Origin of the sequence: Arthrobacter burdickii (assembly GCF_030433645.1) — a bacterium.
Lineage (GTDB): Bacteria > Actinomycetota > Actinomycetes > Actinomycetales > Micrococcaceae > Arthrobacter_D > Arthrobacter_D burdickii.
In genome coordinates this window covers 515,147-628,037 of sequence record NZ_JAROCG010000001.1, presented here as the reverse complement: position 1 = coordinate 628,037, position 112,891 = coordinate 515,147, and the positions used below count along the sequence as shown (strand labels likewise).

Annotated in this window: 104 protein-coding genes and 4 tRNA genes (2 of these 108 cut by a window edge); 58 read left to right on the top strand and 50 right to left on the bottom strand. The window is 68.4% G+C overall.

Annotated features, from left to right (window positions below):
- The 5 genes from P5G52_RS02925 to trxA form a co-directional block, all read left to right on the top strand.
- Positions 1–134: the 3' end of an NUDIX hydrolase gene (locus P5G52_RS02925; protein WP_301224507.1), read on the top strand. The gene continues 346 nt to the left of window position 1, outside the view; only the last 134 of its 480 coding nucleotides appear in the window; the start codon falls outside the window, past its left edge; it ends in the stop codon at positions 132–134.
- 57 nt (positions 135–191) lie between these two features.
- Complete coding sequence (murJ, locus tag P5G52_RS02920) at positions 192–1,910, top strand: murein biosynthesis integral membrane protein MurJ (protein ID WP_301224505.1); 1,719 nt, start codon at positions 192–194, stop codon at positions 1,908–1,910.
- 74 nt (positions 1,911–1,984) lie between these two features.
- On the top strand, positions 1,985–3,652 hold the full coding sequence (locus P5G52_RS02915) for an ABC transporter substrate-binding protein (protein WP_301224503.1): 1,668 nt from the start codon (positions 1,985–1,987) through the stop codon (positions 3,650–3,652).
- A 185-nt stretch (positions 3,653–3,837) separates the two neighbouring features.
- Entirely contained in the window at positions 3,838–4,872 is a 1,035-nt protein-coding gene (trxB, locus tag P5G52_RS02910) for a thioredoxin-disulfide reductase (RefSeq protein WP_301228629.1), read from the top strand.
- 25 nt (positions 4,873–4,897) lie between these two features.
- Positions 4,898–5,224 carry a thioredoxin gene (gene trxA / locus P5G52_RS02905; protein WP_301224501.1) on the top strand — a complete coding sequence of 109 codons (327 nt, stop codon included), beginning with the start codon at positions 4,898–4,900 and terminating at the stop codon, positions 5,222–5,224.
- Positions 5,225–7,460: 2,236 nt separating this feature from the next.
- On the opposite strand, the gene P5G52_RS02900 is transcribed toward trxA, so the two are convergent.
- The 8 genes from P5G52_RS02900 to rpmH all read right to left on the bottom strand — a co-directional run bounded on the left by P5G52_RS02900 (position 7,461) and on the right by rpmH (position 13,417).
- Positions 7,461–8,639 carry a ParB/RepB/Spo0J family partition protein gene (locus tag P5G52_RS02900; RefSeq protein WP_435868690.1) on the bottom strand — a complete coding sequence of 393 codons (1,179 nt, stop codon included), beginning with the start codon at positions 8,637–8,639 and terminating at the stop codon, positions 7,461–7,463.
- A gap of 439 nt (positions 8,640–9,078) precedes the next feature.
- Entirely contained in the window at positions 9,079–10,011 is a 933-nt protein-coding gene (locus tag P5G52_RS02895; protein ID WP_301224499.1) for a ParA family protein, read from the bottom strand.
- A gap of 257 nt (positions 10,012–10,268) precedes the next feature.
- Positions 10,269–10,940 carry a 16S rRNA (guanine(527)-N(7))-methyltransferase RsmG gene (rsmG, locus tag P5G52_RS02890; RefSeq protein ID WP_301224497.1) on the bottom strand — a complete coding sequence of 224 codons (672 nt, stop codon included), beginning with the start codon at positions 10,938–10,940 and terminating at the stop codon, positions 10,269–10,271.
- Complete coding sequence (locus tag P5G52_RS02885; protein WP_301224495.1) at positions 10,933–11,496, bottom strand: Jag family protein; 564 nt, start codon at positions 11,494–11,496, stop codon at positions 10,933–10,935. The genes rsmG and P5G52_RS02885 overlap by 8 nt, the downstream gene beginning before the upstream one ends.
- Positions 11,493–12,455 (bottom strand): membrane protein insertase YidC, encoded by a 963-nt coding sequence (yidC, locus tag P5G52_RS02880; protein ID WP_301224493.1) that lies wholly within the window; start codon positions 12,453–12,455, stop codon positions 11,493–11,495. The genes P5G52_RS02885 and yidC overlap by 4 nt, the downstream gene beginning before the upstream one ends.
- A 2-nt stretch (positions 12,456–12,457) precedes the next feature.
- Entirely contained in the window at positions 12,458–12,784 is a 327-nt protein-coding gene (gene yidD, locus P5G52_RS02875) for a membrane protein insertion efficiency factor YidD (RefSeq protein ID WP_301228625.1), read from the bottom strand.
- Positions 12,785–12,816: 32 nt separating this feature from the next.
- Positions 12,817–13,188: a ribonuclease P protein component gene (gene rnpA, locus P5G52_RS02870; protein ID WP_301228623.1), complete on the bottom strand. Its 372-nt coding sequence runs from the start codon at positions 13,186–13,188 to the stop codon at positions 12,817–12,819.
- Between the two features lie 91 nt (positions 13,189–13,279).
- On the bottom strand, positions 13,280–13,417 hold the full coding sequence (gene rpmH / locus P5G52_RS02865; protein ID WP_022892375.1) for a 50S ribosomal protein L34: 138 nt from the start codon (positions 13,415–13,417) through the stop codon (positions 13,280–13,282).
- 462 nt (positions 13,418–13,879) lie between these two features.
- Here rpmH and dnaA point away from each other — a divergent pair, with 462 nt between their 5' ends.
- From dnaA to P5G52_RS02805, 12 genes are all read left to right on the top strand, one after another.
- The gene (gene dnaA, locus P5G52_RS02860; protein WP_301224491.1) at positions 13,880–15,292 is read left to right on the top strand and encodes a chromosomal replication initiator protein DnaA; all 1,413 of its coding nucleotides are present in this window, start codon (positions 13,880–13,882) and stop codon (positions 15,290–15,292) included.
- A 470-nt stretch (positions 15,293–15,762) separates the two neighbouring features.
- Positions 15,763–16,887 (top strand): DNA polymerase III subunit beta, encoded by a 1,125-nt coding sequence (gene dnaN / locus P5G52_RS02855; RefSeq protein WP_301224489.1) that lies wholly within the window; start codon positions 15,763–15,765, stop codon positions 16,885–16,887.
- A 66-nt stretch (positions 16,888–16,953) separates the two neighbouring features.
- Positions 16,954–17,844 (top strand): phosphogluconate dehydrogenase (NAD(+)-dependent, decarboxylating), encoded by an 891-nt coding sequence (gene gnd, locus P5G52_RS02850; protein ID WP_301224487.1) that lies wholly within the window; start codon positions 16,954–16,956, stop codon positions 17,842–17,844.
- Positions 17,845–17,854: 10 nt separating this feature from the next.
- On the top strand, positions 17,855–19,147 hold the full coding sequence (gene recF, locus P5G52_RS02845; protein ID WP_301224484.1) for a DNA replication/repair protein RecF: 1,293 nt from the start codon (positions 17,855–17,857) through the stop codon (positions 19,145–19,147).
- A 136-nt stretch (positions 19,148–19,283) separates the two neighbouring features.
- Complete coding sequence (locus P5G52_RS02840; RefSeq protein ID WP_301228621.1) at positions 19,284–19,805, top strand: DciA family protein; 522 nt, start codon at positions 19,284–19,286, stop codon at positions 19,803–19,805.
- A gap of 234 nt (positions 19,806–20,039) precedes the next feature.
- Positions 20,040–22,067, top strand: a complete 2,028-nt coding sequence (gene gyrB / locus P5G52_RS02835) for a DNA topoisomerase (ATP-hydrolyzing) subunit B (RefSeq protein ID WP_301224482.1) — start codon at positions 20,040–20,042, stop codon at positions 22,065–22,067.
- Positions 22,068–22,242: 175 nt separating this feature from the next.
- Complete coding sequence (gene gyrA, locus P5G52_RS02830; protein ID WP_301224478.1) at positions 22,243–24,912, top strand: DNA gyrase subunit A; 2,670 nt, start codon at positions 22,243–22,245, stop codon at positions 24,910–24,912.
- Positions 24,909–25,445 carry a DUF3566 domain-containing protein gene (locus P5G52_RS02825; protein WP_301224477.1) on the top strand — a complete coding sequence of 179 codons (537 nt, stop codon included), beginning with the start codon at positions 24,909–24,911 and terminating at the stop codon, positions 25,443–25,445. Before gyrA ends, P5G52_RS02825 begins: the two co-directional genes overlap by 4 nt.
- Before the next feature lie 86 nt (positions 25,446–25,531).
- Positions 25,532–25,605: transfer RNA gene (locus P5G52_RS02820), tRNA-Ile, on the top strand.
- A gap of 37 nt (positions 25,606–25,642) precedes the next feature.
- A complete protein-coding gene (locus P5G52_RS02815) occupies positions 25,643–25,759 on the top strand; it encodes a DLW-39 family protein (RefSeq protein ID WP_301224476.1) in 117 nt (38 codons plus the stop codon).
- Between the two features lie 45 nt (positions 25,760–25,804).
- Positions 25,805–25,877 (top strand) — tRNA-Ala (locus P5G52_RS02810).
- 93 nt (positions 25,878–25,970) lie between these two features.
- Entirely contained in the window at positions 25,971–26,888 is a 918-nt protein-coding gene (locus P5G52_RS02805; protein ID WP_301224475.1) for a DMT family transporter, read from the top strand.
- Positions 26,889–26,968: 80 nt separating this feature from the next.
- Here P5G52_RS02805 and P5G52_RS02800 read toward each other — a convergent pair whose 3' ends face one another.
- Positions 26,969–27,874 carry a hypothetical protein gene (locus P5G52_RS02800; protein WP_301224474.1) on the bottom strand — a complete coding sequence of 302 codons (906 nt, stop codon included), beginning with the start codon at positions 27,872–27,874 and terminating at the stop codon, positions 26,969–26,971.
- 163 nt (positions 27,875–28,037) lie between these two features.
- On the opposite strand from P5G52_RS02800, the gene P5G52_RS02795 reads away from it, so the two are divergent.
- Together P5G52_RS02795 and P5G52_RS02790 are read left to right on the top strand one after the other, a co-directional pair.
- Entirely contained in the window at positions 28,038–28,580 is a 543-nt protein-coding gene (locus tag P5G52_RS02795; protein WP_301224473.1) for a peptidylprolyl isomerase, read from the top strand.
- A 4-nt stretch (positions 28,581–28,584) separates the two neighbouring features.
- Positions 28,585–29,457 (top strand): rhomboid family intramembrane serine protease, encoded by an 873-nt coding sequence (locus P5G52_RS02790; RefSeq protein WP_301224472.1) that lies wholly within the window; start codon positions 28,585–28,587, stop codon positions 29,455–29,457.
- A 243-nt stretch (positions 29,458–29,700) separates the two neighbouring features.
- On the opposite strand, the gene P5G52_RS02785 is transcribed toward P5G52_RS02790, so the two are convergent.
- Positions 29,701–29,949, bottom strand: a complete 249-nt coding sequence (locus P5G52_RS02785) for a cell division protein CrgA (RefSeq protein ID WP_301224471.1) — start codon at positions 29,947–29,949, stop codon at positions 29,701–29,703.
- 180 nt (positions 29,950–30,129) lie between these two features.
- Between P5G52_RS02785 and P5G52_RS02780 the strand changes: the two genes are divergently transcribed.
- The 3 genes from P5G52_RS02780 to P5G52_RS02770 are packed head-to-tail and all read left to right on the top strand — an operon-like array spanning position 30,130 to position 31,766.
- Positions 30,130–30,951, top strand: a complete 822-nt coding sequence (locus P5G52_RS02780) for a class E sortase (RefSeq protein ID WP_435868636.1) — start codon at positions 30,130–30,132, stop codon at positions 30,949–30,951.
- A gap of 5 nt (positions 30,952–30,956) precedes the next feature.
- A complete protein-coding gene (locus P5G52_RS02775; RefSeq protein ID WP_301224470.1) occupies positions 30,957–31,118 on the top strand; it encodes a hypothetical protein in 162 nt (53 codons plus the stop codon).
- 3 nt (positions 31,119–31,121) lie between these two features.
- The gene (locus tag P5G52_RS02770; RefSeq protein ID WP_301224469.1) at positions 31,122–31,766 is read left to right on the top strand and encodes an aminodeoxychorismate/anthranilate synthase component II; all 645 of its coding nucleotides are present in this window, start codon (positions 31,122–31,124) and stop codon (positions 31,764–31,766) included.
- On the opposite strand, the gene pknB is transcribed toward P5G52_RS02770, so the two are convergent.
- From pknB to P5G52_RS02735, 7 genes are read right to left on the bottom strand one after another with little or no spacing between them, the layout of a single operon-like run.
- Positions 31,763–33,721, bottom strand: a complete 1,959-nt coding sequence (gene pknB, locus P5G52_RS02765; protein WP_301224468.1) for a Stk1 family PASTA domain-containing Ser/Thr kinase — start codon at positions 33,719–33,721, stop codon at positions 31,763–31,765. The genes P5G52_RS02770 and pknB overlap by 4 nt on opposite strands.
- A 37-nt stretch (positions 33,722–33,758) precedes the next feature.
- Positions 33,759–35,546 carry a protein kinase domain-containing protein gene (locus P5G52_RS02760; RefSeq protein ID WP_301224467.1) on the bottom strand — a complete coding sequence of 596 codons (1,788 nt, stop codon included), beginning with the start codon at positions 35,544–35,546 and terminating at the stop codon, positions 33,759–33,761.
- Positions 35,543–36,985, bottom strand: coding sequence for a peptidoglycan D,D-transpeptidase FtsI family protein (locus P5G52_RS02755; RefSeq protein WP_301224466.1), 1,443 nt, complete (start codon positions 36,983–36,985; stop codon positions 35,543–35,545). Before P5G52_RS02755 ends, P5G52_RS02760 begins: the two co-directional genes overlap by 4 nt.
- Positions 36,982–38,406 (bottom strand): FtsW/RodA/SpoVE family cell cycle protein, encoded by a 1,425-nt coding sequence (locus tag P5G52_RS02750; protein WP_301224465.1) that lies wholly within the window; start codon positions 38,404–38,406, stop codon positions 36,982–36,984. The genes P5G52_RS02755 and P5G52_RS02750 overlap by 4 nt, the downstream gene beginning before the upstream one ends.
- The gene (locus P5G52_RS02745; protein WP_301228617.1) at positions 38,399–40,069 is read right to left on the bottom strand and encodes a PP2C family protein-serine/threonine phosphatase; all 1,671 of its coding nucleotides are present in this window, start codon (positions 40,067–40,069) and stop codon (positions 38,399–38,401) included. The genes P5G52_RS02750 and P5G52_RS02745 overlap by 8 nt, the downstream gene beginning before the upstream one ends.
- A gap of 44 nt (positions 40,070–40,113) precedes the next feature.
- A complete protein-coding gene (locus P5G52_RS02740; protein WP_301224464.1) occupies positions 40,114–40,596 on the bottom strand; it encodes an FHA domain-containing protein FhaB/FipA in 483 nt (160 codons plus the stop codon).
- A complete protein-coding gene (locus tag P5G52_RS02735) occupies positions 40,593–41,330 on the bottom strand; it encodes an FHA domain-containing protein (RefSeq protein WP_301224463.1) in 738 nt (245 codons plus the stop codon). The genes P5G52_RS02740 and P5G52_RS02735 overlap by 4 nt, the downstream gene beginning before the upstream one ends.
- 316 nt (positions 41,331–41,646) lie before the next feature.
- Here P5G52_RS02735 and P5G52_RS02730 point away from each other — a divergent pair.
- Positions 41,647–41,729, top strand: a tRNA-Leu gene (locus tag P5G52_RS02730).
- A 121-nt stretch (positions 41,730–41,850) separates the two neighbouring features.
- On the opposite strand, the gene P5G52_RS02725 is transcribed toward P5G52_RS02730, so the two are convergent.
- The 4 genes from P5G52_RS02725 to P5G52_RS02710 form a co-directional block, all read right to left on the bottom strand.
- Positions 41,851–45,273, bottom strand: a complete 3,423-nt coding sequence (locus P5G52_RS02725) for an error-prone DNA polymerase (RefSeq protein WP_301224462.1) — start codon at positions 45,271–45,273, stop codon at positions 41,851–41,853.
- A gap of 70 nt (positions 45,274–45,343) precedes the next feature.
- Entirely contained in the window at positions 45,344–46,930 is a 1,587-nt protein-coding gene (locus P5G52_RS02720) for a DNA polymerase Y family protein (protein WP_301224461.1), read from the bottom strand.
- Positions 46,927–47,742: a hypothetical protein gene (locus P5G52_RS02715; RefSeq protein WP_301224460.1), complete on the bottom strand. Its 816-nt coding sequence runs from the start codon at positions 47,740–47,742 to the stop codon at positions 46,927–46,929. The genes P5G52_RS02720 and P5G52_RS02715 overlap by 4 nt, the downstream gene beginning before the upstream one ends.
- 163 nt (positions 47,743–47,905) lie before the next feature.
- On the bottom strand, positions 47,906–48,298 hold the full coding sequence (locus P5G52_RS02710) for a DUF5997 family protein (RefSeq protein WP_301224459.1): 393 nt from the start codon (positions 48,296–48,298) through the stop codon (positions 47,906–47,908).
- 68 nt (positions 48,299–48,366) lie between these two features.
- Here P5G52_RS02710 and P5G52_RS02705 point away from each other — a divergent pair, with 68 nt between their 5' ends.
- Both P5G52_RS02705 and P5G52_RS02700 read left to right on the top strand, forming a co-directional pair.
- A complete protein-coding gene (locus P5G52_RS02705) occupies positions 48,367–49,068 on the top strand; it encodes a LysR family transcriptional regulator substrate-binding protein (RefSeq protein ID WP_301224458.1) in 702 nt (233 codons plus the stop codon).
- A gap of 39 nt (positions 49,069–49,107) precedes the next feature.
- Positions 49,108–50,784 (top strand): FAD-binding dehydrogenase, encoded by a 1,677-nt coding sequence (locus P5G52_RS02700; protein ID WP_301224457.1) that lies wholly within the window; start codon positions 49,108–49,110, stop codon positions 50,782–50,784.
- A 29-nt stretch (positions 50,785–50,813) separates the two neighbouring features.
- Here the strand turns inward: P5G52_RS02700 and budC are convergent, their stop codons facing one another.
- From budC to P5G52_RS02680, 4 genes are all read right to left on the bottom strand, one after another.
- On the bottom strand, positions 50,814–51,581 hold the full coding sequence (gene budC / locus P5G52_RS02695; protein ID WP_301224456.1) for a meso-2,3-butanediol dehydrogenase: 768 nt from the start codon (positions 51,579–51,581) through the stop codon (positions 50,814–50,816).
- Positions 51,582–51,591: 10 nt separating this feature from the next.
- Positions 51,592–51,792, bottom strand: a complete 201-nt coding sequence (locus P5G52_RS02690; protein WP_435868635.1) for a hypothetical protein — start codon at positions 51,790–51,792, stop codon at positions 51,592–51,594.
- A gap of 117 nt (positions 51,793–51,909) precedes the next feature.
- Positions 51,910–52,644, bottom strand: coding sequence for a GAF and ANTAR domain-containing protein (locus P5G52_RS02685; RefSeq protein WP_301224455.1), 735 nt, complete (start codon positions 52,642–52,644; stop codon positions 51,910–51,912).
- Between the two features lie 220 nt (positions 52,645–52,864).
- Positions 52,865–53,359, bottom strand: coding sequence for a Dps family protein (locus P5G52_RS02680; protein ID WP_301224454.1), 495 nt, complete (start codon positions 53,357–53,359; stop codon positions 52,865–52,867).
- A 213-nt stretch (positions 53,360–53,572) separates the two neighbouring features.
- Between P5G52_RS02680 and P5G52_RS02675 the strand changes: the two genes are divergently transcribed.
- A complete protein-coding gene (locus P5G52_RS02675; protein ID WP_363321904.1) occupies positions 53,573–54,112 on the top strand; it encodes an SRPBCC family protein in 540 nt (179 codons plus the stop codon).
- Positions 54,113–54,165: 53 nt separating this feature from the next.
- Here the strand turns inward: P5G52_RS02675 and pstS are convergent, their stop codons facing one another.
- From pstS to P5G52_RS02650, 5 genes are all read right to left on the bottom strand, one after another.
- On the bottom strand, positions 54,166–55,278 hold the full coding sequence (gene pstS / locus P5G52_RS02670; protein WP_301224453.1) for a phosphate ABC transporter substrate-binding protein PstS: 1,113 nt from the start codon (positions 55,276–55,278) through the stop codon (positions 54,166–54,168).
- A gap of 73 nt (positions 55,279–55,351) precedes the next feature.
- On the bottom strand, positions 55,352–55,573 hold the full coding sequence (locus tag P5G52_RS02665) for a hypothetical protein (protein WP_301224452.1): 222 nt from the start codon (positions 55,571–55,573) through the stop codon (positions 55,352–55,354).
- Between the two features lie 102 nt (positions 55,574–55,675).
- Positions 55,676–56,473, bottom strand: coding sequence for an SDR family oxidoreductase (locus P5G52_RS02660; protein ID WP_301224451.1), 798 nt, complete (start codon positions 56,471–56,473; stop codon positions 55,676–55,678).
- Between the two features lie 134 nt (positions 56,474–56,607).
- Positions 56,608–57,072: an Hsp20/alpha crystallin family protein gene (locus P5G52_RS02655; protein ID WP_301228612.1), complete on the bottom strand. Its 465-nt coding sequence runs from the start codon at positions 57,070–57,072 to the stop codon at positions 56,608–56,610.
- A 211-nt stretch (positions 57,073–57,283) separates the two neighbouring features.
- Positions 57,284–57,357 (bottom strand) — tRNA-Val (locus P5G52_RS02650).
- Between the two features lie 190 nt (positions 57,358–57,547).
- Between P5G52_RS02650 and P5G52_RS02645 the strand changes: the two genes are divergently transcribed.
- The 4 genes from P5G52_RS02645 to P5G52_RS02630 all read left to right on the top strand — a co-directional run bounded on the left by P5G52_RS02645 (position 57,548) and on the right by P5G52_RS02630 (position 60,701).
- Positions 57,548–57,799 (top strand): DUF2630 family protein, encoded by a 252-nt coding sequence (locus tag P5G52_RS02645; protein WP_301224450.1) that lies wholly within the window; start codon positions 57,548–57,550, stop codon positions 57,797–57,799.
- Positions 57,799–58,461: a haloacid dehalogenase type II gene (locus P5G52_RS02640; RefSeq protein ID WP_301224449.1), complete on the top strand. Its 663-nt coding sequence runs from the start codon at positions 57,799–57,801 to the stop codon at positions 58,459–58,461. Before P5G52_RS02645 ends, P5G52_RS02640 begins: the two co-directional genes overlap by 1 nt.
- A 214-nt stretch (positions 58,462–58,675) precedes the next feature.
- Entirely contained in the window at positions 58,676–60,010 is a 1,335-nt protein-coding gene (locus tag P5G52_RS02635; RefSeq protein WP_435868689.1) for a TrkH family potassium uptake protein, read from the top strand.
- Positions 59,976–60,701: a potassium channel family protein gene (locus P5G52_RS02630; RefSeq protein WP_435868634.1), complete on the top strand. Its 726-nt coding sequence runs from the start codon at positions 59,976–59,978 to the stop codon at positions 60,699–60,701. The genes P5G52_RS02635 and P5G52_RS02630 overlap by 35 nt, the downstream gene beginning before the upstream one ends.
- 118 nt (positions 60,702–60,819) lie before the next feature.
- Here P5G52_RS02630 and P5G52_RS02625 read toward each other — a convergent pair whose 3' ends face one another.
- Together P5G52_RS02625 and ku are read right to left on the bottom strand one after the other, a co-directional pair.
- Positions 60,820–61,068, bottom strand: a complete 249-nt coding sequence (locus P5G52_RS02625) for a hypothetical protein (RefSeq protein ID WP_301224446.1) — start codon at positions 61,066–61,068, stop codon at positions 60,820–60,822.
- Complete coding sequence (gene ku, locus P5G52_RS02620) at positions 61,065–61,904, bottom strand: non-homologous end joining protein Ku (RefSeq protein ID WP_301224444.1); 840 nt, start codon at positions 61,902–61,904, stop codon at positions 61,065–61,067. Before ku ends, P5G52_RS02625 begins: the two co-directional genes overlap by 4 nt.
- 69 nt (positions 61,905–61,973) lie before the next feature.
- Here ku and P5G52_RS02615 point away from each other — a divergent pair, with 69 nt between their 5' ends.
- From P5G52_RS02615 to P5G52_RS02605, 3 genes are all read left to right on the top strand, one after another.
- Positions 61,974–62,468, top strand: a complete 495-nt coding sequence (locus tag P5G52_RS02615) for an SRPBCC domain-containing protein (RefSeq protein WP_301224442.1) — start codon at positions 61,974–61,976, stop codon at positions 62,466–62,468.
- 80 nt (positions 62,469–62,548) lie between these two features.
- Positions 62,549–65,131, top strand: a complete 2,583-nt coding sequence (locus P5G52_RS02610; protein WP_301224440.1) for an ATP-dependent DNA ligase — start codon at positions 62,549–62,551, stop codon at positions 65,129–65,131.
- Between the two features lie 33 nt (positions 65,132–65,164).
- Entirely contained in the window at positions 65,165–67,549 is a 2,385-nt protein-coding gene (locus P5G52_RS02605) for a phosphoketolase family protein (RefSeq protein WP_301224438.1), read from the top strand.
- A gap of 31 nt (positions 67,550–67,580) precedes the next feature.
- On the opposite strand, the gene P5G52_RS02600 is transcribed toward P5G52_RS02605, so the two are convergent.
- Together P5G52_RS02600 and P5G52_RS02595 are read right to left on the bottom strand one after the other, a co-directional pair.
- The gene (locus P5G52_RS02600) at positions 67,581–67,964 is read right to left on the bottom strand and encodes an MmcQ/YjbR family DNA-binding protein (RefSeq protein ID WP_301224436.1); all 384 of its coding nucleotides are present in this window, start codon (positions 67,962–67,964) and stop codon (positions 67,581–67,583) included.
- Positions 67,965–68,051: 87 nt separating this feature from the next.
- Complete coding sequence (locus tag P5G52_RS02595) at positions 68,052–68,753, bottom strand: FadR/GntR family transcriptional regulator (protein WP_301224434.1); 702 nt, start codon at positions 68,751–68,753, stop codon at positions 68,052–68,054.
- A 145-nt stretch (positions 68,754–68,898) separates the two neighbouring features.
- Between P5G52_RS02595 and P5G52_RS02590 the strand changes: the two genes are divergently transcribed.
- The 3 genes from P5G52_RS02590 to P5G52_RS02580 are packed head-to-tail and all read left to right on the top strand — an operon-like array spanning position 68,899 to position 73,063.
- Entirely contained in the window at positions 68,899–70,263 is a 1,365-nt protein-coding gene (locus P5G52_RS02590) for an SLC13 family permease (protein ID WP_301224432.1), read from the top strand.
- A 47-nt stretch (positions 70,264–70,310) separates the two neighbouring features.
- Positions 70,311–71,549 (top strand): CaiB/BaiF CoA transferase family protein, encoded by a 1,239-nt coding sequence (locus P5G52_RS02585; RefSeq protein WP_301224430.1) that lies wholly within the window; start codon positions 70,311–70,313, stop codon positions 71,547–71,549.
- Positions 71,546–73,063, top strand: coding sequence for a carboxyl transferase domain-containing protein (locus P5G52_RS02580; RefSeq protein ID WP_301224428.1), 1,518 nt, complete (start codon positions 71,546–71,548; stop codon positions 73,061–73,063). Before P5G52_RS02585 ends, P5G52_RS02580 begins: the two co-directional genes overlap by 4 nt.
- A gap of 95 nt (positions 73,064–73,158) precedes the next feature.
- Here the strand turns inward: P5G52_RS02580 and nhaA are convergent, their stop codons facing one another.
- A complete protein-coding gene (gene nhaA, locus P5G52_RS02575; protein ID WP_301224426.1) occupies positions 73,159–74,529 on the bottom strand; it encodes a Na+/H+ antiporter NhaA in 1,371 nt (456 codons plus the stop codon).
- 144 nt (positions 74,530–74,673) lie between these two features.
- Positions 74,674–75,783, bottom strand: coding sequence for a GTP pyrophosphokinase (locus P5G52_RS02570; RefSeq protein ID WP_301224424.1), 1,110 nt, complete (start codon positions 75,781–75,783; stop codon positions 74,674–74,676).
- Positions 75,784–76,048: 265 nt separating this feature from the next.
- Between P5G52_RS02570 and P5G52_RS02565 the strand changes: the two genes are divergently transcribed.
- Positions 76,049–76,777 (top strand): alpha/beta hydrolase family protein, encoded by a 729-nt coding sequence (locus P5G52_RS02565; protein WP_301228608.1) that lies wholly within the window; start codon positions 76,049–76,051, stop codon positions 76,775–76,777.
- Between the two features lie 31 nt (positions 76,778–76,808).
- Here the strand turns inward: P5G52_RS02565 and P5G52_RS02560 are convergent, their stop codons facing one another.
- The 3 genes from P5G52_RS02560 to P5G52_RS02550 are packed head-to-tail and all read right to left on the bottom strand — an operon-like array spanning position 76,809 to position 79,219.
- Complete coding sequence (locus tag P5G52_RS02560; RefSeq protein ID WP_301224422.1) at positions 76,809–77,606, bottom strand: isocitrate lyase/PEP mutase family protein; 798 nt, start codon at positions 77,604–77,606, stop codon at positions 76,809–76,811.
- Positions 77,599–78,237, bottom strand: coding sequence for an alpha/beta hydrolase (locus tag P5G52_RS02555; protein WP_301224420.1), 639 nt, complete (start codon positions 78,235–78,237; stop codon positions 77,599–77,601). The genes P5G52_RS02560 and P5G52_RS02555 overlap by 8 nt, the downstream gene beginning before the upstream one ends.
- A 1-nt stretch (position 78,238) precedes the next feature.
- The gene (locus tag P5G52_RS02550; RefSeq protein WP_301224418.1) at positions 78,239–79,219 is read right to left on the bottom strand and encodes a ring-cleaving dioxygenase; all 981 of its coding nucleotides are present in this window, start codon (positions 79,217–79,219) and stop codon (positions 78,239–78,241) included.
- A 160-nt stretch (positions 79,220–79,379) separates the two neighbouring features.
- Here P5G52_RS02550 and P5G52_RS02545 point away from each other — a divergent pair, with 160 nt between their 5' ends.
- Positions 79,380–79,862: a PGPGW domain-containing protein gene (locus P5G52_RS02545; RefSeq protein ID WP_301224416.1), complete on the top strand. Its 483-nt coding sequence runs from the start codon at positions 79,380–79,382 to the stop codon at positions 79,860–79,862.
- Positions 79,863–79,939: 77 nt separating this feature from the next.
- On the top strand, positions 79,940–81,079 hold the full coding sequence (locus P5G52_RS02540; protein WP_301224414.1) for an aminotransferase: 1,140 nt from the start codon (positions 79,940–79,942) through the stop codon (positions 81,077–81,079).
- Positions 81,080–81,148: 69 nt separating this feature from the next.
- On the opposite strand, the gene ftsW is transcribed toward P5G52_RS02540, so the two are convergent.
- On the bottom strand, positions 81,149–82,375 hold the full coding sequence (gene ftsW / locus P5G52_RS02535; protein ID WP_301224413.1) for a putative lipid II flippase FtsW: 1,227 nt from the start codon (positions 82,373–82,375) through the stop codon (positions 81,149–81,151).
- A 178-nt stretch (positions 82,376–82,553) separates the two neighbouring features.
- Between ftsW and P5G52_RS02530 the strand changes: the two genes are divergently transcribed.
- The 4 genes from P5G52_RS02530 to P5G52_RS02515 all read left to right on the top strand — a co-directional run bounded on the left by P5G52_RS02530 (position 82,554) and on the right by P5G52_RS02515 (position 85,752).
- Positions 82,554–83,474 carry a carbohydrate kinase family protein gene (locus tag P5G52_RS02530; protein WP_301224412.1) on the top strand — a complete coding sequence of 307 codons (921 nt, stop codon included), beginning with the start codon at positions 82,554–82,556 and terminating at the stop codon, positions 83,472–83,474.
- Between the two features lie 58 nt (positions 83,475–83,532).
- Positions 83,533–84,057 (top strand): YbhB/YbcL family Raf kinase inhibitor-like protein, encoded by a 525-nt coding sequence (locus P5G52_RS02525; protein WP_301224410.1) that lies wholly within the window; start codon positions 83,533–83,535, stop codon positions 84,055–84,057.
- 74 nt (positions 84,058–84,131) lie between these two features.
- Positions 84,132–84,941, top strand: a complete 810-nt coding sequence (locus P5G52_RS02520; protein WP_301228606.1) for an HAD family hydrolase — start codon at positions 84,132–84,134, stop codon at positions 84,939–84,941.
- The gene (locus P5G52_RS02515; protein ID WP_301224408.1) at positions 84,919–85,752 is read left to right on the top strand and encodes a glycerophosphodiester phosphodiesterase family protein; all 834 of its coding nucleotides are present in this window, start codon (positions 84,919–84,921) and stop codon (positions 85,750–85,752) included. Before P5G52_RS02520 ends, P5G52_RS02515 begins: the two co-directional genes overlap by 23 nt.
- A 192-nt stretch (positions 85,753–85,944) precedes the next feature.
- Here P5G52_RS02515 and P5G52_RS02510 read toward each other — a convergent pair whose 3' ends face one another.
- From P5G52_RS02510 to P5G52_RS02500, 3 genes are all read right to left on the bottom strand, one after another.
- Positions 85,945–87,384, bottom strand: coding sequence for a glycoside hydrolase family 43 protein (locus tag P5G52_RS02510; protein ID WP_301224406.1), 1,440 nt, complete (start codon positions 87,382–87,384; stop codon positions 85,945–85,947).
- Positions 87,385–87,548: 164 nt separating this feature from the next.
- On the bottom strand, positions 87,549–88,547 hold the full coding sequence (locus P5G52_RS02505) for a hypothetical protein (protein ID WP_301224404.1): 999 nt from the start codon (positions 88,545–88,547) through the stop codon (positions 87,549–87,551).
- A gap of 56 nt (positions 88,548–88,603) precedes the next feature.
- The gene (locus P5G52_RS02500) at positions 88,604–89,932 is read right to left on the bottom strand and encodes a uracil-xanthine permease family protein (RefSeq protein ID WP_301224403.1); all 1,329 of its coding nucleotides are present in this window, start codon (positions 89,930–89,932) and stop codon (positions 88,604–88,606) included.
- A gap of 98 nt (positions 89,933–90,030) precedes the next feature.
- On the opposite strand from P5G52_RS02500, the gene P5G52_RS02495 reads away from it, so the two are divergent.
- A complete protein-coding gene (locus P5G52_RS02495; protein ID WP_301224402.1) occupies positions 90,031–90,885 on the top strand; it encodes an SDR family NAD(P)-dependent oxidoreductase in 855 nt (284 codons plus the stop codon).
- Positions 90,882–92,252, top strand: coding sequence for an aldehyde dehydrogenase family protein (locus P5G52_RS02490; protein ID WP_301224401.1), 1,371 nt, complete (start codon positions 90,882–90,884; stop codon positions 92,250–92,252). Before P5G52_RS02495 ends, P5G52_RS02490 begins: the two co-directional genes overlap by 4 nt.
- A gap of 6 nt (positions 92,253–92,258) precedes the next feature.
- Here P5G52_RS02490 and pgm read toward each other — a convergent pair whose 3' ends face one another.
- Positions 92,259–93,890, bottom strand: a complete 1,632-nt coding sequence (pgm, locus tag P5G52_RS02485) for a phosphoglucomutase (alpha-D-glucose-1,6-bisphosphate-dependent) (RefSeq protein ID WP_301224400.1) — start codon at positions 93,888–93,890, stop codon at positions 92,259–92,261.
- Between the two features lie 167 nt (positions 93,891–94,057).
- Here pgm and P5G52_RS02480 point away from each other — a divergent pair, with 167 nt between their 5' ends.
- Together P5G52_RS02480 and P5G52_RS02475 are read left to right on the top strand one after the other, a co-directional pair.
- Positions 94,058–94,225, top strand: a complete 168-nt coding sequence (locus P5G52_RS02480; protein WP_301224399.1) for a hypothetical protein — start codon at positions 94,058–94,060, stop codon at positions 94,223–94,225.
- A gap of 76 nt (positions 94,226–94,301) precedes the next feature.
- Complete coding sequence (locus tag P5G52_RS02475; protein WP_301224398.1) at positions 94,302–95,543, top strand: glycerate kinase; 1,242 nt, start codon at positions 94,302–94,304, stop codon at positions 95,541–95,543.
- On the opposite strand, the gene P5G52_RS02470 is transcribed toward P5G52_RS02475, so the two are convergent.
- The 3 genes from P5G52_RS02470 to P5G52_RS02460 all read right to left on the bottom strand — a co-directional run bounded on the left by P5G52_RS02470 (position 95,540) and on the right by P5G52_RS02460 (position 100,139).
- Positions 95,540–97,063, bottom strand: coding sequence for a long-chain-fatty-acid--CoA ligase (locus tag P5G52_RS02470; RefSeq protein ID WP_301224397.1), 1,524 nt, complete (start codon positions 97,061–97,063; stop codon positions 95,540–95,542). The genes P5G52_RS02475 and P5G52_RS02470 overlap by 4 nt on opposite strands.
- A 171-nt stretch (positions 97,064–97,234) precedes the next feature.
- Entirely contained in the window at positions 97,235–98,698 is a 1,464-nt protein-coding gene (locus P5G52_RS02465) for a peptide MFS transporter (RefSeq protein ID WP_301224396.1), read from the bottom strand.
- Between the two features lie 46 nt (positions 98,699–98,744).
- Positions 98,745–100,139, bottom strand: coding sequence for an amidase (locus P5G52_RS02460; protein ID WP_301224395.1), 1,395 nt, complete (start codon positions 100,137–100,139; stop codon positions 98,745–98,747).
- A gap of 147 nt (positions 100,140–100,286) precedes the next feature.
- Between P5G52_RS02460 and P5G52_RS02455 the strand changes: the two genes are divergently transcribed.
- From P5G52_RS02455 to P5G52_RS02440, 4 genes are all read left to right on the top strand, one after another.
- Positions 100,287–100,613 carry a rhodanese-like domain-containing protein gene (locus P5G52_RS02455; RefSeq protein WP_301224394.1) on the top strand — a complete coding sequence of 109 codons (327 nt, stop codon included), beginning with the start codon at positions 100,287–100,289 and terminating at the stop codon, positions 100,611–100,613.
- Complete coding sequence (pheA, locus tag P5G52_RS02450; RefSeq protein ID WP_301224393.1) at positions 100,610–101,548, top strand: prephenate dehydratase; 939 nt, start codon at positions 100,610–100,612, stop codon at positions 101,546–101,548. Before P5G52_RS02455 ends, pheA begins: the two co-directional genes overlap by 4 nt.
- A gap of 74 nt (positions 101,549–101,622) precedes the next feature.
- On the top strand, positions 101,623–102,597 hold the full coding sequence (locus P5G52_RS02445) for a DNA topoisomerase IB (protein ID WP_301224392.1): 975 nt from the start codon (positions 101,623–101,625) through the stop codon (positions 102,595–102,597).
- Positions 102,598–102,684: 87 nt separating this feature from the next.
- A complete protein-coding gene (locus P5G52_RS02440; RefSeq protein WP_087072307.1) occupies positions 102,685–103,032 on the top strand; it encodes a hypothetical protein in 348 nt (115 codons plus the stop codon).
- Between the two features lie 42 nt (positions 103,033–103,074).
- Here the strand turns inward: P5G52_RS02440 and P5G52_RS02435 are convergent, their stop codons facing one another.
- The gene (locus P5G52_RS02435) at positions 103,075–104,235 is read right to left on the bottom strand and encodes a diacylglycerol/lipid kinase family protein (RefSeq protein WP_301224391.1); all 1,161 of its coding nucleotides are present in this window, start codon (positions 104,233–104,235) and stop codon (positions 103,075–103,077) included.
- Between the two features lie 68 nt (positions 104,236–104,303).
- Between P5G52_RS02435 and serS the strand changes: the two genes are divergently transcribed.
- Positions 104,304–105,584: a serine--tRNA ligase gene (gene serS / locus P5G52_RS02430; RefSeq protein WP_301224390.1), complete on the top strand. Its 1,281-nt coding sequence runs from the start codon at positions 104,304–104,306 to the stop codon at positions 105,582–105,584.
- 44 nt (positions 105,585–105,628) lie between these two features.
- A complete protein-coding gene (locus P5G52_RS02425; protein WP_301224389.1) occupies positions 105,629–106,465 on the top strand; it encodes an HAD family hydrolase in 837 nt (278 codons plus the stop codon).
- 8 nt (positions 106,466–106,473) lie between these two features.
- On the opposite strand, the gene P5G52_RS02420 is transcribed toward P5G52_RS02425, so the two are convergent.
- Complete coding sequence (locus P5G52_RS02420; RefSeq protein ID WP_301224388.1) at positions 106,474–107,103, bottom strand: hypothetical protein; 630 nt, start codon at positions 107,101–107,103, stop codon at positions 106,474–106,476.
- A 71-nt stretch (positions 107,104–107,174) separates the two neighbouring features.
- A complete protein-coding gene (locus P5G52_RS02415) occupies positions 107,175–107,741 on the bottom strand; it encodes an inorganic diphosphatase (RefSeq protein WP_301224387.1) in 567 nt (188 codons plus the stop codon).
- A gap of 168 nt (positions 107,742–107,909) precedes the next feature.
- On the opposite strand from P5G52_RS02415, the gene dacB reads away from it, so the two are divergent.
- From dacB to ftsH, 5 genes are all read left to right on the top strand, one after another.
- Positions 107,910–109,346 (top strand): D-alanyl-D-alanine carboxypeptidase/D-alanyl-D-alanine endopeptidase, encoded by a 1,437-nt coding sequence (gene dacB / locus P5G52_RS02410; protein ID WP_301224386.1) that lies wholly within the window; start codon positions 107,910–107,912, stop codon positions 109,344–109,346.
- Between the two features lie 79 nt (positions 109,347–109,425).
- Complete coding sequence (locus tag P5G52_RS02405; RefSeq protein ID WP_301224385.1) at positions 109,426–110,553, top strand: zinc-dependent metalloprotease; 1,128 nt, start codon at positions 109,426–109,428, stop codon at positions 110,551–110,553.
- A complete protein-coding gene (gene tilS / locus P5G52_RS02400) occupies positions 110,546–111,733 on the top strand; it encodes a tRNA lysidine(34) synthetase TilS (RefSeq protein ID WP_301224384.1) in 1,188 nt (395 codons plus the stop codon). The genes P5G52_RS02405 and tilS overlap by 8 nt, the downstream gene beginning before the upstream one ends.
- 3 nt (positions 111,734–111,736) lie before the next feature.
- Positions 111,737–112,288: a hypoxanthine phosphoribosyltransferase gene (gene hpt, locus P5G52_RS02395; RefSeq protein WP_087072299.1), complete on the top strand. Its 552-nt coding sequence runs from the start codon at positions 111,737–111,739 to the stop codon at positions 112,286–112,288.
- 176 nt (positions 112,289–112,464) lie between these two features.
- Positions 112,465–112,891 carry the start of an ATP-dependent zinc metalloprotease FtsH gene (gene ftsH, locus P5G52_RS02390; protein ID WP_301224383.1) on the top strand. The gene runs 1,631 nt beyond the window's last position, so the window shows 427 of its 2,058 coding nt (coding positions 1–427); it begins with the start codon at positions 112,465–112,467; its stop codon lies beyond the right edge, outside the window.

Sequence of the window (112,891 nt, the reverse complement as noted above, 5' to 3'; positions counted from 1 at the left end):
TCGAGAACGATCCGGACCACGAGGCCGTCGACGTCGCCTGGGTGCCGCTGCAGGAGCTGGGCCGTCGCCTGTCCTTCCCCAACGAACGCCGCATCGCGGACCTCGCGCGTGAGGTCCTGCCCGAGCACCTCTGACGTCGCCGCACCTCGAGCGCCGCGCGCTGCCGACGTCCCGTGGGACGATGGGTAGCGATGTCTGAAACGAACACAACCTCCGTCCCCCAGCAGGGCGGGCCGGCCCGGGACCCTGCTGCCCCGCGGAGCGGCTCCACCGCCCGCTCCAGCGCGATCATGGCTGCAGGAACCCTGGTCTCGCGGATCCTCGGCCTGGTCCGCGTGGCGCTGCTCGCGACCGCGATCGGGGCGACGGGGCAGGTCTCGGATCTCTTCACCTCCGCGAACAACCTGCCGAACTTCCTCTACCTGATGCTCGCAGGCGGCGTCTTCAACGCCGTCCTGGTGCCGCAGATCATCCGCGCCAGCAGGCAGCCCGACCGGGGAGCGGACTACGTCAGCCGGCTGCTCACCCTGGCTGCCGCCGGCCTGCTCGTGCTGACGGTGCTCGTGACGCTCGCAGCGCCCGTCATCGTCGGCCTGACGACGAGTGTCACGGGCGCGAGCCTCGCCCTCACCACGGCCTTCGCGTACTGGTGCCTGCCGCAGATCTTCTTCTACGGGATGTACGCCGTGACCGGCCAGATCCTGAACGCCAACGGGTCCTTCGGTCCGTACATGTGGGCGCCGGTCGTCAACAACGTCGTGTCCATCGCCTTCCTCACGACATTCATCCTGCTCATGGGGAGTGAGCAGACAGAACGGCACAGCCCCGAGACGTGGACGTCGGGGCAGACGATGCTGCTGGCCGGCGGAACGACCCTGGGCATCGTCATCCAGGCCCTCGTGCTGTTCCTCCCCCTCAAGCGCCTTCAGCTCGGGCTCCGGCCCAAGTTCGGTGTGCGCGGAACAGGACTCGGACGCACAGGAAAGCTCGCGTCCGTCACCATCGTCACGATGCTCATCGGCAACGGTCTATACCTCCTGAACCAGCGCGTCGCGACCATCGCCTCCGAAGCCCGCCCCCGGCTCCTCGCACAGGACCCGCCCGTGCAGATCGCGGGCCTCACCAACCTGGAGTTCGGCGCGATGGTGTACCAGTTGCCGCACTCGGTCATCGCGCTGTCCCTGGCGACGGTCATGTTCAACCAGTTGTCCTCGGCGCATGCGGACAACAACCTCGCTGCGGTCCGGGCGACCCTCTCCCAGGGCCTGCGGATCATCGGTGTCGCAACCGTCTTCGGCGCGGCCGCCCTGCTCACCTTCGCCGGCCCGTTGGGCATGCTGTTCAGTGAATCCGCGGAGAGCGCCGCGATCAACGGCGTCATCATCGCGATCCTCGCCGTCGGAGCACCCTTCCTCAGCGCGAGCTTCTTCCTGAACCGCGTCTTCTACGCGAGTGAGGACGTCCGCTCGCCCCTTCGGATCCAGTTGATCCTGTCCGTCGTCGGCGTGGTGCTCGCACTCACCGCCGGCACGTTCGAACCCCGGCTCATCGTGCCGATGCTGGCCGTCTCGTACTCGCTGGGCAATGTGATCGCCGTCGTGGTCAGCCACATCGTCCTGACCCGCAAGATCGGTCCGTACGGTGCAGGGCACGTCTTCGATGTCCATGTACGGCTCACCATCGCCGGCATCGCCGCAGCGATCGCCGGAACGGCACTGTGCTGGGCGTTCGGCGGATATGACGCCGACGGCTTCCTCTGGCAGTCCAAATTCGACGCCGTCCTCGTGCTCGCGATCGGTGGAATCACCATGTCCGCCGTGTACCTGGCGATGCTGAAACTGCTCAAAATCACCGAACTGGACGAGTTCGTGAAGCCGCTGCTCGCAAGATTCCGACGGAGCGGCGCCTGACCTGCCAGCCGGGTTATGGGCTGACCGACCGGTAGCATGGATAGAAATCAGCCAGGGTTCGCCGGGAGGAACACGTGCCAGAAGCAGTAGACGTCGGTTCAGTGCTGGGCGGCCGCTACAAAGTGACCGCCTACGTACTGGCATCTGCTGAGAAGGACCTCGTGCTCGACGGCGTCGACCAGGTGCTCAACCGGCCGGTCAGCATCCTCGTCGCATCAGCCGGCAACGCCTCCCAGGTGGCCGCGAGCGCGCGTGACCTGGCGACGGGTGACAGGACCGGGAACATCCAGGTCCTCGATCTCGGCATCTCCGAGTCCGATACCTACCTGGTGACCAACCGCGCCCCGGCCGCCGACATGCTCGACCTGATCGTGCAGCAGGATGCTCCCGCACCCGAGGCTCCGTACATTGAGCCGTTCTTCACCGACACCCTCGGTTCCGAGATCTTCGGCGGGCCGCGCTCGACGGAGCCGGAAACCTACGACGATCATTACGAGGAGTACGAGGAGTACGACGACGGGCGGCAGCATCGGGCCTCCCGCTTCGCCGGACTGGCGCGGCGATTCGGGCGGCGAGGCTCCGGGGACGACCAGCGGGACGACACCTCGGATGTTCCTCCCGCCGCAGCCGAGCAGGCCCCGGTCCGCCAGCACTCCCACCTCGTTCCGCCGCCGCCCAGCCAGCGACCCTCGGGTGCATCGGCTGCATCTACCACCTCATCCACCACCTCGCCTGGTCAGTCGGATGTCGAGCCGCGGGACGAGTCGTATGTGCAGCCGCATGTCCAGTCGCGGGACGAGTCGCGGGACGAGTCGCATGTCCAGCCGCGGGACGAGTCGCGGGACGAGTCGCATGTCCAGCCGCGGGACGAGTCGCGCGAGCACGACGGCACAGACCAGGGAGGGCCGGCGGCCGCAACAGGAGCCGTCATCGTCGGAGCGGCAGGGGCCGGAGCGGCGGCGTCCCGGCACCCGGAACGGGCGGCATCGCGTTTCCCGGTGTCCGACTACGACGATGACGATTCCCACTCGGCCGACGGCCCTGATGGCTACGACGACGACGACAGCAAGGGCCGCAACTTCACCCGTATGCTCGTCGGCGCGGTTCTCTCCATCGTGCTGGTGGTCGCCGTCGTTCTTGCGGCCACGCAACTCGGTTCCCTCTTCAGTGGGACCCCCGTCGCCGACAGCGAGACCCAGCAGGCCACTGGTGACCCCTCAGCGGAGGATGCAACCACGGCACCGACGACGGCCACAGCCGAGCCGACAGCCGAAGCCGTAGCGCCTGTGATCACGGGAATCACCCGCGTGGTCCCGGACAACCAGGCCCTTGATGCAGCGAATGACGTGAACCTGCCCCTGATCATCGACGGGAACACCGCGTCGTTCTGGGGCAACCAGGTCTATGCCAGCGACACCTTCGGTGGTCTTGCCACCAGCCTCGCCCTCGTCGTCGAGCTCGAACAGGAATCGACCATCTCCGAGGTCTCCATCGCCCAGCTCAATGGCGCCGGCGGCAGTTTCTCGGTGCTCATCAATGACGAGCCGACGGTGGAGGGCGCGGAACAGATCGCGCAGGGTGGATTCACTGCGCCCACGATGACCCTTCCGATCCCTGAAGGCGCGGACGGGCCGCGGACGGCGCGTTACGTCATCGTCGACTTCACACAGCTCCCCAGGCTCTCGAGCATCGACGCACAGTACCCGTTCGGTCTTCGCATCGCGGAGATCAGCGTCACCTAGCCGCACAGCGCCAGCTCAGCGGCAGCCCAGGGCCACCGAGGCGGGGCGCGGACTTGCAGGGACGGAATAACTCCACGTGCGGTTCCGTTGTGGAAGTGTCCGCGGATAAGCCCGACTCGGCCGTATCAGCGTATGAGAAGACAGAAAGGTCTTTCGAGAACGTGACAACCCAAACCGATGTCCAACTGGACACCCCCACCGCAGATACCTCCGGCAGCGAACCGAAGATCCACGACGTGATCATCGTCGGATCTGGACCCTCCGGTTACACGGCGGCGGTCTACACCGCACGGGCGAACCTCAAACCCGTCATGATCGCTAGCTCGGTGAAGGCCGGCGGTGAGCTGATGAACACCACCGATGTCGAGAACTTCCCCGGGTTCCCGGAAGGCGTCATGGGCCCGGACCTGATGGAACAGTTCGAGAAGCAGGCGCGGCGCTTCGGTACCGAGATCCTCTTCGAGGATGTCGTGTCGGCCGAGCTGTCCGGCGAGATCAAGAAGCTCACCATCGCCACGGGTGAGGAATTCCTCGCCCGCGCCGTCATCATCTCGACAGGATCCGAATACCGGGAGATCGGGCTCGAGGACGAGAAGCGGCTTTCGGGCCACGGCGTCAGCTGGTGTGCAACGTGTGATGGTTTCTTCTTCCGGGACCAGGACATCGCAGTCGTCGGCGGCGGTGACTCGGCGATGGAGGAAGCCCTCTTCCTGACGAAGTTCGCCCGTTCCGTCACTGTCATCCACCGCCGCGATACCCTGCGTGCTTCCAAGATCATGCAGGACCGTGCTTTCGCCCACGAGAAGATCCGCTTCCTCTGGAACTCGGAAGTGGTAGGCATCCACGGAACCGACAAGGTCACCGGCGTGAAGCTCGCGAGCACCGTCGACGGCACCACGAGCGATCTCGACGTCACCGGCATCTTCGTTGCCATCGGCAATGATCCACGCGTCGACCTGGTCAGGGACCAGCTCGAACTCACCAGCGAGGGAACCATCGCTGTCCTGGGTCGCACCTCCAAGACCTCGCTCCCCGGCGTCTTCGCTGCCGGCGATGTCATCGATCCCACCTACCGGCAGGCGATCACGGCGTCGGGTAGCGGCTGTGTTGCGGCGCTGGACGTCGAACACTACCTGGCCGACACCGTCAGCGCCTCCCAGACGGCGGCACGCGTTCCTACCCCTCCGGCCGAGGCTGTTTCCGAGACCGCGTCTTTCTGATCCACCAACCACAAGGAGTATTGCAATGAGCAACGCAAAGGATGTGACGGACGCGTCGTTCGACGCCGACGTCCTGAAGGCCAGCAAGCCCGTCATCGTCGATTTCTGGGCCGAGTGGTGCGGACCCTGCCGCATGCTGTCGCCGATCCTGGATGACATCGCGGCCGAGCACGCCGAGAAGGTCGATGTCGTGAAGGTGAACGTCGACGACAACCCCGCTATCGCAGCCAAGTACGGCATCACGTCGATTCCCGCCGTGTACGTCTTCCAGGGTGGCGAGGTGGCAGCGACCTCCATCGGCGCAAAGCCTAAGCAGGTACTTGAGCAGGAATTCGCAGCCTTCATCAACTGATCCGAGTTTGATGCAGAAGGACCCGACGGATTCCGTCGGGTCCTTCTGCGTTGGGGCTTCGCTCGGCACAACATGAGGCAGCAACGCGTGAAGCGAGTTGTTCAAGAGTGACGTCGGGTAGCGAAAGCTCGATGCCGTCCAGTCACCCGGCTGCTCAGCCTTCGACCGTTTCACGTAAAACGGGACCGGAGGGAGCACCCTTGCGCTGGCGGGCGGAATTCGCCGGCGTTCGTCAGCGGGTTGACCGGTCCAGCCGCAAGGTCCTCCCGCCCGAGCGTCAGCACGATGAACAGCTGAGCGTCAGCACGACTAACCGGCGGAACCGCTGAGCGGCACCGGCCCGCGGTGCGTCGCTGGCCGACGCACCAGGACCCTCCGCTCGGAATGCCGACGGCGACCAGGACAGGAGATCAGCCGGCCTGGACGTCAGGCGACTGCCGCTCGTGTGCTGTCGTGGCGCGGGCACAGGCCGAACCCACTTAGGCGCCGGGACTGCGGACACAAGCCGCCCGACGATCCGAGATGGAGCCGAGCGCCCATCGGAACAATCTCACCTTTGCGGCCTCCCGAGGACCCTCTGCGCCCCCGCCGTTTCACGTGAAACCCTCCATGGTCCATGTATGAACGCCCCTCAGGAGCGCGTGAGGAACTAGCCCCGCCCATCTATCGCTCCAAGGCCGTGCATGCTCGCTCTCGGCAGGTGGGTGCCTACCGGCACCTCCGACTCGCGGCGTTTCGGCATCACAATGAGCATCCGGCCCAGGCAACGCCCCGCTCCGCACCGCTCCGCGAAAGCGTCCCAACACCGCACGCATAGGGCGGCCGTCCCGAAACGCCTCCCAGGCTCGTCTCCACCCTCGCCGGCCAAAGCCCCGAGCACGCGCCGCCTGCTCACCTCAGCCCTGTTGGATCACGCGACCAGGGCTCAGATACGGTTCATCCCAGCTCCGTCGAAACGACAGAGGAATGCCTGCTGGGTCATTGGAAGAATCAGAAGCACAAGGCATGAGGGGACCAGACGTAGCAGCCCCTCTCAGGCGCTACTCCTCGGTCCAACGTGCTCGACAGTGGCACCATCGCCAGGAACACCAGCAAAAGAAGCAGGGAGGTCTGATCCCGGCCGTGTTTCACGTGAAACGTCAGTGCGGAGACGGCGTGCTGGCTGGTAGTACCGAGGTGGAGGGTGACGATGACCAACTCCGCTTTCGATAAAGCTGCTTCCGGGCATTACCAGCACCACCATCTCCGTGAGCGCCCGGCCCACAGCGGCTAGTCTTTCACGTGGAACCAGCACCGCGGGTACCAGCCACATGGAGCCGACATCACGCTCCACCGCCCGCCCTTGTTGAGGCGCTGCTTCCGTCCTCCGTAGTGGCGAGCGTAAGAAGGTAGGACTCGGCAGACAGGGTCGAACCCATCCGGGCCAAGGTTTGTGCGACTGGTGGAGCTGTGGAGTCTCCTGTGCCGGTTCTACAGGCTCCATGGCCGATCCGCCTTGCCCGAGACATTCAGCCAATCGGCAAGCACAGAAGCGACGTACACTAGTCGTTCGCCGGTAGTCGTCGCTCTACCCGCTTGGGCCGCCCCACGGCTCGCTCCACGAGCGCCACCCAGCGATAAGAGCGCCACCCCGCGTCGCATTGTCGACGGCGGACGTTTGTGACGACAAGAAGCGAAACGACGCGCGTGACGGAGGGACCCTCCCTGCTGCGTCTACTGGCGCTGATCGCGTTACCGCCAGATGCGCGGACGACGCGGAGCGCCCGGATTTGCGTCCGATCCCCGTTGCTGCAGGAAATAGGGACCGCGAGGAACGATTGCCCGAGGGAAGCCGTCGAAGCCTGACTGCCGGTCGCCCCGCCGAGGGCCCGCGTTGACCTGCCCTCCAACGATTCGTCGTTTCTCGCGCTAGTCGGAAACCGGCTGAAATCGTCGGGTGCACACGTGGACCTGTTTCACGTGAAACAGCGGGGCAGCGCAGCTGCCCAGAAAGCGCCATCACCGGGGCTGACCCGTTCCGACCAGCTCATGACCTTCAGACCTACCGAAGTGCAATGACCGTCCATTCTCCAAGCCTTCACGACCCGTATGGGTGGTCGGCAGGGCCCGAAAGGAGAAAGCGAACCCGCGAGGCGCTGTCCCGGCACGGCGCAGAGCCATGGAAGACAGGAGTAAAGAAAAACCGGGCCTGGTTTCACGTGAAACCAGACCCGGCAATTGAAGAAGCTGTCCGCGGCTAATCCGTCTTCGGGGACAGGACGCCGATTATCCGGTTCAGGTCATCGACGCTGGCGAATTCGATGCTGACGCGGCCCTTCTTGGCGCCGAGGGTGATCTTGACGTTGGTGTCGAGCCGGTCGGACAGAGAGGTGGCCAGGTAGTCGAGCCGCTCGTGTCGCGCACCGTCGCGTGGGGTGGCCGACTTCGTCGCCCTCCGGAGGCCCCCGCTCAAAGCGACAACCTCCTCCGTCGATCGCACAGACAAACCCTCGGCGACGATCCTCTGCGCGAGCTTCTCCATGTCGGCAGCGTCGTTCAGTCCCAGGAGGGCGCGCGCGTGGCCGGCGGAAATGACGCCTGCCGCTACACGGCGCTGAACCAGCGGCGGAAGCTTCATCAGCCGAAGAGTGTTGGAGATTTGAGGCCGGGAACGACCAAGGCGCCCCGCCAGCTCGTCATGCGAGCAGCCGAAGTCGTCCAGCAGCTGCTGGTACGCCGCCGCTTCCTCGAGCGGATTGAGAGCACTCCGGTGAAGGTTCTCAAGGAGAGCGTCACGCAGCAGGTCGTCGTCGAGCGTCGAGCGGATGATCGCAGGAATGGTGGCCATTCCCGCTTCCCGGGAGGCCCGCCACCTCCGTTCGCCCATCACGAGCTCATAGGGAGCACCCCCACTCTCCTGCGAGGGTCGGACGACCACGGGCTGGAGCACGCCGATCTCACGGATCGAGTGGACCAGTTCGGCGAGCTCGTCCTCGTTGAACTCGACGCGGGGCTGTTTCCGGTTCGGGTGGATGCTTTCGAGGGGGAGATCTGCGAAAGTGGCTCCCGGCACCTCGACGAGCCCCTCCGAAGCGGTCGCGCTGACCGACGACGGGGAGGTGAGCGCCGTTTCACGTGAAACGGCGGGGTGTACATCTCCTTCGGATGCTCCCTGAGACGCCCGACTCGCATCCGTTGTACTGGTCGAGTCGATATTTGCGGGCCCGTCGGCCGGTGCCTCGTCAGCGTCCGCAGATCGGGCTTCAACAACCTTTTCGCCACCAGCAAGCGCGTCGGTGGTCCTTGGGGTGGGACCGACGCGTTCCTCAGCGGCGATCGGAGAGGGCGCAGGCACGCCGGGGCCGTCCTCGTCCGTCCCATTGGAGCCGACTTCCGCCTCCGCGGCGGGGGCTGCTGCCGGGTCCGCGGCGGGCAGCGTGGCAGGCTCCGCCTTCGGTTTGCCGCCCTTCGCTCCGTCGACCGCCGCACTCTTGCGGCCGGAACCGGTCTTGGCAACGCGCTTGGTTTGAGCTTCGAGCACGTTCCTGTTGATACCGCTCCTCAGCGCGGACGAGTAGGAACGTGGCTGCTCGGCCACGTCCTCCTCGGTGACGCGCTCGAAGAAGAGGTCCACGGGCCTTCCGCCCGCCTTCCGCGACACCTCGGTGGCACTGTTCCCGGACCGGTCCGGCTTGGCCACCTCGGCTTCAGGCCGCGTCTGCTCGGGAATCTCGTCGGCGGGAGCACTGGGGATGAGCGCCCCCAGCCCTCGGCCGAGACCGCGCCGCTTTTCCGCCATGTTCTTCCTTCCAGAGTGTGGAGCAACGCTCCACCGCTACATCTTTCGGGTCCGCCTGGACCGATACGCCCGGCCGCTATGGCCGGGAAGCTATTTCAGCTGCCGCTTCCTGGTAGGACAGGGCACCGCTCGAGGAGGGATCGTACGTCATGACCGTCTGCTGGTAACTGGGCGCTTCGGAGATCCGCACGGAACGCGGCACGACTGCCTTCAGCACCTGCTGGGGGAAGTGTTCACGTACCTCGGCAGCCACCTGCGCGGCGAGGTTGGTCCTGCCGTCGTACATCGTCAGCAGGATGGTGGAAACCGTGAGGTCCGAATTCAGGTGCTTCTGGATCATTTCGATGTTCTTCAGCAGCTGGCTCAATCCCTCGAGCGCGTAGTACTCACACTGGATCGGGATGAGAACTTCCTTCGCAGCGACGAAGGCATTGACCGTCAGCAGACCGAGGCTCGGAGGGCAGTCGATGAACACGAAGTCCAGGCGCGGTTCCCCCTTCTCTTCGCGCTGCTTCGCATACACATCGATCGCACGGCGGAGCCGCTGCTCGCGGGCGACTAGTGACACGAGTTCTATCTCGGCGCCGGCCAGGTGGATCGTCGCGGGAGCACAGATCAGGTTCGGAACATCCGGACAGGGCGCTACGACGTCAGCAAGGGGAACATCGTCGATGAGTACGTCGTAGATCGAGTCGACGTCGGCATGGTGGTCGATGTTGAGCGCCGTCGAGGCATTGCCCTGCGGGTCGATATCGATGACGAGCACCTGCAGCCCGGCAGTGGCGAGGGCTGCGGCGATGTTGACCGTCGTCGTCGTCTTCCCCACGCCACCCTTCTGGTTGCTGATGGTCATGATCCGGGTGTTCTTCGGCTTCGGAAGCTCCTTGCCCAACAGCTTCTCCCGGCGTTTGGCTTCCCTCGCGAGTTCACGGCCGAGCGGCGACGAGTCGTCCATCGTATCGATGACACTCCTACCCTTGCCCGTCTTCTTCGCAGCCGGAGCTTCCACCGCATCGGAAACAGCCGCCGGTGTTTCACGTGAAACAACGCCAACAGTGGGATTCGCAACCTCTACAGGTTGCCTTACGCTTAGGCCGTCTGCGATGGGCTGTCGGGGCACCAGAAGGGACTCGGACTTCTTCGCGGGGGCGTCCTTGATGGTCACTCAGTAACTCACTCTCACATGCCAGACGTCGTTATCTACAAGGGTAGCCGGAAGTGGGGGGAGGATTGGGACGAGGGTGCTGCGTCCGTCGGACGGACGACTCAGGCGGCGCGGACCGGAATACGGACCACCGTCGTTGGTTCCTCGAGGACACCAGCACCGGCCGTGAGGATCTCCGCTGCTCCGCCGCCCAGCTTCCGGATGAGCTTGCGCGCCTTCTCGATCTCCTCGGCAGCGCTGCGACCCTTGATGGCGAGTACTTCCCCGCCCGGCTTCGCCAGGGGAATGGTCCAGCCGGCGAGGGTGGTGAGAGCCGAGACGGCGCGCGCCGTCACGTAGTCTCCTCGGACCTCTCCCACCACTTGCTCCGCGCGGGCCCGGTGCACTGACACGTTCGGCAGTGCGAGGTCGTCGACCACTTCGTTCAACCAGATGACCCTGCGCTCCAGTGGCTCCACAAGATGCAGGTGCAGGTCCGGCCGGGCGATGGCGATCGCCAGTCCCGGAAGCCCGGCGCCGCTGCCGACGTCGACAACCGTTGCGTCCCGCCTCATCAATTCAGAGACGACGGCGCAGTTCAGAACGTGCCGGCCCCAGAGTCGGGGGACCTCCCGGGGTCCGAGCAGACCCCGTTCGATGCCGCTGGTCGCCAGGTGCCGGACGAACCCGCGGGCAAGGTCCAGCTGACCACCGAACACGGTGGTCGCGGCAGCCAGTTCCTCCGCCGTCGGCTCCGGAGGAGCACTGGCAGTCGAGGACGGAACCTCAGTCATCACTGGGGGAAACAACGATGTGCCGCGACGGACCCTCGCCCTCGGACTCGCTCACGAAGCCCAGGTCCGCAACCACGTCGTGGACGATCTTCCGCTCGTAGGCAGACATGGGAGGCAAAGCCACGTCCTCACCCGATTCCTTGACGGTGTCGACGGCGTCCTGGGCGATCTTCGCCAGCTCGCGCCCGCGACGGTCACGATAGCCGTCGACGTCCAGCACCAGCCGCGAACGGGTGTCCGTTGCGGTCAGCACGCTCAGGCGGGTGAGTTCCTGCAGTGCCTCGAGCACCTCTCCGTCACGCCCGACGAGCGAGCTGAGCCCGGAGTCGGACGCGTCCTCGGAAACGATCGAGATGTAGGTTCGCCCGCTGCGGACCTCGATATCGATGTCTCCATCGATGTCCGCGATATCGAGGAGTTCCTCGAGGTAGTCCGCGGCGACGTCGCCCTCTTCATCCAGCCTCGCCGCCTTGCTGCTCCCTGTTCCCGTCTCAACATCGTCGTTGGACTCGGGGGTGTTGATCTCGGGCGTCTGCTCTTCGTTGTCTACCGTCATCGCTTCTTCCTCTTCTTGCGCTGGGGCTGGACGCGCTGGCCCCGGGGCTCTGAAACCGCTTCGATCGCCGGCTCGGTCTTCCGCTCACCGAGGAGCGGAACCATGGGCAGGCCCTTCTTGGCGCGCCTCTCGGCGAGTGCCTTCGCTGCCGGGGACCCGGGCGTGGGCATCTTGCGGATGACGTAGAACTGCTGCGCCATGGTCCACACGTTGGTGGTGGTCCAGTACACGAGGACACCGATCGGGAAGTTGATACCGCCGATGCCGAACACCAGGGGAAGGATGTACAGCATGATCTTCTGCTGACGCATGAAGGGGCTCTGCATCGCCTCTTCGGACATGTTCTTCGCCATGATCTGCTTCTGCGTCACGAACTGGGACGCCGTCATCGCGACGATCATGAGCAGGGACAGGATGATGACGCTGATGTTGCCATTGGCGCCGAAGCTGCCCAGGAAGGTCGACGAGAGGGGAGCGCCGAAGATCGTCGCGGCGTCGAACTGGCGCACCGACTCCACCTGCAGCGCACCGATACTCACGCCCTCCTCGCTGGCGCGCGAAACACCGTTCAGCACACGGAAGAGGGAGAAGAAGAACGGCATCTGGATGAGGATCGGCAGGCAGGCGGCGAAGGGGTTGGTCCCATGCTTCTTGTACAGCGCCATCTGCTCCTGCGTCATGGCCTGGCGCGAGAGCTGGTCCGTCTTGCCCTTGTACTTCTGCTGGAGTTTCCGGAGATCCGGCTGCAGCGCCTGCATGCCGCGCTGCGCCTTGATCTGCTTCACGAAGACGGGGATCAGTGCCGTCCGGATGACGACGACGAGGCCGATGATGGAAAGAGTCCAGGTCCAGCCCGAAGCAGGGTCCATCCCCAGGAAGGAGAAGCCCTCATGGAACAGGAACATGATCCATGAAACGAGCCACTCGAAAGGGAAGAGTACGGTCCCTAGGAAATCCATTGTCAGTTTGCTCCTCGAGCCGCAGGGCGGCTTTCGTCATCGTCCGGAATCACCGGGTGGTTCAACACAACTATCGACGGCAGTCTCCCCTCGGGAAAACTCCTGCCACCCCCTGGGACGTGGTCCACGCCGCCGTCGTTCCAGGGATGGCACCGGACCAGCCGCCTGGCCGCGAGCCACGAACCGCGAACGACCCCATGGACCGTCACCGCCTCGAGCGCATAGGCCGAACAGCTCGGGTAGAACCGGCACACCTGCCCGTACAGCGGAGAGACGACCTTGCGGTACGCGATCAGGAACCCGATCACGGCCAGGCGAGGCAACCCCATGAGGAAGGCCGGCACACGGACAGCGATGCTGCTCACGATACTCTGCCTTCCCTTTCCGGTGCGTCGGAGCGCTCCAGCCTGCGGGCAACCGCAGCCAGGCAGCTCGTGAAGTCCTTCTGCAGGGCCGGCCAGTCGCTGTCCGCGGCCGGTGGGAGCGCGCGGACGACGACGTCGTACCCGTGGGGGTGCGCAGCGACCCACTCCGCCGAAGCGTGGCGAAGCCTCCGTTTAACGAGGTTGCGGGTGACAGCGTTCCCTACGTTTTTGCCGACGATGAAGCCGACCCGGGAGGGTGCGGAGTCCGAGGTTCTGGACCCATATAGCACGACGTTCCGGCGCCCTGACCGGGCACCGGAACGTACGGTACGTGCAAAATCCGCTGCCGTTCGCACCCTGTGGATCATCGGAAGCACTACGGGTTCCTGTTCATTGCTGAGGGAAGGAACCCCGTGCCGGCGCGATCACCCGAAGGACGCATGGCGTGGGAGGAACCGCTTATGCCGAGAGTTCGGTACGGCCCTTGCCGCGGCGCGCCGACAGGATGGCACGACCAGCGCGGGTGCGCATGCGAAGGCGGAAACCGTGCTTCTTGGCACGACGGCGGTTATTCGGCTGAAAAGTCCGCTTGCTCACTGTAGTTACTCCAGAACGATCTTGAGATGCGTCCGGCCCATTGCAACAAGGGGGAAGAACAGACTGACGCGATGAAGGTGTACATCCGACATTCGCGTTGGAGCTGTCACATCCCGAGGCCTCTTAGTACCCGGAAACATCTGTGATGGCATGCGAAATGCAGACATGTTGGACTACATAACGTTAGGGGACGCGGCGGAGGGGCGTCAAACTCGCCCGTCGCCGGCCTGTGGGCTACTTTTCCACGGGCCTGTGGACAACCGGCGCTCGAATCACACTACACGCATCGCCGGAGGGACCGGATGGGACCCCTTCCAGCCCCCGTCCTGCCGCGCCAGCCCGCTATCTTCTGTAGTTCTCATCCTCTACTCTTGGCTCTGGTCCGTTTATCCACGGCTTGTGTACAACTCTGTGGAGAACGGACCTTTTCGAGCGCGGGCAGCACAGCTAAGAGGGGTTCTTGTGGGAACAGATGAGGTAAACGACGTCGGGAGTTCCTGGCGTAAAGTCATCCGGACCCTCGAGCAGGACGATCGCGTCACCCCGCGCCAGCGCGGATTCATGGTGCTGGCACAGGCCCAGGGCCTCATCGGAACGACCATGCTCATCGCCGTTCCCAACGAACTGACGCGCGAAGTCCTGCAGACCCAGCTCAAGTCCGCCCTGGACGAGGCCCTGCGCGACGTGTTCCGTGAGGACATCCAGTGCGCCTTCGTGATCGACCCCGAACTGACCCCTGTGGCGGAGGAGGCTCCCGAGCAGGAACCCGAGCAGGTCTCGCCGGAACCCAAGGGCGAGGCCAAGCCTTCCCCTACCCCGCCCAGCAACTCCCACGAATTCGGCCGGCTCAATCCCAAGTACATCTTCGACACCTTCGTCATCGGGTCCTCGAACCGCTTCGCCCACGCGGCGGCAGTCGCGGTGGCCGAAGCGCCGGCGAAGGCCTACAACCCGCTCTTCATCTACGGCGACTCCGGGCTCGGCAAGACCCACCTGCTGCACGCCATCGGTCACTACGCCCGGCATCTCTACACCGGGATCCGTGTCCGGTACGTGAACTCCGAGGAGTTCACCAACGACTTCATCAACTCGATCCGCGACGATGAGGGCTCGAGCTTCAAGCAGACCTACCGCAACGTCGACATCCTGCTGATCGACGACATCCAGTTCCTCTCCGGCAAGGACCGGACCATGGAAGAGTTCTTCCACACCTTCAATGCGCTGCACAACCACAACAAGCAGGTGGTCATCACCTCCGACATGCCGCCCAAGCAGCTGATCGGGTTCGAGGAGCGCATGCGGTCCCGGTTCGAGTGGGGCCTCCTGACGGACATCCAGCCGCCCGAACTGGAGACCCGCATCGCGATCCTCCGCAAGAAGGCGATCAGCGACAGCCTGAGCGCACCCGACGACGTCCTCGAGTACATCGCCTCGAAGATCGCGACCAATATCCGGGAACTGGAGGGGGCGTTGATCAGGGTCACGGCCTTCGCCAGCCTCAATCGCCAGACGGTCGACGTGAACCTGGCGGAGATCGTGCTGAAGGACCTGATCTCCGACGACGGGGCGCAGGAGATCACGTCCACCGTGATCATGGCGCAGACCGCGGACTACTTCCAGATCAGCATGGAAGAGCTGTGCAGCAAGTCGCGCACGAGGACGCTCGTCACCGCCCGGCAGATCGCCATGTACCTGTGCCGGGAGCTCACCGACATGTCCCTCCCAAAGATCGGGCAGGAGCTCGGCGGCCGTGACCACACCACCGTCATCCACGCGGACCGGAAGATCCGCGAGCTCATGGCCGAGAGGCGCGCGATCTTCAACCAGGTCACCGAGCTAACCAACCGCATCAAGCACAAGCAGCGCGAAGCCTGACAGCGACCGGACCCTGTGTTTCACCGGTGTAATTAACAGGTGTGGACACAGCTGTGGATAACCGGGGGAACATCGGCACCCAACCTGAGGAAAAACCCCCTGCAGCCTGTGGATCCGCGGAATGACAAGGATTTTCCCCACAACCGCCTGCAGGGGGCCGTCGTCCGAACGCACACGTTGTCCACAGGGCAAATCCGCGGAAGCGCGCCGACCAGTGGACTTATCCACAGAATCCACAGCAGTTATTAACACTACGAACCTTAAACTTCAAAAGTTCGTCAAATAACATTCCACGTTCCGTCCGACCCGTTCCCCGCCTCCCCGGACCTGCTTCGCAGCTCCGCTATCCGGCTAAGCTGTTCCCCAGTAGGGTTGTAGTTCCCCGTGCCCGGGCATCTCCGTGCATGACATGCGACCCACCATCCGCCGGCTTCGCCGGTGGCTGTTTTTTTGGAAGGCGGCACTGCTCCGTGAAATTCAGAGTCGAGCGGGATGTACTTGCGGAGGCTGTGTCCTGGACCGCCCGTTCCCTGTCACCCCGTCCGCCCGTACCGGTCCTCGCCGGACTGCTCATCCGGGCCGAGGGTGGTTCACTGAGCCTCGCGAGCTTCGACTACGAGATCTCCGCGCGCCTCGAGATCGCGGCGGACGTCCTGGAGGAAGGCACGATCCTCGTATCGGGCCGCCTGCTCGCCGACATCTGCCGCAGTCTTCCCTCCGCTCCGGTCGAGGTAGCCACCGATGGATCGAAAGTGACCCTGACGTGCCGCAACAGCCGCTTCAACCTCGCGACCATGCCCGAGGGCGAGTACCCGGAGCTACCCAAACTCCCCGCGGTCAGTGGCGTCGTCGACGGTGATGCCTTCTCCCAGGCCGTCTCGCAGGTCATCATCGCCGCGAGCCGCGACGACACCCTGCCGATCCTGACCGGTGTCCGCATGGAGATCGAGGATGACCTGATCACCCTGCTCGCCACCGACCGGTACCGGCTCGCCCTGCGCGAGGTCTCCTGGAAACCGTCGACGCCCGGAATCTCGACCAGCGCACTGGTCAAGGCCAAGACGCTCAACGAGGTCGCGAAGACGCTCGGCGGCGCAGGAGACCTGAACATCGCGTTCTCGGACGACTCCGAGCTGATCGGTTTCGAATCAGGTGGCCGCCGCACCACGTCCCTGCTCGTGGACGGCGACTACCCCAAGATCCGGTCGCTCTTCCCAGAGAACACCCCGATCCATGCCACCGTCCAGACGAGCATGCTCGTCGAGGCGGTTCGTCGTGTGTCGCTCGTCGCCGAACGCAACACTCCCGTGCGTCTGGCCTTCACCGAGGGACAGGTGACCCTCGACGCCGGTACGGGCGAGGACGCCCAGGCCTCCGAAGCCATCGAGGCGACGCTGGACGGCGACGACATCACGGTCGCCTTCAACCCCCACTACCTGAGCGAGGGACTCGGAGCCTTCAGCAGCCCGTACGTCCGGTTCTCCTTTACCTCACCTCCCAAGCCCGCGGTGATGTCGGCGCAGGATGACGCGTCGGGCGAGGACAGGGAAGACTACAAGTACCTGCTGATGCCCGTGCGGCTTCCCAACCAGTAGCCCCCGCGGCAGGTACACCCGGCCGGCCGGACCGCCCGCCGGACCCATCGTCAGAAAGAGAAGCTCATGCATATCGGCCTCATTGGACTCGGAAAAATGGGATTCAACATGAGGGAGCGACTCCGCCAGAACGGCATCGAGGTCACCGGTTTCGACCGCAACCCCGAGCGCACCGATGTTTCGAGCCTCGATGAACTGGTCGCCGCGCTTCCGGCTCCGCGCATCGTCTGGGTGATGGTGCCCGCAGGCCAGGTCACCGACGCCGTCGTGAAGGACCTCTCCGAGCTCCTCGCCGAAGGCGACCTGGTGATCGACGGAGGCAACTCCAAGTTCACCGATGACCAGATCCACGCCACCCTGCTGGCCCAGAAGGGCGTCCGATTCCTCGACTGCGGCGTCTCAGGCGGAGTCTGGGGACTCGAGAACGGCTACGGCCTCATGGCGGGCGGCAGTTCCGAGGATGTCGACCTCGCGATGCCGGTCTTCGACGCACTGCGCCCGGAGGGCGAGCGCGCTGAGAGCTTCGTGCACGTGGGCGACGTGGGGGCGGGCCACTACGCCAAGATGGTGCACAACGGTATCGAGTACGGACTGATGCAGTCCTATGCCGAGGGCTACGAACTCCTCGAGGCCAAGGACATCGTCAAGGACGTCCACGGAACCTTCGCCGCCTGGCAGAAGGGGACCGTCGTCCGTTCCTGGCTGCTGGACCTCGTCGTCAAGGCGCTGCAGGAGGACCCCGGACTGTCGAAGATCGCGGGCTACGTCGAGGATTCCGGGGAGGGTCGGTGGACCGTCGAGGAGGCGATCGCCAACTCGGTGCCGGCTCCGGCCATCACAGCGGCACTGTTCGCCCGGTTCGCCTCGCGCCAGGACGATTCCCCGTCGATGAAGATGGTGGCGGCGCTTCGCAACCAGTTCGGCGGCCACGCAGTGAAACCGGCTCAGGAGAAGTAAGTGGTGACCGGTGTACGTTGAGCACCTCTCGCTCACCGGGTTCCGGAGCTACGGGCAACTCGATACCGCGGTAGAGCCCGGTATCACGGTCTTCGTCGGGCCGAACGGGGTGGGGAAGACGAACATCGTCGAGGCCATCGGGTACCTCGCGACCCTGTCGTCCCACCGCGTCAGCACCGACAAGCCCCTGATCTCGTTCGGCGAGGAGCGGGCGATCATCCGGGGCAGGTTCGTCCGGGGCACGCAGCGCACGAGCGTCGAGGTCGAGATCAATGCCGATGCAGCCAACCGTGCCCGGATCAACAGGTCGAATCCTGTACGGGCGAGGGATGCCGCCGGCATCCTGAAGACCGTCCTCTTCGCACCTGAGGACCTTGCCCTGGTCAAGGGTGACCCCTCGGGACGGCGCCGGTACCTGGACGACGTGATGGTGTCGCTCCTGCCGCACCAGTCGGCGCTGCGCGCCGACTACGAGCGTGTCCTCAAGCAACGGAACGCACTGCTGAAGTCCGCGCGGGCAGCCGGCAGGTTCTCGACGGCACACGATTCGACCCTCGATGTGTGGGACCAGCATCTGGCCCAGGCCGGCGCACGGCTGCTCTCGGCCCGTCTCCTCCTCACCGACCAGCTGCGTCCCCACGTGCAGCGCGCGTACAAGGAACTGACGGACGGGTCGAAGGCGGCGGACATCGCCTACGTCTCCAGCGTCTCGTCGTCCCCGGACCTTCGAACCGACGACGACGGCGGGGCCATGCCCCGTGCTTCCGGGGAGGGCCTGCAGGATCTCGCCCTTCCGGAGCTGACGGAACTGTTCATCGCGAGCCTCCTGCGCCACCGGAAGAAGGAACTCGAGCGCGGCATCTCCCTCGTGGGACCGCACCGTGACGACCTCGCCCTGCTGCTCGGTTCCGTCCCGGCGAAGGGGTATGCCTCCCACGGGGAGACCTGGTCCATGGCCCTGGCCCTCCGGCTCGCTTCCTACTACCTGTTGCTCGAGGAGGACTCCACCCCCGGTGGGAATCCCGTGCTGATCCTCGACGACGTCTTCGCCGAACTCGACGCGCAACGGCGTACGCGCCTCGCCGCGATCGTCGCCCCTGCCGAGCAGGTGCTGGTCACTGCCGCTGTCGGGGACGACATCCCCGAGGCCCTCCTCGGCCGACAGATCCGCGTCGTCCCGGGCGGCATCGACGGTGTTGAAGGAGTCGATGTCCGCCCAGCCGATGTCCCGGAGGCGGCCGAAGGACGCCAGGATTCCGGAGAAGATGCCGGAGACGTCGATGGCGGAGAAGCTCATGTCTGAGAAATCGACGCCGGAGGAGCACGGGCAGGACGGCATACCCTCCGGTGAAGCGACCGGCGATCCGGCGCGACCCGGGGCGGACGGGCCGGATGACGGCAGGAACCGCGGCGAACGGAACCGCGACGGAGACGGCGGGATGGACCGTCCCGGCGCCGAGGACTTTCCCGAGCAGGACGCTCCGCAGGCCCTCCTCAACAGATTGCGCAGCGCATCCCAGGCCAGGGGCACACCCCGGGAGACGGCTTCGAAGCGGACGGCGAAGGCACCTCGCCGCCGGTACTCACCCGAGCCCACCTATGGTGGGCGGGATCCGGAAGGTGTCGGCAACGTCTTCTCGAGGATGCTCGCGGAACGCGGCTGGAAGTCGCCGGTGGCGATCGGATCGGTGCTGTCCCGCTGGGACGAGATCGTCGGGGCGGACATCGCGGCGCACTGCGTGCCGGAGAGTTTCGACGCCGACACGGTCCTGGTGAGGTGCGACTCGACCGCCTGGGCCACCCAGCTCCGCCTCATCACTCCGCAGGTGCTGCAGCGGTTCGAGGCCGAGCTGGGGGCGGGCGTCGTGACCCGGCTCTCCGTCGTCGGGCCCGCCGCGCCGAGCTGGCGCAAGGGTGGACGCTCCGTCAAGGGACGCGGTCCCCGCGACACCTACGGATGAGCCGGAGGGCGGGCCGCTGGACGGCCTGTAGGCCAATCGGAGGTCCGCCCGGCGTATCCGTCCTCATGGAAGGACCCCCTATCGGCTCTGACGCCGCTTTATTGGCCGGTGAGAGGGTGTTCGTGCGGGATTGTAGCCCTCCGCAGGGTAGAATAGATCGAGATTGTTTTGGTCCATCCAGCTGAGGAGCCGTCTACGCCTGTGGCACACGAGAACGAGTTGAATGCAAGTGATGTGTTGATCGGCGAAGGCGAATCCCCGATCCTGGAGGCGGCCACCGAACACGCATACGGTGCCAACGAGATCACGGTCCTGGAGGGCCTGGAAGCGGTCCGCAAGCGTCCGGGCATGTACATCGGGTCCACCGGACCCCGAGGGCTTCACCACCTTGTGTACGAAGTTGTGGACAACTCGGTCGATGAGGCGATGGCGGGTTACTGCGACCACATCGAGATCACGCTCCAGGCCGACGGCGGTGTCAAGGTCGTGGACAACGGCCGCGGTATCCCCGTGGACATGCACCCCACCGAGGGCCGGCCGACCGTCGAGGTCGTCATGACCATCCTCCACGCCGGCGGCAAGTTCGGCGGCGGCGGGTACGCGGTGTCGGGCGGCCTGCACGGCGTCGGCATCTCGGTCGTCAACGCGCTGTCCAAGCGGGTCGAGACGGAAGTACGACGCCAGGGCCACGTGTGGCGCCAGTCCTTCGCCGACGGCGGCAAGCCCGTCGGCGAGCTGAGGAAGGGCGAGGAGACCTCCGAGACCGGCACCACCCAGACGTTCTATCCCGACGACTCGATCTTCGAGAGCACGCAGTTCGACTTCGAGACCCTCCGCGCACGCTTCCAGCAGACCGCGTTCCTCAACAAGGGACTGCGCATCACCTTCACCGACGAGCACGTCGACGAGGTCGAGGACGAGGTCACCGTCGAGACCGGTGAGGATTCCACGCCCAAGCACCGCGAGGTCGAGTACCTCTACGAGAACGGCCTCGTGGACTACGTGCACCACCTCAACTCCTCCAAGCGCGTCGACGTGGTGCACCCCGACGTCATCGTCTTCGAGACGGAGACCCCGGACCGCACCATGTCCGTCGAGATCGCGCTGCAGTGGACCTCGGCCTACTCCGAGAGCGTGCACACGTACGCCAACATGATCAACACGCACGAGGGTGGAACGCACGAAGAGGGCTTCCGCGCGGCCATGACCACCCTGATCAACAAGTACGCGCGTGAGAAGAACATCATCAAGGAGAAGGACGACAACCTCACGGGTGACGACATCCGCGAAGGCCTGACCGCCGTCATCTCCGTGAAGCTCTCCGAGCCGCAGTTCGAGGGCCAGACGAAGACGAAGCTCGGCAATTCAGAGGTCAAGGGCTTCGTGCAGCGCGTCGTCACCGACCAGCTGGGCGACTGGCTCGAGCGCAACCCGGGGCCCGCCCGCGACGTCATCCGCAAGTCGATCCAGGCATCGCAGGCGCGCCTCGCGGCCCGCAAGGCGCGTGAGTCCACGCGCCGCAAGGGCCTGCTCGAGTCCGGCGGCATGCCGGGCAAGCTCAAGGACTGCCAGTCCAAGGACCCGGCGCGGTCAGAAATCTACATCGTGGAGGGCGACTCGGCCGGCGGTTCGGCGGTCCGGGGCCGCAACCCCGAGACGCAGGCCATTCTGCCCCTGCGCGGCAAGATCCTGAACGTGGAGCGCGCCCGCCTGGACCGGGCCCTCGGCAACAGCGAGGTCCAGGCCATGATCACCGCGTTCGGCGCGGGGATCGGCGAGGACTTCAACGTCGAGAAGGCCCGGTACCACAAGATCGTGCTCATGGCCGATGCGGACGTGGACGGCCAGCACATCACGACCCTGCTGCTCACGCTGCTGTTCCGCTACATGCGGCCGCTGATCGAAAACGGCTTCGTCTACCTCGCGCAGCCGCCGCTGTACCGGATCAAGTGGTCCAACGCGAAGCACGACTACGTGTTCAGCGACCGCGAGCGTGACGAGGTCATCCGGATCGGCCTCGCCAACAACCAGCGGCTGCCCAAGGACAACGGCATCCAGCGGTACAAGGGCCTGGGTGAGATGGACTACACGGAACTGTGGGAGACCACCATGGATCCGGACCACCGCACCCTGCTCCAGGTCACCATGGACGACGCGGCCGCCGCCGACCAGGTGTTCTCGGTGCTCATGGGTGAGGACGTCGAGTCCCGCCGCAACTTCATCCAGCAGAACGCCAAGGACGTGCGTTTCCTCGACATCTGAGTGCCGATACCGGCATCGTGCCGGCGCAACGGAACAAGAGCGGACCGAGGGTCCCTGCCCGAGCTTGCGAGGGAGAGGGAGGACGTCCGACCGGGCGCCTGCACACGATGCCGGGCACCGGCCAGCGACCGCGTCTCCTGTGTGGTCGAGAACCTTTCACGAACGGAACTGATTCATGAGTGACGACATCACCGGTAACGGACCCGACGAGCCCATCGAGGGTGAGGTCCTGACGGACCGCGTCGAGCAGGTGGACCTGCAGACGGAGATGCAGCGGTCCTACCTGGACTACGCGATGGCGGTCATCGTCGGCCGGGCGCTGCCCGACGTGCGCGACGGCCTCAAGCCCGTGCACCGGCGCGTCCTCTACGCAATGTTCGACGGCGGCTACCGGCCGGACCGCTCGTTCAACAAGTGCGCCCGCGTGGTCGGCGAGGTCATGGGCCAGTACCACCCGCACGGTGACTCGGCGATCTACGACGCCCTGGTCCGCCTGATCCAGGACTGGACGATGCGCTACCCGCTGGCCCTCGGACAGGGGAACTTCGGTTCGCCCGGGAACGACGGCGCGGCCGCTCCCCGGTACACCGAGACGAAGATGGCTCCGCTCGCCATGGAGATGGTGCGGGACATCGATGAGGAGACCGTCGACTTCCAGGACAACTACGACGGCAAGAACCAGGAGCCGACGATCCTGCCGTCGCGCTTCCCGAACCTGCTCGTCAACGGGTCCTCCGGCATCGCCGTCGGCATGGCCACCAACATCCCGCCGCACAACCTGCGCGAGGTGGCCGACGGCGTCCAGTGGTACCTCGAGAACCCGGATGCCTCGAAGGAAGAACTGCTCGAAGCACTGATCGCCCGCATCAAGGGACCCGACTTCCCGACCGGCGCGCAGATCCTCGGCCACAAGGGTATCGAGGACGCCTACCGGACGGGCCGCGGCTCCATCACGATGCGCGCCGTCGTCAATGTCGAGGAGATCCAGAACCGTACCTGCCTCGTCGTCACCGAGCTCCCGTACCAGGCGAACCCGGACAACCTCGCCATCAAGATCGCCGAACTGGTCAAGGACGGCAAGATCAGTGGCATCGCGGACCTGAGGGACGAGACCTCCGGCCGGACAGGCCAGCGCCTGGTGATCGTGCTGAAGCGCGACGCCGTCGCGAAGGTTGTCCTCAACAACCTGTACAAGCACACGCAGCTGCAGGACAACTTCAGCGCGAACATGCTGGCGATCGTCGATGACGTGCCCCGCACGCTGAGCCTCGATGCCTTCATCCGGCACTGGGTGACCCACCAGCTCGAGGTCATCGTCCGCCGGACGCGGTACCGGCTGCGCAAGGCGGAGGAGGAAGCCCACATCCTCCGCGGACTGCTGAAGGCGCTCGACGCGCTCGACGAGGTCATCGCCCTGATCCGGGCCTCCTCCACCACGGAGCAGGCCCGTGACGGACTGATGGGTCTGCTGTCCATCGACGAACTGCAGGCGACGGCGATCCTCAACATGCAGCTTCGGCGCCTGGCGGCGCTCGAGCGGCAGAAGATCCAGGACCGCCACGCCGAGCTGGAATCCATGATCACGGAGTTCAACCGGATCCTCGCCTCCGAGGACGTGCAGCGCGGCATCGTCAGCACGGAGCTCGCGGAGATCGTCGCAAAGTTCGGCGACGACCGGCGGACCGAGATCCTCATGGGCTACGACGGCGACATGAGCATGGAGGACCTGATCCCCGAAGAGGAGATGGTCGTGACCATCACCCGCGGCGGATACGTCAAACGCACCCGCAGCGACAACTACCGTCAGCAGGCACGCGGCGGCAAGGGCATCAAGGGAGCTCAGCTGCGCGGGGACGACGTCGTCGAGCACTTCTTCGTCACCACCACCCACCACTGGCTGCTGTTCTTCACGAACCTGGGCCGGGTCTACCGGGCGAAGGCGTACGAACTGGTCGAGGCCGCCCGTGATGCCAAGGGACAGCACGTCGCCAACCTCCTGGCCTTCCAGCCAGACGAGAGGATCGCCCAGGTGCTCGACCTGCGCGACTACCAGCAGTCTCCCTACCTGGTCCTGGCCACGAAGCGCGGACTCGTGAAGAAGACGCGCCTCGAGGACTACGACACCAACCGGACCGCCGGCGTGATTGCGATCAACCTGCGGGACAACGACGAGCTCGTCTCCGCGCAGCTCGTGTCCAGCGATGACGACATCATGCTCGTCTCGCGCAAGGGACAGTCGCTGCGCTTCACGGCCGACGACGACGCCCTGCGACCGATGGGACGCGCGACGTCCGGGGTGACCGGCATGAAGTTCCGCGAGGACGACGAACTGCTGGCCGGCAGCGTGGTCACCGACGACTCCTATGTCTTCATCGTCACCGAGGGCGGTTTCGCGAAGCGGACCAAGGTCGACGAGTACCGTGTGCAGGGCCGCGGTGGGCTCGGCATCAAGGTTGCCAAGCTGGCCGAGGAGCGGGGAGACCTGGTCGGCGCGCTCGTCGTGCAGGACGAGGACGAAGTCCTGGTGGTCATGGGTGGAGGGAAGGTCGTCCGCTCGGCCGTGGCCGGCGTACCGGCGAAGGGACGCGACACGATGGGTGTCATCTTCGCCAAGCCGGACAAGACGGACCGCATCATCGCCGTGGCCCGCAACAGTGAGCGGAGTGTTGCCGTCGAGGAGGGGTTGATCGATGATCCTTCCGAGGCCAGCCCGGACGTGGACGTCATCGACACGGTCACGCCCGAGGACGCACCTGCAGAGTTCACAGCCGATGAAGTACGGTTGTCGACAGAGGAAACGGCTGAGCCTGACGCTGAGTCGCCGGAACATGGAGGTAGCGAGTGAGCTCGGCCAACACCAACCCGCGAGCGTCCAGCGGCCAACTGCGGACGCCCGGGACGCCTCCGCGCGTGAATGCCCCCGCGCGCCCCGCGCAGCGACCCACGGGCCCGGGCGCGCAGACCGCGCGTCCCGCGCAACGACCGGGACTCATCAAACCGGCACCGAAGGCGAAGGCCCGTAAAGCCCGCCTGCTCGTCAGCAAGGTCGACCCGTGGTCCGTGCTCAAGATGTCGTTCCTCCTGTCGGTCGCGCTCGGCATCGTCACCGTCGTGGCATCCTTCGTGATCTGGACGGTCCTGGACCTCACCGGGATCTTCGACGGCGTGAACGAGCTCCTCCGGGAGATCGCCGGATCCGAGAACGGTGGGTTCGATCTTCGACAGTTCGCGTCGCTGCCCCAGGTCCTCTCCTTCGCCACGATCATCGCTGTGGTGAACGTGGTGCTCCTGACCGCCCTGGCCATGCTCTCGGCGGTGCTCTACAACATCTCCTCCACCCTGGTCGGCGGAATCGGCGTCACGCTGACCGACGATTAGGACACCGGCCTCTTCGGCGCCGGAGGGCGATTTGAAGAATGCCGAGACACTACTGTAAAGTCGTATCTCGGCCCGAAGAGGTATCGGGGCGTATAGCTCAGGCGGTTAGAGCGCTTCGCTGATAACGAAGAGGTCCCAGGTTCAAGTCCTGGTACGCCCACGGATCCACTACTGCAGGGGACTGCTAGGAGACTGGTGTGAAGAAGTTGCTTATTGCGGCAGCGGCTGCAGCAAGTGTCCTCGTCTACAAGCGGTGGCAGGATTCAGAGAAAAGCAAGAGCGTCTGGAGCAATGCGACGGACGACGTCGCCTAGCAAGGAACATCGTCCGGCGCAGGTATACTGGATGAGGCTCATTTCGGGGGCATGGCGCAATTGGTAGCGCACCTGCTTTGCAAGCAGGGGGTTCGGGGTTCGAGTCCCCGTGCCTCCACCGAAAGGAAGTCCCGGCCATCGGCCGGGACTTCCTGCTTTAACCGGCCGATCGGCACGCGGCGGCACTGACGGCGTGCCATAGGGTTGCCGGGTGACTATCTTCCTCTCGATCCTGGGCGTGATTGGGGTCTCGGCGTCCGGGCCGATCATGGCAGCGACAGCCGCCCCGGTCCTCGCCATCGCGTTCTGGCGGAACCTGCTCGGAGCCGTCCTCATGGGCGGCCCGGCAGTCGTCTCCAAGAGGGACGAGTTCGCGGCCCTGCGCCCCGCGGACTACCGGCGGCTCGCCCTTGCAGCTGGAGCCCTGGCGTTGCACTTCGCCTGCTTCATCACCGCTCTCAAGCTCACCTCGGTGGCGGCGGCCACAGCCCTCGTCTGCCTGCAGGTGGCGTGGATCGCGTTGTTCAACGCCCTGCTGGGATCCCGGCCACAGCGCGCGGTGGTGGCCGGTCTGGGCATCGCCTTTCTCGGCGTCGTGATCATCACCGGATTCGACCTCTCACTGTCCCGGGACGCGCTCCTCGGGGACATGCTCGCGCTGGCCGGCGGGGCGCTTGCGGGCGTCTACCAGATGGCGGGAGCCGCCGCCCGGCGGACGATGTCCACCGGGACCTATACGACGCTCTGCTACGGAGTGTGTGCAGTCATCCTCGGAGTCCTCTGCGCAGCCACGGGCCAACCGATCGTCGGATTCACCCCCGTGGCGTGGGCGGGCATCCTCGCCGTGACTCTTCTCGCGCAGATCATGGGCCACTCGGTGTTCAACCACCTGCTCGCGGTGATGAGCCCGCTGGTCGTGTCGATGATCATCCTGCTGGAGATTCCCGGCGCCGCGATCCTCGCGGCCGTCTTCCTCGGCGAGCAGCTGCCCGCTGGAACCTATGGCGGGCTGGTGCTCATCCTCGCCGGCCTGGCCGTGGTCGTCCGTGGCCAGCAACGACGAGCGGGGCGCCAGCGGCTTCTTGCGGAGCAGGCCGCTCCTGTGCCTCCCGTACTCGGCGGCGACTAACATTCCTTATGACAAATATAACGAATATGGCATGAAAAAGCCCCCGGCGGGATACCGGGGGCTTTTCGCTGCTCGGAGTGTCAGGCTTTCGGCTCGTCCGTCGGTCCGACGGTGCGCTTCACGGTCACGTCCGGGGTGTCGCCTCCGACCGGCGAGGCGGTATCCGCAGCCGGAGTCTTGCTGGTCGCGGATGCGTCATCGGAGGAGGTGGCCGAACGCTCAGCCGCTTCCTTGATCTCGGCGACGACGTCCTTGGCTTCCTGTGCCTTGTCGGCAGCGACGGGAGCAGGCGTCGCGTTCACCGGGGCGGGCGTCTTCCAGGGATCCTCGACGGGCTTCGAGGCCCTCCACGCAGCGACGCCGGCGACGAGAGCCGACGCGATGATGCCGATGATCAGCCACCCCTTGCCGGACTTGCGTGCCTGGTTCCTCTTGAGGTCCTTCGAGGCCTGCACCGTCGCGGCGACCAGGCGCTTCTGGGCGTTCGTGACGGCCTTCTTGTCACCGGTCGCCTTGGTCACGACCTTCTCGACCAGAGGGGGCACGGTGGCTGCCGCGAGGGAGCGGGCTGCCGTATCAGCTGCCTCGCCGAGCCTGTTGGACAGGGCCGGCAGGTAGTCGTCGACGACCTTCCCCTTGGCGGAGTTCAGCGCGGGCGTCGCCTTGTCGAGGGTGCTCTGGATCTTCGGGGTCGTCTCGTCGATGACGTGCGTGATGCGCGGGCCCACACTGTCGATCCCGGACTGGATCCGGGGGGTGACGACGGCGATGCCGCCCGCGATGCCCTCGGTGGTCCTGCGGACGGTGTCCTGCAGGGCCGGCCCGGCAGTTTCGACGCCCTTCTCCCACCGGGGCTTAGCCCAGCCGTAGGCGGCATCGACATGGGGAGATGCCCATGCCCGTGCTGCTGCTACTCCAGCAACGAATGCCGCTCCGATGGCGGCGCTCTCCTCGAGATCGTGGGTGACGCGTGCATTCTTCTTCACAAAAACCTCCAGGGGGTGGTTACTCGTTTTGATCAGCCTACGTTGCATGGACAGGGGGTGCTATCGGGGCGCACCCCGGGATCCCGTCGAACGGGCCGTTTCACTGTCCGCGGAATGGCACTCCTCCAGCTTATTGTCAGAGGCTGCGTGGAAGAATGGGCCAATGACTGCTATCCCAACAGCAAAAGCGACCATTTCCACCAACCAGGGCAATATCGAGGTGAACCTCTTCGGCAACCACGCGCCGAAGACCGTGAAGAACTTCGTGGGCCTGGCAACCGGCGAGATCACCTGGACCCACCCGCAGACGGGCGAGGAGAGCAACGCTCCCCTCTACAACGGGACGATCTTCCACCGCATCATCAAGGACTTCATGATCCAGGGTGGCGACCCGCTGGGCCAGGGTATCGGTGGACCCGGCTACAAGTTCGACGACGAGATCAACCCGGACCTCACCTTCAACGAGCCCTACAAGCTCGCCATGGCCAATGCCGGAACCCAGGGCGGACGCGGCACCAACGGGTCGCAGTTCTTCATCACCTCGGTGCCCACGACCTGGCTGCAGGGCAAGCACACCATTTTCGGTGACGTCACCGACGAGGAGTCGCGCAAGGTCGTCGACAAGCTGAACGCGATCGCCACGGACATGAGGGACAAGCCCCTCGACGACGTCGTCATCGAGAGCATCACCGTGGAACAGCTCTAACCGAATGTCCTACGGTGCCCCCGCGCCCGACGCCGGCAGCCAGCAGGCACCCGTCTGCCCGAGGCACCCCGACCGCATCAGCTATGTGAGGTGCCAGCGGTGCGGTCGCCCGGCCTGCGGAGACTGCCAGCGGCCGGCCGCCGTCGGATTCCAGTGCGTGGACTGCGTGCGTGAGCAGGCGGCCCGCACCCCGGTCCGGAAGAACGCTTTCGGCGGCGTTGCACGCGGGGGCACCCCGATCGTCACCACGGCCCTGATCGGGATCTGCGTGGTGGTATTCCTGCTCCAGCTCGTGATCCCCGGGCTCACCCGTACCTTTTCCTACGCTCCGGTGTTCACCGCCGGCGTGGGCGGAGCCATTCCGGCCGAGCCGTGGCGCATGCTGACCGCGGCCTTCCTCCATTCGCCCAACTCGTTCCTGCACATCGCCTTCAACATGTACGCCCTCTACATTCTGGGGAAGGTGCTTGAACCGGCGATGGGACGGGCGAGGTTCCTCGCGCTCTACCTGATCTCGGCGGTCGGTGGATCCCTCGGCGTCCTGCTGCTGAGCGGACCCCTCCAGTACGTGGTCGGCGCGTCCGGTGCCGTCTTCGGGCTGTTCGGGGCCCTCTTCATCATCCAGCGCAAGCGTGGGGGTGACGTGCGGCAGATCGTCGTCCTGGTCGCCATCAACGCGGTTCTGGGCTTCGTGGTGCCGGGGATCGCCTGGCAGGCCCACCTCGGCGGCCTCCTGGCGGGGGCCGCCTGCGCAGCGGTCATCGCCTACGCACCCCGGGGTGCCCGCCAGGCCCGCCTGCAGTGGCTCGGACTCGGCGGAATCGTCGTGCTGCTGGCTGTGCTGACGTTCCTGGGGGTCTCGCTCCTCCTGGTCTAGGACGAGGAGGACAACTGAGGGCCGGTTCGCCTGAACCGGCCCTCAGTTGCGTTATCCACACCCCTTATCCACACGGGGGATAACTTACACACATGTAATTCCACACCTGTGGATAAGCAGGGCCCGGGATCTCAGGCTCTCGAGCGGACGATCAACAGAACTGTGCACATCTGTGGATAACTTTCTGCACACCGTGTGCACAGTGGGGACAGGTCCTTCGACCGCCCCGGCGGAAAGCGGGAACTACCGCCAGCGGGTGGTCATCAGGAAGCCGACGATCGCGATGCCGAAACCGACGAGGATGTTCCAGGACCCCCAGGCCGCCACCGGAAGGGTGGACATGGAGATGTAGAAGGTGATGATCCACAGCAGGCCGATGATCATCAGCCCGAACATCACGGGCTTGTACCAGGCCGGGTTCGGCTTGGGCTGCGAGGACTTGACGGCGGGCGCAGCGGTGCTGGCTCTCTTGCGGGGCTTCGACTCGGGCACGGATTCTCCTCGACGGGGCGCAACTGCGGATCAGCTGCGCCGGTGGTCTCGCGGGGCGCCCCGGTGCGTCCAGACCCGCAGGCTATCCTGAAGGAAGAACACCATCCGGCGGGCGGTTCTGGGAACGATTCTAGCCAAGAACCGCCCGATACCGGTGCATCCCCAGCGGCAGGAGCGGCAGTGGCCAGGTCAACCCTCGACGCCGCACACGGGCATGCCGCGGTGCAGGCACTGCCGCAGCGGCGCCGTCGTACCCCCGTCCAGCTCGTTGCGCAGGTCCTCGGCGAACTCCTCATCACGGTCGGCGTCGTCCTCCTGCTCTTCGTGGGCTGGGAGCTGTGGTGGACCAACATCGATTCCGGGATCAAGCAGGACCACGCCCTCGAGGAGTTCTTCTCGGACGTACCACCTGTTGTGGCGGGGCCGGCTCCCTCGTCGCCGCCCGGAGGAACGGAGCCCGCGGCACCGGAGGACTTCGGCGAACCCGCCGTCCTTCCGCAGGACGAGCTGGTCGGGACCTTCGCAGTGGTCTACATCCCCCGGTTCGGTGAGAGCTACTCCCGCCCTGTCACGGCGGGGGTCGGGACGGACGTCCTCGACAACCTCGGCCTCGGGCACTACCCGGGAACCGGAGCTCCTGGCGAGGTGGGGAATTTTGCGCTGGCCGGCCACCGCCAGACCCACGGCCAGGTCCTCGACCAGATCCACACGCTCGTCCCGGGCGACCGTGTCTACGTCCAGACCCGCGACGGGTTCTACACGTACGTGTTCCGCAACACCGAGATCGTCCTCCCCGACCGCGTGGACGTGATCGCACCGGTGCCCACGCAGCCGGCCGCGGAACCCGTCGACAGGATCCTGACGCTGACCAGCTGCAATCCGCGCTTCGGTGCGCAGGAGCGTATTATTGCTTATTCGGTCATGGAGTCCTGGCGTCCTGTGGATGCCGGTCCGCCGCCCGAGATCGCGGAGCAGGTCGCCCGCGCCGCAGGACAGGGATAGCCACGATGTACGGATGGATCTTCCGGACCCTCCCGGGTCCCCTGTGGATGCGCGTCATCCTCTCGGTGGTCCTGGTGCTCGCGGCCGTCACGGTGCTGATGGTCTTCGTGTTCCCCTGGTTCTCCCAGTTCAACCCGCTCACAGATTCAACGATTGGTTCCCCCTAGCTCATGGCTGACACCACCCGAATCCTCGTCGTCGACAACTACGACAGCTTCGTCTACACCCTGGTCGGTTACCTTCAGGAACTCGGCGCCGAGACGACCGTGGTCCGTAATGACGACATGACCCTCGCGGAGGCCGAGGACATGGCCGCATCGCGCGACGGCGTGCTCATCTCCCCGGGCCCGGGGACGCCGGCCGAGGCCGGCGTGTGCATCGACCTCATCCGGTGGTGCGGCGAGCATGCGAAGCCCATGCTGGGAGTCTGCCTCGGACACCAGGCACTGGCGGAGGCATATGGCGGAAGGGTGACGCACGCACCCGAGCTCATGCACGGCAAGACGTCCCTGGTGGAACACGATGCGAAAAGTGTCTTCGCCGGGCTGCCGTCGCCGGTCACTGCCACCCGGTACCACTCCCTCGCAGCTGTGAGCGACGACGTCCCAGCCGACCTCACCGTCACCGCACGCACCGCCAGCGGCATCATCATGGGCCTCGAGCACAAGACCGCGCCCCTGTGCGGCGTCCAGTTCCACCCCGAGTCCGTCCTGACGGAGGGCGGCTACCAGATGCTGGGGAACTGGCTCGAATCGCTCGGCCTCGCGGGTGCTGCAGCCAAGGCGGCAGGACTCAGCCCCCTCATCGCGCGCTAGCTGTTCCCTTTCGTGGGTCCCGGCGTGGGCTGGTTCCCCGTCCCCTCGGCGGGCCGGCCATCCGGTGTCCGGGAGGGTTCCGGCGTGGGTTCCGGGGACGGCTCCTGGGTGGGTTCCTGGGTGGGCTCCTGCACCGGTGGCTGCGCGGGTGCCTTCGCCACCGAGAGCACGATCTCCGTTCCCTGATCCACCTGTGACCGTGCCGGCGACGACTGCGCCGTCACGATCCCCGGTGTCACCACGCTGTTCTCGACCTCGCGGACGGAGAACGGCAGCTGGACGGCGGGATCGGCCAGTAGTGCCTCGGCCTGCAGAACGGTCAGGTCGGTGAGCAGCGGCACGGTCACCTTGCCGTTGGACAGCACCAGATCCACTGCCGTGCCGACGGGCACGGACTGCCCCGCCTGGGGATTCGTCGTGATGACCCGGCCTTCCGCGACCTCCGCGCTGGTCTCCTCCGTGATCTCGCCGCCTTTCAGCCCGAGGTCCTCCAGCGCATCCCGCGCCGAGGACTCCGTGAGTCCCGCGAGCTTGTCGGGTAGCACCACGTTGGCGGGGCCCAGCGAGACGGTGATGTTCACGCGGGACTCCGTCTCCACGGATGCTCCCGCCGAAGGGTCGGAACTGATGACGTCTCCGGCCTTTACCGACGCGTTGTACTCCTCGTCCGTGGAGGGGACCAGTCCGGCGTCCACGATCGCATCAGCCGCATCCGCCTCGGTCATGGCCACCACATCGGGAACGTCGACGGTCGCCACCTCCTGGACCGGCTCGTTGTCCGGGAGGTTGTCCAGGACGACATAGCCTCCGGCGAGGACGAGCAGGACCACCACGAGGAACACGGTGAGCCAGGCGGCCCGGGACGATCTCCGGTGCTGGTCGTGCCGCCGGTCCCGCTCGGCGCCGTTCCCCAGGAGGTCCAGACGACCGTCTTCGTCCTCCAGCCCGGAGGGAAGGGACTGTTCCGCCACGACCCGGCCTCCGGCACGGGTCCGCGGATCGTACGTGGTGCCCATCGCCGTCGCACCGACCGATGCTGTACGCGTCCGGGGCGCGGCAATGTCCATGGCCTCGGTGGGTGCCCCTGCGGCGTCCGCGAGGACGACACCGCGGGCAGCGTCGAGCAGTGCCCGGCGGAAGGACGCTGCGTCCTGGAACCGGTGTTCACGGTCCTTCAGCAGCGCCCTGGCAAGGACGGAGTCGAGGGCGGGCGTGACGGCCGGAGCGAGGGTGCTGGCGACGGGAGGTTCCTCCCGCACGTGCTGGTAGGCCACGGACACGGGACTGTCCCCGATGAACGGCGGGCGGCCCGTGAGCAGTTCGAACAGGAGGCATCCCGCCGAATACAGATCGCTGCGGGCGTCCACCGTCTCCCCGCGGGCCTGCTCCGGTGAGAGGTACTGCGCCGTGCCCAGGACTGCCTGGGTCTGTGTCATGGTGGCCTGCGAGTCCGCCATGGCGCGGGCGATGCCGAAGTCCATGACCTTGACCGCGCCGTCGGGGGTGATCATCACGTTGGCCGGCTTGATGTCCCGGTGGACGATGCCGGCCTTGTGGCTGTAGGCCAGCGCGTCCAGGACCCCGGCGAGGTAGGTCACGCTGTCCTCGGGGGTCAGGTCCCCGGCCTTGACGTGGTCACGCAGCGTGCGTCCCTCGACGTACTCCATCACGATGAACGGGACCCTGACCTCGTGCTGCGGCCGGTCCGGGATCTCTTCCTCACCGGTGTCGTAGACCGCGACGATGTTGGGGTTGTTGAGACCGGCCACGGCCTGGGCCTCACGCCGGAACCGCGACTGGAAGAGGGGATCGCGTACCAGGTCCTGGCGCAGCACCTTGATCGCCACTGATCGCCCGAGCCGGAGGTCGCGTCCGAGGTGTACGTCGGCCATGCCTCCACGGCCGATCAGTTCACGCACCTCGTACCGTCCGTTCAGGACGCGCTCCGCGGTCATCACTCCAGGCCCTTCCGGCGCGTGCTCTGCGGGCGGATCATGACCCGGAGGTCGCCGTCGCCGTCGGAGCCGACGCGGGTGTCGGCTCCGGCGGACTGGTCGGCGCCTCGGTGGCCGGCGGGCCCGAGGACACGACGTAGTTCACCTGGGTTCCCGAGGCGATGACCGCACCCGGCCCGGGATCAACGCGCAGCACCGTGCCCTGAGGCTGATCCGACTCCTCCGTGCCTACGTTCAGGGGCCGCAACCCGAGCTCCACGAGGATCCGCTCGACCTCGGCGGCGTCCTTTCCCTGCAGTCCCGCGGGTACGGTGACCTGCTCGGGACCGCTCGACGACGTGACGGTGATCGTCTCGCCGGGGCTCAGGCTGCCGACCGGCTCGATGCCGGTGACGAGTCCCTGCGCGACGTCCGCGGAGGGCTCCTGCTGGGTCTCCACGCGGAAGCCCAGGGCACCGAGCTCGGCGGCCACTTCCGCTTCCGGCCTGCCGAGGTACTGGCTGGGCGTGATGACCACTTCGTCAGCCTCTGCGGTGGTGGGTGACGGCGTCGGCGAGGGGGACGGAGAGGCGCTGGAGGGCGACGGGCTGGGGGTGTCGGACGGAGAGGGCGTCGCGCTGGTCGTGGTACTCGATGCAGCCGGGACGTTGTCGTCGTCGTCTCCGGTCAGCAGCGGCTGGAGGATCAGGAATGCGATGGCAGCCAGTGCGAGCAGGAGCAGGACGATGAGCGGGATCAGCCAGGGGCTCCGCCGATCCTCCTCGCGGCGGTACGGCTGGGAGGGCTCGGCGGCGTCGATGTCCTCCTCCGACCAGTCCCGGGAGGCTGCGATCCCTGCGGCGGCACCGGCGGCGGCAGGTGCCGCGACCCTCGGAAGGGCGGATGTCTTCGGTGAGGGGACCGCCGTCGTCGCCTGCGTGTCCTGGCGGGGAACGGCGGTCGTCGCCGCGTCCGCGTCCGTCCCGAAGGCGAGCATCCCGGGCACCGCGGCTTCCGCGGCCCGGATGTTGCCGGCACGGATGGCGTCGACCGCGCGCGCGAGGCTCTCGGCGTCCCGCGGCCTGTCGGCAGGATCCTTGGCGAGCATGGACCCGACCAGCGCGCGCACGGGGCGCGGGATGGTTTCGGGCAGGGGTGGTGGGGCGTCGTTGACCTGGGCGAGGGCGATCGCGATCTGAGACTCACCGGAGAACGGGCGGCGCCCGGCGAGGAGCTCGTATCCGATGACGCCCAGCGCATAGATGTCGGAGGACCCCGTGGCCGGCTGGCCCGTGGCCTGCTCGGGTGCGAGGTACTGGGCTGTTCCCATGACCTGGCCCGTGGCCGTGAGTGGCACCTGGTCGGCCAACCGGGCGATGCCGAAATCGGTGATCTTCACCCGGCCGTCGGGCATCACGAGGATGTTGCCGGGCTTCACGTCGCGGTGGACCAGTCCCTGCCGGTGTGCCACGGCGAGGGCGAGGGCGGTCTGGCCCATGATCGAGAGCGTGCGGTCGGACGAGAGCACCTGCTCCTTCTCGATCACGGCGGACAGGGGCTGCCCGGGGACGAGCTCCATGACGAGGTAGGCGGAGCCGCCCTCCTCGCCGTAGTCGAAGACATTGGCGATCCCCTCGTGGTTGAGCAGCGCCGTATGGCGCGCCTCCGCGCGGAAGCGGTTGAGGAACGCCGGGTCGCCCGAATACTCCTCCTTGAGGATCTTGATCGCCACGATCCTGCCCAGGATCTGGTCCCGCGCCTTCCAGACCTCGCCCATACCGCCGATCGCGATGCGCTCGGTCAGTTCGAACCTGCCGCCCAGGGTGATTCCTGACGTGGGCCTCATCTGTTCAACACCGCCTCTATAAGTCGCTTGGCACTGGGTGAGGTCAATTGCTGACCAGTGGGGATGTCCACGTTCTCCATCACGATGGAGATTGCTACCTGCGGATCGTCGGCGGGTGCGAAACCTGTGAACCAGGCATTGTCACCGGTCTCGGAGACCTCGGCGGTTCCTGTCTTGCCGGCGACCTCGACACCCGGCACCTGGGCGCCGGTCGCCGTACCGTTGTCCACCACGTTGACCATCCAGTCGGTGAGCTGGTTCGCCGTCTCCGGGCTGACCGACTCGCGCAGCACCTCGGGCTGCGGAGACTCGATCAGCTGGAGGTCGGCCGCCCGGATCGACTTCACGAGCTGGGGTTTCATCTGCTGCCCGTCGTTGGCGATGGCCGAGGTCACCATGGCCATCTGGAGCGGCGTCACGCGCGTGTCGAACTGCCCGACCGCGGACTGCGCGAGCTCGGGGTCGGTCAGGTCCGACGGGAAGGAGCTGGCGATGACCCGCGTCGGGATGGACAGCTCCTCGCCGAACCCGAATTTCGCTGCCTGCTCCTGAATGGCTTCCTCACCGAGATCAAGGGCGATCTGCGCGAAGGGCGTGTTGCAGGACTGCTCGAGCGCGAACTCCAGGTCCGCCTCCGTCCTGCTGATGCAGCCTCCCGTGACGTAGTTCGGCAGGGAGTACTCGATGCCGGGGAATTCGAGCGCCGGCGGGTTCGGGATCACGGAGTCGGCGTCGTATTTGCCCGATTCGAGGGCGGCCGCCGCGTCGATGAGCTTGAAGACGGAGCCCGGAGCCACCAGGGACTCGGTTGCGGGATTCGAGTAGATGGAGAGTCCCGGCTGTTCGGAGAGTGCGGCGACGTTCTCCTCGATGACGCCCGTGTCGTGCCCGGACAGGAGGTTGGGATCGTAGGTCGGCTTCGAGACCATCGCGAGGATGTTGCCCGTGGAGGGCTCCATGACCACGATCGAACCCCGCTGATCGTCGGGGATGAGGTCCGAGGCGAGCTGCTGGATCTCGGGATCGATCGTCAGTTCCACGGACGCGCCCTGCGAGTCGACGCCCGAGAAGAGTCCGACGACCCGGTCGTAGAACAGCGAGCTGCTGGTGCCGGAGAGGATGTCCGATTCCCTGTCCTCGAGCTGGGTCGATCCCAGCGACAGGGAGTAGTACCCCGTCAGGTGTGCGTACAGTTCGGGTTCGTTGTACACGCGCTGGTAGTTGAACTGGTCCTGCGACGGCACGGACTCCGCGATGGCCCGGCCGTCCACGAGGATCGCCCCGCGCTGCCGGCCGAAGTCCTGGAACAACTGCCGGCTGTTCCAGGGGTTTGCATTCAGTTCCTGTGCCTGGAAAAACTGCACGTAGGTGAGGGAGCCGAGGACGAGGGCGAACATGCCGATGGCGACGACCCACGCGCTGCGGATGGCCTGGTTCATCGGGTTGCCTCCTTCGCGGTCCTCTTCTTCACGGGTTTCCCGTTCATGCCGAGCGCTTCGGGGAACGAGTCCTTCATCGGGGCCGTCGGCGCTGGTCGACGCGCCGTCTCCGAGATGAGCAGGATCAGGGCCACAATGAGCCAGTTTGCCAGCAGCGAGGATCCACCGGCGGACATGAACGGCGTGGTCAGTCCCGTGAGGGGGATCAGGCGCGTGATGCCCCCGATCACCACGAAGCACTGCAGTGCGATGGTGAAGGAGAGGCCGCAGGCGAGGAGCTTGCCGAAGCCGTCCTTGGTCCCCAGTGCGGCCCGGATGCCCCGGGACACGAGGATCACATAGAGCATCACGATGGCGACGACGCCGATCAGTCCCAGTTCCTCGCCGAGCGCCGCGATGATCATGTCGCTGTTGGCATAGGTCACGAGGTCGGGCCGGCCCTCGCCCAGTCCCGTTCCCACGAGGCCGCCATTGGCCAGGCCGAACAGGCCCTGCACCACCTGCGCGCTGCCGCCGGGTGCCCTGTTGTATACCTCGGGTGCGAAGGCGTTGATCCAGGAGTCGAAGCGCAGTGCCACATGGCTGAACAGTTCCAGGGCGACGAAGACGCCGACACCGATCATCGCCAGGCCGATCAGCACCCAGCTGACCCGGCTCGTCGCCACGTAGATCATCACCATGAAGAGGCCGAAGAAGAGGATCGACGACCCGAGGTCGCGCTGGAAGATCAGGACACCGATGCTGACCAGCCAGGCAGCGGCCATCGGTGCCAGGTCCCGGAAGCGGGGCAGCTGCAGCGGGCCGATCTTCTTGCCCGCCAGCAGGATGAGGTCGCGGTTCGTCGACAGATACCCCGCAAAGAATATAGCGAGGGTGATCTTCGCGATCTCTCCCGGTTGGAAGGTGCCGATGCCCACGGAGATCCAGATGCGCGCTCCGTTGATCTCGAGACCGAGCGGCGTGAGGGGAAGCAGGAGCAGGATGGCGCTGACGATCAGCGAGATGTAGGTGAAGCGGAGGAGGATCCGGTGGTCGCGCAGGACGATCAGGAGGACCGCCGCCGCGCCGACCGCCACGGCCGTCCACGTGACCTGCTGTGGTGCTACCGGTGGATAGTCCGGATTGATCAGGATGGCCGACAGGTCGAGGCGGTGGATCATCGCCAGGCCGATCCCGTTCAGTGCGACGACGATGGGAAGTATCACTGGATCGGCATATTTTGCCCGGAAGCGCAGGATGATGTGGATGAGGAGCCCCATCCCTCCGAGCGTGATCGCCTGGAACCAGAAGTGGTCGGCGAAGGGCTCCTCCCGGCCGACGCCCGCCAGGTAGTTGGCGCTGATCGCCACGGCGAGGGCGAGCAGCAGCAGGACGAACTCGATGTTGCGCCGCGACCGGGGGACCGTCAGGACATCACTCATTGGCTGCACCTCCACAGTCGGTGGCAGGGGACGAAGGACTGGGGGCGGGGCTCGGATCCGCGCTGGACGAGGCGCTGGACGAGGCACTGGACGAGGCACTGGACGAGGCACTGGACGTTGCGGATGCACCCGGTGTGGCGGAAGCACTCGGACCCGCTGTCGTGCGGGGACGCGGTGAGGCGCTCGCGCTTGCGGAGGGCACGCCCGCCGCGGCCGAGGTCCGGGGCGAGGGGGATGCGGAACTGCTGGGGCGCGGCGTGCTGCTGGACGTGGGGCTGGGAGTGCTGCCGGTGGAGGGGCTCGGCGAGGCGATCGCCGGCGTTCCGGGGTCGCAGGAGACCGCCCGCAGTTCGCTGCGAAGGTTTCCCACGATGCGCTGGGCCTCGTCGAGGCTGGCGGCGGGAAGGGTGTCCACGAGCTGGGAGCGCTGGTACTCGGGCAGGTTCGACACGGGGATGTCCGTGGTCTCGTACAGCTCGCTCAGGCTGATGGGCCCGACCTTCTGGGGCACGCCCGTGTAGATCGCCACGCGGTGGTCCGCTTCGGCGACGTAGTAGCGCGTCTGCGTCCAGGTGTACCCAAGGCCCAGGACGGCAATCAGGATCAGGCCCATGAGTGACAGGAAAGCGGGCACGAGCCAGCGCCGCCTGCGCGTCGGCCTCCCGTCCCCGGCGTCGGGGTCCGCCGGCTGGGTGTCGGCCTTGTGGGTCAGCATCATCGCCGCGCGCCGCTCGGTGGACCGCTGCGTCACGATGGGGATCTGGCCCGTCTCGGTCGCCAGCGCCGCGGACCCCACCAGCATGTGGGGCCTCGTCAGCAGGTCCTCGCGGATGACGTCGGCGCGGATGGCGGTGCCGGGCAGGTCCCCGTTGTCATCGACCTGGTGCGAGGCGGGGTCCGCTCCGTTCGCGCCCGGCATGTCGCGTTCGCCCGCTGCCTGCCGGGCAGGGGGGATGGACGGCGGGGGTGCGTCGTCGTCGTCCGCTTCCACAACCTCGACGACGGCGATGGTGATGTTGTCCGGAGAGCCCCCGGCGAGGGTCAGGTCGACGAGCGTGTCGACGCACGCGCGGATGTCCTTCGTCTCGCGCATGACCTGCTCGACCACGCGCTCGTTCAGGACCGCGTTGAGGCCGTCCGAGCACAGCAGCCAGCGCTCACCGGGCTCGGCGTCGAAGTGGTCGAGGTCCAGTTCCGGGCTCGCATCGACGTCGCCGAGCACACGCATCAGCACGTTCTTGTGCGGGTGGACCTCCGCTTCCTCGGGAGTGAGCCGGCCCTCGTCGATGAGGCGCTGCACGAAGGTGTGGTCCGTGGTGATCTGCTCGAAGACGCCGTCCTTCAGCCGGTAGGCGCGCGAATCACCGATGTGCGCGAGCTGCAGCGTCGAGTCCTCCAGCAGGAGGGCCGTCACCGTGGTGCCCATGCCCGCCAGCTGGGGGTTCGTCCCGACGAGTTCGGAGAGCAGGGAGTTCGCGGTCTGGATCTCGTCGGCCAGGTGCGTCGCAGCATGGCCGCCGTGCCCGTTGTGATCGAGATGGACCAGGTCCAGGACGGTGGAGGCGGAGGCGACGTTGCCGCCCGCGTGGCCGCCCATGCCGTCGGCGACGACGGCGAGGTACCGGCCCACGTAGGCGGAGTCGTCATTCTTCGCCCGCACCATGCCCACGTCGGAGCGGGCAGCGAACCTCAGGACAAGCCGCACGCCTACGGCCTCAATTCGATGACCGTCTTACCGATCCGGATGGGGACGCCCGGTTCGACGGGCAGGGCACGCGTGAGCTGGGTACCGCCGAGGTAGGTCCCGTTCGTCGAGCCCAGGTCCTCGATGAACCAGCGGCTGCCCTGCGGGAACAGGCGTGCGTGGCGGCCGGACGCGTAGTCGTCCTCGAGCACGAGGGTGGCCTCCTGGGCGCGACCGAGGAGCACCGGGCTCGCCGCGAGGTCGAGTGAGGTCCCGGACAGGGGGCCCTCCGTGACCACCAGCCGGCGGGCGGTCGCCCGGACCGGTGCGGGCTCTTCGTGGACATCGGGTGTGTTCCGCGGGTTCCGGGCCGTACCGGCCTTGGTACGGGTGCCCACCAGGAGGTCGCGGCGCAGGGCCCCGACGGTGCTGAGCACGAGGATCCACAGCAGGATCAGGAAGCCGAAGCGCAGGATCGTGACCGTCAGTTCTCCGGCCTCACTCATCGCTGGCCCCCGTCCTGCGTGGGCACCATGCGGAAGGTCAGGCGTGAGCGCCCCATGGTGATCATGGAGCCGTCCGTCAGCTCGGCCTGCCCGTGGACGCGCTGCCCGTTCACGAAACTGCCGTTGGTCGACCCGAGGTCGACGGCGTAGATCCTGCCGTCCTCCATGCGGATCTCGAGATGCCGCCGCGAGACCCCGGTGTCGTCGACGGGGATGTCCGCCTCGGACGAGCGGCCGAGGATGATGGATCCGGAATGGATCGAATAGCGCCGGCCGTCGATCTCGAGGACCGGCTGGTAGCGCGTGGGCTGGCTGCGCGGTGCTGCGGGCGCTGCCGGGCCGGCAGGGCGGCGCGTAGCAGCCTGCTTCTCGATCGACGAATCGATCTCGAACACACCCGCCTTCAGCTCGGGATCGTGTTCGAACGACACGCGCACGGGTCCCTGCAGGCTGTACTGCTGGCTGTTGACGTGGGCGATGACCACGTCGCAGAGCTCCTCGGCCAGGGCGGATCCCCATTGCTGGGCGAGCTCGAAGTCGGAATCGGAGAGGCGGGCCGTGAAGACATTGGGTGCGAGCGTCCGGCCCTGCGAGAGGACGAGCGAGCGGTTGTCCAACTCCTTGCGGAGGGCAGTGGCGATCTCGAGGGGCTGCACCTGTGAGCGCGAGCCCGTGGTGAAGGCGCTCCGGACCAGCTTTTCGAGTCCGCGCTCCACGTTGTCGAGAATGCCCATCGTCCGCCTCCTCCCCTGTCCCACTGTGGTTTCGGGCCCCGCCAGCAGGATGCTGCAGGGCTTCTCCCGGTCCTGGAGACGGCGATGTCCGGCCGGGCATGTTCCCTCCGATACTACTGGGAGCCTCTGGAAATGAGCTCCAAGGGGACATTCCGAGGATTACTTTGTCCTAACGATCGCCGGTGGCTGCACCGTGTCCCCGAGCGCCGTCGGACCGTCGGATCCCGCGTTTAGGTAATTGCGGTGATGCTCCGCTATGCTTGTTTCTGCTGTTCACAACACCTGCGCCTGGCGCACGGAGTTGGAATCTTGAAATGCGCGAGTGGCGGAACGGCAGACGCGCTGGCTTCAGGTGCCAGTATCCGAAAGGGTGTGGGGGTTCAAATCCCCCCTCGCGCACAGTGCACGACGACGAAGGGCCTCCGCCGAGCGGGGGCCCTTCGTCGTATGCCCGGTTCCGCCGGAAAACCCGGCCTGGACCGGGCCGCGCTCCGGTTCCGCGCCTCGCCGGCCGGGCACGTCAGCGGAAGTCGCGGGACCTGGTGGTGGCCTTCAGATGAAGGACCTCGATGCGATCCGCCACGAGGTTGACGATTCCCTCGGAGGACCGTTCGAGGATTCCCCGCACGATCACGCTGCTCGCCTCCCGCGCCACGCGGCGGTAGCGCTGCCAGACCCCCACCGAGCAGATGACGTTCACCAGTCCCGTCTCGTCCTCCAGGTTCATGAACGTGATGCCGCTGGCGGTCGCCGGTCTCTGCCGGTGTGTCACGACTCCGCCCACCTCGACCCGCCGGCCGGACTCCGCCGTCCTCAGTTCCAGCGCCGTCAGTGCCCCACGGCGTTCCAGCCTGCTCCTGGCGTGACGTACCGGATGGTCGTCCGGGGTGATCCCGGTGGACCACAGGTCGGACCCGACCTTGTCGATGTCCGAGAGCTCGGGCATCAACGGCGGCTGGATGTACACGGCGGTCCCCTTGATCTGGCCCTCACGCTCGGTGGACGCGGGCCCGGCGTTCCACAGCGCTTCCCGCCTGCTCAGTCCCATCGAGTCGAAGGCGCCCGCCGCCGCCAGCGCCTCGAGCTGCCCGGCATTGACGCCCGTCCGCCGCGCCAGGTCCGGCATGTCCTCGTAGGGTCCGTTCCGTTCCCGCTCGGCGACGATCCTCTCCGCGAGCTTTGCCCCGAGTGATTCGACGCTGGCGAGCCCGAGCCGCACCGCATAGTTGCCGTCGCGGCGGTGGGGTGTCGAATCGAAGGGGGTGTCCTGGTCGAAGTAGCTCACCGGGGGCTGCTCGTCCTCGATGCAGCAGTCCATCCCGGTGGTGCGGCCCCGGGGATCGGCGGGAGGGTTGTAGCCCTCGATCGGTTCGAGGTCGGCGTGGACCCCGGAGTGCAGGATGTCGGGCCGCAGGACGACGGCGCCGTGTCGCCGGGCGTCCGCCACGAGGGTCTGCGGTGAGTAGAACCCCATGGGCTGGGCGCGCAGCAGGGCTGCGAGGAACGCGCCGGGATAGTGCAGCCTCAGCCAGGCGCTGACGTAGACCAGCAGCGCGAAGCTGATCGAGTGGCTCTCCGCGAACCCGAAGTTCGCGAACGCCTGGATCTTGTTGTAGATGGTGTCGGCCACATCGCCGGTGATCCCGTTGGCCTCCATCCCCTGGTACAGCTTGGCCTTCAGCGAATCGATCCGCTCCTCGCCCCGCTTGGATCCCATGGCCCGGCGCAGGAGGTCCGCGTCCGCACCGGTGCAGCCACCCACCACCATGGCCATCTGCATGAGCTGCTCCTGGAAGAGCGGTACGCCGAGGGTCCGTTCGAGGACCGGCTTCAGGTCGGGGTGCAGGTACCGGACCTCCTCCTCGCCCATCTTCCGCTTGATGTAGGGGTGCACGGCTCCGCCCTGGATGGGGCCGGGCCGTACGAGGGCCACCTCGATGACGAGGTCGTAGAACTGGCGGGGCTGTAGCCGGGGGAGCATGCCCATCTGGGCTCGGCTCTCCACCTGGAAGACCCCCACCGAGTCGGCGAAGCACAGCATGTCGTACACGCCCTGTTCCTCCTTCGGAATGGTGTGCAGCTCCCACTTCTCCCCGAAGTGCCGTTCCACGAGGTCGAAGTTGTACTGGATGGCGGCGAGGATGCCGAGGCCCAGCAGGTCGAACTTCACCAGCCCCATCCAGGCGCAGTCGTCCTTGTCCCACTGGAGGACTGTCCTGCCGTCCATCCGCCCATGCTCGATGGGGCATACTTCCCCGACGGGACGGTCCGTCAGCACCATGCCGCCCGAGTGGATGCCCAGATGCCGCGGGAACTTCAGGACTTCCTGGGCCAGTTCGACCACGGAGTCGGGGATGTCGTGGTCGCTGCTGGAGACGAGGCCGCCCCACCGCTCTATCTGCCGCGACCAGGCATCCTGCTGGCCCGGGCTGTGGCCCAGGGCCTTCGCCATGTCGCGGACCGCGAACTTGGGCCGGTAGGTGATGACGTTGGCGACCTGCGCGGCGTTGAAGCGCCCGTACTTGCGGTAGACGTACTGGATGACCTCCTCGCGGCGGTCCGAGTCGAAGTCCACGTCGATGTCCGGTTCCTCGTCGCGCATGCTCGAGAGGAACCGCTCGAAGGGGAGCTGGTACTTGATGGAGTCCACGGCGGTGATCTCCAGCAGGTAGCAGACCGCCGAGTTGGCGGCGGATCCCCGTCCCTGGCACAGGATCCCGTTGCGCCGCGCGTAGTGCACGAGGTCGTGGACGATCAGGAAGTATCCCGGGAAGTTCTTGCTCTCGATCACCTCCAGTTCACGTTCGATGCGCTCGCGCACATCGGTCCGGCCGCCGTAGAGCTTGTCCGCCCCCTGCCAGACGAGCTCGCGGAGGTAGCTCATCTGCGTGTGGCCCTCCGGGAGGTCGAGGTTCGGCAGGCCGGGCCGGACGCTGCGGAGGGTGAAGGAGAGATCGGCGGCGAGGTCCACGGTGCGCTCCACGGCTCCGGGATAGTCCCGGAACCGCCGCGCCATCTCGGCACCGCTGCGCAGGTGGGCGGCTCCCGCGGCGGGAAGCCAGCCGTCCATCTGGTCCAGGCTCCTGCGGGCCCGGACCGCGGCCAGGGCGGAGGCGAGCCGATGCTGCTTCGGGGTCGCGTAGTGCACGTTGTTGGTGGCCACGGTCGGCAGCGCGAGGCGTGCGGCGACGGCGGCCAGGGCGTCGTTGTGCGCGGTGTCCAGGGGATTGCCCTGGTTGATGAGTTCGACGGCGACCGAATCCCGGCCGAACAGCTCGACGAGCGTGCGGAGCTCCGCCTCGGCGGCGGATGCCCCGTCCGCGACGAGTGCCGAGCGCACCGCCCCCTTCCGGCAGCCCGAGAGGATCATCCACTGGCCCTGGGCGTGCCCGGCGAGGCTCTCGAGGTCGTAGCGGGGTTTGCCCTTCTCGGCGTCGGCGTCGAGCTGGGCTTCGGTGATGGCCGTGGACAAGCGGTGGTAGCCCGCCGATCCCCGGGCGAGGACGAGGAGGTGCCGGCCTTCCGGGTCGGCTTCACCGTTCTGCGGTCTGGACAGACCGAGGGAGAGCTCGGTGCCGTACATCGTCGAGAATCCGGGGTACTTTTCGGCGGCTTCCGCGAAGTGGACCACTCCGTACAGTCCGTCGTGGTCGGTGAGCGCCATTCCGGTGAGACCGAGGCGCTGGGCCTCCTCGGCGAGGTGCTCGGGACTGGATGCACCGTCGAGGAAGCTGAAGTTGGAGTGGACGTGGAGTTCCGCGTACGGCACCACGGGCCCCTCGGGGGCCGGAACGGCCGCGGGAGCGATGTAGGGCTGGCGTTTCCGTGACCAGGCGGGGCTGTCCCCGCCGTCGGCGCCGGGGGGCGGTGCCCCGGGCCGGGTGGTACCGGACAGGTTCCGTTCGAAGTCCGACCACGGGATCGGCGGATTGTTCCAGCCCATGGCGTCCCTCCCTGTCTGGATGTCCTGGAATTGTCAGTGCGGGTGCCGGCCGAGCTGCCGGGCACGGATGTCAGTCGTAGCCGGCCTCCACCCACCAGGCATGGTCCTCGAGGAGCAGCAGCCAGGCCGATCCGGACTGGTCCACGAGCTGGAAGCGGTTGAGCACGCGCCCCTTGGGGTCCCACCACCGCTCGTTGATCGGCCAGGGACCCGCCCAGGAGTGCACGGGCCTGCGGCCGTCGTCGGGCCCAGCACGGAAGAAGGCGGGGTCGGCACTCAGGAGGCCGCGGGGATCCACGTCGACCGGATTGCCGCGGCAGTCGACGACGGCGGCGGGCACGGGATCGGCGAACACGGTGGCCGGTGCCGGGCCGGGTAGGCGGCCGGGCCAGGGCTGGTTGCGGTCCTTTCCGGGCGCCTTCGCAGGCGACGGATCTCCCCAGGGGATGACGACGCGGCGGTCCGCGAGGAGCCGCCCGCCGGCGATGATCGCGGTGAGGACGGCGCCGTGGCCCAGCATGCTCTGCACGCGGGCCAGGCCGTGGTGGATGCCCTCGTCCGGTCCCGTTCCCCAGAGACCGTCCGCATGGTCGCTGAGGTCCTCGACGATGTCGGGCGCCACATGGACCCGCGTGATACCGGAGGTCAGGCCGTGATCGGAGGCAGAGGTGCCCTGGAGCTGCCACCGCACGCGGTCCACGATGTCGTCGGCATCGAACCAGCGCGGGTGCTGCCACCGGCGCTCGGACACCTCGCCCGACTCCGTGTGCAGCGAGACGTGCAGCGCGGTGCACACCAGCCCTGCCGCCCGCAGGGTGTCGACGAATTCACCGGCGGGTGTGCGGAAGGCGAACGCGAGCTGGTCGATGCGCGCGAGGGGCGGCTCGAAGTCCGCTGTCGTGTCGAGGTGGGGCGGCGGTTTCCGGGCGACGACGTCCCGGTGGTCGAGCCCGCTCGCCTGGCGGTGCGCGAGGGCGCCCTCGATGCCGAAGCGGTTACGGACGTCGGAGGCCTTGAGCGCCGCGAAATCACCGAGGGAACGGATGCCGAGGCGCTTGAGCAGCACGGTGAGCCGAGGCTGTTCGAGGACTTCCAGGGGGTAGCTGCCGAGGAACCACGGCGAGCGGCCGGGTGGGATGACGACCAGCCGGTCGGCGTCGGGGTCCTGGTCTGTGGCCCTGGCTGCCTGCTCGGCGGCGAACGGGCCGTCGGCGATACCGATGCGCACATCGGTGAGGCCGATGGCCGCGAGGGTCCGGAAGACCACGTCCGCGGCCCTGCCCTCGCTGCCGTAGTAGCGCGAGGGTCCCTTGACCTTGAGGGCGCACAGCCCCGGCCGGAGAACCTGGACGCCGGGCATGATGGTCTCCACGGCCGCGGTCACGGGTTCGAAGGTGCGTTCATCGAGCGAGGGATCGTAGGTCAGGGACACGAGCCCCGTGCTGCGGGCCTGGGCCTCCCGGATGCGCAGGCCCCTCTTCACGCCGTCCTGCCGTGCCGCGGGAGAGCAGGCGAAGACCTCTCCCCGGTCCACCAGGACGAGCGCCGTGTCTGCGGGCAGTGCGTGTTCGCGCAGCGCGGCGGTGATGGGCCAGTCCGGGCACCAGAGCATCAGGGTCCTGGTGGCGGGCTCCGCGGGTGCGGGCAGGGACGTCATGAGGATCTCGCCAGCCGTGGTTCGAACAGGGCGGTGGAAGCACGGCCGGGTGCGGCGCCGGGCTGGAGTCCCTCGGGCAGGAGGGCTCCCTGGGACGCGGTTCCAGGGGCGGGGGCCTGCAGGTCCGCCAGCCCCACATAGGCGTGGCGGAGCCGTCCGGAAGGCTGCGTCGCGGTGATCTTCATGCGGCGCGCCGCCAGGTGGCCCGTTCCCGCACCGAGGCCCTCCCAGGCGCTCTCGGCCACCCCGAGCGTGGAATCGCTCTGCTTCCAGGCGCCGAGGGTAATCAGTGCGGCACCTCGCTGGCGCAGCCGTGCCCTGAGCCGGGCCCATTCGGTGGGCGCCAGGTGCTCCGGGGCACGGGTCAGGATGACCGGGACGACATCCACGAGGGCTGCCGTGACGGTGAGCCACTGGGATCCGGGATCGGGGATCAGGATGAGGCGTTCGAGGTTGATCCCGAAGCCCTGTGCCGCTTCCACGCCGAAGTCCGGCACCCCGATGACGCTGCACCACAGACCCGCCGAGGAAGGGCCGGCAAGGAGGGCCATGGCGAGGGCCGTGGAGTTCCGGACCGTGTAGGAACCCCCCGACTGGAGGCCGCCGCCGGGCAGGATCCGGGCGAGGGCCGGGACCGTGGGCAGCCTGCGCGAATCGAGGGTGCCGGCCTGCATGCTGTTGATGCGGGCCTGGAGGCCGAGGGCGACGTCGGCTGGTGAGGTTCCCCGGCGGCCGGCGGGTTCCGGGTAGGACGTCTCCCCTGAGGAGGAAGGCTCCCGTCCGAGGGAAGGGCCGGCAGCTGGAGGCGTCACTCGTCAATATTCGAATACGTGTTCGATTAAGTCAATCAGCGTGCCCCGGCTGGAATACCGCTGGAATTACCGCTGGAATACGGCCTTTTTCTGGTAGGTGCAGCCCCGGATCGGGCCGGCCGGCAGGCGCAGCACTGCACCTGCCGCCGTCGTTTCCCGGGTGTCAGGCGTCCGATGTCTTGCGCGCGGCCTCGCGTTCCTTCACCCGCGCGGCCTCGGCGCGGACAGCGGCCTGCGTGGCGCGCTCCGACACCAGCCAGGCGGGCGGATCCTGCAGCAGGGCGGTGATCTGCTCGCTGGTCAGGGGATCCGTGATGCCTCCGCGCGCCAATCCGCTGATGGAGATCCCGAGCTTCTGCGCGACGACGGGGCGCGGGTGCGGGCCGTTGCGGCGCAGGTCGGCGAGCCACTCCGGCGGGGTCTGCTGCAGTTCGTTGAACTCGGCGCGCGTCAGCTCGGTCTCCTGGAAGTCCTGGGGAGCTGCGGGCAGGTAGATTCCCAGTTTCTTGGCCGCGGTGGCGGGTTTCAGTGTCTGGGGAGTTTTCGCGGGAGTCATTGTCCAAGCTTAACGTCAGGCTCGACGGTCACGGCTCAACGGTTCCGGACAGGCGCTACTGTGATCAGGTGCCCACCGACCAGCCCCGAACCCTGTCCGTCGGCTTCGTGCCGGGCGTGACGCCGGGCAAGTGGGTGGCACGGTGGCGTGAACGGCACCCGGAGGTGCCCCTCGAGCTCCGGCAGCACGACGACGACGCCCTGGCGGCACTGCGGGACGGCTCCGACGACGTCGTCTTCGTCCGGCTCCCGGTGGACCGCGCGGGGCTCCACCTGATCCCCCTTTACGAGGAGCAGCCCGTGGCGGTGATGTCACGGGACAACGAACTGTCGCTCTACGACGACGTCCCGCTCGAGGAACTCGAGGGCCTGCTCGACGTCGCGGAGTGCGGCGGCCCGAAGACGGCCGTCGAGGTGGCCGCGTCCGGCGCGGGCGTCGTCGTCCTGCCGATGTCCCTCGCACGCCTCCATGCGCGGAAGGATGCCGTGCACCGTCCCGTCCCGGGCCTGCCGACGACGACGATCGGTATCGCCTGGCGGATGGAGGACGAGTCCGACGACGTCGAGGAGTTCATCGGCATCGTCCGCGGACGCACGGCCCAGAGCTCCCGGCAGCCCTCGCAGCGCGAGGCGCCCAAGAAGAGCGCGTCGCAGAAGGCGGCCGCGAAGAAGGCCGCCGCGGGGGGAGCCAAGGGGCAGAAGGAGAACAGGAAGCCTTCGCCGCCCGGAAAGGCGGCACGTCCTTCCGGTTCGCGCGGAAAACGGCGCTGACGCCCCCTCCTGATCCATCCATCCTTCGGAGAGCACTTCATGGACGCTGACGTTCTCATCATCGGTGCGGGACTCGCCGGCCTCGTCGCCGGCAACGAGCTCGTCCGGGCGGGCCGGAAGGTCGCCATCGTGGAGCAGGAGAACGGCCGGAACCTCGGCGGGCAGGCGTTCTGGTCCTTCGGCGGCCTCTTCCTGGTCGACACGCCCATGCAGCGGCGCCTCCGTGTCCGGGACTCCTTCGACCTCGCCTGGCAGGACTGGCAGGGATCGGCGGCGTGGGACCGCCTCGACGGGCACCTGCCCGAGGACGAATGGGCGGCGCAGTGGGGCCGGGCCTACGTCGAATTCGCAGCCGGGGACAAGCGTCCGTGGCTCGAGGAGCAGGGCGTGAGGTTCACGCCCCTGGTGGGGTGGGCCGAGCGCGGCAGCGGTACGGCGGCCGGGCACGGCAACTCCGTCCCCCGGTTCCACGTGCCGTGGGGCACGGGCACGGGCATCTCGGAGCCCTTCGCCGACAAAGCCCGGACGGCCGCGGAGGAAGGATCCCTGACCTTCTTCTTCCGCCACCAGGTCGACGGACTCATCCTGGACGGGGACACCGTCACCGGCGTGCACGGGACGGTCCTGGCTGCGGACGACGCCGGGCGTGGGATCCCCTCGAGCCGGCAGGCGGTCGGCGGCTTCGAGCTGCGGGCGCAGGCCGTGGTGATCGCCAGCGGCGGGATCGGCGGCAACCATGAGCAGGTCCGCCGGTGGTGGCCCGCACGCCTCGGCACGCCGCCGTCGGACATGATCACCGGTGTCCCGCAGCACGTGGACGGCAGGATGCTGGACATCGCCACCGGTGCCGGGGTTCGGCTCGTCAACCGCGACCGGATGTGGCACTACACGGAGGGCGTGCGGAACTGGGACCCGGTCTGGCCGCAGCACGGCATCCGGATCCTGCCCGGTCCGTCCTCCCTGTGGTTCGATGCGCTCGGGCGGCGCCTGCCCGCCCCGGGCCTGCCCGGATACGACACCATCGGCACCCTGGCGATCCTCAGGAACACCCCCGACATCGCCCAGTACGACCATTCGTGGTTCATCCTGACCCAGAAGATGATCGAGAAGGAGTTCGCGCTGTCGGGGTCGGAGCAGAACCCCGACCTCACGAACCGGGACGTGGGACTGCTGCTGAGGAGCCGGCTCGGGCGGGGAGCGCCCCCACCTGTCGAGGCGTTCAAGAAGAACGGCGAGGACTTCGTCGTCGCCGGCAACCTGACCGACCTCGTGGCCGGGATGAACACCCTCACCGACACCGCCCTGCTGGATCGAGACCTCATCGAGCGGCAGATCCGGCAACGCGACGCGGAGCTGGACAACCCCTATTCCAAGGACCTGCAGGTCATGGGCATCCACAACTCGCGCCGGTTCCTCGGGGACAGGCTCACGCGGACGGCAAGTCCCCACAAGATCCTCGATCCCGCCGCGGGGCCCCTGATCGCCGTGAAGCTGCACGTCATCACCCGGAAGACCCTCGGCGGCATCCAGACGGACCTGACCGGGAGGGCCTTCGACACGGCGGGACACCCGATCTATGGGCTCTATGCTGCCGGGGAGGCCGCCGGCTTCGGCGGGGGAGGTGCGCACGGGTACAACGCCCTCGAAGGGACCTTCCTCGGTGGCTGCATCTTCACGGGCCGGACCGTGGGCCGCTCCCTCGCAGCACTGCTCTAGCGGTACTTCGCCAGCGGTACTTCCCTGCTTCAGGCCTGCGCCGGCTGGCCGTTGCTCGCCATCGTCCCGCCGTCCACGGGAAGGACGACGCCGGTGATGAAGCGCGCGTCCTCGCTCGCGAGGAAGAGGATGGCGGCGGCCACCTCCTCGGGCAGGCCGCCGCGCCCGAGGGCGATGCGCCGCGAGAACTCGTCGGAGAGTTCATGGGCCGCGCCGTCGTCGCTCGTGAGGTCCGTCCAGATGAATCCGGGGGCGACGGCGTTCACCCGCACGCCGTCCCTGCCGTGGTCCAGCGCGACGGCGCGGGTGAAATTGCTGACGCCGCCCTTGGCCGCGTTGTAGGCGCTCATCCGCCAGTCGCCGGCCAGGCCGGACACCGAGGAGACGTTGACGATGCATCCCCGGGTCTCCAGGAGATGCCCGAGGGCCGCCTTGGTGCCGTAGAACACGCCGGAGAGGTCCGTCTCGATCACACGGTGCCAGTCGTCCACGCTGGTGTCCTGGACGGTTCCCTGCGTGATGGTACCGGCGTTGTTGACGAGGATGTCGAGGCGCCCGTACCGCGCGACGGTCTCCTGCATCATGGCCTCCACCTGCCCGAAGTCCGAGGAGTCCGCAGGTACCGCCGCCGCCCGTCCCTCCGGCAGGGAAACGACGACTGCGTCGATCTTGTCCGGAACCGAATCGGTCAGGACCACCCTCGCCCCTTCGGCGACGAAGCGCCGTGCCGTCGCCTCCCCGATGCCGGAACCGGCTCCCGTGACGACGGCGACCTTCCCATCGAATCGCTGCTGCATGCCCGCAGTCTCAGTCCGGGGTCTCGGACTGGAGCTCGATGAACTGCCAGTCCTCGTCGCCCAGGGGGTCCTCGCCGGACGGCCCGCCCGCCCCGGCGATCGCCGACTGCACGGACTCCGGGAGGTCCCCGGCACCGGAGTGTTCACGGAGCCACTGCTTCGCCTCGACGTCCACACGCGTCCACCACTGCTCGATGGGTTCCATCGCCACCTCTCCGTCCTGTCGGTCCTCCCACCGTCGCACCCGCCTCCGGCCGCACGCAACGGGAGGATCGGTACCGTCCTCCACTCCCGGCGGGGCGCCCCACCTGCTACCGGCAGCCGGCTCTCAGGGGTCGAAGTGCGTCTCGGGCTCGGCCTGCCCGATGGATGCCACGACGGAGGCCGCGATGTCGCGGACCTTCTCGTTGCGGCTGTTGGACACCGACTTCAGGATGGTGAGGGCCTCCACCTGGCTGCAGCGGTTCTGCGCCATGATGATCCCGATCGCGATGTCGATGGCGGTCCTCGACGTCATCGCAGCCTTGAGGTTCGTGACCGACTCGCTGTGCTGGGCCAGCCGGACCGAGAGCATCAGGGCCTTGGACGTCTGTGCGACGAAGGTCTCCGCGGTGGCGATGGCCGCGGGATCGAAGCCACCCTTCGCCGTCGAGTAGACGTTCAGGGCGGCACGGGCGCCGGCTTCGAGCGAGAACGGGACGGCCAGGATCGAGCCCACACCGTGCTCGGCAGCGCGGGAGAGATAGCCGCTCCAGCGTTCATCGGTGGTGACGTCGGCGACGTGCACCGTGCGCTGCTCCTCGCAGGCGGTGAGGCACGGACCCTCGGAGAAGAGGTACTGCAGTTCGTCGAGCTCCCTGGCAGCCTCGTTGCTGCTGGCGACGGTGCCGGGCCGCTTGTTGCGCAGGAGGGTGATGCCGCACAGCGTCTCCCCGGGCTGTTCGAACAGGCGGACAGCGGCGAAGCGGGCGAATTCGGCGAGGAACTCCTCGACGTCGTCCGTGTCGAGGAGGAGGTCCTGGAGGTAGTCCGTGGTGGTCTGCCCGGCAACCTGGTCGGCCATGTGTACTGATCCTGTTTCGTTCAACCACCGGGCATCGCGTGCATCGCGCCTGCGGGGCGTCCGGATACCTCCGGAACCGATACACAAACCCAGGGTGTCTGTGTTCGGCCTTCTGCTAGACCATTAGCCAGCCTACACAGTACGAAAGGTCGTACTGGATAGGCGATGGCTTGACCGGGGAAGGGAGGCGCATGCCTCCCTCCCCGGTCGGTGCAACCTGTCAGACGGTGGCGTGCTCCGTGCCGACGGGCGTGACGACCTCGGCGGTGGGTTCCATGTTCTCCGCGTCCACCATCCACGCGTACTGCTCCAGCTTGGCGATGAACCCGTGCAGCAGGTCCGCAGTGGTGGGATCCTCCTCGTCGATCTGGTCATGCACGTCACGCATGGTCTTCACTGTGGCGTTCAGCATGCGGACCACGAGGCCCACGGTGTCCTTGGTGGAGACGAGGCCGGCGGGAAAGGGATCGATCCTGGTGCCTTCGGCGACGGCGACGCTGCGGCCGTCCGGGACTGCGTGCAGTGCGCGCATGCGCTCGGCCATCTCGTCCGCGAAGAGGCGGGCGTCGTCGATGATCTCGTCCAGCTGCAGGTGGAGGTCGCGGAAGTTCTTGCCGACCACGTTCCAGTGGGCCTGCTTGCCCTGCAGGTGCAGTTCGACCAGGTCGACCAGGACGGCCTGCATGTTGTCCGCGAGGGTGGGTGAAGCCTTCATGAATCCTCCAGTGCTAGAGAAATTTTCTCCTCCCGGCAGGGCGCCGGACGCACCGATCCGCGCCGGGGGACTCCTTTCACACTAGCCCTGCGCGTTGGCCAAATCCAACGGATCTGCATACGCTAAGGGGACTTACGGTTTTGCCGTTCCGTATCTCCGAACGGGAACGGACGGCGCCGGAGTCTCTACGAAGGAGGAACCGTTTTGGCTTCAGTGCAGGAATCTATCGACGTAGCAGTACCGGTCAGTACGGCCTACAACCAGTGGACCCAATTCGAGAGCTTCCCGCAGTTCATGGGCGGCGTCGAGTCCATCACGCAGACCTCGGACACCACCACCCACTGGGTGACGAGCATCGGTGGCGTGAAGCGCGAGTTCGACGCCGAGATCACCGAGCAGCACCCGGACGAGCGCGTCGCCTGGAAGAGCACCGATGGCGAATCGCACGCCGGCGTGGTCACCTTCCACCGCCTCGACGAGAACACCACGCGGCTCATGGTGCAGATCGACTGGCACCCCGAGACGTTCACCGAGAAGGTCGGTGCCGTCGTGCATGCGGACGCCGCACAGGTGAAGGGCGACCTCAAGAGGTTCAAGCAGTTCATCGAGAAGAGTGGCGGGGAGACCGGCGCCTGGCGCGGGGACGTCGAGGCACCGCCGACCGGTGGTACCAGCGACGCGACACCCGCTAACAGCACGCTCCCGGACACCTCCACGAACGACCCCGATTCGGGCGGCCCGCGCGTCGGCTGACGGCGCTCCGGTGACAGGAGGCGGATCCCCCGGGGGTCCGCCTCTTCGCTGTCCTAGGGGATGTCCCCGACCTCGATCAATGCGATCGACTCGGTCGCCTGCCGGGACAGCTCGGGCGAGATGGGCGAGCTCTTCGCCGCCTCTGCGGCCTCGGCCTGGCCTTCCGCGCTGACGGCGTAGGTTCCGAAGGCCCGGATGACGGCGGCGGTAGCCTCGTTCTCGTAGCGCGCGCAGTAGACGTGGTACGACACCAGGACCAGGGGGTAGACACCGGGTTCGCCGGTGGTCCGGTCCAGGTCGAGTGCGATGTCGTAGTCCTCACGTCCCGGCACACGGGTCGCGAGGTCGACGGCGGCAGCCGCCGCCTCCGAGCTGACCGGTACGTAGTCCTCGCCGACCTTCAGGGCCGCGCGGCCGAGGGGGTCGCCCACCGCCGAGTCGTCGGCGTAGGTCACCGCACCGACGGTGCTGGCCACGGTGCTCACCACCCCGGCGTTGCCCTTGGCGTTCTCGTTCTCGAGGCCCGCCGGCCACGTTCCGTCGGGTTCGTCGGTCCAGATCTCGGGGACCACCGCGTGAAGGTAGTCCGTGAAGTTCTCGGTGGTCCCCGAGTCGTCGGACCGGCTGACGGCCGAGACCGGCAGGGCCGGGAGGTCGACGCCGTCGTTCTGCGCTGCGATGGCGGGGTCGTTCCACAGGGCGATGTCGCCCCGGAAGATGCGGGCCACGGTGGCGGCGTCGAGCTTCAGTTCCGGGATCCCCGGGAGGTTGAACGCGACACTGATGGGCGAGACGTAGGCCGGGATGTTGAAGGCACCTCCCGGCCCGCACACCTCCGTGGACGCGGCGAGTTCCTCGTCGCTGAGGTAAGCATCGGATCCGGCGAATCCCACGGCTCCCGCGAGCAGGGCCCCGCGCCCGGCTCCGGAGCCGTCGGGCGAGTACTGCACCTGGGCCCGCGGGTAGAGCGTGGCGAAGCCCGCACGCCAGGCGTCCATCGCCGGGCCCTGGGCCGAGGATCCCGCCGCGGTCACCGCTCCCTGCAGGCTCGTGTCCCCGCGCTGCGCTGCGGCTTCCTGCTCCGCGCCCAGCGGGTAGTCGGACCCGCAGGCGGTCAGGCCGAGGATGACGGCGAGGGACAGGGACAGGGTGGCTCGGATTCTCACCGGAGCAACGTTACAGGTGGCGAAAAGGTGAACCCAAGGTGGACGGCGGAGGGACGCGCTGATTGCGGTTCGGTCACCCGCGGCGCAGGTGGTAGCCGTCCGACCGGTGCACGAGCCGGCGGCCGCCGCCGTCGTTCAGGAGGATCCACAGCACGGAGGCATCATCGGTCCTCATGTCCAGCACGCCGCGGAGCTGCGTCCCTGCCGGGTGCTGGAGGGTGACGTGTTCGCCGCGCCTGAAGCCCGACCAGTCCTGGGATTCCGAATCGCTGACGGGGGAGGGGGATGCGTTCATGGCGGGCCTTTCGCAGGAGTTCGGGATCCCCACGCTAGCCCTGCCGTCTGAACGCCCTCTGAACGTGGGGTGAAGGGTGGGCGGACGGAGCGGATCCGGGGATCAGAGGGTGCGCCAGTCCCCGCTCGTGAGGTGCGACCCCGCCTGCGGCCCCATGAGGAGCATCCCGCCGTCCACCACGAACGAGGCGCCGTTGACGTAGCTGGACGCGCCGGATGCGAGGAAGGCGACGACGTCGGCGATCTCCTCCGGGGCGCCCGGGCGGCCCAGGGGGATGCCCGGGCGGTCCATGCTGTGCGGATCCTGGTCCTCGGAATCGTTCATCGGGGTGTTGATCTCCCCGGGCAGCACGGCGTTGGCGGTGATCCCCCGGTCGGCGAGCTCGAGCGCGATGGTCCTCACCAGGCCACCGAGCCCGTGCTTGGAGGCGTCATAGGCGGCCGAGCCGACGCGCGGCTGCTCCTGGTGCACGCTGGTGACGGCGATGATCCGCCCGCCCCTGCCGCCGTCGATCATGTGGCGGGCGGCGCGCTGGATGCAGACGAAGGCGCCGTCGAGGTTCGCGCCCAGGGTGCCCCGCCAGGTGTCCCAGTCCGTCTCCAGGAACAGGGTGCCGCCGTTGACGCCCGCATTGTTGACGAAGACGTCGAGCCCGCCGAGCTCCTGCGCGAGCTGGTCGACGACGTCCCCGCAGGCCGGGGCATCCGTGGTGTCCAGCTGGGCTACCGCGGCGCGGACGCCCTTTTCGCGGACGAGGCGCGCGGTCTCCTCGGCGCCCTCCTGGTCCGAGTGCCAGGTGACGCCCACGTCGCATCCGGCGGCTGCGAGGGCGATGGCGGTGGCCCGCCCGATACCCGAATCGGAGCCGGTGACGATTGCCTTGCTCGGTGTGAAGTCCATACCCCATCCTTTGCGCCCGGGTCAGGCATGTGCAAGGAAAAAGTGCGGGTGCCGCGGCGGCTTCATGCGGTGCCGAGGCGGTGTTAAGCACAGCAACCCCCGGGCGGGCGCCCGGGGGTTGCTGTCAGGAGGGATCAGGCCTCGACGGCTTCCTGGTGTCCGGCAGTGGACGCAGGGGCGTCGACGGCCGTGGACTCGACCGTGGACTCGCCGCTCACGATCTCGATCTTGCGGGGCTTCGCGCGCTCGATGACCGGGATCATCACGCTGAGGACACCGTTCTCGTAGCGTGCGGAGATTCCCTCCGTGTCGACACCCTGGCCCAGGTTGAGCTGGCGCAGGAACGAGCCGCTCTCACGCTCCCGGGTCAGCCACTTCACTCCTTCGGCGCTGCGCAGCGTGCGCTCCGCGCGGATGGTCAGGAGCTGGCCGTCGACGTCGATGTCGACCGATCCGGGATCGATGCCCGGAAGGTCCGCGGCAAGGACGTAGTGGTCCTTCTCGCGGTAGAGGTCCATCGGCATGAGGCGGAGTCCCGGACGGCTCTCCAGAAGAGCGCCGGCAACGCGGTCCAGCTCGCGGAACGGATCAAACTTCATGGCCACTGGAAACATCTCCTTCACAGATGCCACCGGCAGGTGGGTTCTTCAGGGTTGAGCGCCCCTCGCTCAACTACGAAAAATGTTAGCACTCGACCCCCGGGAGTGCTAACGAATTTTGTTCGCTCAGAACGAACACCGTGCATAGAAAAGAAGGCCCGTACCAAGCGGTACGGGCCTTCTTCCTGGTGCTGCCACCAATCGATCCTCGTGCCTGCGCGGGGCCTCGATCCCCGGGCCTTCCGCGTGTGAAGCGGATGCTCTACCAGACTGAGCTACACAGGCAATTGGTTCTCCAACAGCTTAGGCCATCCGGGCGCCGCACCAAATTCCCCTCCCTGACGTCCCTGCGGTGCCTGCGCTGGTCATCGGTGTCCCGTCTCAGTAGCCTGAAGGAAAGCCTGCTGAGCATTGTCGCCGATCCGGGACAGATTCCGAGCTTCCGCGGGCATGGCCACGACGAAGGGACCGCACCATGGACAACCAGGACATCCTGCAGCGCATCCAGGCACTCGTCCAGGAGGAACACGAACTGCGCGAGCAGCCCCAGGACGCCGGAGCCGGAGCGGAGCACCAGGACCACGCGGCCCGGCTGAAGCGGGTCGAGGAGGACCTCGACCAGTGCTGGGACCTGCTCCGCCAGCGGCGGGCGAAGGCCGACGCCGGGGAGGACCCCGCCGAGGCCGATGCCCGTCCCATTCCCCAGGTGGAGGGGTACCGCCAGTAATGGGGGTTCCGCTGGTGCTGTTCGACGTCAACGGGACGCTCTCGGACATGGGGCTCATGTCCCAGCACTTCGAGGAGATCGGGGTACCTCCGCAACTCTCCGCACTCTGGTTCGCCTCGGTCCTCCGGGACGGCTTCGCTCTGACCGCCGCCGGCCAGAACCCGTCCTTCCGTGCGGTCGCCGAGGGGGCACTGCATGCGGTGCTCGCAGGTCAGGTCCTCAACCGGGACACCGACACCGCCGTCGAGCACGTGATGGACGCCCTCCAGGAGCTTCCGGTGCACCCGGACGTGCCCGAGGGGATCCGCGCGCTCGCCGGGGGAGGCTTCGGTACCGCAGCACTCACCAACGGCTCCAGGGCGACGGCGGAGGGCCTGCTGGAGCGGGCCGGCCTCCACATCGATACGGTGCTGTCGGTCGAGGACGCCCCGCGGTGGAAGCCCGCGCCGCAGGCGTATGCCTATGCGGTCGAGGCGCTGCAGCAGCAGGCGGGCGACGTCGTGCTGGTCGCTGTCCACCCCTGGGACATCGACGGCGCCGCCCGCGCCGGCCTCCGCACCGCCTGGCTGAACCGCGACGGGGTTCCGTATCCGCCGGCCATGATGCCTCCGGACCACGAGGTGGCGGAGATCGCCGAGCTGGCCGGGGTCCTGCAGTCCTGACCAGCGGGTGCAGCACGGCATCAAGGAAGCATAAAGACGTCGCCGGGCTGCCCGGTGTCCGCTTGAATGGGTAGGTGGTGCCGACCGGCCGCACCCCTGTCACCCCGTCCCCTGGAGGTCGAGCATTCCCGTGAGGCCGAGCAGGAGAACCTCCCGGGAGCCGGCGCCGGCCGCCGCAGTCCTGCGCGGCTCGCTGAGGACCATCCGGACCTGGGTGGCGCGCCACAGCCCCAAGCATCCCGCCCAGGTGATCGTGCTCGGCTTCGCGGCGGCGATCCTCGTCGGCACCGTACTGCTGATGATCCCGACATCGAAAGCCGGACCGGGCGGTGCGACATTCCTCGAGGCACTGTTCACGGCGACCTCCGCCGTCTGCGTGACGGGGCTGGTCGTCGTCGACACCCCCCGCTACTGGACCGGCGAAGGACAGGTCATCATCCTCGCCCTGATCCAGGTCGGCGGCTTCGGCATCATGTCCTTCGCATCGCTCCTCGGTGTCCTGCTCGCCCGCCGCCTGGGTCTGCGCTCCCGGATCCTGACTGCGGTCGAGACCAAGAGCGAGGGATTCGGCGACGTCCGCAACGTGCTCCTCGGCGTCCTGCGCATCACCCTCGTCGTGGAGGCGGCAACCGCGGTCCTGCTGGGTGCGCGCTTCTTCCTCGGCTACGGCTACGGCCCGGGAGAAGCCGCGTGGCTGGGGATCTTCCACTCGGTGTCGTCCTTCAACAACGCAGGCTTCGCCCTTTTCAGTGACAACCTGATCGGCTATGTCGGCGACCCGTGGATCTGCCTGCCGATCAGCGTGGCCGTCATCATCGGCGGACTGGGCTTCCCCGTCCTGTTCGAACTGCGGCGCCACTTCCGGTACCCGCACAGGTGGCACATGAACACCAAGCTCGTGCTGAGCGGCACCGTCCTCCTGCTCGTCTCCGGCACCGTCTTCATCACCGCCGTCGAGTGGTCCAACCCGGCGACCCTCGGCACGCTGAGGCCGGGGGAGAGGATCCTCGCCGGGTTCTTCCAGTCCGCGATGGCGCGGACCGCGGGCTTCAACAGCGTGGACTTCGCCGACGTCCACCCCGTCACGCTGCTGGCCACGGACATGCTGATGTTCATCGGCGGCGGTCCTGCAGGAACGGCCGGCGGCCTGAAGATCACCACGATCGGCGTCCTAGTCTTCATCCTCTACACGGAGATCAGCGGCGGCAACGCCGTCAACATCTTCGGCAAGCGCCTGCCCCGTTCGGCACACCGGCAGGCCATCTCGATCGTGCTCCTCGCCGTCGGCCTCGTCCTCGGGGCCACGATGTTCCTTCTGCTCATCACGGACTTCGGCCTGGACCGCATACTCTTCGAGGTCGTCTCGGCCTTCGCCACCGTGGGGCTCTCGACCGGTATCACGGCCGGCATCCCGCCCGCGGGTCAGGCCGTCCTGATCCTGATGATGTTCGCCGGGCGCCTCGGTCCGGTGACCCTCGCTTCCGCCCTCGCGCTCCGCTCTCGACCCCTCATTTATGAATACCCGAAGGAAAGGCCCCTCATTGGCTAGGAAAGGTCTGTTCTCCCCCAAATCCGGCGAAGCGGCCGCGGTCGCCGAGACCGTCGCCGTCATAGGCCTCGGCCGGTTCGGTGCCGCCCTGGCCCTCGAACTCGAGGAGGCCGGAACCGAGGTGCTCGGCATCGACAACGACGAGGACGTCGTCCAGTCCTACAACGGCCTCCTCACGCACGTGGTGCGTGCCGACACCACCAAGGAAGAGGCGCTGCGACAGCTGTCCCTGCCCGAATTCGACCGTGTGGTGGTGGGCATCGGTGCCGACCTGGAGGCGAGCATCCTCACGACGTCGATCCTGCTGCGCTTCGAGCGGCCCACCATCTGGGCGAAGGCCATCAGCGAGGCGCACGCCCAGATCCTCTCGCAGCTCGGCGTGGAGCGCGTGATCCGGCCCGAGCACGACATGGGCAAGCGCGTGGCCCACCTGGTGCGCGGAACGATGCTCGACTACGTGGAGTTCGAGGACAACTTCGCGATGGTGAAGACCCGACCGCCGCGCGAATACTGGAACCGCGAGCTCGGCACGACGGGCCTGCGCGAGAAGTACGGCGTCACCGTGGTCGCCGTCAAGCGCAAGGGAGGCGAGTGGGACTACACGACGATGCAGACCACGCTCTATGACGACGACGAGATCATCGTGGCCGGTCCGACGGCCAAGGCCGAGTTCTTCAGCTCCCAGGTCTAGGACGTCTCCGGAGACGTCCCGATTGCCGGGATCACCAGCCCGGGATCGCCAGTCCGGGATCGCCAGTCCGGGATCGCCAGTCCGGGATCGCCAGTCCGGGAGCGCCAGACCGGGGGCCTCAGGCCTTCCGTGAAAGCCAGGACAGCGTCAACGCACCGGCACTGCGCCGGAAACCGCTACGGCCGGAGACGACCTCGAGAACCGCCCAGACGGCCAGGGAGACGGTACTCGCGAGGCGCAGGCGCTCGCGGTTCCTCTCCTCGAGGGCCATGAAGGAGGCGGCACCGAGCAGTGCCCAGCCGAGGATCGGTGCATTCGGTTTCAGCGCGATGGTCTGACGGCCGAGGCTGTCGGTGAAGAATCTCATGCGCCCTTCTTCCTGGAGGTCCCGGAGGCCTTTTTTGCGTCGGCCTTCTTCTCGCGGTTCTTCTCGACACTGCGGCGGAGGGCTTCCATGAGGTCCAACACGTTGTCGCCGTCGTCCTCGTCCTTGTTCGCACCGAAGGTCTCCTCGGTGTTGATGGTGTCGCCCTTCTCGATCTTGGCGTCGATCAGGGTGCGCAGCTGGACCTGGTAGTCGTCCGTGAAGTTCTCCGGATCGAAGTCCGTGGAAAAGGATTCCACGAGCGCCGCCGACATCTGCTTCTCCTTCGCGGAGATGCGGACCTTCTCCTCGAGTGCGGGGAAGGAGGCCTCCCGGACCTCGTCATCCCACAGCAGCGTCTGGAGCATGAGGACGTCCCCGCGTACGCGCAGCGCGGCGAGGCGGCTCTTCTGGCGGAGGGAGAACTGCACGATCGCGGTCCGGTCCGTCTCCTCGAGCGTGCGCCGCAGCAGGACGTAGGCCTTGGTCGACGTGCTGTCCGGTTCGAGGAAGTAGGCGCGGTCGAACATGATCGGGTCGATCTGGTCGCTCGGCACGAACTCGACCACCTCGATCTCCCGGCTCCTCTCGACAGGCAGGGACGAGAGGTCCTCCTCCGTCAGGACGACCGTGTGCTCGCCGTCGTCGTACGCCTTGTCGATGTGCTTGAAGTCCACGACCTCGTCACAGACCTCGCAGCGCCGCTGGTACCGGATGCGGCCGCCGTCCTTGTCATGCACCTGGTGGAGGGCGATGTCGTGGTCCTCCGTGGCGCTGTAGACCTTGACCGGCACATTGACCAGGCCGAACGCGACCGCACCCTTCCAGATGGCTCTCATGGGTCAAGTGAACACCAAGCAGGCTTACCGTGCCAGAGGATCCCGGCCGCCCACCCCTAGACTTGAGGCGTGACTTCCGAGACCGTAGAGCCCATCGTCAGCAAGACAACCAGCGACGACGGGGCCACCGTGCTGCGCCTGGAGTTCCAGTTCGCGTTCCCGCCGACCGTGCTGTGGAAGCACCTGACCGAGGCGGACAAGCTGAAGTACTGGTTCCCCTGCGAGATGGAGTTCGAGCCGCGCAAGGACGAGGAGATCCTCTTCCGCTACGCCGACCAGAAGCCCCTTCGCGGCGTCGTGCTGGAGGTCGAACGGCCCTCGGTCCTCGCCTACACCTGGGAGAAGGACAGCCTCCGCTGGGAACTGGCGCGGACGGGGGACAACGGCACGCAGCTCGTGCTGTTCCTCACGCCGGGCAGCCCCCGGCACTCGGCGACCATGGCCGCCGGGTGGCACCTCACCATCGCCGGGCTCGACGATTTCCTGAACAAGCGCAACCTCGGCCAGGACCCGGCCCTGTGGGACATCTATGTCAACCGCTACCGCGAGCAGTTCGCCGACTAGGCTACAACGGCTCCCGGCCGTGCGGTCCGCCGGCTGATTGGTACTGGAATACCGCCGCCATCCGGTCAAGACTGGGGGACATGGCCCCTCCCCGCAGCTCACGGCAGCAGACCGTAACCGTGGAGGGGCGCACTTTACGGCTGTCAAACCTGGACAAGGTGCTCTATCCGGCGACGGGGACCACCAAGGCGGACGTCCTCGCCTACTACGCGGCAGTGGCCCCGCACCTGATCCGGCACGCGGCACATCGTCCGGTCACGCGTAAACGCTGGGTCCATGGCGTCGGCACGCCGGAGGCACCCGGCGAGATGTTCTTCCAGAAGAACATCGACGACAACGCGCCGGACTGGGTGCCACGGAACGCGATCCAGCACAAGGACCACGTGAACGTCTACCCCCTGGTCAACGACCTGGCGACGCTCACCTGGCTCGGGCAGATCGCCGCGATCGAGATCCACGTGCCGCAGTGGCGCTTCGACGCCGACGGTGCGAAGGAGAATCCTGACCGCCTCGTGCTGGACCTCGACCCCGGCAAGGGCGCCGCGCTCGCGGAATGCGCCGAGGTGGCCCGGCTCGCCCGGCCCATCCTGCAGGGCATGGGGCTCGAACCGTTCCCCGTCACCAGCGGGTCGAAGGGCATCCACCTCTACTGCGCGCTCGACGGCCGGCAGACCTCGGAGCAGGTCTCCGCCGTCGCCCACGAACTGGCACGCGCCCTCGAGGCCGACCATCCCGACCTGGCAGTCAGCGACATGAAGAAGGCGCTACGCTCGGGCAGGGTACTGGTCGACTGGAGCCAGAACCACGTCAACAAGACGACCGTGAGCCCGTACTCCCTCCGCGGGCGCTTCGAGCCGACGGTCGCGGCGCCGCGCACGTGGGAGGAGCTCGACGACGCCGACCTCGGGCACCTCGACTACCGGGAGATGATGCGGCGCATCGAGTCCCTGGGGGACATCCTTGCTCCCGCGACGCCGCCCGCCACTGTCACCGATGCGGCACGGGACGCGCCGGACCGGCTGTCCACATACCGGGCCATGCGGGATGCGTCCCGCACGCCGGAGCCTGTTCCCGAGACCGTGGGCCCGCCGGGCGGCAACAGCTTCGTCATCCAGGAGCACCACGCCCGGCGGCTGCACTACGATTTCCGGCTCGAGCGCGACGGCGTCCTCGTCTCGTGGGCCATCCCGAAGGGCCCGCCGCTGACGCCGAGCAGGAACCACCTCGCGGTCCAGACGGAAGACCATCCGCTCGACTACGGATCCTTTGCCGGAACTATTCCCAAGGGGGAATATGGGGCCGGTGAGGTTTATCTCTGGGATTCCGGCACCTATGAGCTGGAGAAGTGGCGGGACGGCAAGGAAGTCATCTGCACGCTCCACGGGAGGCCCGACGGCGGCCTGGCCCGCGGCGGGACCGCGATCCGCCGGTACGCGCTCATCAATACCGGGGGCGGACCGAACGGCAAGAGCAACTGGCTGATCCACCTCATGAAGGACCAGCCCGCCGAAGCGGACACCGGGCATGGCCGCGACGTCGATCCTGCAGGGTCCGCGCCGGCCCCCGAGGACGGTGCCTCCGGGAACGGTGCCTCCGGGAACGGCGGCTCCCGGAACGGCGGCGATGTTCCCGCTGCCCCGACCTCCCCGCCGACCTCTTCGCCGGGCCCGGCGGACGAGCGCGCCCGCCCTGCCGGGGCCGACATCGTCCGCCCCATGCTCGCCACGCTCGGGTCCGAGCAGGCCATCCCCACCCCGGACGAGTGGGCGTACGAGATGAAGTGGGACGGCGTACGCTGCATCGCCGTCGTCCGGGACGGCGTCGTCACCCTGGTCAGCCGCAACGGCATCGACACCACGCGCACCTACCCGGAGCTCGGCGACCTCGGTGAGTTCCTCAGCGCCGACAGCGCCGTGCTCGACGGCGAGATCGTGGCCCTCAACGCGAAGGGCCGCCCCGACTTCAGCCTCCTCCAGACACGCATGAAGCTGACGCACCGGGCTGAGATCGACGCGGTCCGGCAGAAGACGCCCGTGCGCCTCATGCTCTTCGACCTGCTGGAACTCGACGGCAACGACCTCACCGGCCTGGAGTACTGCCAGCGGCGGGAACTCCTCGAGAAGGCGGTCGACGAGGCGGAGGACGGCCACGTCCAGGTGCCCCCGGCCCTCGACGCGACGCTCGAGGAGGCCGTGGAGGCGAGCAGGCAACTGGGTCTCGAAGGCATCATGGCCAAGCGGCTCTCGAGCGACTACCAGCCCGGGACGCGGTCGGCGTCGTGGGTGAAGATCAAGCACCTGCACACGCAGGAGGTCGTCGTGGTGGGGTGGCGGCCGGGCAAGGGCAACCGTGCGGCGAAGGTCGGCTCGCTCCTCGTCGCCGTTCCGGACGGCGTCGACCTGCGCTACGTGGGACGCGTCGGATCCGGCCTCACGGAGCGGGACCTCGCCGAGGTGGGTGCCCGGCTCAAGAAGCTGGCACGCAAGACGGCGCCGCTCGACGACGTCCCGGGAGCCGACGCGTCCGATGCCCACTGGGTCCGGCCCGCCCTGGTGGGAGAGGTCCAGTACAGCGAGCACACGGGCTCCGGGCGCCTCCGGCACCCCGTGTGGCGGGGGTGGCGACCTGACAAGACGCCCTCGGACGTCGTCGTCGAATTCTGACGTCCGGCCGTTCGTATTACCCAGGAGGAATAGATGACCGATCTCGACGTCCAGCGGCTCGACGCGTGGTGGCGTGCCGCCAACTATCTCTCGGTGGGCCAGATCTACCTGAAGGACAACGCCCTCCTGACGCGGCCCCTGGTGCGTGAGGATGTGAAGGCGCGCCTCCTGGGCCACTGGGGGACCACACCCGGCCTCAACTTCGTCTACGCCCATCTGAACCGCGTCATCTCCGAGCGGAAGCAGGACATGCTGTTCGTCACCGGTCCCGGTCACGGCGGACCCGCCAACGTGGCCAACGCCTGGCTGGAGGGCACGTACTCGGAGGTCTACAGCTCCATCGGCAAGGATGCGGCGGGGCTCAACGCGCTGTTCCGTCAGTTCAGCTACCCAGGCGGCATCCCTTCGCATGCAGCGCCGGAATCGCCCGGGTCCATCCACGAGGGCGGCGAACTGGGATACACCCTCGCCCACGCCTACGGCGCCGTCTTCGACAACCCGTCCCTGATCGCCGCGGCGGTGGTGGGTGACGGCGAGGCGGAGACCGGACCGCTGGCCACCAGCTGGCACTCCACCAGTTTCGTCGACCCGGCCGTGGACGGTGCCGTGCTGCCGATCCTGCATCTCAACGGCTACAAGATCGCGAACCCCACGGTGCTCGCCCGGATGCCGGAGGAGCAGCTGCGGCAGCTGATGTACGGCTACGGGTACGACCCGCACTTCGTCACCGTCTCGGATCCCGCGGCGACGGACGCTGCACACAGGGACTTCGCCGCCGTCCTCGACGCGTGCATCGACGACATCCACGCCATCCAGGAGAAGGCCCGCACCTCACCGGCCGGCGCGGACGCTGCTGCCGCGCGATGGCCGATGATCGTGCTGCGCTCGCCGAAGGGCTGGACCGGCCCGGCCGAAGTGGACGGCAAGCCCGTCGAGGGGACCTGGCGCGCCCACCAGGTGCCGCTCTCCGGGGTCGACAGCAACGAGGAGCACCTGCACCAGCTCGAGGAGTGGATGCGGTCCTACGACCCGGCGTCGCTGTTCACCGCCACGGGCGAGCTGCGGCCCGAGATCGCGGTCCTCGCCCCCGACGGCGACCTCCGCATGAGCGCGACGCCGTACGCCAACGGCGGCTGGCTCCTCCGCGACCTCGTGCTGCCGTCCTACGCGGACCATGCCGTCGAGGTGTCGCGTCCCGGGGCGGAGAATGTGAGTCCGATGGCCACGGTGGGCGGGTACCTGCGCGACGTCATCGAGCGCAATCCCTCCAACTTCCGCCTGTTCGGTCCCGACGAGACGGCGTCGAACCGGCTGTCCGCCGTCTACGAGGTGACGGACAAGGTATGGGAGCCGCGCATGGAGGACGTCGACGAGCACCTCGCGCGGTCGGGGCGCGTGATGGAGGTCCTCAGCGAACACCTCTGCCAGGGCTGGCTCGAGGGGTACCTGCTGACCGGCCGCCACGGCGTCTTCAACTGCTACGAGGCGTTCGTGCACATCGTCGACTCGATGTTCAACCAGTTCGCGAAGTGGTTGAAGGTGCACCGCACCCTGTCCTGGCGCCGGCCAATCGCCTCGTTCAACTATCTGCTGTCGAGCCATGTCTGGCAGCAGGACCACAACGGGTTCTCCCACCAGGACCCCGGGTTCATCGACCACGTGGTCAACAAGAAGGCGGACGTCGTCCGGGTCTACCTGCCGCCGGATGCCAACACGATGCTCGCGGTGACCGAACACTGCCTGCAGGGCCGGGACACCGTCAACGTGATCGTGACCGGCAAGCAGCCCACGCCCACCTGGCTGGGGCCGGAGGAGGCGCACCTGCACGTGAAGCGCGGCATCGGCATCTTCGGGTTCGCGGGATCCGAAGAGCCCGGGACGGAGCCCGACGTCGTCCTCGGCTGTGCCGGCGATGTCCCGACGCTCGAGGCCGTGGCAGCGGCGGGCCTGCTGAAGGCCGGCATCCCCGGGCTGAAGATCCGCGTGGTGAACGTCGTGGACCTCATGCGCCTGCAGGATGTGACGGAGCACCCGCACGGCCTGTCCGCCCGGGATTTCGACACGCTGTTCACCGCCACCAGGCCCGTGGTGTTCGCCTACCACGGCTATCCGTGGCTCATCCACCGGCTGACATACCGCAGGACCAACCACGCGAACCTCCACGTGCGCGGCTACAAGGAGGAGGGCACCACGACCACGCCGTTCGACATGGCGATGCTGAACCAGATCGACCGCTTCCAGCTCGCCATGGACGTGATCGACCGCGTGCCCACCCTCGGCGCGACCGAGGCGCGGCTGCGGCAGGACCTGCAGGACCAGCGGCAGCGGGCCTGGCAGTACACACGCGACGCGGGGAAGGACCTCGAGTCGATCACCGGCTGGACCCTCGACGAGTCCTCGCCCGATGACGCTCCGTGACGCCGGCGTTCCCCGACGGACGACCCGAGGGTCAGGGGCGCTGCCCGAACGTGTCCGGGTCGACGGGCCGCTGCTTCTTCGGGAGGTTCTCGACGACCTGGAGGTAGGACTCCGTGACGAGGTCCTCGACGAAATCGGCATCGAGTGCCCCGTCCGGGTGCAGGGTGATCCAGTGCCGCTTGTTCATGTGATAGCCCGGCGTGATGTCGTCATTGGCCTCGCGGAGAATCCGCGCATCCGAGGGTGAGGCTTTGAGGACCACGATCGGTTCGCCCCTGGTGGCGGTCTGCAGCAGGAAGACCTTCCCGTGCACCTTGTACACGTCCCAGTCCTCGCCGAACGGATGGGTCAGTTCCGATCCGGGCAGCTCCCGTGCACGCGCCGCGGCGCATTCCTGCAGCTTCCTGCCGTTCATCATCCCCCTTCACCAGTGCTGGAGCCTCCAGGGTATGCACCACCGGTCCGGTCCGGGGCTACCGGGCTCCCCGCGGGTGCGAGTTCCCTACTTGAGCAGTGCGACGTCCGAGACGAGCTCGATGTGGCGCTGCATCGCTTCCGCTGCTGCGGCGGCATCCTGCGCCTGGATGGCCTGCGCGATGGCACGGTGCGATTCGAGGGACTGCTCCGGCCTGCCGGGTTGGGCCAGCGACTCGAGGCGGGTCTCCAGGATCATCTCGCCGATGAACGCCATGAGCTGCGCCATCACGGGCGAGTGGGCGGCTGCGGTCACGGCCTGGTGGAACAGCTCGTCGCCGTGGGCGCCGCGGTCGCCGTCGTCGATCTCGGACGTCATCACCTCGAGCGCGGTGGCGATCACGGCGAGGTCCTCCTCCGTGCGCCGCTCGGCGGCCAGCGCCGCGAGCTTGACCTCGAGCGTGCTGCGAGCCTCGACGATGTCCGGGAGGCGGCTCCGGTGCTCACGCAGTCCCTTGATGACGCTGGCCACGCTCGCGCGATGGCGCAGGACCGCACCGGTGCCGTGCTGGACGTCGATGACGCCGAGGACCTCGAGGGCGACGAGCGCCTGCGCGAGGGTGGCCCGGGAGACCCCGAGGCGCTCGGCGAGGTCGCGTTCCGCCGGGAGGAGATCCCCTGGGCGCAGCCGGGCCGACTCGATGTAGCCCAGCAGCTGCTCGACGAGCTGTTCGTACAGGCGCGGGCGCGCGAGGCGTCCCAAGGGTTGCGGATCAGCGGCGTCGGTCATCCTGGCTCTCCCCAAATAGGTGTGCGCTCATGCTACCGGTGAATGGTTGACAGGAACACCCAGTCTCCTACAGGCTAGGCCAGTGGTCCTGTAACTCATGTCACAGGTCACCGCGCACTTTTCCGTAGCCCGTTGGAGGATAACGATGTCCGCTCCACTCCTCTCGATCATCATCCTTGCGGCGATGTTCCTGATAGCCACCCTGCTGCCCATCAACATGGGCGCCCTCGCCTTCGTGGGGGCCTTCCTGCTCGGCGCCGTCTTCCTCGGGATGGAGACCGACGACATCATCGCCGAGTTCCCCGGCGGACTGTTCCTCACCCTCGTCGGCGTGACCTACCTGTTCGCCATCGCGCAGAACAACGGCACCATCGACCTGCTGGTCCGGGGCGCGGTGAAGCTGGTCCGCAACCGCGTGGCCCTCATCCCGTGGGTCATGTTCCTGATCACCGCCGTCATCACCGCCGTCGGCGCGCTCGGCCCCGCAGCCGTGGCCATCATGGCACCCGTCGCGCTCGGCTTCGCGGCACGCCACAAGATCTCCCCGCTGCTCATGGGCATGATGGTGGTCCACGGTGCGCAGGCCGGCGGTTTCTCGCCCATCGCCGTGTACGGCGTGATCGTCAACGACATCGTCGGGGAGTCCGGCTTCGAATCGAGCCCCCTCGCCGTCTTCCTGTCGAGCTTCATCTTCAACCTGCTGATCGCCGTCGTGCTCTTCGTCGTCCTGGGCGGACGCACGCTCCTGTCCTCGCGCATCTCCCACTTCGTCGAGGAGGCGGCCGAGGCCCGCATGAGCGTCAGCCCCGGAGCCCGCAAGGCCGATGTCGCCTACAAGGGGACCGGCAGCGGAACCTACGGACCGCGCGATCCGGCCGGCGACGGCGTCGACGCCGTGAGGTCCCGTGAGGACCGCATCTCGCAGACAGCCACCATCCTCGGCCTGATCGCGCTTGCAGTGATCGCCCTCGGATTCAAGGTCGACGTCGGATTCGTCGCCATCACCGTCGCCGTGATCCTCGCGCTGATCTCGCCGAAGGCCCAGAGCGGTGCCGTCAACAAGATCGCCTGGTCCACGGTGCTCCTCATCTGCGGCATGCTGACCTTCGTCGGTGTCCTTCAGGCTGCCGGCACCATCGAGTACGTCTCCAACGGCGTCGCCGGCCTCGGCATGCCCCTGCTCGCAGCGCTGCTCATCTGCTACATCGGTGCGGTCGTCTCCGCCTTCGCCTCATCCACCGCGATCCTCGCGGCCCTGATCCCGCTGGCCATCCCGTTCCTCGAGACCGGTGCCGTGGGCGCCGTCGGCGTGGTGTGCGCCCTCGCGGTCTCGTCGACGATCGTGGACGTCTCGCCCTTCTCCACCAACGGCGCACTCGTCCTGGCCAACGCCCCCGAGGGCACGGACAAGGACCGCTTCTACCGGCAGATCCTCGGCTACGGCGCCATCGTCGTCGCTGCCGGCCCCGTCATCGCCTGGCTAGTCCTCGTGGTGCCCGGCTGGCTCTGACCCTCCCGACCAACCAGACAGATCCCGACATGAACACCGGAGGACGCATGAGCGCCGAGACCACCGCGCAGACCACCGCGCAGACCACCGACGCCGCGACGCGCGGGGGTCCGCTGGCCGGCCGCCTCGTCGTCGACCTCAGCCGGGCCCTCGCCGGACCGCACGCCGGCATGATGCTCGGCGACCTCGGTGCCCGCGTGATCAAGGTCGAGACGCCGGGCACCGGTGACGACACCCGCGGGTGGGGCCCGCCCTTCGTCGGTCCCGAGGACGACCGCCAGGCCACCTACTTCCTGTCCTGCAACAGGAACAAGGAGTCGATCGCCCTGGACCTCAAGAGCGACGACGGCAGGGCCGTCCTCACGGAACTGCTGCGGCGCGCCGACGTGGTCGTCGAGAACTTCCGGACCGGAGTCCTCGACCGGCTCGGCTTCTCCACCGACGCGATGCTCGAACTCAATCCCGGGCTCGTCATCCTCTCGATCACCGGCTTCGGCCATGATGGACCCGAGGCCAGGCGCAGCGGCTACGACCAGATCGTGCAGGGCGAGGCGGGCCTCATGTCCGTCACCGGCCCGGATCCGGACAACCCCCAGCGCGTCGGCGTCCCGATCGCCGACCTGCTGTCCGGCATGTACGGGGCCTACGGTGCGGTCGCCGCCCTGCTCGAACGGGAGCGGACGGGCAGGGGACAGGTGGTCCGCACGTCCCTGCTCGCAGCCATCATCGGCGTCCACGCCTTCCAGGGCACGCGGACCACGGTCGCCGGCGAGGTGCCGCAGGCCCAGGGCAACCACCACCCCTCGATCGCCCCGTACGGCCTGTTCAACTGCCGGGGCGGCAAGGTCCAGATCAGCGTGGGCAGCGAGAAGCTGTGGGCCACCTTCACCTCGGCCTTCGGGATAGCCGCGGATCGGCCCGAGTTCGCCACGAACGCGGACCGGGTGCGGAACCGGGACCTGCTGATCGGTGTCGTCGAGGACGCGTTCTCGGCCTACGAGGCGGAGCCCCTGCTCGCGAAGCTCAACGAGGCCGGCATCCCCGCGGGCAAGGTCCGGACCCTCGACGAGGTGTACGCGTGGGAGCAGGTCCACTCGCAGGGCCTGCTGCTCACCGTCCAGCACCCGGTCCTCGGGGACATCGCGCTACCCGGACCGCCGCTGCGCTTCTTCGACGGTTCCGGCGAGACCACGCTCACCAGCCACACGGCGCCGCCCCTGCTCGACGGCGACGGCGACGCGATCCGCGCGTGGCTCGCCGAACCCGCAGGGGGTGCCGGCGCGTGAGCGCGGAGGCCCGGGTGCGGCACCTGACGGCCCGGGAACTGATCGACGCCGTGCTCGACGCCGGATCGTTCAGCTCCTGGGACAGCCCGATCCCGATCCCCACCTCCGCATCGCCGTCCTACCAGGAGGAACTGCAGCGGGCCCGGGAGAAGAGCGGGGTGGACGAGTCCGTCCTGACGGGCGAGGGCCTCATCCACGGCCGACGCGTCGCCGTGATCGTCTCGGAATTCACGTTCCTCGCCGGATCGATCGGCAGTGCGGCTGCCGGCCGGATCACCGCGGCGATCCACCGGGCCACCCGGGAGCGCCTGCCCCTCCTGGCCGGACCGGCATCCGGCGGTACGCGCATGCAGGAGGGGACACCCGCGTTCCTGTCGATGGTCGACATCACCGGGGCGGTGCGGGCCCACCGGCAGGCCGGCCTGCCCTACCTGGTCTACCTGCGGCACCCCACCACGGGCGGGGTCATGGCGTCGTGGGGCTCCCTGGGCCACGTGACCGTCGCCGAGCCCGCGGCGCTGCTCGGGTTCCTGGGTCCCCGCGTCTACGAGGCGCTGTACGGCAGGCCGTTCCCGACCGGCGTCCAGACCGCCGAGAACCTGTTCGACAAGGGCCTGATCGACGCCGTCGTGCCGCCGGAGCACCTGGCGGGGATCATCGACAGGGCCCTGACGGTCCTGGTCGCCGAGCCGTCGGGAACACCTCCGGTGCCGTCGACAGCGTTGGTGCGGCCCGGCACCGCCGATGCCTGGACGTCGATCCTCGTCTCACGCAACCGCAGGCGCCCGGACCTCCGGCGCTTGCTCGCCTACGGCGCACGGGACGTGCTGCCGCTCAACGGCACGGGCCAGGGGGAGAAGGACCCGGGGCTGCTGCTCGCCCTGGCGCGCTTCGGCGAGCAGCCGTGCATCGTGCTCGGCCACCAGCGGCCGCGCCAGTCGGGCGATTCCGTCATGGGGCCGGCATCGCTCCGGGAAGCGCGCCGTGGCATGAAGCTCGCCGAGGAGCTCGGCCTGCCGCTGCTCACGGTCATCGACACCGCCGGAGCGGACCTGTCGAAGGAAGCGGAGGAGGGTGGGCTGGCCGGGGAGATCGCCCGTTCCCTGCACGACCTCATCGGGCTCGCGTCGCCGTCCGTCTCCGTGCTCCTCGGACAGGGTGCGGGCGGCGGGGCCCTCGCGTTGCTGCCGGCCGACAGCACCATCGCCGCCGAGCACGCGTGGCTCTCGCCGCTGCCCCCCGAGGGTGCGAGCGCGATCGTGCACCGGACGGTGGACCGGGCCGCCGAGATGGCCGAGTCCCAGGGCGTCAAGGTCGCGGCCCTCGTCGGGCGGGGTGTCGTCGACCACGTGGTCGACGAGCGGCCGGACGCCGCGGAGGAGGGGCGGGCCTTCTGCGAGCGGATGGCCGTCGCCATCGAATACGAACTGGCTCGCGTCCAGGGGCTTCCCGCGGCGGACCGCCTGGTGCGGCGCGCGGGCAAGTACCGGGCGGGCACGGGGCAGGACGGCTAAGCCGCTCGTCTCCTGAGGTACCGGGCAGTACAGCTAGGCGGCTCGTCTCCTGAGGTACCGGGCGGCCGCCGCTCTCGCAGGCGGACAAGGTCCCGTCAGGATCGGTGCTGGTAGACGTCGGGGGTGCCGTCGTCGTCGGTGTCGATGCTTTCTTCGGCTTCGATGGTCCGGTAGTGCCTGTTGCGGCTGCGCAGGATGATCGAGGACAGGAGGGCCGCGGTCAGGGACGCGGTGAGGATCCCTACTTTGGCATGATCGTTCGTCGTCCCCCCGTCACCGAAGCTCAGGTCGGCGATGAGCAGGGACACCGTGAAGCCGATGCCTGCCAGCAGGGCGACCCCGATCAGGTCCACCCACTTCAGCGATGCATCGAGATTGACGCGGGTGAGTTTGGTGAGCAGCCAGGTGGTGCCCACGATGCCGATGGGTTTGCCGGCGACGAGGCCGGCGATGATGCCCAGTGTCACCGGGTCGGAGAGTGCTGAGAGGAATCCGTTCCACCCGCCGACGGCGACGCCGGCGGAGAAGAACGCGAACACGGGGACCGCGAAGCCGGCCGAGAGGGGTCGGAAGCGGTGTTCGAAGATCTCGGACAGTCCCGGCCCCGCATCCGGTCCTCCGCTCGCCTGGCTGCGGATGACCGGAACGGCGAAGCCGAGCAGGACCCCTGCGACCGTGGCATGGATGCCTCCGGCGTGCACGAGCGCCCAGACCGTGAAGCCGATCGGGAGCAGGATGAACCAGGCGGCGGCGGGTTTGAGTCCGAAGAAGCGCCGGTACTTCTGGGCGAGGACCGTGAACAAGCCCAGCGGGATCAGCGCCAGCAGCAGCGGGGCGAGGTGCAGATCGTCCGAGTAGAAGACAGCGATGATGGTGATCGCCAGCAGGTCGTCGACCACCGCCAGGGTGAGCAGGAAGATCCGCAGCGCGCTGGGCAGGTGGGATCCCACGATCGCGAGGACGGCGACAGCGAAGGCGATGTCCGTGGCCGTCGGTGTCGCCCAGCCCTGCAGGGTCTCCGGGCTGGCAAGGTTGATTCCCGTGTAGAGGAGGGCCGGTACGGCGACGCCACCGAAGGCCGCGGCTACCGGTACGACGGCCTGGGTGAAGTTGCGCAGGTCCCCGGCGACGAATTCGCGTTTGAGTTCCAGGCCGACGAGGAAGAAGAAGACAGCCAGGAGCCCGTCCGCCGCCCACGCGCCGAGGCTGAGTTCCAGATGCCACGGCTCGTACCCGACACGGAAGTCCCGCAACGCGAAGTAGCTGTCCGCGGCAGGGGAATTAGCCCAGACCAACGCGATTGCTGCGGCGACGACGAGCAGGATCCCGCCGACGGTCTCCTTGCGGAGGATCTCGCCGATCCGCAGGACCTCGGAATAGGTGCCACGGCCCAGAATTCCGGATCTGGGTGCGGGGGTAGGCGCGGCGGCGGGTGTGGGGGAGTGGTCGGGTGTTTCTTCGGCCATGGGAGGCTCCTGCTGGAATCGGGGTCGACGAGAGAACATGCCGACCAGACTTCCCGGCTCACCTCGTCCCACTCTACCCGTCGTGCCCGTCCGGCTCGTCGGGCTCTTCCTCCGCCACGGCCGGGCCTTCCGCGGTACGTCCCGCTAGGTGCCGGGGTGCTGGGCCCGGTAGATCTCCATCTGCCGGTACCGGCGCTGGAGGCTGTCCCTCCGCGGGGTGCCCTCGGCGTCCCGCGGCTCGGCGGTGAGGTCGATGTGCCGTTCGCCGTAGTGCCAGAGCAGCATGTCGTCGAGGAGCCGATCCGGGCCCGGGGAGTACCGGTGGTCCAGTGCCTTGCGGACGGTGGTGATGGTGTCCGCCTGCAGGAGGGACACCAGTTCGAGGGTCGTCCTCAGGCCGTGGGCCGCGAGGAGTTCTGCTGCCCACCCCCAGTTGTCGTCCGACTTCCGGTCGACGTGCGGCAGGAGCGTCTGCCAGATGTCCCGGATGCGATTCGGGGTCAGGGGGGCACTGCCTTCGCCCTCCTCGTCCCAGAACCCCGTGACGGTCTCGTACCGCTCGTGCAGCTCGGCGAAGGCCGATTCCACGGTCTCGAGCATGGCCGCCGTCCCGGTGAACTGCCGGTCGAAGTAGGGGCTCCAGGCCTTCGGGTTGGACGCCTTGAACCGGATGTCGTGCTCGATCTCCGACCAGGCGTGGGCCAGCACCGTCCGCACCTGCACCTCGAAGAGGTAGCTCCCAGCGGCCTTGGTGTCGGGGTCGACGGCCTGCTGGAACGCACGGACGACGTCGTTGTGGATGGTGCGAATGATCAGGTGGCGGCTGGAGTAGCCGTACGTGCCCGACTCGATGGACCCGATGTCCTTCTCGCGGTCGCCGCGGCAGTCGAACTCGTTGCGCTGGCGCTTGAGCAGGTCCGCCGCGAGGTCCACCTCGTGCGGGAGCGTAGTGATGATGCGGACCCCCACCAGGTCGGTGAGGTTACGCATCGGATCGGGAAAGACGAGCACGGGCGGCGCGCCCGCCTCCGGGGAGGGCAGGGTACGCGAGGCCTTGTCGCGGAACGACTCGACCGTCTTGGTGCGGGCCGTGACGAAGAGGGGTTTGAGGTCGGTCCCGTCGAAGATCGCCGAGATGCTGTCGCGCATGGCCGTGGTCACGCGGTCGAGGGCCGGCCGCACGCGCTCGTACTCCCTCGTATGCGCCTCGACCGCAGGCCTCAACCGCTCGTCGAGATCGTCCCACGTTCCCATGTGCCGTGCCTTTCCAAGGAGAGACTTCATCGTAGCCAACCCGGGTGACCGTTACGCTTCCCCTGTGAACCGTGGATACCCCGGCCGGCGCGCCGTCCTCGCGCTGGCGATCGCCGTCGGCACGGCTGTCCTGGCTGCCTGCCGTGTCCCCGGCGCGCGGGCACCCTCCGGCGCTGGAGCCGCCTCCGGCACCGCCGGGACTCCCCCCGTTCCGGCCCAGCGCTACAGCTACGGCGAGGATCCGAGCCAGTTCGCCGACCTCTACCTGCCGGGTGCCGACGGCCCGGTGCGCGGCGTCGTCGTCATCATCCACGGCGGCTACTGGCGGTCCACCTACGGCGCGGAGCTCGGCGAGCCGCTCGCGCGGGACCTCGTGGGGCGCGGCTACGCCTGCTGGAACCTGGAGTACCGGCGCGCCGGGAACGGTGGTGGCTGGCCCGCGACCTTCGACGACGTCGCCGCGGGCATCGACCACCTCGCCGTCGCGGCCCGGGACCACGGGTTCGGGCTCGACACGACGACGGCCCTGGGACATTCCGCGGGCGGCCACCTGGCCGTCTGGGCCGCAGGGCGGGCCGGGCTGCCGCCCGGTGTGCCGGGAGCCGGAATGCCGGGCGTCCCGCTGACGGCCGTCATCAGCCAGGCCGGTCTGCTGAACCTCCGCGAGGCACGCGACCTGGGCCTGAGCGACGGCGCCGTCGAGAACCTGCTGGGTGTGCCCGGGGACGCCGAACGGTACGCGCTCGCGGATCCGATGACGGCCGTCCCGCTCGATGTTCCCGTCTACGCGGTGCACGGGACGGAGGACACCACGGTGCCCGTCAGCCAGTCGGAGGGCTATGTCCGGGCGGCGACCGCGGCGGGCGGGACGGCGGAGCTCTCCCTCGTCCCCGGCGACCACTTCGCCGTCATCGCCCCCGGTTCCGCGGCGTGGGACACCGTCGTGGCGCTCCTGGGGGCGGCCGCCGACACAGCGGACCCCGGCCGCCCGTAGGGGCTGACCGGGGTCCGCTGCACCGCGACTCCTAGTTGAGGGGGAGTGTTCCCTCGGGCAGTGCGCCGCCGGCGAGCAATTCACGCGCGGAGTCGGCCAGCGCGGTCAGGGCGACGCGCTGGGTCCACGGTCCGTAGGAGATGCGGGCGACGCCGAGCTCCTGCAGTCGGGACGGTGGAAGGCTGCCGGGAACATTGATGACGCTGAGGCGCTGCGGACCGAAGGCCTCCACGAGGGTGGTCACAGCGTGCTCGTCGAGCAGGCCGGGAACGAAGACACTCGTGGCACCGACGGCCAGGTAGGTCTTGCCGCGCTCGACGGCGTCGGCCAGGACGTCCGCGGGATCACGGTCGCCGGCCTTCACGAAGGCGTCCGTGCGGGCGTTGAGCACGAAGTCGATGCCCTCGGACCCGCCGGCCCTGAGCGCTGATTCCATCTGGGCCGCGGCGTCGGCCAGTGGTCGCATCTGGTCCTCGATGTTCGCTCCGACGATGCCCACGCCGATCGCCCGGCGGACGGTGTCCTCGGGATCGCCGTAACCGGATTCGAGGTCGGCGGAGACGGGGAGGGCCGTCGCTGCGGCGATGCGCCCCACGGCGGCGATCATCTCCTCCACGGGGATGTTCTCGCCGTCCTCGTAGCCGAGCGACGCGGCGATCGAGTGGCTCGCGGTGGCGAGGGCCTTCGTGCCGGGGATGTCGGCGACGGTCTTCGCGCTGATGACGTCCCACACGTTGACGAGCTGGAGGATCTCGGGAGCTGCGTGGAGGCTCGCGAGGGTCGCCGCTTTCGCGCCGAGATCGCTGGATCCTGGAGAAATGTCAGTCATTTCGAACCTTCCGGGTAGAGGCGATCCAGGCGGCTGCGCCGTCGATCTCGCCGGGGTGGATTCCGTGACCGCCCTCGCGGACGTTCCGGGTTACTTCGGCGCCACGGCTCTCGAGGATCGAACCGACGCGGACCACACTGTCGATCGGAGCCATGGCATCGGATCTCCCATTGAACAGGGCGACGGCCGTGCCGGACAGGTCGGCCTCGATCGTCCGCCCCTCCAGCGGGTACATACCGGAGAAGGCGACGGCGTTCGCCACGGCTCCGGGGTGGAGCAGGGCGGCGGCGAGCGCGATGTTCGCACCGTTGGAGAAGCCGACGGCGACGAGCGGACGGTCGGCGATGCCGTAGTGCCCGCGTGCCCAGTCGACGAACCCGGCGAGCTCGCCCGCCCGGCGGACGACGTCGTCGACGTCGAACACGCCCTCACCGAAGCGGCGGAACCAGCGGTTCATGCCGTGTTCCTGCACCGGCCCGCGGGGTGCGAGGTAGCCGGCGCCCGGGGCGAGGCGGCCGACGAGCGGCAGGAGGTCGTGCTCGGAGCCGCCCGTGCCGTGGAGGAGCAGCAGCACCGGGGTGCCTGGTGCTCCCGCGTCGAACAGGTGTGGCCACTCGTGCGTGGTGGTCATGTCAGCTCCTGAAGAACGCCTGGAGGGCGGGGTTGTTCTCGCCGGGCAGGTCGATCCTGGCGACCGAGTGCGCGATGGCCTCGCGGTTCGGCTCGAGCCACGGTGGCAGCTTCAGGGAGCGGCCCAGTTCCAGCAGCGGCTCGTCGATGTCGAAGCCCGGGGTGTCCGTAGCGATCTCCAGGAGCGTTCCACCGGGCTCGCGGAAGTAGATGGAGGTGAAGTACTGGCGGTCGAGGATCGCCGTGACACCGTACCCGCGCTCGGCCAGTTCCTGGCGCCACACTTCCTGGGTCGCCTGGTCGGGGACGCGGAAGGCGATGTGGTGCACTGTGCCACCGGCCACGAGGCCGCGCTCGCCGCGGGAGTCCGTGACGACGTCGACGACGGTCCCGGGCTCGCCGGCGTGCGTGCTCAGGCGGTAGCGGCCGTCCTTCTCGGCGAGGACCGTCATGCCGAGGTCACGGGTGAGGGTCTCGAGGGTCCGGGTGGGATCCTGGACGGTCAGCACGGAGGAGTGCTGGCCGCGGACGGCGTACTGGGCGGGGACGGAGGCGGAGTCCCACGGGTTGCGGGGATCCGAGATGGAGGACGCGACGAGGTCGATCTGCAGTCCGTCGGGGTCGCGGAGCGAGAGGCGCTCCTCCTCGGAGGAGGCACGGGAGATGCTGGACTCCACGCCGAGGGCCTTGAAGTGCTCCTGCCACCACCCGAGGGTGCCCTGGGGCACGGAGAAGGCCGTGGTGGTGGACTGGCCACTGCCCACGCGCCCCCTGCGGATGCCCTGCCAGGGGAAGAAGGTCAGCAGCGAGCCGGGGCGGCCCGACTCGTCCCCGTAGTACAGGTGGTAGGTGCCGGGGTCGTCGAAGTTCACGGTCTTCTTGACGAGGCGCAGGCCCAGTCCCTTGATGTAGAAGTCGATGTTCCTCTGGGGGTCACCGGCGATCGCGGTGACGTGGTGGAGACCTTCGGTTCGTGCAGTCACGCTGTCCTCCTCGGATGGGTCCGGTCCACCTGGGCCGGTATGTCCATGCAAACGCATGTATATCGGTATTTGTTCCCTCTCGTCCCCGCAGCGGTCCCGGGCGCAGTACCCAGCCTGCTGCGCTTCGTACGTGCCCAGCTTCCTGTGTCATCCTGTGAGCATGGCAGCGAGAGAGCGGGTCCGGGGGTGGATTCGCCGCACCGGCATCGAGGTGATCGGGTGGACCCTCGTGGTGCTCGGAATCGCCGCCCTCGTGCTGCCCGGCCCGGGGCTCCTGATGCTCGCCGCAGGGCTCGCCGTCCTGTCGCAGCAGTACCACTGGGCTCGCCGGTACCTGGCGCCGCTGAAGGCGAATGCCTTCCACGCCGCCGCGCTCGGGGTGAAGACGATCCCGCGGATCGCCGTCAGCTGCTTCAGTGCCCTGGTCATCATGGGCCTCGGCGTGGCGTGGATCCTGCAGCCCGCAGTGCCGTCCTGGTGGTTCCTCGAGGACAGGTGGTGGCTCTTCGGCGGCGCGGGAACGGGCGTCAGCCTCATCGGGTCCTCGGTCATCGCCCTCGCCCTCATCGCGTACAGCGTCCGGCGGTTCCGGGGGCATCCCCTGCCTGCGAAGTCCCCCGTGGTCGGGACGGACTCCGACTAGGGTCGTGCCCGCCTGCCGTGCCTGTTCCCGACGTCCCACTTCCCGACGTCCCTACCCTGCCCTGAGAGGACCTGCTGATGCGCATCGAGGAATTCGGCGTCGAGCTGTGGATGAACGCCCACGAGACGCACTGCGCCTACAACCTGGCGGAGACCTGCGTGCGCTCGCTGTCCGTCGACGAGGTCCTGGCGTTCTCAGGCCGGCGTGAGGAAGTCCTCGCGGAACTCACCGGCCTCCGGCTGACCTACGGCGCCATCGAGGGCACCGCCCGCCTCAGGAGCCTGATCGCCGGGCTCTACGAGCACCAGAGTGCGGACAACGTCGTCGTGACCCATGGGGCCATCGGAGCGAACTCCCTGGTCCACCGTGCACTGGTCGACCCGGGGGACAGGGTGGTGTCGGTCCTGCCCACGTACCAGCAGCACCAGTCCATCCCGGAGAGCCTGGGCGCGGACGTCGTCACCACGACGCTCCGCGAGGAGCACGGGTGGCAGCTGGACCTGGCGGAACTCGAGCGCCTGGCCACCCCGGGCACGAAGCTCATCGCCCTGACCAATCCGAACAACCCCACCGGGGCGCTGCTCGACGCGGACACGCTGCAGCGCGTCGTGGACATCGCCCGTTCGGCCGGTGCGTGGATCCTGGCCGACGAGGTGTACCGGGGGACGGACCAGGAGGGAGACGGCTCCACCCCGTCCATCGCGGACCTGTATGAGAAGGGGATCGCGGTCGGCAGCATGTCCAAGCCCTTCTCCCTCGCCGGGCTGCGGCTCGGCTGGATCGTCGCCCCCGAGGACGTCCTGCTCGGCGTGGGCATCCACCGCGACTACGACACCATCAGCGTCTCGCAGGTCGACGACCTCCTGGCGAGCGTCGCGCTCGAGTCCAAGGAGCAGATCCTGGAACGGGCACGCACCATCACGAGAAGGAACCTCGGCGTGCTGGACGCGTGGGTCGCCTCACGCGCGGACGTCGGCTACGTCCGCCCCGCCTCCGGTACGACGGCCCTGCTGCGCTTCGCCTCCGACGTGCCGTCCTACGCGTTCTGCGAGGGCCTGCTGAAGGACACGGGGGTCCTGCTCACTCCCGGTGCGGCGTTCGGCATCGAGGGCACCGCACGGATCGGCTACGCCGATGACACCGACACCCTGCGGAGCGGGCTCGCCCTCCTGGGCCAGTACCTCGACCGGTTGGGCGGCAGCACCGGCCGGGACTGACGGCCGGGACTGACGCCCGGGACTGATGCCCGGGACTGACGGCCAGGAACTGGTTGTCGCGACTGCCGGTCAGGCCGGCGCGTCTGCCGGATGGTCCTGATCGGTGGCCCGCGAGCAGGAGATCAGGACCCCCACGGCGGCGAGCACGGCCACCATGGAGGACCCGCCGTACGAGATGAAGGGCAGGGGGACGCCGATGACGGGGATCATGCCGGTGACGACGGCGATGTTCAGGATGGCCTGCCCGATGATCCACACGAGGATGCCGCCGCACACGTACGTGACGTAGAGATCCTTGGACAGCGTGGAGATCCGGTAGATCGAGAACGCCAGGACGGCGAAGAGCACGATCACGAGCAGCGCGCCCACCAGTCCGAGCTCCTCTCCCAGGATCGCGAACACGAAGTCGTTGTGCGCCTCCGGGATCCAGTTGACCTTCTGCCGGCTCTGGCCCACCCCGACGCCGAAGACCCCGCCGCCGGCGAGCCCGTAGAGGGCCTGGGCGCTCTGGTAGCCCAGTCCTTCGGCCGTGCCCTCGGCCGCCGGATCGAGCCAGGCCGAGATCCGCAGCATGCGGTTCGGGCTCGACACGACGGCGAGGGTGGTGCCGACGACGCCGACGGCGAGGCCCCCGAGGAACAGCTTCGGACTGGCGCCGGCGAAGAAGAACAGGGAGACGGCGATGAGGGCCAGGACCATGGCGGTGCCCAGGTCCTTGCCCGCGACGACGAGGCCGATGGCGACCATGGCACCCGGCGCGACCGGGACGAACAGGTGCTTCCAGTTGCCCAGCAGCTTCGCCTTCCGGGTGAGGACCGCGCCGCCCCAGAGGATGATGCTGAGTTTGAGGAACTCGGACGGCTGGGCGGTGAGGGACCCGATGCCGATCCAGTTCCTGTTGCCCTGCACCTCCACGCCGAGTGGGGTGAACACCAGCAGGGAGAACACGAGGGAACCCAGCAGGATCAGCCAGGCCAGCCTCCGGTACGTACGTAGCGGGATGAACGCGCAGACGACGAGCGCGGCGCTGCCGATACCCATCCACATGAGCTGCTTGTAGAAGGTGTCGAAGGGCGACTTCCCGGCAGCGACGAGTTCGACCGAGGACGCGGACAGCACCATCAGGAGGCCGATGGCCACCAGCGCGAAGGTCGTGGTGATCAGCAGGTTGCGTGCATTGCGGTTCGAGGAGGGACCCTGCGTAGTGAGGGCACGCCAGAGCCGGACCCCGCGGGACAGCGGGTTACGGGCGGAGGCCGGGCGGGAGACCGGGCGTGGAGCAGTCAGAGAGGGCATGCGCGTCCTGGAGACTCGACCCGCACGAGGCGTGCGGGTCCGGGAGGAGGGGGAGATCCAAGTGTCCCCCAGGAACCGCCCGCGGCGGGGGAGGCGCTCGGACACTCCCAGCGACCTCTCAGGCGTGGAGGACTGAAACCCCGGGCCCACCACGCGCGGGGGCTGGTACGTTGAAAGAGTGCTCACCGTAATCGGGGAAACCCTTGTCGACGAAGTGGTCAGCGACACCGCATCCATGCGCGCCCACGTAGGCGGGAGCCCCATGAACGTGGCCGTGGGCCTCGCACGCCTCGGCCATCCGGCGCAGTTCGTCGGACGGTACGGCGACGACGACTACGGCCGGATGATCCAGCGGCACCTCCGCGACAACTCCGTGCCCTTCCCGGTCGAGCCGGACAGCGCGCCCACCAGCGTCGCGACTGCACGCCTGGACCCCGCGGGCGGCGCGGCCTACGATTTCCAGCTCGTCTGGGACCTCCCCGGCCTCGCCGGACGCACGGACGAACTCCTCGACGGGACCACCCTCCTGCACACCGGGTCGATCGCCACGATGCTCGCACCGGGAGCCGACGACGTGCTGTCCCTCGTCCGCACCGCCCACCCCCTCGTGACGGTGACCTACGATCCGAACTGCAGGCCCACCATCATCCGCGACCGGGCGTTCGCGCGCGGGCAGGCGGAGAAGTTCGTGGCCCTCGCCGACGTCGTGAAGGCATCCGACGAGGACCTCGAGTGGCTCTACCCGGACCGCAGCCCCGAGAAGTCGGCCCGCGCCTGGCTGGACGCCGGCGCCGCCGTCGTCGTGGTGACCCGTGGCTCGAAGGGGCCGTGGGGAGTATGCCGCGCTGGCGAGGTGTCCGTTCCGGCGCCGTCGACCAGCGTGGTGGACACGGTGGGTGCCGGCGACTCGTTCATGGCGGCCCTGGTGGGCGCACTCGTGGACCTCGAGCTCGACGGCGCCCATCGCCGCGATGAGCTGCTCCGAATCAACCTCGGGCAGCTGACCGGGATGCTGCAGTACGCGGCCCGGGCGGCGGCCATCACGGTGTCCCGTGCCGGTGCCAATCCGCCCACGCGGAACGAGATGGTACGCGCCTGACCGGGATCCGTGACCACCAGGGATGACGACCAGGGATGACAACCAGAGGAGCACAGCCATGACCCGCGATCCGTACGCAGACCTTCCGCAGGTCCCCGCGTTCGAACTCACCAGCGAGAGCATCACACACAACGCGCCCCTCGATTCCGCGCAGGTGTCAGGGATCATGGGGGCCGGCGGCAGGGACGAGTCACCGCAGCTCACCTGGAGCGGCTTCCCGGAGGGGACGAAGAGCTTCGCGGTGACCGTCTACGACCCCGATGCGCCGACCGCGAGCGGTTTCTGGCATTGGGCCGTGGCCGACCTGCCCGCAACCACCACGTCCCTGCCCGCGGGGGCGGGCACCGACGGGGGCCCTCTGCCCGAGGGTGCCGTGCAGCTGCGGAACGACGCCGGATTCGCCGGATTCGTCGGTGCCGCGCCGCCCGAGGGCCACGGACCGCACCACTACCACGTCGTGGTGCACGCGGTGGACGTCGAGTCGCTCGGCATCCCGGCCGATGCGACGCCCGCCTACCTCGGCTTCAACCTCTTCTCGCACACCCTCGGCCGGGCCCGGCTGATCGGGACCTTCGAGCAGTAGGAACGCCCCCACCCATGCCACCTCACGCTGCGGCCGCCGGTAGGGTGGAGGTCCAGGACCTGAAGGAGTTTCCGATGCGCCTCGTGGCGAGCGACATGGACGGGACCGTCGTGGGAAACGACGGCAAGATGAGCGGCCGCACCATCCAGGCGTTCCGCGCATGCATCGATGCCGGGGTCGACGTCGTCTTCGTGACCGGCCGCCCACCGCGCTGGCTCCAGCCACTCCGGGACCAGCTCGGCCACACCGGGACGGTCATCTGCTCCAACGGTGCCCTGACGTACGACCTCGAGTCGGAGCGCATCCTCGACGCGAAGCTCCTGAAGCCGGAAGACGTCTACGCCGCGCGTGACATCATCCGCGGTCTCTTCCCGGCAGCCACGTTCGCCGCCGAGACGGTGTCGGGCTTCAAGATCGAGTCCGGATTCGCGGACGCCGCCACCTCCGAGCTCCTCGGCGGCATCACCGCGGAGCCCTTCGAGGCGTCCCTGCCCGGTGAGGACGTCGTGAAGTTCCTGGCGCGGGAGCGTGAGATCTCGCCGGACGAGTTCCTCGCAGCCGTGCGCCCCGCCGTCGCGCACCTCGTCTCGACCACGCACTCGGCTCCGACCATCGCGCTCCTCGAGATGGCCGTGCCGCACATCAACAAGTCGGTCACGCTCGCCCGGTACGCGGCGGAGCGCGGCATCGACGCCGCCGACGTCGTCGCCTTCGGTGACATGCCCAACGACGTCCAGATGCTCGACTGGGCGGGCTACGGGTACGCTATGGCGTCGGGACATCCCGATGCGCTCGCCGCCGCGAACCTCGTGGCGCCGCCCTTCGACGAGGACGGCGTGGCGCAGGTCCTGGAGGAACGGCTTGCGGCGCTCCGCACGGCCTGATCCCGGGCGCTACCCCTACCTCGACAACCGGGCCGGAACCCAGCCCGGGCCCCTCCCGCTCGCGCTGGCCCACCGGGGCTTCTCCCCCGGCGGCGGCGAGAACACGATGGCGGCCTTCGAACGCGCCGTGGACCTGGGCTTCCGGTACCTCGAGATCGACGTCCGCGCGTCGGGCGACGGCGTCGTGATGGTCTTCCACGACGAGGACCTCGACCGCGCGACCGACGCGCGCGGCCCGATCGCCCGGCGCTCCGCCTCGGACCTGGGCGGACTCTCGGTGGGCGGCCACGGCGGCATCCCGACGCTCGAAGCACTCCTGCTGCGCTGGCCGCACGTGCGCCTGAACATCGACGTCAAGAGCGACGACTGCGTGCGCCCCTTCGCGGAACTCATCAACCGCCTGTCCGCCCACGACCGCGTGCTCGTCGCGTCCTTCTCGGACCGCAGGCGGCGCGCGGTGCTGCAACTGCTCGAGAGGCCGACGGCGTCGTCCGCCGGCATGGCGGTCGACGCCCTCCTGAAGCTGCTCGCGCCGCTCGGGCTGGCAGGACCGGTCGCCCGGATCGCCGGCGTCCAGGCGCTGCAGGTTCCCGAGACCTACCGAGGTGTGCGGGTCGTGACGCGACGCTTCCTCCGATCCTGCCGGGCGGCGGGACTCCAGGTGCACGTCTGGACCATCAACGAGCGTGCGGAGATGGACCGGCTGCTGGACCTCGGCGTCGACGGGCTCGTCTCCGACGCCGCCGATGTCCTCGCAGACTGCATGACCGCACGGTCCGCGTGGCCGCAGGGCGGTCCGCGCGGCGGGTAGGCCGGGACGAGTGTGACCAGGCAGGCGGGGACGAGCTTGACCAGGCCGGTCGGGTTTCCGGGATGCGGAAGCCCGGTTGCGGCCACTCCCGCAACCGGGCTCCCTCGGTATCGGTGCGTTCCCGGGGTATCGCGCCCCCGGTGGCACACCGAGTCTGGTGGGCGGCGCCCGTCCTGCGGGCGCCGCACGGAATCAGCTGGAGCGCTTGCCCGGCTTCGGCTCGACGATCAGCTCTACCGGCTCGGTGGTCACCGTGCCGTGCGGATTCGAGAAGGTCGCCCGGAAGAGCCGCCCGTCCTGGGAGGCCTGCGCCTTCTTCAGCTCCGCCACGGACGTGTAGGTGCCGTTGTTCCGTTCGGCCCGCTGGGTGACATCGGCAGGATGCCAGGTGGCGCCGTCGTCGTCCGAGCTCTCCCAGACGGCGACGGGTTCCGGAGTGCCGGTGGCACTCGCCGTGAAGGACGCCTTATGGCCGTCGCGGACCGTGGCCGGCCGGGGTGCGGTGACGAGCGCCGGGAGTTCGACGGACTGGTCGACGGTGGGCCAGCCGTCCTCCCAGCCCATCTTCTGCAGGCCGAGCGTCGGGGCGTAGGCGTTGGACCGGTCGTAGTAGTGGAACGCGAGGTAGTCGTCGAAGACGGACTGGCCGCCGACGCCGTTCATCGCGCCGTGGGATTCGAGGAGGATCGATCCGCCGCCGCCGAACATGTCGCGGCCCTCCTTGTCCAGGTACGGGCCGGTGATGGCTTGCGAGCGGCCCACGGCGATCTTGTACGTCGAGTCCGCGCCGCGGCAGCAGAAGTCGAACGAGGTGAACAGGTAGTAGTAGCCGTCACGGTGGATGATGTAGGGCGCCTCGATGGGGTTGCCCGGGACGAAGCGGTCCGCGATGTTGACCGTTCGGGACTGCCAGTCCTCCACCGGCTTGCCGCTGGGCCATTCCAGCGGCACCAGGAAGATCCCGTACCAGAAGGATCCGATGGACATGTAGGGCTTGCCGTCCGCGTCCTCGATGATCCCGGCGTCGATGGCATTGAACGTCTTGCCCGGGTTGTCCGGGTCCAGCCCCGTGGCGGGCGATTCGACGACGAGCCCCTGGTCCACCCACTCGTAGTCCGGGTCCTCGGGATCCAGCGTGGTGTTGGTCGCGAGCGCCGTGAGGGAGTTGTTGCCACCGAAGCGCGACGCCGAGTAGTAGAGGTAGTAGGTCCCGTCGTTCTCGTAGATCTCCGGCGCCCAGAGGTTCTCCGGGAGGGTCCCGTCGGAGAAGTGCTCGTCGATCCAGGCGGGGATCCGGTCCCAGACGGTTCCGGTGTACTCCCAGGTAGTGCCCTCGTCGTGCGAGGACCAGATCTGGATGGTGCCGCCGTTCTCGCGGGCGAGGAGCCCGGTGGAGTAGACGTACCAAGTGCCGTCGTCGTCGATGATGAGGGCGGGGTCGTGGATGGGGCTCGTCTCGCCGACCACCGACTTGCCGCCGACGAGGTTGTCGAGGTTGGTTGCCGACTGCTGCGTCAGGGCGGGCTGGGCCTTGGGTTCCGCCGTCGCAGGCAGTGCCGCGCCCGTGAGGGCGAGGGCGAGGACGGCGGCGACGCTCGCGGAGCGCGACCAGAACGTGCTGCGTGACGTCATTATCACGGAGACCTTTCGGGAGGGAGGGGCTGGGACTCTGCCGATTTACATCGTTGTCTACATCGTTGTAGAACAGTTGCACGAGGCAGTGCGGCCCGTCAAGGACTGTCCGTCCGTGCTTCACGAGGCGCTTCCCGCGACGCTTGCCGGCGCCCTCGCCGGCCTTACCCGAGGACGGGGTCCGTCAGCGTCCTGAGGTAGTGCAGCGCTGCCGGGGCGTAGGCGCGCATCGACTCGTCGTCGGCGTAGACCAGCAGGCGCAGCCACGAGCCGTACCGATGCACCCCCGCCAGCTGCAGGGCGGGTTCGAGGGCTGCCCGCAGTTCCGGCATCGGGGCGTAGCCGGTCCATCGCTCGAGATAGGCGGTGACCACCGACTGGATCCTGGGGTCGTCCGCCGTCGTGTTCCACTGCTCGCGCATCTGCGTGATCGGCACGAGCAGCACGCTGAACGGGTGCGCCCAGTAGGAGTCCGCGAAGTCGAAGAACCGCAGCGGCTCATCGCTCGTCGCGGGCAGGAAGCAGTTCCTGGCGTGCAGGTCGTTGTGGTCGAGCGAGAGCGGGACCGCTGTGCCGCGCAGGACCTCGACGGCCTCATGGATGGCGGGCAGGCGGCGGAGGATGTCGTCCGCCGCCTCGGCGGACAGGTGCAGGGGGTGCTCGGCCGGCAGCCCCGTGTGCAGCAGCAGCTGGTTCTCCACAAAGTTCGCTGCCACCTCCGGATTCATGAGGACGAGCCCGGCCTGGGACAGCCGCTCACCGTGCGGTGCGACGATCTGCTGCAGGTCGGCGAAGTCGCCCGCGATGCGTGCCCACGCGAGCTGGTCCCCGGCGCCCAGGCTGTCGAGGGTGGCACCGTGGTCCGCGGTGAGCATCCAGCCCCGGGACGGTTCGATGGCCAGCGGGGCGGCGACATGGTCCGGTGCGAGTTCGCCGAGGAGCGAGAGGATGGACGCCTCCGCGAGCTGGCCGAGGTTGTTCTCCTTGAACCACAGCGTGCCGTGGTCGGTGGGAACGGTCAGCTGCGTGGACCAGAAGCGGATGCGCGGCTGCTCCACCGGTCCGGTCCGGGCAACGCCGAAGGTCTCCAGCACCAGGTCGATCCACTGCTCCGCCTGCTGCCGCCACTCGGGGGAGGCCCACACCTCGCGGGGGTTGTTCATGGGGCGCCGGGCGCGCGGTAGCTGGGCATGGACTGCATTCTTCCACCGCGCACGCGTCAGCCGAGTTTCGAGGGCCTGCTGCCGTGGTCGCGGGCCTCCAGCTCTCCTGGACCGGCGACGTGCTCGCTGCCACGGACGCGGGCGATGGCCGTCATACCGTGGAAGATGAGAAGGGCCGCAGCGGTCCCGAGGGCGATCCCCGCGAAGGCCAGGTCCCCGACGGTCCACGTGAAGTCCGCGATGCCGATGACCAGCGCCACCCCCGCCGTCGACAGGTTGATCGGGTTCGAGAAGTTGACCTGGTTCTGCACCCAGATCCGGACGCCCAGGATGCCGATCATGCCGTAAAGGACTACCCCGGCACCGCCGAGGACACCCGCGGGCACCGTGGCGATGAGCGCACCGAACTTCGGGAAGAGGCTCAGGAGGATCGCGACGATGCCGGCCACCCAGTAGGCAGCCGTCGAGTAGACGCGTGACGCTGCCATGACCCCGATGTTCTCGGCGTAGGTCGTGGTGCCCGAGCCTCCGCCGGCACCGGCGATCATCGTCGCCAGGCCGTCGGCCATCAGGGCCCGGCCGGTGAGCGGGTCCAGGTCCCTGTCGGTCATCGCGGCCACCGATTTCACGTGGCCGATGTTCTCCGCCACGAGCACGAGGACCACGGGGATGAACAGTCCGACGACGGACAGGTGGAACTCGGGTGCGGTGAAGTCGGGAAGGCCGATCCAGGCGGCGTCCCTGATGGCCGCGAAGTCCACCTCGCCGCGGATCATCGCGACGGCGTACCCGGCGAGGACGCCCACGAGGATGGACAGCCGCCCCAGGATGCCCTTGAAGAGCACCGTGACGAGCAGGATCGCAATCACCGTGACCAGTGCGGTGAGGGGAGCCTGCTCGAAGCTCGTCTTGGCGGTCGGTGCGAGGTTGAGGCCGATCAGGGCGACGATGGCGCCGGTGACGATCGGGGGCATGGCGACCTGGATCCATCGGGCGCCCGCGGTGTGGACGATGAATCCGATGATCGCCAGTGCGGCCCCGGCCATGATGATGCCGCCGAGGGCTCCCGCTGCTCCGTGCTGCGACTGGGCAGCGGCGATCGGCGCGATGAAGGCGAAGCTCGACCCGAGGTAGCTCGGCACCTTCCCTGCGGTGATGACGAGGAACAGGATCGTCCCGATTCCGGAGAACAGCAGGGTGGTCGACGGCGGGAACCCCGTGATGAGCGGCACCAGGAACGTCGCACCGAACATCGCCACGACGTGCTGCGCCCCGATGCCGATGGTCCTGGGCCAGCTCAGCCGTTCCTCGGGGGCGACGAATCCGCCCGGCCGCACGTTCCTGCCATCCCCGTGGAGGGTCCATCCGATGCCTCGTGCACTCATGCGTATGCCTTCCAGGGGAGTCGGGGGGTTGCGAGAATCCTATCGGCAGCACGGACCCGGGATGTTACGTTGCTTGTCCGCGAGGGAAAGGTTCGACGATGGTATTCACGGTCCGAGGACGCACCGTGCTGGTCACGGGTGCAGGCATGGGCATGGGCAGGCTGTATGCCGAACGTGCCGCCAGGGAGGGGGCTGCCGCCGTCGTGCTGTGGGATGTCGACGCGCGCGCCCTCGAGGACGTCGTCACGGGTCTGGCCTCGAGCACGGCGGCCGTCCACAGCTACGTGGTCGACGTGGCATCGGTGGAGTCCATCCAGGCCGCGGCAAGTGCGGTCCTGAACGACGTCGGCGTGCCGGACGTGCTGGTCAACAATGCCGGGATCGTGCGGGGGAAGTACTTCTGGAAGCACGACCACCTTACGGACATCGACCTCACCCTGCGGGTGAACACCGGCGGACCCATGCACGTCACCCGCTCCTTCCTGCCGGCCATGATGGAGCGCGGCACCCCCGCCCGGATCCTCAATGTGGCGTCGGCATCCGGGACGCTGTCCGTCCCGCGGATGAGCGTGTACGCCGCATCGAAGTGGGCCGTGATCGGCTGGAGCGATTCCCTGCGCCTCGAACTGGCGTCGGCGGGCCATCCGATCGCCGTGACGACCCTCATCCCCAGCTACATCAGGACCGGCATGTTCGAGGGGGCGCGCGGACCCCTGCTGACCCCTCTGATGGAGCCGGACTACGTGGTGGACAAGGCCTGGCGCGCGCTGCTCGCCGGAAAGGCACGCGTCCAGCTGCCCTGGACCGTGCAGCTCGCCGGAACGCTCCGCAACCTCCTCCCGCAGCCCGCCTGGGACGTCGTCGCCGACCGCGTCTTCCGGGTGTACAGCTCCATGGACCACTTCACAGGGCGCCCCAGTGGCGCTCCGACGCACGGGAAGGACGACCGATGAGCGCTGCGGCGGCACTGCTGGCGGACCAGCGCCGGTATTTCGATTCCGGGGCCACACGGCCCGCCGGCTGGAGGCGCACGCAACTCGAGGCACTGCGCCGCCTGCTCACCGAGCGCGAGGACGAGCTGACCGGCGCCGTCGGGGAAGACCTCGGCAAGAGCAGGACGGAGGCGTTCCTCTCCGAGATCACCGCCGTTCGGGCGGAGATCGACTACGCCCTGAAGCACCTCGACCGCTGGATGGCGCCGGAGAGGATCGCGGTGCCCGGGGGGCTGCAGCCGGGCCGCGCCTGGTCGCAGGCCCGGCCCCTCGGCGTCGTCCTGATCATCGGGCCCTGGAACTATCCGCTGAATCTCGTGCTGACGCCGCTCGTCGGAGCGCTGGCGGCGGGCAACGCCGCGGTGCTGAAACCCAGCGAGCTCGCGGCCGCGACCTCCAGGGTGCTCGCACGCCTCGTGCCGGAGTACCTGGACCGGGAGGCCGTCGCTGTCGTGGAAGGGGGAGCGGAGGTGAGCACCGACCTGCTCGCGCAGCCCTTCGACCACGTCTTCTACACGGGCGGTGAGCGCGTGGGGAAGATCGTGATGAAGGCGGCGGCCGAGCACCTGACGCCGGTCACGCTGGAGCTGGGCGGCAAGTCACCGGCCGTCGTCGTCGGCGGGGACCTGCGCGCCGCGGCCCGCCGCATCGCCTACGGAAAATTCATGAACGCCGCCCAGACGTGCGTGGCACCCGACTACGTCCTGACCACGCCGGCCGCCGCGCCGATCCTCGCCGATGCGCTCGCGGCTGCCGTCCGGGACTTCTACGGCAGCGATCCGAGGACCTCTCGCGACTACGGCCGGATCATCAACGAGCACCACTTCGACCGCCTCGTGGGCCTGATGGACGGCGGAACCGTGGTCTCCGGTGGCCGGCACGAGCGCGCGGAGCGGTACATCGAGCCGACCGTCCTGCGCCACGTCGACCCGGGGTCGCCGCTCATGCAGGAGGAGATCTTCGGTCCCCTCCTGCCGATCCTCGAGGTCGCGGACCTGGACGAGGCCATCCGGTTCATCGGCGCCCGGCCCCATCCGCTGGCCGCCTACCTGTTCAGCGACAGGGACGAGCACCTGCGGACCTTCACGGATCGGGTCCATGCGGGCGGGCTCGCCCACAACGTCTGCACCATCCAGCTCGCGGTCCCCGGGCTGCCCTTCGGCGGCGTCGGTGCGAGCGGCACGGGCAGCTACCACGGCCGGCAGTCCTTCGAGACGTTCAGCCACGTGCAGCCGGTGTTCTCCAAGCCGACCAGGGTGGACACGCTGCGCCTCGCGTACCCACCCTTCGGCCCGATCAAGAGGAGGCTGCTGCGCAGGCTCCTCTGAGCGGGGTCAGCTGATGACGCCGTCGACCAGTGCCTTCGCCTCCGCCTGCACCTGCTTCAGGTGCTCCTCGCCGCGGAAGGACTCGGCGTAGATCTTGTAGACGTCCTCTGTGCCCGAGGGCCGTGCCGCGAACCAGGCGTTCTCCGTGGTGACCTTCAGCCCGCCGACGGGGGCGCCGTTGCCCGGTGCCTCCGTCAGCCGGGCGGTGATCTCCTCGCCGGCGAGGGTCGTGGCGGTGACGTCCGACGGCGACAGCTTCCCGAGTGCGGCCTTCTGCTCGCGTGTCGCCGCGGCGTCGATCCGCGCGTAGACGGGTGCACCGAACCGCTCCGTCAGCCCGAGATAGTGCTGCGACGGGGTCTTGCCGGTGACGGCGGTGATCTCCGAGGCCAGCAGGGCCAGCAGGATGCCGTCCTTGTCCGTGCTCCAGGGCGTACCGTCGTGGCGCAGGAATGAAGCACCGGCGGACTCCTCGCCGCCGAAGGCGAGGTCGCCGGTCAGCAGGCCGGGCACGAACCACTTGAAGCCCACGGGGACCTCCTGCAGCACGCGGCCGAGGTCGAGGGCGACCCGGTCGATGATCGAGGACGACACCAGGGTCTTGCCGATGACGGCGTCGGCGCGCCAGTTGGGACGGTTGGCGTAGAGGTACTGGATCGCGACGGCGAGGTAGTGGTTCGGGTTCATCAGGCCCGCGTCCGGCGTCACGATCCCGTGGCGGTCGGCGTCGGCGTCATTGCCCGTCGCGATGTCGAACTGCGATGCCTTCCCGATCAGTGATGCCATGGCCGACGGCGAGGAGCAGTCCATGCGGATCTTCTCGTCCCAGTCGAGGGTCATGAAGGCCCACTGCGGGTCGACCGTGGGGTTGACCACGGTCAGGTTCAGGTTGTGGCGCTCGCCGATGGCACCCCAGTAGTCCACTGACGCGCCGCCCATCGGGTCCGCGCCGATGTGCACGTTCGCGGAGCGGATGGCGTCCAGGTCGAGCACCGACGGGAGGTCGTCCACGTAGTTCTGGAGGAAGTCGTAGGAGCCGATCCCCTCGGCCGTACGGGCCTGCGCGATGGGCATGCGCCGGACGTCGCGGAGACCGCCCTCGAGCAGTTCGTTGGCACGGTTCGCGATCCAGTTCGTGGCGTCCGAGTCGGCGGGACCGCCGTGCGGGGGGTTGTACTTGAAGCCGCCGTCGCCCGGGGGGTTATGCGACGGGGTGATGACGATGCCGTCGGCCTGCTCCACCTTGACGGCGTTGTACGTGAGGATCGCGTGCGACACGGCGGGGGTGGGCGTGTACGCGCCTCGGGCGTCGACGAGGACCGTCACCCTGTTGGCCGCGAGGACCTCGAGGGCGGTGTTCTGTGCCGGCTCGGACAGCGCGTGGGTGTCCTTGCCCATGAAGAGGGGGCCGGTGATGCCCTGCCCGGCACGGTACTCGACGATCGCCTGCGTGATCGCCGCGATGTGCCCCTCGTTGAAGGACGACTTCAGCGACGACCCGCGATGCCCCGACGTTCCGAAGGCCACGCGCTGTGCGGGATCCCCCAGGTCGGGCTCGACGTCGAAATACGCGTCGAGCAGTCTGGTCACGTCTACGAGGTCGCTGGGGAGGGCTACAGTGCCCGCTCGGTTAGCCATGGCCCCAGCATGCCAAAGAATGCGCCCGATTACACCCGCTACCCCGGGCCGGTCCGTCCCGTCCCGTCGGGGGCCGGTCCTCGGGTACGGTTGCCCGCACCCCGATGATCAGTAAGCTGAGTATCAGCACCCAGCCAGGGGGCACATGCATTCCGGAAGGCGGCACCATGAGCGAGAACCCCAGCGGAAACCCGAGCGGCGATCCCGAGGAGCAGGGCGCGGAGGAGGCCGGCAAGCTCGAGGAGCAGACGGCGGGCGGCTACGGTGGCCCGGGAACCGAGGACGAGATCGCTCCCGACTTCGAGGCGGACAACGGCAGCGGCCCGGGCGACTGACCTGCACCCGCCCCGCCCGGACAGCTTCCTGATCCCGGGCGGGTCCCAGGGCAGGACCGCCCGCTAGGGTGGACGGGTGACCACGACCGCGGCCCCGCGCCCCCTCAGGATCGTCATCGCCCCCGACTCCCTCAAGGGCAGCCTTCCCGCAGCGGAGGCTGCCCTCGCCATGGCTGCCGGTGTCACGGGTGCCGCGGCCCGGCTCGGCCATCCCGCGCCGCACGTCGTGCTGGCCCCGCTCGCCGACGGCGGTGAGGGAACGCTCGACGCGCTCCTCGCGGCCTGGAGCGCCGAACCCCGCACCACTCGGTGTCACGACGCGGCGGGCCGTGCCCGGACCGCACGCTACGGAATCTCCGCGCGGCAGGACGGCGCGGGGTCCCCGGTGCGGGGCGTCCTCGAGGCGGCGGAGGCCAACGGCCTGCCCCTCGTCGCCGACCTTCCCCTCGATGCACTCACGGCCACCAGCTATGGCGTGGGCGAGATCGCGGCCCAGCTGCTCGACGACGGCGCGGAGGAGATCCTCCTGTGCATCGGCGGATCCGCGACGACGGACGGCGGAACCGGCCTGCTCTCGGCGCTCGGGGCCCGTTTCCTCGATGCCGACGGCGATCCCCTGCCCCCGGGCGGCGGCGGCCTCGCAGCCCTCAGGACGATCGACACCGCCAACCTGCACCCCCGCGCGCGCGAGGTGCGCTGGCGCATCGCGGTCGACGTCGACAATCCCCTCTGCGGACCCCGCGGTGCAGCGGCGGTCTTCGGTCCGCAGAAGGGCGCGACACCCGACGACGTCGCGGTCCTCGACGCCGGCCTGGCGCACCTCGCCCGCGTCGTCTCCGCGCAGACCGGCGTCGACGTGCTGGAGGTACCCGGGACCGGCGCTGCGGGCGGCCTGCCTGCCGTGCTCGTGCCGTTCCTCGGCGCGGAGGTCGTCCCCGGATCGGCCCTGGTGGCCGACGCCGTCGGGCTGGCCGGCGCACTGGCGGACGCGGACCTCGTCCTGACCGGGGAGGGTTCCTTCGACTCGCAGTCCCTGGGCGGCAAGGTGGTGCAGGCCGTGGTCGAGAACGCCCCCGCCACCTGCGCCGTCGTCGCCATCGCGGGGCGCGTGCAGCTGACCGCGGCCCAGGTCCAGGACGCCGGACTCGCGGCGGCGTTCTCCATCGCCACCGGGCCCATGGCGCTCGAGGAGCTGATCGGGGGCGCGGCCGCGCTCATGGAGGACGCCGCCGCCCAGGTCTACGGCGTCTTCGGCGGACGCCGCGGCCAAGGGGACGGCCAGGAGGACGGCCGGCTGGATGGCCAGCCGGACGGCTAGACCTTGATCTCGCGCTTCAGGATCTTGCCCGTCGGTCCCTTGGGCAGGGCATCGACCAGCACCACGCGGCGAGGGTACTTGTAGGCGGCAACCCGGTCCTTCGCGAAGTCGGCGATCTCGGTCGCGAGTTCCTCCCGGGCTGCGTCATCGGCCGGGGCGTGCTCGGCCTTGAGTCCGATGACCGCGACGATCTCCTCGCCGTGCAGCTCGTCCGGTACGCCGATCACGGCCGCCTCCGCCACCGCCGGGTGCTCGTACAGCACCTCCTCCACTTCCCGCGGGTACACGTTGTAGCCGCCGCGAAGGATGATGTCCTTCTTGCGGTCCACGATGTACAGCAGGCCGTCCTCGTCCACCCGCGCGAGGTCCCCGGTGCGGAACCAGCCATCGGGGATGGCCGCTGCCGTGGCCTCGGGATTCTCCCAGTAGCCCTTCATGACGCAGTGGCCGCGGACGGCGAGTTCGCCGACCTCGCCCCGCGGCACCTCGCTGCCCTCGGGGTCCAGCATGCGCACCTCGACGCCGTCCACCGGCGTGCCGATGGAGCCCGGCTTGCGGAGGTGGCCCACGCGGTTGAAGCTGACGATCGGCGACGTCTCGGAGAGGCCGTAGCCCTCCAGGAGGTCCGCGCCGAAGACGCGCTCGAACTCGTGCAGGACCTCGACGGGCAGCGCCGAGCCGCCCGAGACGGCCACGCGGACCGAGGAGAGGTCGGTGGAGGACACGCTGGGATGGCGCAGCATGGCGACATACATGGTCGGGACGCCCTCGAAGACGGTGACGCGGTCCCGCGCGATGATCTCGAGCGCCTTGCCCGGCTCGAAGCGCGGCAGCAGCGTCACGGTGGCGCCGGTCAGGACGGCGGCGTTGAGCGCGCAGGTCTGCCCGAAGATGTGGAAGAACGGCAGGCCGCCGAAGAGTACCTCGCCCTCGGACGTCCCCATCAGGTCCCGGGAGATCTCGGTGTTGCGGGACAGGTTGGCGTGGGAGAGCGTGGCTCCCTTGGGCCGCCCGGTGGTGCCGGACGTGTACAGCACGACGGCGGTGTCCTCACCGTCGAGTTCCACGACGCCCGGCGTCGGCTCGGCGGCCGAGACGCGCTGCAGAAAGGCGCCGCTGTCGACGGTCACCACCTGGACATCGGTCCCCGTCTCGGCGCCCGAGGCTTCGGCACCCGCCTGCGCCTCGGCGATGATGCCTTCCCAGGCGAAGACGACCCTCGCCCCCGAGTCGGTGAGGTGGTAGGCCACCTCGCGCCCCTTGAGGAGCGGGTTCAGCGGCACGACGACTGCCCCGGCCCGCAGGACGCCGTAGTAGACGAATGCCATCTGCGGAATATTCGGCATGATGAGGGCGACGCGGTCGCCGTGCCGGACGCCCTGCTCCGCGAGGAGCGTCGCCACCTTCTGGCTGAGTACCTCGAGTGCCCCGAAGGTCACCTCGACGTCGTCGAGCTTGATGGCCACGGCCGAGGGGCTCCTGGTGGCGGTGGCCACGAGGTTGTTGGCGAGGTTCGACACGCGATCTCCTTTGATCTTCGATGTCCTGCAGCAAAGCGCGGTACGGAAGTTACCGGTGGGTAGAATTCTGTGCGATCGGGAACCCGCACGCAACAGGACCCGCCCGGGGTACCCGGCGGGTCCTCTCGGCGCCGGAACCTGTGCCGCTGCCGAGCGTTCCGCGCTGCGGGACTAGCGGACCCCGCTCATCGCCCTCCGGATCACGGGGGCGCCGGCGATGAGGGCGGCGCCGAGGATGATCGCCGTGATGCCGCTGAAGGCGAAGTAGGGAACCTCGTTCGCTTCGGAGTAGAACCCCGCGAGCAGGCCCGACACCGTGGTGCCCAGGGAGATCGACAGGAAGAAGAGGGCCAGCATCTGGGTCCGGAAGGCCTCCGGTGCCAGCTTCGTGGTCACGGACAGCCCGATCGGGGAGATGAAGAGCTCGGCCCAGGTGAACAGCAGCAGGATCCCGGCGAGGCCGACCAGCGGCGTGCTGTTGGGGCCGCCATCCGCGAAGGGTATGAACGCGAGGAACGCGAGGCCCATGATGATCAGGCCGAAGGAGAACTTCAGCGGCGAGGACGGCTGGCGGCTGCCGAGGCGGGTCCAGAGGGCCGCGAAGACTCCGGCGAAGATGATGATGAAGACCGGATTGATGGACTGCACCATGCCCGGCGGCATCTCCCAGCCGAACAGGTTCCGATCCAGGCGGCTCTCCGAGTAGAGCGCCACGACGGTGAACTGCTGCTGGAACAGGGACCAGAAGGCGGCACTGGCGAGGAAGAGCGGCATGAAGGAGTAGACCCTGCGCCGTTCCACCGCGGTGACCTTGCTGCTCGAGAGGATGACCGCGAAGTAGGCGATCGTCGCCGCGATGGCGGTGTAGGCCATGACGTTGGCCAGGTTGCCGGCGTTGAGGAGCCCGGTGGCCAGCACTACGCCGAGAAGGACGACGACGGCGGCGGCGATGACGATCCAGCGCGCGTACGCCGCGCGGGGGAGCGGGTTCTCCACCAGGTGCGCGGCATCCGGGAGGTTCTTCCGGGTCGTGGCGTACTGGAGGAGACCCGCGGCCATGCCGATCGCAGCCAATCCGAACCCGACATGGAAGCCGTAGACGTCCCAGGCGAGGTTGGTCAGCAGCGGTCCGACAAGGGCGCCGATGTTGATGCCCATGTAGAAGATCGAGAAGCCGGCGTCGCGGCGGTCGTCCCCGGGAGCGTAGAGCGTGCCGACGAGCGACGACGCGTTGGCCTTCAGTCCGCCCGAGCCGATGCCCACGAGCACGAGGCCGATCGCCAGTCCGACGACGCCGGGCAGTAGGGCGAGGGCGATATGGCCGCACATGATGACGATGGCCGAGTAGAACAGCACCCGCTCGGAGCCGAGCACCCGGTCCGCCAGCCAGGCGCCGAGGATGGTGGAGAGATAGACCCCTCCGCCGTAGGCCCCGACCAGACCGGCCGCGGCGCCGGGATCGAAGGCGAGGCCTCCGTCGGCCAGGGAGTACGTCATGTAGTAGAGCAGCAGCGCCTGCATCCCGTAGAACGAGAACCGCTCCCACAGTTCCACGCTGAACAGGTTCGCCAGCATGCGCGGGTGACCGAAGAATGTTTTCCCGCCGGTACCGGCGGTCCGCTGGGTTGTACTCACTTACTCCATGGTGCCGCGCCCCTGCGAGGGAGGCAAAATCAACTTCTCACTGCCGGAGTGCTTCGACCTGTGCTGTGACGGCGAGGAGCTGCGCTTCCTCCCCGGGGCGGCCGATGAGCTGCACACTCATCGACAGGCCATCCGGCAGGCGCAGTGTGGGGACGGTCACGGCGGGCAGTCCGCAGACGTTCACCATGGACGTGTAGGGCGAGTACTGGCACTGCCGGAGGTAGTCGGTGTCGCCGTCGGCGTCCGTGTACCAGCCGAGAGGACGCGGCGTCATGGCCACCGCCGGGGTCAGGACCATGTCGTAGCGGGAATACTGCTCGATGGTGTCCTGCTCGAACTGCCGCAGGACGTCGACGGCCGCAGCGAGGTGTGCCGCAGTGCGTCCTCTCGCCCTCCGGCGCAGCACCCGCGTGATGTCGGTCAGCCGGTCCTCGCGCTCGTCCGGGATCGGCGCGGTGGCGAGTCCCGCCGTCCAGACGAGCTGGAACGCGTCGTGGTAGCGGCGGTCGTACGTCAGGTCCGCCTCGACCACGTCGTGGCCCGCCCGCTGCAGCACCTGGATGCCGGCGGAGAACGCGTCGCTCGCGGCGCTGTCCAGGCTGATGTCCAGTGCGCTGGAGAAGGGCGACGCCGTGCTGACGCCGATGCGGAAGCGCCCCTCGGCGCGGAGGGCGGCCTCGGTGAAGGAGCCCTCGTAGCGTGACGCCGCGCTCGTGGGGCGGTAGTTCGGCTCCCGGACGAGGGCGTCGAGGAGCAGGCCGGCGTCGACGGCCGAGTGGGCGAGCGGGCCGGCCACGACGAACTGGCCGAGGTCGGCCTGCCCGGAACCCGAAGGGACGCGGCCGCGGTTCGGCTTGAGGCCCACCAGCCCCGTCGCGGCGGCCGGGATGCGGATGGATCCGCCGCCGTCGGTCCCCGGTGCGAACGGGATCATCCGCGCGGCCACGGCCGCGGCGCTGCCGCCCGACGAGCCGGCCGGGCTGAGCCGCCGGTCGAGGGGGTTGCGGGCGGGTGGGGCGATGCGGTTCTCGCTGTAGCAGCTCAGGCCGAACTCGGGGACCTGCGTCTTGCCGAGGCTGATGGCCCCTGCGCGCCGCAGCACCGCGGCGAGCGGAGCGTCCTTCTCGGCCACGGCGTGGTCCAGGGCCGCCGTGCCCAGCGTCGTCCTCACGCCGGCGACGTCGGTGAGGTCCTTGTGCGCGAGGGGCACCCCGTGGAGCGGACCGAGGGCCACCCCGGAGGCTCGCAGCCGGTCGGCATGGTCGGCGGCCCTGAGCGCGTCGTCATGGGTGACGGTGAGGAACGAGCCGAGGTCCGGGTTGAGGGTGTCGATCCGCTGGAGGAAGTGCTCGGCGACCTCGCGTGCGCCGACCGCCCCGCGCGCCAGCGCATCCCGAAGGGTGAGGGCGGAGAGCTCGTGCAGTTCGGCCATGGGGACTCCCAGTCGGAGGCGGGCAGTGACGGGACCCGCTACGCCGGAGGCCCCTCGGAAGACGACAAGGACCACTATGCCGCAGTGCGGTCCCGGATGGTGCCGTAGCAATGGCGGTGCCCGGCCGGTGCGTGAAAAGGTAGGCACATGAGCGAACTCCAGAACGTACCGGTGACTGCCGTGCCCGACGACGCGCGGCTCCTCGACGTCCGCGAGGACTACGAGTGGGAGGCGGGCCACGCCGACGGCGCGCTGCACATCCCCCTCGACCAGCTTCCCGCCCGGCTCGGTGAGCTGGACCCGGACGAGGACCTGCACGTGATCTGCCGCAGCGGCGGCCGGTCCCAGCGGGCTGCCGAGTGGCTCGAGGGCAACGGCTACACGGCCATCAACGTGAGCGGCGGTATGGGCGCCTGGCTCGAGGCCGGCAAGCCGATGGTCTCCGAGACGGGCAGCGAGCCCACCGTCCTGTGAGGGTTTCCACCAGTTCCTCCTACGCCTACCTGGGGCCGGAGGGGACCTTCACGGAGGCGGCGCTGCTGCAGGTGCCGGGAGCCGAGTCCGCACGCCGCGTCCCGGCGTCGACGGTCGGCGCTGCCCTCGACGCCGTCCGGTCGGGATCCGTGGACGCCGCGATGGTGCCGATCGAGAATTCGGTCGAGGGTGGGGTGAGCGCGACCCTGGACGCCATCGCGGTGGGGGCGCCGTTGCGGATCCTGCGCGAGGAGCTCGTGCCGATCACCTTCGTGCTCGCCGTCCGGCCCGGCACAGCGCTCGAGGCCGTCCGCCGGATCGGGACGCACGGGCACGCCTGGGCGCAGTGCCGTAACTGGGTGGACGCGAACGTACGCGACGCGGAATACTTTCCGACGTCGTCGACAGCGGCCGCGGCCTACGGGCTGGTCGACGGCGACGGCAGCTACGACGCCGCGATCTGCTCGCCCCTCGTGGCCGGGCGCCTCGGGCTCACGGTCCTCGCGACGGACATCGGGGACGTCACCGACGCGGTGACCCGCTTCGTGCTCGTGGGCCGGCCGGATGCCCTGCCGCCGCGCACCGGAGCGGACAAGACGACCCTCGTGATCCCCCTGCCGGAGGATCACCCGGGCGCGCTGATGCAGATCCTCGACCAGTTTGCGGCCCGGGGCGTGAACCTCAGCCGCATCGAATCCCGGCCCACCGGCCAGTTCCTCGGCGACTACTTCTTCAGCGTGGACGCCGATGGCCACGTCGAGGACGCCCGCGTCGCCGATGCCCTCAAGGGCCTGCACCGCATCAGCCCGGGGCTGAGGTTCCTCGGGTCCTACGCGCGCGCCGACCGCCGTACGCCCGCCGTCGAGCGCCACACGTCCGACGACGCCTTCGGTGCAGCCGACGCCTGGCTCGGCGACATCCTCGAAGGCCGGTAGCGAAGGCTTTACGGGGAGGACCTAAAGCACAGTAGGCTTACTATCGAAGGTCCCCTACGAAGGCTGGTTCCACGATGGCTCGATTGCGCCGCAGCAACACGCGCAGGCCCGGTATCACCCGTCGTCGCCACGGCAAGGGCTTCAGCTACCGGATGCCGAACGGCGAGCTGCTGCAGGACCGGGAGCAGCTCGAGCGGATCCGGGACCTGGTGATCCCGCCGGCCTGGAAGGACGTCTGGATCGCCCCGTATCCGAACGGGCACGTCCAGGCCATGGGCACCGACGACGCCGGGCGGCGCCAGTACATGTACCACCCGGCCTGGCGTGAGCAGAAGGACCGCGAGAAGTTCGACCGCGCTCTGGACTTCGGCGCGAAGCTGCCGAGCGCCCGCCGCATCATCACCCAGCACCTTCGCAGTGCGGGCGTCGCGAGGGAGCGGGCCTTCGCGGCGGCACTCCGGATCGTCGATTCCGGTGCCCTGAGGATCGGATCGGCCCAGTACGCGGAGGCGAACGGCTCCTTCGGCGTCACGACGCTGCTCGTGGAGCACTGCACCATCGAGGGGAACGTCATCACCTTCGACTTCCCCGGCAAGAGCGGGCAGCAGTGGGACACGCGCCTCGAGGACGAGGACCTCGCCGAGGCCCTGCGTCCCATGATGGAGCGCGAGGACGCCGACACCGTGCTCGCCTACCAGTCGGAGGACGGCAAGTGGCACCACGTGGACGGTTCGCAGCTCAACGAGTTCCTGCGGCAGGTCACCGGCGGGCCCTTCACGGCGAAGGACTTCCGGACCTGGCAGGCGACCGTCGTCGCGGCGATGGCCCTGGCGAAGGAGGACCTGAAGGCGACGAGCCGCACCGCGCGCCAGAAAGCCGTCAGTGCCACCATGAAGGCTGTCGCCGACCACCTCGGCAACACCCCCACCGTCGCCCGGAGCTCGTACGTGGACCCTCGACTCGTGGATCGCTTCATGAGCGGGGAGGTCATCCCGATCACGACGTATTCCGCCTCCGAGAAGGCCGTGCAGGAACTCCTGCGCGACTGACGATCCGCATGTTCAACTCTCCCGTTCGTCAGTACGCTGGCTGCGGGCGCCCAACGAGGAGCGCATCCTTCGACGAAAGGAAGCATGATGACCGAGAACGCTCATGGAGGACGCATCGTGAACCCCAACAAGGGTGACGGCTCGACCTCCGATCCGAACTGGCAGGGTGACATCGCCGACCAGGGTAACGACGTCCGTTTTGCCGAGGAGCAGTCCCTCATCAATGAGCAGGCCGGCCGCGCCGACCGCGACACGTCGGTGGACGTGGACGCCGCCGAGGAAGAGGGCCAGTACACCAGTGCCGAGCCGGCCGGGGCCTCCGGGGGCTACACCTCCTCGCAGGCCCCCGAGGAAGAGGGCGAATACACCGACAAGGACAAGCCGCTCATCGAGGAGCCCGAGGGCCAGGGCGAATACACCGACCGCGACCGGTAGCACCCCCGAAGGTGCCCGGGCCAGCGCCGGCTCGATGCCGCGTCAGTGCCCGGAACTCCGCCGCATTCGGTGCAGGCCCTGCTGCCAGTTCCGCTGCCAGTTCCTCTGCCAGTCCGGCATCGGCAGCGGAGACCCTGAGGGTCCGGGAGCCGACGCCGGCACCCGGACCATCAGTGCGTCCGGGTCCACCCGCGCGGTCAGCGAGGTGACCGGTCCCGAGGGATCGCCGTCGAGCTGGGTGTCGATCGGGTCCCCGGACCAGACCGTGACCTCCCGAGCCCGGTAATAGCTGATGACGGGTATCGCCCCGCGGTGGCGCAGGAGGATCTTCGCGGCCATCCACGTCCAGCCCAGGAGGCTGCGGGGACTCAGCACCACCACGTCCAGGTAGCCGTCGTCGATCATGGCGTCGGGTACGAAGTCGACGCCCGCCGGCAGTTTCCCGCAGTTGGCCACCAGGAGGCTGCGGACCTTCCTGCTCTGCGGGGGCTGGCCGTCGAGGCTGATCGAGATACGCCGCCGCCTGCCGGGCAGGTGGCGGACACCGGCCTCGCTGTAGGCGAGCCAGCCGAGCTTGTCCTTGAGGTCCTGCTTCGCGTCGGCCACGACGTTCGCGTCGAAGCCGACACCGCCCATGACCAGGAACGGGTGCTCGGAGATCACCGAGGAGCGGTCGTTGCGCAGCGTGATGCGGGCCATGTCGATCCGCCGCTCGGAGCCGTGCAGGGCCAGGCGGAGGCATCCGGCGATGTCGTTGTACGGCAGTCCCAGGTTCCGCACCAGCAGGTTCCCGGTGCCGAGCGGCAGCAGTCCGAGGGCGGCGGGCTGGTGTGCGAGGGCCTGCGCCACCGCCCGTACCGTTCCGTCACCGCCGGCGGCGATGACGACGTCGGCCCCGGCATGGATCGCCTGCGAGGCCTGGCCGGTCCCGGGGTCCTCGATGGTGGTCTCGAGAATGAGCGGCGGCTCCCAGCCTGCGTCCGCACAGGCCTCTTCGACGAGGACGCGCGTGACGTCGGCGTGCAGCTTGGAGGGATTGAGCACGAGCGCGACGCGCTGGGGACCCTCGGCGACGGGAGCCGGTTCGTTGACGGAGGCGGTCGGCGTACGGGTCTGCTGCAGTCGCCGGACGGACCAGTAGGACTGGAGGGACGCGGCAGCCGCGGACGCCGCAGCGGTTCCGGCGAGCAGTTTGCGGCGCATGGTCCTCCACAATAGCCGCCCCGCGGACCGGGGCCGGCCTGCCCCCGGGTTTGGGTAGTCTTGGCGGTGTGATTGACGTCAACGACCTCCGCCGAAACCCCGAGCAGTTCCGAGCATCGCAGCGCGCACGCAGGGCGGACGAGTCGCTCATCGATGCCGTCCTCGCCGCGGACACGAAGCGCCGGGAGTCCGTCACCGCGTACGAGACGCTCCGCGCCGAGCAGAACGCCTTCGGCAAGAAGGTGGCGCAGGCCAAGGGCGAGGAGAAGCAGGCCCTCCTGGCCGAGGTCAAGGAACTCGCCGCGACCGTCAAGGCCGCCGCGGCCGCCTCCGAGGACGCCAAGGCCGAGCAGGAGACCCTCCTGCGCAAACTGCCGAACCTCGTGCAGGAGGGCGTACCCGAGGGCGGCGAGGACGACTACGTGGTGCTCCGGAAGGTCGGCACCCCCCGGGACTTCGCCGCGGAGGGCTTCGAGCCCCGCGACCACCTCGAGATCGGCGAACTGATCGGTGCGATCGACATGGAGCGCGGCGCGAAGGTCTCCGGATCCCGCTTCTACTTCCTGCGGGGCGTGGGTGCCCGCCTCGAGATCGCCCTGCTCCAGATGGCACTGGACCAGGCGATCAGGGCCGGCTTCACGCCGATGATCACCCCCACCCTCGTACGCCCCGAGACCATGCAGGGCACAGGCTTCGACATCGCGCACGACGCCGAGATCTACCGGCTCGCGGAGGACGACCTGTACCTCGTGGGAACCTCCGAGGTGGCGCTCGCCGGATACCACTCCGACGAGATCATCGACCTCGCCGCAGGCCCCGTGCGGTACGCGGGGTGGTCTTCCTGCTACCGCCGCGAGGCGGGGTCGCACGGCAAGGACACCCGCGGGATCATCCGCGTCCACCAGTTCAACAAGGTGGAGATGTTCACCTACACCACCGTCGAGGATGCCGCGGCGGAGCACGAGCGCCTGCTCGCGTGGGAGGAGGAGATGCTCGCGAAGGTCGAGCTGCCCTACCGCGTCATCGACACCGCCGCCGGCGACCTCGGGATGTCCGCCGCGCGCAAGTTCGACTGCGAGGCGTGGGTCCCGACCCAGGGCGACTACCGCGAACTGACCTCGACGTCGAACTGCACCACCTTCCAGGCCCGGCGCCTGAACATCCGCGAGCGCCAGGAGGGGGAGGGCCAGAAGGGCACGCGGGCCGTCGCCACGCTGAACGGCACGCTGGCGACCACGCGCTGGATCGTCGCCATCCTCGAGCACCACCAGAACGCGGACGGCTCCGTCACCGTGCCTGCCGCGCTGCGGCCGTATCTTAACGGACTGGAAATCCTTCCGGTACTGTAGGCGCCGCCCTACCGGGAACTCGGTGAGGTCTGGTTCACTGAATCATGAGCACTTTTAACAATGCTGGCATCGATGACCAGCAGGAGAACAGGAAGCGCCACCTCATCGCCCTCGACGTCGACGGCACCCTCGTGGATCACGAGGGGTCGATGACCGAAGAGGTGCGCGATGCCGCGCAGGCCGTCATCGAAGCCGGGCACGACGTCATCATCGCCACGGGCAGGTCCCTCGGGGCCACGCTGCCCGTGATCAGGCTCCTCGGGATCACGGGCGGATACGCCGTGTGCTCCAACGGGGGAGTCACCCTCCGGATCGACCATGCGCTGCCCGAGGGCTTCGAGGTCCTCGAGCGGGTCACCTTCGACCCGAAGCCCGCACTCACCGCGCTCCGCGAACGACTGCCCTCCGCCAAGTACGCCCTGGAGGACGATCGCGGCAGGTTCCTGTCCACGGAGAGCTTCCAGGACGAGAGTTTCGGTTCGGAGGCACAGAGCGTCGACTTCGAGGAGATGGTCGAGAGCCGCGCCGTGCGCGTCGTCGTCTTCAGCACCGACAGCTCCGCCGAGGAGTTCGGTGAGGCCGTCGCGTCGATCGGACTGCACGGCGTGACCTATTCCGTGGGCTGGACCGCATGGCTCGACATCGCCGCATCCGGCGTCACGAAGGCCAGCGCGCTGGAAGCCCTTCGGCAGCGCCTCGGGACGGCCAGGAGCCTCACGGTGGCCGTGGGCGACGGGCGGAACGACGTCGAGATGCTGCAGTGGGCCGGCCGCGGTGTCGCCATGGGGCAGGCCCCCGACGAGGTCCGTTCCGCCGCATCGGAGGTCACCGGAAGCGTGTACGACGACGGCGCCGCGAAGGTGCTGCGCTCGCTCGTCTGACACCGGGCTCAGTACGCGAGGCTCGCCTCGGGGAGGGACGCCGGCCCGTACGTGAGGTCGAGCAGGCGGGCCGCAGCGGGGCGGGTGGCCCACTCCTCCATCCAGTGGGACCTGACGACCGCGCGGCTGACGGCCTGCGGAGTGATGCCCAGTTCCTGCGCGATGTACTTCTGCTGTCCGCGGGCGCCGGGGGTCAGCAGGTCCAGGACGGCCCATTCGGCGTCGGTGCGCGTGTAGACGATCTGCCCGAGCAGCCGGAGGACCGCTTCGGCCTCGGCCGCGATCTCGCCGTCGGGGCCTTCCACGGCCAGGGGTATCCGCTCGCCGGTCTTCCGGGCCCGGTCGACCGCGCGCCGCGCGTAGACGAGCCCGTAGCCCTCCGCGTCCACGAGGCGCTCGGGGACGGGCGGGGTGAGGCCGCCGACGCCGATGCCCACATGCCAGCGCCGGGAGCGGATGGCCCTCAGGGCGGCCTCCACGGCGATGGATGCCGAGTCGACGACGCCCTGCACCTCGTCGCCGACCGAGCGCTGGAAAGGGACCACGGCCGGAAGGTGGCGGAGCGCTTTCAGCAGGTCGTCCACGAGGTCGCCGACCTCGCGCGAATCGCGCTGGTTGATGGTCAGGACGTAGTGCATGGCATCAGTATGCAGGAGCTCCCGGCGCCCGCACTGCGGACGTCCGGGAACTCCTGATGCTGCTGGTGTTCCTACCGGCCCTCGGGGGTCTCCGTGGCGTTCTTCGCCTCGACGTCGACGCTGCGGCCCTGCGGCTCGTCCTGCGCGCTGCCCTCGCCGATCTCCTGGAAGCGCTTGAGGGACGCCTCGATCTCGGCCTCCGCCTCCTCACGGCCGGCCCAGTCGGCGGCTTCCACCCACTTGCCCGGCTCGAGGTCCTTGTACTTCGTGAAGAAGTGCTTGATCTCGTCGAGCAGGAAGTCCGAGACGTCCGACAGTTCCTGGATGTGGTCGAAACGGGGGTCGACGGGCACGCACAGGACCTTGGCGTCTCCGCCGCCGTCGTCGGTCATGTTGAACACGCCGATGGGGCGCGACTCGACGAGGACGCCCGGGATGAGGTCGAAGTCCTGCAGCAGGACCAGCGCGTCCAGCGGGTCGCCGTCCTCGCCGAGCGTGTTCTCGAAGTAGCCGTAGTGCGTGGGGTACTGCATGGCCGTGAACAGGACGCGGTCGAGGCGCAGCCGGTGGGTGTCGTGGTCGATCTCGTACTTGACGCGCGAGCCCTTCGGGATCTCGATGGTGACGTCGAGCTTCATGGCAACTCCTGGGGATGGGTGGGGCAGTAGACCGGCAGCGGCTCCCGGGGGAGGTGCGCTGCCGGTCTACTGTTTAATCGTCAGCCCTAACATATCGGTCGGCCCCCGGTACCAGAGCATTTCCTCGTGGTTTCAGTGCTGCTCCGCAACGTCTTGCGAAAGGACACCATGCGCCCGCTCCGCCTGCTGGGGGGCCTCCTCCTGGTCCTGGTGATGGTGGCGGCCGCGGTACCCCTGGCCACGCACCTCACGCCGGCCGTCCTGGCCGTGGTCGACCCGCAGCCGTCCGTCCCGCCTCCCGTTCCCCCTGCGCTGCAGGTCCCGCCGACGGCCGTTGCCGTGCCCGACGTCGTCACACCCCTCTCCGTCTCGGCGCCGGCACCGGACCCGGCGGTGCTGGGCCCGCAGCTCGACGAGGCGCTGCAGATCCCCGGCGCGGGCAGCTTCGCCGGCACCGTCGTCGACTCCGCGGACGGGCAGGTCCTCTATGCCAGGGATGCCGGGCGCCTGCAGCCTCCCGCCTCGAACATCAAGCTGTTCACCGCCGTCGCGGCCATGACGTACGCGCGGCCCGGGCAGACGCTCGCGACGTCCGTCCTCACCTCGGACGACGCCCCGGGAGCGCTCTACCTGCACGGGGGCGGCGATGTCCTCCTCGGTTCCGGCCTCTCCGATCCAGGCGCCGTGGTCGGACGCGCCGGCCTCGGGACGCTCGCCGCCGCGACTGCCGCCGCCCTGCCGGACGGTTCCGGGCCCTACACCGTCCACCTCGACGACACCTTCTTCGTGGGCGGGACCCTGAGCCCCACCTGGGCGGAGGGGGACGTGGAATCCGGTGAGGTCGCGCCGCTGCACGCGCTCGCCATCAATTCGGCGTGGCTCGAGGAGGGGCGTTCCGGGGGCCCGCGCTCGCAGGATGCGGCCCTCGATGCCGCCCGGACCTTCGCGGCGGCCCTCGTCCCGGCCGCCGCCGAGCGCGGCATCACGGTCCGTCCCGACGTGCAGCGCCACCCGGCCCCCGAGGGCGCGTCAGCCCTGGCGGCCGTCCACTCGGCCCCGCTCGCGGAGCAGATGCGCCACATGCTGGAGATCTCCGACAACTACCTGGCCGAGGCCCTGGCGCGCGTCGCCGCCGCCGAGAGCGGCCGGCCGGCGTCCTTCGGCGGCGCCACCGACGCCCTCGCCGCCGCCGCTGCCCGCCTGGGAGTTCCGGGGGAGGGGCTGACCATCGGCGACGCCGCCGGACTGTCCGTCCGCAACGCCGTCTCGCCGGCCCAGCTCGCGGCGCTCGTCCGCGGGACCACGACGTCGGACGAGCCCGGACTCGCCGCCGTCGCCCGCTCCCTGCCCATCGCAGGCCTCACCGGGACGCTGGCGACGCGGTTCGCCGCCGACGACGGACCCGCGGCCGGTGGCGCGGGAACCGTGCGTGCGAAGACCGGGACACTCAACGCCGTCACAGGCCTCACGGGGCACGTCGTCACCGCCGACGGGCGCCTGCTCGTGTTCTCCTTCCTCGCCGCAGGCCTGGACGGCACCACGGCGGAGGCGCGGGATGCTGCGGACCGGGCGGCCGCCCTCCTGGCCGGATGCGGCTGCCGCTAGCCCGTTCGCCATCAGATGAAGCAGAGTTCCCGCCCGATCCCTGGGCCCTGCCGGCAGTGGGATGTGATCGAATAGGCGCATGAACGAGCCCGCAGCACCCCGCCCACAGCTGGTCAACTGGGACGTCGCGGCCTCCACCGCGGCTTCCCTCACGCCCGCGGGGCCCACCATGAAGCCGGCAGAGATCGCACGCGCGGTCCAGAACATGCGCGAGCTCGCGGATGCATCGGTAGGCCACGTCCACACCATCTCGAGGCTCGACGCCGCACGGGACCTCCGGGACTCCGAGCTGCTCATCGTGGACCGCGCCTCGTGGTCCAGGGCCAACTCGCAGAGCTTCCGGACCCTGATGGAACCGGCCCTGGACCAGCTCGCGGCATCGCGCCCCGACGTCCTGAAGTCCGCGTCCCTGGCCCTCGGCGGAACCGTCACCGGGGCGCAGCTCGGAGCCATCCTCGCCTTCCTCTCGAGCAAGGTGCTCGGCCAGTACGATCCGTTCGTGCCCTCCCGGAACGGGCAGGGCGGGAGGCTCATGCTCGTGGCGCCCAACATCATCTCGGTGGAGCGGGAACTGAACGTGGACCCGTCGGACTTCCGCCTCTGGGTGTGCCTCCACGAACAGACGCACCGCGTGCAGTTCGCCGCCGCGCCCTGGCTGAAGGACCACATGACCAGCTCCATCGGGCAGCTCACCTCGGGCCTCATGGAGAAGGCGGATTCCCTCTCGGAGCGACTCAGCGCGGCCGTGAAGAACATCACGGCGGGCAGGGCGCGCGCCCGCGGCGAGGAAACGACGGACGGCCCACCCCCGCAGGACATCGGGGTGCTGTCGATCCTGCAGGACCCGGACGACAAGGCGCGCCTGTCGCACCTCACCGCCGTCATGAGCCTCCTCGAGGGACACGCGAACGTGGTGATGGACGGTGTCGACGGGAGCATCGTCCCGTCGGTCAAGACCATCCGCCGCCGCTTCAACGCCCGCGGCAAGTCCCGGGGCCCGCTCGAGAAGGTCATCCGGCAGCTCCTGGGGCTGGACGCCAAGATGCGCCAGTACAGCGACGGAGCCAAGTTCGTTCGCCGCGTCGTCAGCCAGACCGGCATGGACGGCTTCAACGCGGTCTGGGACTCCGCGGCGCACCTGCCCACCGAGCGCGAGATCCACGCCCCCGACGAATGGATCGACAGGATGAGCCTGCGCCGTGGCTAGGCGCCCGCGCCTGCTTCCCGCGGTCGGTGCCGCGCGCAACCTGCTCGCAGCGAGCCTCGAGGGGCTCCTGGCCGATCCGGTAGGTCCGATGGAGCGGCGCCGCGGGACCGGCGACGCGACGACGGCCCCCGCGCCTGCCGCGCGCGAGGCGGACACCCCTCCCGCCGGCGACCATGCCTCCGGTCCGACCGGCCTGCCCCTGGTCCTCGTCGCCTGCAGCGGGGGCCCGGACTCGCTGGCACTCGCGGCCGTGGCGGTGCATTTCGCGCAGACGGGGCGGTGCCGCGTCGGCGCCGTCGTCGTCGACCACGCCCTCCAGCCCGGCAGTGCGGCCACCGCTGCGGAGGCCGCCACCACGGCACGGGAGCTGGGCCTCGATCCGGTCGAGGTGCACCGCGTCGCCGTGGACCGGGAGGGCATGGGCCCGGAGGCCGCCGCACGGAGCGCCCGCTATGCCGCGCTCGACGCCGCCGCGGAGCGGCTCGGGGCGTCGGCAGTCCTGCTCGGGCACACGCTCGACGACCAGGCGGAACAGGTGCTCCTCGGCCTGGCCCGCGGGTCCGGCACGCGGTCGCTCTCCGGCATGCCGCCACGCCGCGGACTCTACGTGCGTCCGTTCCTCGAGCTGCGCCGCGCCGACACCGAGGCCATCTGCGACTTCTACGGGCTCGACCCGTGGCACGACCCCACCAACCTCGACCCCGCCTTCGCCCGGTCGCGGGTGCGCGGCGCGGTCCTGCCGTTCCTCGAGGAGCAGCTCGGCCCCGGCATCGCCCCCGCGCTCGCACGGACCGCCCGCATCCTCGGGCAGGATGCCGACCACCTCGAACACCTGAGCGCCGAGGCGTATGCCACCCTGAGGGCCGAGGGCGACGACGGGACCCTGCTGCTGCCGGAGGAGGGCCTGAAGGCGCTGCCCGCGGCGCTGAGGCAGCGGGTCCTCGCGCTTGCCGCCCTCGAGCTCGGAGCCTTCCAGCCGAGCTTCGAGCGGCTCCGGGCCGCCGAGTCGCTGCTGGACAGGAAAGGATCGGCCGGACCCGTGCAACTGGGCGGCAAGGTGAGCGTCCACCGGCAGGTCCGGGGGCGCGCGGTTCTCCGGGGAGAGCCGAGCTATGGCAATCTTGTCCTTAGCAACAGTGGCCCCGGCGTGAAGCAGTCGCGTCGTCCGACCCAGGAGTAATCGGTGGATTCCAACGACGTCCAGTCAGATCTCAAGCACGTCCTCTACACCAGGGAGGAGATCCAGCAGCGGATCAACGAACTGGCGGAGCAGATCGATGCCGACTACCAGGGCCGGGACATCCTCCTCGTGGGTGTCCTCAAGGGTGCGGTCATGGTGATGGCCGACCTCGCGCGGGCGCTCCACTCCCACATCACGATGGACTGGATGGCGGTCTCGTCGTACGGATCGGGGACCCAGTCGTCCGGCGTCGTGCGCATCCTCAAGGACCTCGAGACGGACCTCATGGGCAAGCACGTCCTGATCGCCGAGGACATCATCGACTCCGGCCTGACCCTGTCCTGGCTCAAGGCGAACCTCCTGTCCCGCGGTCCCGCGTCGGTCGAGATCTGCACGCTCCTGCGCAAGCCCGATGCCGCGAAGGTCGATATCGACGTCAAGTACGTGGGCTACGACATCCCCAATGAATTCGTCGTCGGGTACGGACTCGACTTCGCGGAGAAGTACCGCAACCTCGATTTCATCGGCACGCTGGCACCCCACGTCTACGAATAGGACATCCCCCGCTGCATGCCGGTACTACGCCAAGAGGGAACTATCGGCGCAATCCGCGCGTGGTGAATCGCAGACGGTGTATATGTTGAGGTGCTTAAAGGGCACCCGCACAGCAGTGCGCCCGCACATTGTTACTTGCATCAGCAGGAGGGACAGGGTTTGCCGCCCTGAGACGTATGAAATTCAAGAATCTCTTCAAGGGGCCCGTCCTCTGGATCGTCCTGGCAGTCGTGGCGCTCCTGCTGGTCCTCCCGAGTCTTTTCGGTACGGGCAGTTCCCGGGTCGACACCAACGTCGGGCTCCAGCTCCTCCAGGATGACCAGGTCTCGCAGGCCAAGATCTACGACGGCGAGCAGCGCGTGGACCTCACGCTGCGCGAGGACTACGAGGACATGGGCAAGAGTGTCCAGTTCTACTACAGCACCGCCCGCGCCGAGAGCGTGGTCGACGCCATCAACACCTCGGACACGGACGGCTTCACCGACCAGCCCGCCGAGAGCAACTGGCTGCTCAGCCTCGCCGGCCTGATCTTCCCCATCCTGATCCTCGGCGTCATCTTCTGGTTCCTGCTCAGCCGCATGCAGGGCGGCGGCTCCAAGGTCA

What these genes read in the sequence shown, in the direction of transcription:
- P5G52_RS02420 (WP_301224388.1), bottom strand. Translation starts at nt 107,103, where the DNA reads ATGCACTACGTCCTGACCATCAACCAGCGCGATTCGCGCGAGGTCGGC.
- P5G52_RS02540 (WP_301224414.1), top strand. Translation starts at nt 79,940, where the DNA reads ATGCGCATCGAGGAATTCGGCGTCGAGCTGTGGATGAACGCCCACGAG.
- ftsW (WP_301224413.1), bottom strand. Translation starts at nt 82,375, where the DNA reads ATGCCCTCTCTGACTGCTCCACGCCCGGTCTCCCGCCCGGCCTCCGCC.
- P5G52_RS02700 (WP_301224457.1), top strand. Translation starts at nt 49,108, where the DNA reads ATGGACGCTGACGTTCTCATCATCGGTGCGGGACTCGCCGGCCTCGTC.
- P5G52_RS02440 (WP_087072307.1), top strand. Translation starts at nt 102,685, where the DNA reads ATGACCGAGAACGCTCATGGAGGACGCATCGTGAACCCCAACAAGGGT.
- P5G52_RS02455 (WP_301224394.1), top strand. Translation starts at nt 100,287, where the DNA reads ATGAGCGAACTCCAGAACGTACCGGTGACTGCCGTGCCCGACGACGCG.
- yidC (WP_301224493.1), bottom strand. Translation starts at nt 12,455, where the DNA reads ATGGATTTCCTAGGGACCGTACTCTTCCCTTTCGAGTGGCTCGTTTCA.
- P5G52_RS02735 (WP_301224463.1), bottom strand. Translation starts at nt 41,330, where the DNA reads ATGGGCATTCTCGACAACGTGGAGCGCGGACTCGAAAAGCTGGTCCGG.
- P5G52_RS02685 (WP_301224455.1), bottom strand. Translation starts at nt 52,644, where the DNA reads ATGGCCGACCAGGTTGCCGGGCAGACCACCACGGACTACCTCCAGGAC.
- P5G52_RS02445 (WP_301224392.1), top strand. Translation starts at nt 101,623, where the DNA reads ATGGCTCGATTGCGCCGCAGCAACACGCGCAGGCCCGGTATCACCCGT.
- P5G52_RS02680 (WP_301224454.1), bottom strand. Translation starts at nt 53,359, where the DNA reads ATGAAGGCTTCACCCACCCTCGCGGACAACATGCAGGCCGTCCTGGTC.
- P5G52_RS02600 (WP_301224436.1), bottom strand. Translation starts at nt 67,964, where the DNA reads ATGAACGGCAGGAAGCTGCAGGAATGCGCCGCGGCGCGTGCACGGGAG.
- P5G52_RS02610 (WP_301224440.1), top strand. Translation starts at nt 62,549, where the DNA reads ATGGCCCCTCCCCGCAGCTCACGGCAGCAGACCGTAACCGTGGAGGGG.
- P5G52_RS02490 (WP_301224401.1), top strand. Translation starts at nt 90,882, where the DNA reads ATGAGCGCTGCGGCGGCACTGCTGGCGGACCAGCGCCGGTATTTCGAT.
- P5G52_RS02625 (WP_301224446.1), bottom strand. Translation starts at nt 61,068, where the DNA reads ATGAGATTCTTCACCGACAGCCTCGGCCGTCAGACCATCGCGCTGAAA.
- P5G52_RS02760 (WP_301224467.1), bottom strand. Translation starts at nt 35,546, where the DNA reads ATGAGGCCCACGTCAGGAATCACCCTGGGCGGCAGGTTCGAACTGACC.
- pgm (WP_301224400.1), bottom strand. Translation starts at nt 93,890, where the DNA reads ATGGCTAACCGAGCGGGCACTGTAGCCCTCCCCAGCGACCTCGTAGAC.
- P5G52_RS02795 (WP_301224473.1), top strand. Translation starts at nt 28,038, where the DNA reads ATGACTGCTATCCCAACAGCAAAAGCGACCATTTCCACCAACCAGGGC.
- nhaA (WP_301224426.1), bottom strand. Translation starts at nt 74,529, where the DNA reads ATGGCCGAAGAAACACCCGACCACTCCCCCACACCCGCCGCCGCGCCT.
- P5G52_RS02660 (WP_301224451.1), bottom strand. Translation starts at nt 56,473, where the DNA reads ATGGACTTCACACCGAGCAAGGCAATCGTCACCGGCTCCGATTCGGGT.
- murJ (WP_301224505.1), top strand. Translation starts at nt 192, where the DNA reads ATGTCTGAAACGAACACAACCTCCGTCCCCCAGCAGGGCGGGCCGGCC.
- P5G52_RS02460 (WP_301224395.1), bottom strand. Translation starts at nt 100,139, where the DNA reads ATGGCCGAACTGCACGAGCTCTCCGCCCTCACCCTTCGGGATGCGCTG.
- rnpA (WP_301228623.1), bottom strand. Translation starts at nt 13,188, where the DNA reads ATGATCCACAGGGTGCGAACGGCAGCGGATTTTGCACGTACCGTACGT.
- P5G52_RS02750 (WP_301224465.1), bottom strand. Translation starts at nt 38,406, where the DNA reads ATGAGTGATGTCCTGACGGTCCCCCGGTCGCGGCGCAACATCGAGTTC.
- yidD (WP_301228625.1), bottom strand. Translation starts at nt 12,784, where the DNA reads ATGGGGTTGCCTCGCCTGGCCGTGATCGGGTTCCTGATCGCGTACCGC.
- P5G52_RS02415 (WP_301224387.1), bottom strand. Translation starts at nt 107,741, where the DNA reads ATGAAGCTCGACGTCACCATCGAGATCCCGAAGGGCTCGCGCGTCAAG.
- P5G52_RS02595 (WP_301224434.1), bottom strand. Translation starts at nt 68,753, where the DNA reads ATGACCGACGCCGCTGATCCGCAACCCTTGGGACGCCTCGCGCGCCCG.
- budC (WP_301224456.1), bottom strand. Translation starts at nt 51,581, where the DNA reads ATGCAGCAGCGATTCGATGGGAAGGTCGCCGTCGTCACGGGAGCCGGT.
- P5G52_RS02885 (WP_301224495.1), bottom strand. Translation starts at nt 11,496, where the DNA reads ATGACGGTAGACAACGAAGAGCAGACGCCCGAGATCAACACCCCCGAG.
- dacB (WP_301224386.1), top strand. Translation starts at nt 107,910, where the DNA reads ATGCGCCCGCTCCGCCTGCTGGGGGGCCTCCTCCTGGTCCTGGTGATG.
- P5G52_RS02770 (WP_301224469.1), top strand. Translation starts at nt 31,122, where the DNA reads ATGGCTGACACCACCCGAATCCTCGTCGTCGACAACTACGACAGCTTC.
- P5G52_RS02605 (WP_301224438.1), top strand. Translation starts at nt 65,165, where the DNA reads ATGACCGATCTCGACGTCCAGCGGCTCGACGCGTGGTGGCGTGCCGCC.
- pknB (WP_301224468.1), bottom strand. Translation starts at nt 33,721, where the DNA reads ATGACCGCGGAGCGCGTCCTGAACGGACGGTACGAGGTGCGTGAACTG.
- P5G52_RS02775 (WP_301224470.1), top strand. Translation starts at nt 30,957, where the DNA reads ATGTACGGATGGATCTTCCGGACCCTCCCGGGTCCCCTGTGGATGCGC.
- trxA (WP_301224501.1), top strand. Translation starts at nt 4,898, where the DNA reads ATGAGCAACGCAAAGGATGTGACGGACGCGTCGTTCGACGCCGACGTC.
- P5G52_RS02665 (WP_301224452.1), bottom strand. Translation starts at nt 55,573, where the DNA reads ATGAACGCATCCCCCTCCCCCGTCAGCGATTCGGAATCCCAGGACTGG.
- P5G52_RS02435 (WP_301224391.1), bottom strand. Translation starts at nt 104,235, where the DNA reads ATGCGCCGCAAACTGCTCGCCGGAACCGCTGCGGCGTCCGCGGCTGCC.
- ku (WP_301224444.1), bottom strand. Translation starts at nt 61,904, where the DNA reads ATGAGAGCCATCTGGAAGGGTGCGGTCGCGTTCGGCCTGGTCAATGTG.
- P5G52_RS02640 (WP_301224449.1), top strand. Translation starts at nt 57,799, where the DNA reads ATGGGGGTTCCGCTGGTGCTGTTCGACGTCAACGGGACGCTCTCGGAC.
- P5G52_RS02740 (WP_301224464.1), bottom strand. Translation starts at nt 40,596, where the DNA reads ATGAGTGAGGCCGGAGAACTGACGGTCACGATCCTGCGCTTCGGCTTC.
- rsmG (WP_301224497.1), bottom strand. Translation starts at nt 10,940, where the DNA reads ATGACTGAGGTTCCGTCCTCGACTGCCAGTGCTCCTCCGGAGCCGACG.
- P5G52_RS02510 (WP_301224406.1), bottom strand. Translation starts at nt 87,384, where the DNA reads ATGACGTCACGCAGCACGTTCTGGTCGCGCTCCGCGAGCGTCGCCGCC.
- P5G52_RS02570 (WP_301224424.1), bottom strand. Translation starts at nt 75,783, where the DNA reads ATGGGAACGTGGGACGATCTCGACGAGCGGTTGAGGCCTGCGGTCGAG.
- P5G52_RS02630 (WP_435868634.1), top strand. Translation starts at nt 59,976, where the DNA reads ATGAATACCCGAAGGAAAGGCCCCTCATTGGCTAGGAAAGGTCTGTTC.
- P5G52_RS02655 (WP_301228612.1), bottom strand. Translation starts at nt 57,072, where the DNA reads ATGAAGTTTGATCCGTTCCGCGAGCTGGACCGCGTTGCCGGCGCTCTT.
- P5G52_RS02405 (WP_301224385.1), top strand. Translation starts at nt 109,426, where the DNA reads ATGAACGAGCCCGCAGCACCCCGCCCACAGCTGGTCAACTGGGACGTC.
- P5G52_RS02560 (WP_301224422.1), bottom strand. Translation starts at nt 77,606, where the DNA reads ATGACTGACATTTCTCCAGGATCCAGCGATCTCGGCGCGAAAGCGGCG.
- P5G52_RS02545 (WP_301224416.1), top strand. Translation starts at nt 79,380, where the DNA reads ATGGCAGCGAGAGAGCGGGTCCGGGGGTGGATTCGCCGCACCGGCATC.
- P5G52_RS02520 (WP_301228606.1), top strand. Translation starts at nt 84,132, where the DNA reads ATGCGCCTCGTGGCGAGCGACATGGACGGGACCGTCGTGGGAAACGAC.
- gyrA (WP_301224478.1), top strand. Translation starts at nt 22,243, where the DNA reads ATGAGTGACGACATCACCGGTAACGGACCCGACGAGCCCATCGAGGGT.
- P5G52_RS02585 (WP_301224430.1), top strand. Translation starts at nt 70,311, where the DNA reads ATGAGCGCCGAGACCACCGCGCAGACCACCGCGCAGACCACCGACGCC.
- P5G52_RS02840 (WP_301228621.1), top strand. Translation starts at nt 19,284, where the DNA reads ATGGACCGTCCCGGCGCCGAGGACTTTCCCGAGCAGGACGCTCCGCAG.
- P5G52_RS02720 (WP_301224461.1), bottom strand. Translation starts at nt 46,930, where the DNA reads ATGACGTCCCTGCCCGCACCCGCGGAGCCCGCCACCAGGACCCTGATG.
- P5G52_RS02755 (WP_301224466.1), bottom strand. Translation starts at nt 36,985, where the DNA reads ATGAACCAGGCCATCCGCAGCGCGTGGGTCGTCGCCATCGGCATGTTC.
- P5G52_RS02590 (WP_301224432.1), top strand. Translation starts at nt 68,899, where the DNA reads ATGTCCGCTCCACTCCTCTCGATCATCATCCTTGCGGCGATGTTCCTG.
- P5G52_RS02500 (WP_301224403.1), bottom strand. Translation starts at nt 89,932, where the DNA reads ATGAGTGCACGAGGCATCGGATGGACCCTCCACGGGGATGGCAGGAAC.
- P5G52_RS02725 (WP_301224462.1), bottom strand. Translation starts at nt 45,273, where the DNA reads ATGGGCTGGAACAATCCGCCGATCCCGTGGTCGGACTTCGAACGGAAC.
- gnd (WP_301224487.1), top strand. Translation starts at nt 16,954, where the DNA reads ATGCATATCGGCCTCATTGGACTCGGAAAAATGGGATTCAACATGAGG.
- P5G52_RS02505 (WP_301224404.1), bottom strand. Translation starts at nt 88,547, where the DNA reads ATGAACAACCCCCGCGAGGTGTGGGCCTCCCCCGAGTGGCGGCAGCAG.
- P5G52_RS02495 (WP_301224402.1), top strand. Translation starts at nt 90,031, where the DNA reads ATGGTATTCACGGTCCGAGGACGCACCGTGCTGGTCACGGGTGCAGGC.
- P5G52_RS02745 (WP_301228617.1), bottom strand. Translation starts at nt 40,069, where the DNA reads ATGGTGCGGGCGAAGAATGACGACTCCGCCTACGTGGGCCGGTACCTC.
- P5G52_RS02710 (WP_301224459.1), bottom strand. Translation starts at nt 48,298, where the DNA reads ATGACTCCCGCGAAAACTCCCCAGACACTGAAACCCGCCACCGCGGCC.
- P5G52_RS02525 (WP_301224410.1), top strand. Translation starts at nt 83,533, where the DNA reads ATGACCCGCGATCCGTACGCAGACCTTCCGCAGGTCCCCGCGTTCGAA.
- P5G52_RS02555 (WP_301224420.1), bottom strand. Translation starts at nt 78,237, where the DNA reads ATGACCACCACGCACGAGTGGCCACACCTGTTCGACGCGGGAGCACCA.
- P5G52_RS02645 (WP_301224450.1), top strand. Translation starts at nt 57,548, where the DNA reads ATGGACAACCAGGACATCCTGCAGCGCATCCAGGCACTCGTCCAGGAG.
- P5G52_RS02790 (WP_301224472.1), top strand. Translation starts at nt 28,585, where the DNA reads ATGTCCTACGGTGCCCCCGCGCCCGACGCCGGCAGCCAGCAGGCACCC.
- P5G52_RS02425 (WP_301224389.1), top strand. Translation starts at nt 105,629, where the DNA reads ATGAGCACTTTTAACAATGCTGGCATCGATGACCAGCAGGAGAACAGG.
- P5G52_RS02480 (WP_301224399.1), top strand. Translation starts at nt 94,058, where the DNA reads ATGAGCGAGAACCCCAGCGGAAACCCGAGCGGCGATCCCGAGGAGCAG.